The following is a 112,808-nucleotide window of genomic DNA, read 5'->3' as shown; positions in this document are numbered from 1 at the left end:
ACGGATCGTGACGGCGGCGGAAGCATGGCTGCTGGAAAGGCGGCCCCATCTTACCGTCATCAGCGGTGATCTGACCCAGCGCGCGCGGATCGTGCAATTCCGGCAGGCATCGGCATGGATCAACCGGCTGCGCGCCGCCGGGTTGCCGCTGCTCGTCATTCCGGGCAATCACGATGTGCCGCTTTATGACCTGGCGAACCGGTTCCTGCGGCCCCTGCATCGCTACAAGCGCTACATCTCCAATGAGCTTTGCCCCTTTTACGAGGATGAGGCGGTTGCGATCCTCGGCCTCAACACGGCGCGGTCGCTCACGATCAAGGACGGGCGGCTCAATCAGGCGCAGATGGCCTTGTTGCGCGCGCGATTCGCTCCCGTCGCGCCGGAGAAAACCCGCATCCTCGTCACGCATCACCCCCTATTCGCCATGCCCATCGGCAAGGGCGGCGAATGGAGCGAGGCGGTCGGCCGCCATGACGACGCCGTCAAGGCCGCGCGCGAGGCCGGCATCCACATCGCGCTCGCCGGCCATTTCCACCGCACTTATGCGCAAGCCGCGCAGGAAATGGCGGAGGATGCGGGCGGCGCCCTGATGATTCAGGCGGGGACGGCGACCTCCACCCGCCTTCGCAACGCGGAGCCGCAGAGCTTCAACTGGCTGCACGTGCATCGCCATGACCGGATCGAATTGCAGGTCGTGGTCTGGGACGGCGCGGCTTTTCGCCGGGGGAGCCATGTCGAATATGCCTTCCGGTTTGCCGGCTGGCAGGCGTGGAACGTCGCCGATCCGCCTACAATCGGGGCATTGGCAGGCCAGCCCGCGCACCATGGCGCCGTGTGAGGGGGCGGTCAGGTCTTTCCCTTCAATGCCTGGGCGAGGGAAACCGTGGCGCTGCCCCGCCGGGCGGGCTTGGCCTGGCTGGGGTCGGGTTTCCAGCCGCTGAGGTAAATCACGCAAATCTGCTCGGCGGTCCGGCCGTCCGAATCGGCCGCCTGGGCGAAATGCGCCATGGCCCTCATCAGCACATCGCGCCGCAACGCCGGGGGACGCGACGCCAGCGCATTGCCCGCCCCCATGCCGCGCAAGTCGTGCATCAGCCGGATCATGTCGCCATAGCGCACGGTCAGCGTGTCGCCGTCCGCCACCGGCATGGCGAAACCGGCCCGGCCCAGAAGGTCGCCCGCCGACCGGACATCGACCTGCGGATGGATATGCTGTCCGGGCCGGTCGCCTTCCCCCGCCATCAGCGCCGCGCGCAGCCGGGGTAGGCTGCCCGCGCCTGCAAAGGCCGCGAGCATCAGCCCGTCGGGCCGCAATATCCGGCGCATCAGGATCAGCGCGCCGGGCAGGTCGTTGACGCTGTCGAGCGTCCCGCAGGCAAGGATCAGGTCGAAGCTGTCGTCGGCGAAGGGCAGGGCGTCCTCGTCCGCCTGCACGCCGCCCGCGCGACGCGCCGCAAGACAGCCCGGATCGACGCAGGCGACCTGCTTGCCCATTTTCTCCAGCGCTGTCTTCGCGCCGCCGTCCGGACAACCGACGACCAGCGCTTCGGGCAGATCGCGCCGCACGTCGGCCAGCCGGTCCAGCAATTCCTCCAGCATCGCGCGATAGAGGAAATCATGATCCGCAAAGGCGTCCATCATCCGGTCACGCCGCAAGGCGCGCAGGCGCCGGTCGAAGATGTCTGGATCGGTCATGGCGGGCCTTGTGCATCGGTCGCGGAGCGGGAACAAGGAGGATCATGTCGTTCCTCCTGCTTATCAAGATCATGGCCGTTTCGGCGCTGGATTATGCGTTGCCGCCCCGTTGTCCCGGCTGCGGCGTCGTCGTGGAGCGGGACCGCTCCTTCTGCCTCGCCTGCTGGAGCGGGATGCATTTCCTGGGCGATCCGTGCTGCGCGCGATGCGGCCTGCCGTTCGAGCATGAGATCGGGAAGGGCGGGGAATGCGCCGCCTGCTTGTCCCAGCCGCCGCCCTTCGACAGTGCGCGGGCGGTGCTGGCCTATGGCGATGTGGCGCGCGCGGTCGCGTTGCGGCTCAAATATGGCCGCCGCATCGGCCTTGCCCGGCTGATCGCGGGCCATATGGCACGGCATGTCCGGATCGAGGATCGGCCGCTGATCGTGCCGGTTCCGCTGCACCGCTGGCGGCTGTGGTGGCGCGGTTTCAATCAGGCGGCCCTGATCGCAGATCATCTGGGCAGGGCGACGGGGCTGTCCGTCGAAAAACATGCGCTGCTGCGTCCCCGCCGGACCCAGCCGTTGCGCGGCATGGATTCCCGCCATCGCGCAAAGGCTGTGCGCGGCGCCTTTGCGCTGGCGCCGGGCCATGATCTTGCGGGACGAACGGTCCTGCTGATCGACGATGTGCATACTAGCGGAGCGACGGCGGCGGCCTGTGCGCGGGCGTTGAAGCGCGGCGGCGCAGCGCAGGTGCATCTGCTCTGCTGGGCGCGGGTGCTGCCGGACGCGGAACCGCTCGATTGACAAAGGCATCCTGCATTCCCCATCTCGTGCGATTGAGGAGTATCGAGAATATGGCGAAGGTCGAAATCTATACCAAGGCGTTCTGCGGCTATTGCGCGCGGGCCAAGGCCCTGCTGGAAGGCAAGGGCGTGCCGTTCGAGGAATATGACATTACCATGGGCGGTCCGAAGCGGCAGGAAATGCTGGAGCGCTCCAACGGCGGCGCGACCGTGCCGCAAATCTTCATCGACGGCAGGCATATCGGCGGCAGCGACGACATCGCCGCGCTCAACCGGCAGGGCAAGCTCGACCCGCTTCTGGGCCTGTGACCGTCATGCGCGCAGCCCTTTTCCAGATGACCAGCGGCATCGATCCCGCCGCCAACGCCGCCGCGATCGCGGACATGGCCGCGCGCGCCAGGGCAGAGGGCGCGGACATGCTCTTCACGCCGGAAATGGCGGGCTATCTGGATCGCGACCGGCGGCGCGCGGCGGAAACATTGCGGGCCGAAGCGGGCGACCCGGTGCTGGCCGCCATTCGCGAGGCGGCGGCGAAGCATGGGCTGTGGGTGCATATCGGCTCGCTCGCCTTCAAGGACGAGCGGGCGGACGGGCGCTGGGCCAACCGCAGTTTCGTGATCGACGACCGCGGCGAAATCCGCGCGCGCTACGACAAGATCCACCTGTTCGACGTCGATCTGGCGACCGGAGAAAGTTGGCGGGAATCCTCCGTCTATGGACCGGGCGAGCAGGCCGTGGCCGTGGATACGCCCTGGGCGCGCATGGGTCTTTCCATCTGCTACGACATGCGCTTTCCCGATCTCTATCGTGTGCTGAGCAATGCCGGCGCGACCGTCCTGCTGGTGCCCGCCGCCTTCACGGTGCCGACCGGACAGGCGCACTGGCACATATTGCTGCGCGCCCGTGCGATCGAGGCGGGCTGCTTCGTCATCGCGCCCGCCCAGACGGGCCGCCATGCCGACGAACGCGAAACCTATGGGCACAGTCTGGTCGTGGACCCGTGGGGCGACGTCCTGCTCGACATGGGCGGGGAGGCGGGCCTTGCTCTTGCCGAGATCGACATGACGTGCGTAGAGGATGTGCGGGCGCGCGTGCCCGCCATCGCCAATCGTCGTGCAATATCCAGGGACGTTGTAATCGCGTGATCGTGTTCGACCTCAAATGCGAAGGCCAAGGCCATATGTTCGAAGGCTGGTTCGGCTCCAGCGCGGATTATGAGGATCAGAAGGCGCGGGGCCTGCTTTCCTGTCCGATGTGCGGGGACGCGAATATCGTCAAGGCGCTGATGGCCCCGGCGGTCGCATCCAAGGGCAATAGTCGCCCGGCGAGGCCCGCCGCATCGCAGGAAACGGCCGTCGCGATGGGCAATCCCGAGGAAAGCCGGGCGCGCGCGCTCATGCGGGCGCTGGCGGAAGCGCAGAACAAGGCGTTGGAAGGGTCGACCTGGGTCGGCCGCGACTTTGCCGAGCAGGCACGCGCGATGTACTATGGCGAACAGGACCGCGCGAGCATCCACGGCGAAGTGGCGCCCGAAGAGGCCCGCGCCCTGATTTCGGAAGGCGTGGACGTCACCGCCCTGCCATTCCCCGTCCTTCCTCCCGAAGGGAAGAATTGACCGCGCGTCCCGCGCATAATAGAGCCGCAAGCGGGCACCCGTAGCTCAGCAGGATAGAGCATCAGATTCCTAATCTGAGGGCCACAGGTTCGAATCCTGTCGGGTGCGCCATTCTCGAACAAAAGAGAGAATTGAGGGCGTGGGTTTTCAGCGGTGCCCCCGCGCATGTCTGTAGCGGCCGCAGGAGGGCATTGGCCTGATCGCCAGCGCATCAACCATCATTATAACGAGGCAGCCATCGCGGAACAGCCGCGGCAGTCGTCAATTCAACTGATCCGATAAACCAAAAGATCATGATTTGAATGTATTTCCATGCAGATAATTGCTGCATGGGGGGCCGATATCAATCATGGCTCCGGATCATCATATGGGAGATTTGGTGTGTGGTCGCAGGTTCGCTGGCGTATCAAGCGCAGGATATATAGCTATCGCTGCGAGGCCATTTTCAGCACGCCGCCGATTCGCGCGCGCAATGATGGGGTGATCATCTTTTCAATGATCGGCACATCGGTGATGACCTCCTATCTGATTGCAGCCAAATCGCTGCACCATCATTTGAAACGGGGCCGCATGGTCATCATGGATGACGGCACGTTGACCGAGCTGGATCGCTCGCTCCTGCGCCGGCATCTGGACGATCCGCACATCCTCTCTTTGAAAGACGTGGATGTGGGTTCTTGCCCGCAGGGGGGAACCTGGGAACGGCTGCTGACGATATTGGATATCGCAGCCGATGATTATGTGATCCAACTCGATTCCGATACTGTGACTGTCGGCCCTGTTCCCCATGTGGAGGAAGCGATCAACGCCAATAGATGCTTCACTCTGCTGGGTGCGGAAACGCAGGTTCGGACTGTCATGGAAGTGATTGAGTTTACGAAATATTCTTTCCCCGGCGGTCAACCGTCCAAGGAGGATTTCGAAGGACATATTCAAGGTGCGACAGAGTCCATCCTGACCCGACTTGCCATTACGGGTCTGGACCGGCCCCGTTATGTTCGTGGCTGTTCGGGCTTCGCGGGGTTTGCACGGGGCAGCAACCGTCATCTCGCCGCCGCTTTTTCGCAATCGGCGAGCGCCATTCTTGGCGCCGAGCGATGGAAGGAATGGGGCACTGAGCAGATCACTTCCAACTTCGTCATTGCGAACAGTGAAAATGCCTTGGTCCTGCCTCCCTCGCTATACGAGAATTATTGGGGGAGTTCCCCTTCCCGGGACATACGCTTCCTGCATTTCATCGGCACCCACAGATGGCACGCATGGGAATATCAGCGCCGTTCCCTCGCCGTGATACGGACCCTGAATGCAGCGGGACGCGGCGTGGCATTGGCGGCATAAGGGATCAGCTTCCGATTGGCGCCTCCACTGGACGGCCGCGCACCATGGCCAGCAGTTCCATGAGCAATGAACGCGAGCCAATGACCAAGGCGAAGCCATAGGCGATAATCCCTGCCGTGACGAGCACGCCAAGCCGTGCAAAGGCAGGCATGGCCGGCAATGCCAGCGATAACGCGAACACCAGGGAAGCCATCGGAATAGAGGCGCACAGAGACGGCGAGATTGCCCGCAGCAGGTCCGTGATGCGTAGTCCCATCACCGGCGCGGCTATCCGGATCGTCGCCACGGTCAGCAACGCTATGCCTCCCGCCCATGCGAAGGCCAACCCCATGATCCCGAAACGCGCCCCGATGAGAAAGGCCAGCGGCATCAACAGCGCGCCGACGGCGGCGGTCCGCATCGTCAGGCGCGGCAGGCCGATGGCATTAAGGGCAGGGCTGAACAGCACCTGCAAGGCATAAAGAGGCATGGAGGCGGCGAGGATCGACACCAGCGGCGCCATTTCCAGCCATTTCCGTCCAAACAGCGTCTCGACCAGCGGCGGCGCCACGACAGCCATGCCCAGATAGAGCGGACAGGCAATGAGCAGGATGAGCCTGACGGCCTTGCAGAAGGAACGCGCGAGCAGCGCCTTGTCCGTTTGCATCCGCGCATAGGCGGGAAAGGCGACATCGTTGAGCGGCGGGATGAACCGCGACACGAAGATTTGCGTCAGGAACAGGGCTTCGGCATAAAGGCCGAGTTCATGGGGGGATAGCATCCTTCCCCCGATCAATATGTCCGATTGGCTCTGCACCATGATGAGCAGTTGGGACCCGAGCAGCGACGCGCCAAAGGCGATCATGCTTCCGGTTCCCCGGAAATCGAACGAGGGCATCACGAAAAAGCGGGTCGCGATCATGTTGCCGACCCCCTTTACCCAGAAACCGACCAGGGGTGCGAATACGAGCGTCCATATTCCCCAGCCCAACAAGGCACCTGTCAGGGCGACAATCGCCGTAACCATCGCCGTCAGAATATTGACGAGGGCCGGGCGCTTGAAATCGAGACTTCGGCCGATCAGGACTTCGGGCAGCGAGATGAAGGGCGTAGCCAGATAGATGAGCGCCTGAACCCGCAACAGTTTCGCCACCATGGGCTGTCCGTAATAATCGGCGGCGAAGCCCGCCAGGATGAACTGGGCAAAGGCAAGGCCGACATTGAGCACCAGCATTAGCCCGAAAGCCTGCCGAAGCCGCCGATTATCCAGCGTGGGCGACTGCACGAGGGCGCTCACCAGTCCATAGCCGTTCATGAAGCTCAGGAAGTTCATGAAAACCGCTGTCATGGCGAATAGCCCATAATCAGCGGGTTCGAGCAGGCGCACGACTATGAGCGTGCTTGCCCAGGAAACGACTTGGCTGGCGATCTGGCTTCCCGACCGCCAGAAGATCGCCTGCCTTATCCGGGTTCCGAAATGCCGGTCCTGCGCGTTGGCGTCGTTGAAATCGTGCATTCTCGTATCTTCCAGAGTGGCAACGCATTTCTGCGCGACGACAACAGCAGGCCGGCGAATGGGCTGCCTTGATCGCGCATGGCGAAGGCTAGCCACGCCTGTTCAAGATAAGGTTAAAGTGGGGCCATCTTCCTTGAACCGGGCCGAATGAAGGGGGTGGTTCGACATCGAAACCGGTACGTTGCCGTTGGAAGCCGAATGTCTATTGTCGGGTCGGGTAGGTGTCCCGTAACGGTCAGGTTCCCGATCCGTGCCCGTTGTCCTCAATTCGGCGGTAGCGGAAGTACCAGACTTCATGACCCTGACGCCGGGCCTTCGCTTCATAGCGGGTTTCGGGCCAGCCGCCGGGGCGGGTGAGGAAATCCTTCGGTTCCTTGGCCAGCCATTCGAAGGCCGGATGGCCGTTCATCACCATCAGTGCCCAGCGTAGATAAACGGGATGATCGGTGCCGAAGCGAAATTCGCCCCCCGGACGCAGTTTGCGCGCAATCAGGTCGATCGGCCCCTTGTTCATCATGCGCCGCTTGGCATGGCGGGCCTTGGGCCAGGGGTCGGGATGGAGCAGATAGGCGAAACTCAACGCGCCGTCGGGCACGCGCCTCAGCACTGACAGCGCATCGCCCATGTGGAGGCGGACGTTCGGCAGTCCCTTGTCGCGGATATGGCCGAGCGCGCCCACGACACCGTTCAGGAAAGGCTCGCAGCCGATGAAGCCATGATCGGGCAGCATGTCGGCGCGATAGGCCATGTGTTCGCCTGCGCCGAAGCCGATCTCGAAATGCAGCGGGCGGTCATAGCCGAACAGGCTTTGGGCGGTGATTTCGCCTTCTTCCGGAACGGAGATGGCCGGGAGCAGACTGTCGACCAGCTCCTGCTGGCCCGCGCGCAACTTGTGGCCGGACTGGCGCCCGTAGAGGCGGTTGAGGGTTGTGGGATCGCCGGATTTGTGCGCGGTCATGGCGGGGCGGATAGCGGCAGGCGCGAGCGGGGGCAAGCCAAGAGCGGACATTCTTTGTCCCCTGCCAGAGAGATTGAGTGGGACGGAAGCCGCCAGAAGCCGCCGCCGTCCCCCATCCGGCGTCAGGCGATGGCGGCCTTGAGCTTTTCCACCAGATCGGTGCGTTCCCAGGGGAAGAAATCGCCTTCGGGCTTGCGGCCGAAATGGCCGTAAGCGGCGGTGGGGCGATAGATCGGTTTGTTGAGGCCCAGATGCGTGCGGATGCCGCGCGGGGTCAGGCCGCCCAATTCCCCGATCGATTTGATCGCCGCCTCGATCCGCGCGTCGTCCACCGTGCCGGTGCCGTGCGTGTCGACATAGAGCGAGAGCGGCTCCGACACGCCGATGGCGTAGGCGAGCTGGATGGTGCAGCGCCTGGCGAGGCCCGCCGCGACGATGTTCTTCGCAAGATAGCGGGTGATGTATGCCGCCGAACGATCAACCTTGGTCGGGTCCTTGCCGCTGAACGCGCCGCCGCCGTGGGGTGAAGCGCCGCCATAGGTGTCGACGATGATCTTGCGGCCGGTGAGGCCCGCGTCGCCGTCCGGCCCGCCGATCTCGAAGCTGCCGGTCGGATTGATGTGATAGACGGTTTCGTCGGAAAGCAGATGCGCGGGCAGGATTTCCGCGATCACGCCCTTCACATAGTCCTTCAGTTCCGCTTCCTTTTCAGCCGTATCATAACCCGGCGCGTGCTGGGTCGAGACGACGATGGCGGTCGCGGCGGCGGGCTTGCCGTTTTCGAAGCGGAGCGTCACCTGGCTCTTGGCGTCGGGCTCCAGGAAGGGCGCCGCGCCGGAGTGGCGGTCGGCGGCCATCTTCGCCAGGATCTTGTGGCTGTAGTCGAGCGTCGCGGGCATGAGGTCGGGCGTTTCGTCGCAGGCGAAGCCGAACATGATGCCCTGATCGCCCGCGCCTTCATCCTTGTTGCCGGACGCATCGACGCCCTGCGCGATGTGCGCGGACTGGGCGTGGAGATTATTCTCGAAGCGCAGCTTTTCCCAGTGGAAGCCGTCCTGTTCATAACCGATGCGCTTCACGGTTTCGCGGACGGTCTTTTCGATTTCCTCCTGCGCGCCGGGCGCCCACCGGTCGTCCTCGTAAACGCCCTTGCAGCGGATTTCGCCCGCCAGCACCACAAGCTGCGTCGTCGTCAGCGTTTCGCAGGCGATGCGGGCTTCGGGGTCCTTGGAGAGGAAGAGGTCGACGATGGCGTCGGAAATCTGGTCCGCGACCTTGTCGGGATGGCCTTCGGACACGGATTCCGAGGTGAAGAGATAATTGCTACGCATGGGACTCCCGTTATCACGCTGATCGCATGAGCGACATAAAGAAAAGTTTATGTGGCTATTAGCGGCTCGATCCGCGCGTGGCAATGGCAAGTCCGGCGAGGAGCAAAAGGAGGAGGAACGCCGCCCAGTTGCCGAGGCGCGCAAAAAGCGTGGGGGAGAGCGCCGGGGGCAAGGCGCCGTCGAGGAACCCGGCATGGTGCGGGCCAAGCGCGCGCAGCACATGGCCGCGCGCGTCGATAATGGCGGAAACGCCCGTGGGGGTGGCGCGGACGATGGGCAGCCCCTCCTCCATCGCGCGAAGGCGGGCCTGGGCGAGGTGCTGGACCGGACCCCAGCTTCCGAACCAGGCGTCGTTGGACGGGTTGAAGAGGAAGGCGGGGCGGTTGGCTGCGTCGACCACCTGGCCGGAAAAGATGATCTCGTAACAGATCTGGACGCCCATCTGCATTTCCGGACGGCCGGGCGCGGCGGGCAGCGTCAGGCTTTGCGGGCCGGGACCGGGCCAGAAATCGGCGTCTCCCGGCACGAGGCGCGACAGGCCCAGCGGCTGGAGGATCGAGCGCATCGGCAGATATTCGCCGAAGGGAACGAGGTGCGCCTTGTCATAGCGGGCGGGCAGGCGGGCATCGGGGGTGACGATCCAGACGCTGTTGTTCGCCCCGGCAAGCACCGTTTCGCTGTAGCCGCCCTTGTCGGCCTGCTTGTAATAGACCTTGTTCGCGCCGGTCAGCAGCAGGTCGCCGGGACCCAGCAAAGCGGCAAGGCGCGCGCGCCATGCGGGTTCCATGTCGAGATAGGCGGGGATCGCGGCTTCGGGCCAGAAGATGAGGCGCGGGGCGGGACGCGGCGTGCCGGAGAGCGCGGCCAGGGTGCGGAAATGCGCCTCTTCCAGCGCGGCGGAATATTTCTCGTCCTGCCCTATATTGGGCTGGACGACGCGGATGCGCGGCGCGCCTGCGGGCGTGGCCGGGGCTTGGGCGAGCAAACCCCAAAGCGCGAGGGCGAGGAGCGGCGCGGCCATGGCGGCGGCGGGCTTGAAATCGCGGCGGGCCGCGAGGAACAGCACCCCCGACGCCAATAGGGCGAGCGCGCCCAGGCCATAGGTGCCGATGAGGGTGGAGGCGATGGCGATGCCGGTCGGCAGCCAGATCACCCCCAGCGGGTTCCAGGCAAAGCCGGTGAAGACCGCCGCGCGCAGATATTCGCTCGCGATCCAGCAGGCGGCAAGGAAGAGGAGGAAGGGGAGCGTCCTGCCGGATGCGAAGCGCCGGGTCAGCCACCATGCGCCCAAGGCCGCGAGGGCGGGATAGACCGCCAGATAGAGCGAGAGCAGAACCACCGCGCCATAGCCGAACCAGTGCGGCATCGCGTCCTGAAAGGTGAAGGCGTGGGCGATCCAATTGAGGCCCAGCGTGAAATGGCCGACCCCGAACAGCCAGCCGCGCGCCAACACGGCGCGGCGGTCGGGCGCGCGCTCGACCAGCAGGATCAGAAGGGCAAGGCAGGCGAGCGTGACGGGCCAGAGCTTCAGCGGTTCGAAGCCCGTCGCCGACAGGAAGCCGGCGATCAGGGCGGCGAGCTTCGGGCGGCGGTCGAGGACGGCCTGCATGGAAGGGGTCAGCGGACCGTCTCCATCGTGGCATTGTTGCACTTGTCGTTCTTTTCCCCGCCGCCCGTCAGCATGGACGCGGCGATGAAACCGCCCACGACGAGGACCAGGAACAGGCCGGAGAGCAGGGCCAGATATTTCTCGATGAACGCCTTGATCGGGCGGCCGAACTTCCAGAAGAGGAAGCCCACCAGCATGAACTGGAAGGCGCGGCTGAGGATGCTCGCCCAGAGGAAGGTGAGGAGCGGTAGTCCGATGAAGCCCGCCGTGATCGTGAGGAGCTTGAAGGGGATGGGCGTCGCGCCCTTTATCAGGATGATCTCCGCGCCATATTCGCGCAGGTAGCAGGCCGCGACCGGGAACCGGGCGGTCAGGCCGAGCGCGGCGAGAATCTGATGGCCGACCGTTTCATAGACGAAGTGGCCGATGGCATAGCCCAAGAGGCCGCCCAGCACCGAGGCGAGCGTGCAGATGAGGCCGAAGCGGATCGCGCGTTCCGGGCGGGCGAGGCACATGAGGCCGAGCAGCGGGTGCGGCGGGATCGGGAAGAAGCTGGACTCCATGAAGGAGATTGCGAAGAGCCAGCGTTCGGCATGGGCGTGGGCCGCCTTGGCGAGCGTCCATTGATAGAGCCGGGTAAGCATCGCGGGCGGGCCTAGCCGAGATTGCGGCGGGTCGCCAGTGGTTTTGCCGGCACGACCATCTCATGAGGCGGATCGAAGGGAACAGGAAACGACCGTTCTCCCCGGTCAGAGACGGCGGGAGGAGAGGTTGGGCACGCGCGGCCCGCGCCGGTCTGGCGCCCGGAACGCGTCGCATCGCTGAAAATTTTCCCGGCCTGGGGCGGGGGTGGCCTTGGCAGTTCGGGGACGATCGCCTAGCTATGGATTCCAAGGAGACGAACGATGCAAGGCATGGGAGAGGGCGCGTGCCCCTTCGCGTTCAACACGGACCCGGCGACCTTCAAGGTGGGGGACGAGGTCAGCTATCGCGTGACGGGCAGTCTGGAAGGGATGCCCTTTGCCGGCGTGCTGCTGGAAGTGCATGACGATTATGTGGTGCTGACATCCGATCCCGACGACAAGGCGAGCCGGATGCGCGCCACGCGCGAAAGCCGCCCGGTCGTGCGCGAAGAGGATGTGTGCTGACGGGACGGCGTTGACCGCCCCATATCGTCTGTGCCAGAGCGCCGATACGGCCTGAGCAGGCGATTTTCGTGTGATTTTTTCTTCCTCTTCCCGGTCCGGCGTCAAGGGCCGGCCTGATTTCAAGGAACGCGCCGGCGGGCTGGCCTTTGCGCTGGGGCTGAACGCGCTGCTGCTGCTGGCGCTGCTGACGCTGGCGCCGAAGATGCAGCCGCCGCCGGTCGATCCGCGCAATCCCGTGACCTTTGAACTGGCGCCCGGACCCAAGGCGGCGGAGGAGAAAGCGCAGGCGCGGAAAAGCGACGAGGCGTCGAAGGAAAACGCGCCGCAAAAGCAGGCGGACGCCGCGATCCGGCCGCCGCGCCCGGTGGAAAAGCCGCCGGAAAAGCCGCCCCTGCCGCTGCCCTTTCTGGTGCTGGACAGCAGCCAGATGGCAGCGGCCGACATCGGGAGGATGCCGAAGAAAGGGCAGGGCCAGGGCGCGGCGCAGGGCGACAGCGCGCAGGTCGCCGGGCCGGGCGAAGGGCCGGGCGGCGTGCAGCTTTTCGCCGCCGAATGGTATCGCAAGCCGCGCGACGCGGAGCTTTCGCCCTATCTGCCCGCCAGTGCGCCGGGCAACGGGTGGGGCGAGGTCGCTTGCAGGACGATCGATCATTATCGCGTCGAAAATTGTCAGGCGCTGGGGGAATCGCCGCTGGGGTCCGGCTTTGCGCGGGCGGTGCGGCAGGCGGCATGGCAATTCCTGGTGCTGCCGCCCCGCGTCAACGGCAAGGTGATGGTGGGAAGCTGGGTACGCATCCGCATCGATTATTCGCGCACGGTGATCGGGGATGGCGACCGCGCCGATGGGGCGGGGCGGTAAGGCGGGCGTTCACGGAGGAAAGAGGGCTCCGCACGTCCGCCAACCACCCAAAACCCCCATTCAACGCGAGTCGGCAAGCCACCCCATCCCCTTTTTTAAAGGCGGACATTTCCCGAGCGGAAGCCGGTTACTTGCAGCGGCAGGACCGGACGATCTTCGACCGCGCGGCCGTTTTGCGATAACGGACCTTTTCGGTCACATAGCTGGTGGTTGTCGTGGTCGTCGTCGCGGGATGGACCACGACCGTCGTCACCGTGGGCGCGGGGTAATAATAGCCGCCGGAGATATAGCCTCCGCCGTAGGTCGTGACGCCTCCGTCCGACCAGTGTGCCGGGCCGTGATAGGGCGGCGGCGCATAGTCGACGCCTGGGGCGCCTTCGGCCGTGCCTTCGAAGCGCCCTTCATATTCGCCGCTATAGGCCTTGCCGTCCTTGTCGCGCCAGGTGCCGACCCAGCGGCCCTGATAGGCATTGTCATAGGTGACGGCATCGTCCGGCGCGCCGGAGTCATAGTCCGCACCGGCGCGCGGCGGGGGAGGCGCATCGCGGCCCCGATCCTCCGCCTTGTCGACGGCATAGCCTGCCGCCGCGCCTACGCCCGCGCCGATCAGCGTGCCCGCCGTGCGATTGCCCTTGCCCCCGATCAGGTTGCCCGCGACGCCGCCGACCACCGCGCCCGCGACCGCGCCGCCTACGCCATTGTCCCGGCGCTCGTCCGCATAGCCGCCTTCATGGCGGTCCCAGTCGATATCGCTGCGGCGGTCGTAGACGCGGCCATAGCGATCCGTCATCACCGCATCGTCATAATAGCGGGACCAGCCATAGCCATAGGCCGGCGCAGGCAAGCCATAAGCGCCATAATTCACGATATAATAGGCCGGATTGATCCAGTAGCGCGGCAGGACATAGCCGTAGACCGGACGACGATAGGCGCCCCAGCCGCCCGGCGCCCGCCAGCCTGCATACCAGCGTCCATTGTGGCGCGGTCCCCAGCGATGGCCGCCATTGGTCCAGCCGCCGCGAGGGCCGGAATAGCCCTTGCCCATGACCGGCAGCGCGGCGCTCGCAGGCGTCGCGCCGTTGCCGGAAGCCATGGCGGGAAGGCTCGTTCCGCCCAGCATGACCGCGCCGAGGATAAGGATGCTTCTGGTCCGCATCGTCCAACTCCCTGTTCGTCAGGCAGGACATGCCGCCCGCCAATTGCTAATGCGCGGTTTAGCATGGCGATCCACGCGATTCCAAGGTTCGAGGAGGCATGCGCCTGTCCCGAAACGGGGCACCGCGATCAAGCGATCCGGGATGCGATCCGGTCCACCAGGGCTTCCAGCCCTTCCGCATCGGCGGCGTCGAACCGGGCGGCAAGCGGACTGTCGAGGTCAAGCACGCCGATCAATTCGCCTTCATGCATCACGGGCACCACGATTTCCGATGCGCTGGCGGCGTCGCAGGCGATGTGGCCGGGGAAGGCGTGGACATCCTCCACCCGTTGCGTCTGGCGCGTTTGCGCTGCCGCGCCGCACACGCCCTGCCCCAGCGGGATGCGGATGCAGGCGGGCTTGCCCTGAAAGGGGCCGAGCACCAGCTCGCTCTCCATCATCCGGTAAAAGCCCGCCCAATTGAGGTCCGGGAGGAATTGCCAGATCAGCGCGGCGACATTCGCCATATTGGCGATGGCGTCCGGCTCCCCGTTCGTCACCGCGTCGGCGGCTGACAGCAGATCGGCGTAAAGCGTGGGCTTGTCGGCGGCGGCGGGCGCGAAATCGAACATGGCGGGGATATAGGCGCGGCTTTCCCCTATGGCCAGAGGATCAGTCGATGGGCTTGCGGCGCAGGCTCTTCACCGTGCCGCGCTTTGCCTTGCTGTCCATCCGGCGGGTCTTGGACGCCCTGGTCGGCTTGGTCGCCTTGCGGTTCTTGGGGACGATGGCGGCTTCGCGGATCAGGCCGACAAGCCGCGCCATCACTTCCTGCCGGTTCATGAGCTGGGAACGCGACCCCTCCGACCGGAGGATCAGCACGCCCTCAGCGGTTATCCGCCGCCCGGCGAGGATAGCCAGGCGGCGTTTGACGGCATCGGGCAGCGAAGGGCTGTGCGCGACATCGAAGCGCAACTGCACCGCGCTGTCGGTGGTGTTCACATGCTGTCCCCCAGCACCCGTCGATCGGATGAAGCTTTCGGATATCTCGTCGCTGTCTATGGCGATGGATCGGGTGATGGGGATGGCCGGCATGGCGGCGATGTATCGCAAAGCCGGGCGGCGCGGGAGGAGGAAAATGACCCGGCAGCGAGGGGGAGGGGAAGACTGCCGGGTCATCCGATGTCCGCCAAGCAGCGGACGCACGGCATGTAGGCAGCGGCAAGCCGGTTTCAATAAGCAACGAGAAAATATTTCCCGCTATACATCCTCGCCCAGGCAGTCCGCCCCGAAGCCGGCCGCTTCGAAGGCCGCGGGCAGGGGAGCCGTGGCTTCCGCCGCCGGTTTGCCGTCGCGGGGCACGCTCAGGAAACGGCTGTGCAGCAGCATGGGAACGCCTGCTTCGCCATAGACCTGATCGCCCACGATTCCCATGCCAAGCCCGGCAAGCGCGTGGACGCGGATCTGGTGCGTGCGCCCGGTGCGCGGCGCGAAAAGGATCAGCGCGCGGCCATCCTTTTGCGCGATCTTGCGCCATTGCGTGACGGCGCTCTTGCCCGCCGCATCGGCGATCATGCGCCATCCCTTTTCCGCGCTGCTGATCTTCTTGAGCGGCAGGTCGATGATGCCGTCGTCCTGCGCGGGCACTCCCTCCACCACCGCGAGATAGCGCTTCACCACCGTCCCTGCCTCGAACGCGGCGGCGAAGCGCTTGTGCGCCTTGGGATTGCGGGCGAGCAGCAGGCAGCCGCTGGTGTCGCGGTCCAGCCGGTGCACCGGCAGCGGCCAGCGCTGAAAGCCGAAGGTCAGCGAGGACAGATAATTCTCCAGGCTCAGCGACCCGTCGCGGGGCGCATCGACCGGCATTCCGGCGGGCTTGTCCAGGATGATGGCTTCGCCGTCGATGAAGAGGACTTTGTCGTTGAGCAGGGACAAGGGGATGATCCGGAACAGAAGGTGCGATTGACGTGCGGCTGTCATCCTATAGGGCGGGAAGCCGATGCAGAACAGGGATTAATGGGCGTTGCAGGATCGGGACAGGCTGGAATGGGTCGATGTCGCCCGCGGTGTCGGCATCATCGCTGTCGTGGCCGGTCATGTCTGGACCACCGGCGCGTTGCGGGAAGCGGTCTACAGTTTTCACATGCCGCTCTTCTTCATCCTCTCGGGCTATCTCTCCAGACCCCAGCCGCCGCTGCAATTCACCTTGCGGCAACTGAGCGGGCAGATGCGTCCCTATGCGGCTTTCCTGGCCGTGCTCGTCCTGGCCGACCAGATCATCGAAACCGCGCGGGGAAAGGTGCCGATATTTCATAATTGGCCTCAGGACATTCTGCCGATCCTGCTCGGCGGAACATGGCTGCGCGGCCCCTTTACGATATTCTGGTTCGTCCCCTGTCTCACGATGTCCCGCATTCTGTTCAATTGTCTTCTGGTGCGCTGGGGCGATCCTCTCGGCCGGAGATGGTTCCATGCGGCCATGGCCTGCCTCGTCCTGGCCTATTGCATCGGCGGGGTGACGAGGGATTCGCCGCTTGGCCTTTTGACCGTGCCTATGGCCGTCGTCCTGCTCTGGGCCGGCGCCGTGTGGCGGCGCATCAAATGGGGCAACTGGATTTGGCTTCCTCTCGTCCCGCTTTCGCTATGCGGGCTTGCGCACCTTTTCCCCGCGCTCAACATGAAGGCGGCGGATTATGGATGGCCGCTCCTGTCCCTCGCTTCGGCAATCGCGACATCGCTTCTGCTGTTCCGCTTTTCCCAGTTGTCCGCCCCTGTCGGCGCGCCGCTCGCCGCTCTTGGAAGGGCCTCGCTCGTCATCATGTATCTGCATGTGGCATTCATCCATTATCTGACGCCATATCTGGGCAAGATGTGGCTCGCCCTCATCGCCTTGTTCGTGCCCTTCCTTCTGTGGCAGGTCATCCGCCGATGCCCACCGGCGCGCAGGATATTCCTCTAAGGGAGGGAAGGTCCGACGCCCCGAAGCGCCGGACCCTTTCCGCACGGCCTCAGCCGTGCAGCTTGATCGCCGTTTCCGCGACCCTGCGGCCCTGATAGCGTGCGCCGGCCAGCTCTTCCTCGCCCGGTTGGCGGCTGCCGTCGCCGTCCGCGATGGTCGTTGCGCCATAAGGCGCGCCGCCGCGCACCTTGTCGACGCCCATCTGCTCCGTAAAGCCATAGTCCAGCCCCACGATCACCATGCCGAAATGCAGCAGGTTGGTGATGATCGAAAAGAGCGTGGTTTCCTGCCCGCCATGCTGCGTGGCGCTGGAGGTGAAGGCGCCGCCGACCTTGCCGTTGAGCGCGCCTTTCGCCCACAGGCCGCCCGCCTGGTCCAGGAAAGCCGCCATCTGGCCCGACATACGGCCAAAGCGCGTGCCGGTGCCCACGATGATCGCATCATAGTCCGCCAGGTCCGCAACGATCGCGACGGGCGCGTCCTGATCAAGCTTGAAACCGGCTTTCTGCGCGACGTCCAGCGGCACGGTTTCGGGCACGCGCTTTATATCGACCTGCGCGCCCGCGCTCGCCGCGCCTTCCGCGACGGCCTTCGCCATGGTTTCGATGTGGCCATAGGAGGAATAATAGAGAACCAGAACCTTTGCCATGTGAGTGCTCCTTTGAGGGGAAGAATGAAGTGACCGCCCGCGTCAGGGGAGGGGAGAGGAACGCGGGCGGCCTTTCGGCCCGTGGGAGGGCGGGCCTATTCGCTGTCGACCAGGACGATTTCGCTGTCCTCGATCGCCTTGATGGTGATCGGCTGGCCACCGATGATCGCGGCGCCGTCCCGCGCCTCGAAGAGTTCGCCGTCGATCTCGACCCGGCCGGTGGCAGGGACGAGATAGAGGTGCCGTCCGGGTGCGCTTTCATAGGTCACGCTGTCTCCGGCCTTCACCGTTCCACCCAGCAAGCGGGCGTCGGCCCGGATGCGGAGTGCTTCGGCGTCATCCTCATACCCGCTGGCCAGTACCGCCAGCTTGCCCGAACGGTCGCCCGTGGGGAAAGGCTTCGTCCCCCAACTGGGGGAACCGCCCCGCGCCCGCGGAATGACCCAGATCTGGAAGAGCGTCGTGGTTTCGTCCTCCAGATTATATTCGGCGTGGCGGATGCCGGTGCCCGCGCTCATCACCTGGACGTCGCCCGCCTGCGTGCGGCCCTTGTTGCCCAGGCTGTCCTGATGGGTGATCGCGCCCTGACGGACATAGGTGATGATCTCCATGTCGGCATGAGGATGCGGCGGAAAACCGGACCGCGCGGCGATTTCATCGTCGTTCCACACGCGAATCTTGCCCCAGCTCATACGGTCGGGATCATGATAGTCCGCGAAGGAAAAATGATGCCGCGCGTTCAGCCAGCCATGGTCGGCAGCCCCAAGCGACGCGAAGGGGCGGCGCTCGATACGGCTCGCGGTGTTCGTGCTCATATGCTTGCCTTTCAACTGTCTTGCCGGAGGTTCCGGCTTGCTTTCCGACAATCTAGCGATCAGGATCGTTTCTTGAATAAGCAGCATTGAAACGGATTGTTTCCCTTATGCGTCTCCCCGATTTCGAAGCCTGGGCCATGTTCGCCGCCGTGGTGGAGCATCGCAGCTTCACCGAAGCGGCCAGGGCGCTCAGCGTTTCGAAAGCCACGGTGTCCAAGGCGGTCACGCGGCTTGAGCAGCATCTCGACACGAGCCTCTTCAATCGCACCAGCCGCCGCCTTGCGCTGACGGAAAGCGGCAAGCGCCTTGCCGATCACGCCGCCCGCATCCTTGCGGAGGGGCAGGCGGCGGAGGAAGCCGCGCGGGACGAAACGGCGGAACTGTCCGGCACGGTGCGGCTGGGCGCGCCGATGACTTTCGGCCTGCTGCGCATCGCCCCGATGATCGCGGAATTCGCGAAGCAGCATCCGTTGGTCAATGTGGACCTGCACCTGTCCGATGCCCGGATCGACATCGTCGACATGGGGTTGGACGCCACCATCCGCATTGCCGACATGCCCGACAGCTCCCTGCGCGCGCGGCGGCTGGCGGATGTGACCATGCATGTCGTCGCTTCGCCCGGCTATCTTGCCCAGCGGGGGGCGCCCGGCCACCCCTCCGACCTGGGCGATCACGATTGCCTCTGCTACGCCAATATGTCGCCGCCGGATGTGTGGCGCTTCAGCGGCCCCGGCCAGCAGAGCGTCGCGGTGCAGGTCCGCGCCCGCATCCTGGTGAACAGCGGGGAGGCGATGCTGCCCGCGCTCCGCATGGGCGTGGGCATCGCGCGTCTCCCCGATTTCATCGTCGGCGAGGCGCTGGCGGCGGGCGAACTGGAAGAGATATTGGCCGACTGGCGGCCCCCTGCGTTCGGCATCCATCTGGTCACGCCGCCGTCGCGCCTGCGGCCTGCGCGGGTCGATGCGTTGCTCGATTTCCTGGCGCGGCACCATGGCTGCTGAGCGGTCGTTTCGCCTCTGAATCCAGCGTGAATCAAGACCGGCCGTTACGCCCCTCAACCCTTTGTAAACAGATTCATTTTGCCGCGACTCGTGGAATCCTGCGGGTTAGCGAAAAATTAACCTTTGTCCTTCAGAAGTTTTTTGGTTAATGAATTACAGCAGATACCGTTCTGGTGGGGTGAACGGATCTGTTACCAAAAGGGGCTTCACATGCGCGTCCTGCTTATTGAAGATGAACCGACCACGGCCAAGGCGATCGAGCTTATGCTCACGACCGAAGGGTTCAACGTCTATACGACGGACCTGGGTGAAGAGGGCCTCGATCTTGGCAAGCTCTATGATTACGATATCATCTGCCTGGACCTGAACCTGCCGGACATGCACGGCTATGACGTGCTCAAGAAGCTGCGCGCGGCGCGGGTGCAGACTCCGGTGCTGATCCTGTCGGGCGTGGCGGAGATGGACAGCAAGGTCCGCTCCTTCGGTTTCGGCGCCGACGATTATGTGACCAAGCCCTTCCATCGCGAAGAACTGATCGCGCGCATCCACGCCGTCGTCCGCCGCTCCAAGGGCCATTCGCAATCGGTCATCCGCACCGGCAAGCTGGCCGTCAACCTGGACGCCAAGACCGTGGAAGTGGACGGCAACCGCGTCCACCTGACCGGCAAGGAATATGCGATGCTGGAGCTGCTTTCGCTTCGCAAGGGCACCACGCTGACCAAGGAAATGTTCCTGAACCACCTGTATGGCGGCATGGACGAGCCTGAACTCAAGATCATCGACGTCTTCATCTGCAAGCTGCGCAAGAAACTGGCGCTGGCCTGCGGCGGCGAAAATTATATCGAGACGGTGTGGGGCCGCGGCTATGTGCTGCGCGACGCCGAGGAAGAGACGCAGGTTCAGGCCAAGGTCGCCTGAATGTCCTGAGATAAAGGGGGGTGGAAAGGCCGGCGGTCCTCACGGAGCGCTGGCCTTTTCCGTTTGTGGTGTGGCGGATTGGGGTGGTTTGTGGACGTTTCCATCTCCCTTAAACCCCGCTCGCCACCCCCGTCTGAATAAACCAGCGCGCCGTTCCTTCCAGCCCGATCGCCGTCAGCCGCCCGGACCGATAGGCGCCGGTATCTATGCCGATGCGGTTGGGCTGCGCGTCTACATTCTCGCTGATGCTATGGCCATGGACGATCATCTTTTCATGCCCGTGCGGATGATCGAGAAACTCGGCCCTGATCCAACGCAGGTCATCGGGCGACTGGGCATGGAGCGCGACGCCCGGCTTCACGCCTGCGTGGACAAAGAAATAATCGCCCATCTCCACGCTGTCCTCGAACCCCTCCACGAAATCGACATGCGCGCGGGGCACATTGCCCAGCATCCAGTCCGCAAGCGCCTCATCGTCCATCGCGCGGCAATCCCGCGGGTCCAGCCCGTAGCTCGCCGCCGTTTCCGTGCCGCCATATTGCCGGAAAAAATGGGTCGCGCGGACATGACCGCGCGCCGCCAGCAGAAAGGCTTCCTCATGATTGCCCTTGACGAAACGGACGAGAGGATCGGTCCGCGCCAACTCCATGGCGCGTTCGATCACCTGCGCCGATCCGGGGCCACGGTCGACCAGATCGCCCAGCAGGATCAGGTGCGCCGGCATCGCTCCCCGCGCCTCGCTGTCACGCGCGATCAAGGCCAGCAGGTCGCCCAACAGGTCGTCCCGCCCATGAATATCGCCGATGGCATAGACCCGCTGCCCATCGCCGACGCTGGGCGAGGGCGGCGCTGTCATCGGCGCTTTACGGCGCAGCCATGCGGGCGGTGCGATCATGCGGCCGATTGTCGCACGGCTTTAGAGACGCGGCAATGTCACGCCTTGCTGGCCCATATATTTCCCCGCGCGGTCCGCATAGCTGACTTCGCACGGCTCATTGCCTTGCAGGAACAGGAACTGGCACGCCCCTTCATTGGCGTAGATCCTGGCGGGCAGCGGCGTGGTGTTGGAAAATTCCAGCGTCACATGCCCCTCCCAGCCCGGTTCCAGCGGGGTGACGTTCACGATGATCCCGCACCGCGCATAGGTCGATTTGCCAAGGCAGATCACCAGAACGTCGCGCGGCACCCGGAAATATTCGACCGTGCGGGCAAGGGCGAAGCTGTTGGGCGGGATGATGCAGCAGTCGGTCTTGCGGTCGACGAAGCTGTTCGCGGCGAAATCCTTGGGGTCCACCACCGCGCTGTCGACATTGGTGAAGATCTTGAACTCGTCCGCCACCCGCGCGTCATAGCCGTAGGAGGACAGGCCGTAGCTGATGCACCCGTCCCGCCGCTGGCTCTCCACGAAAGGCTCGATCATGCCTGTGTTCAGGGCCTGCTCGCGAATCCATTTGTCCGATTGGATAGCCATTGATCCTCAGCTTCTCTTCTTGCGTGTGACGCCCAGGTCCATCGGGCCGAAGGCATAAGGCAGCAGCGCCGAAACGCGATGTTCCGTCACGGCGTCACCGCTTGCGGAAGCGCAATAGACGGCGATGGGGCGGCCCGCAATCTGCTCCGCCTCCACCATGACCTGACGGCACCGGCCGCAGGGCGTGACGCCGTCCGCGCCCCCGACAACCGCAATCGCCTCCACATCGGCCAGCCGCCCGCGCGAATTGACGGTCGCCAGCGCCACCGTCTCGGCGCAGAGCGACAGGCCATAGCTCGCATTTTCGAAATTGGTCCCGGCGACGATCTCCCCATCGGTCAGCCGCACCGCCGCGCCCACCGCAAAGCCGCTATAGGGCGCATGGGCATGAGCCATCGCTCCGCGCGCCGCCTCCACCAGAGCCGCGACCGAAGCGTCCTTCATCGTCATGGCGCAACCACATTCCATCGCACAGGACCGTCCACCCCATCGATATGGCGCATGTTGCTGGCGGTCCACATCACCCATGGGCGGGTCGCATAGTCGGGGGGAAAGAAGTTGCCGTCCAGCCACAGCGTCCGGTTGACCCCCGACCCGATATCATAATCCGCGTCGAAATCCTTCGTCACGTTCAGCACGGCGGATTTGCCCGAATGGCTTTCGATCAGGTTGACCAGCGTGTTGAGTTCCGAAAGCACCTTGTCCCGGCCCGGCCGCACCTTGCAGCCCGGATCGAAGGCCAATCGGATCACCGGGGGCAGGGCGGCATTGTCGCGCGGCACGGTCGTGATGAAGGGCGTCGCCTGCTCATAGGCGCGGCGGCAGAGGCTGAATTCCAGCATCGCGCCATAACGCACCCCGGCCTTGCGCGCCTCCGCCCAGTTGGTCCCGAAGGCCGGATCGCGCTGCCCCCAGCCGTTCGCGGCGCGGATATAGGCGAAATCCGTTCCCTGCGCCGCCAGCGTGCCCCATTCGATGATACCGTTGCCCGCGCCCACCGAAACGCCCTGCGTGGGATAATGCGCGCGATCGGGCGCCCAGCCGCGCGCGAAGAGCCACAGCGCCGTCACCAGCGCCGTGCTCACGGCCAGCGCAAAGACGATGCGCGCCAGCCATTGCCGCGAAGTCAGCCCCCCGATTGTCCTTACCCCTTGATATGCAGCACGCAGATCAGCGTGAAGAGCCGCCGCGCGGTGTCGAAATCGACCGCGATCTTGCCGTCCAGCCGCTCCATCAGCATTTCCGCCGCCTGATTGTGGATGCCGCGCCGGGCCATGTCCACAGTTTCGATCTGTTGCGGCGAAGCATTGCTGATCGCCTGATAATAGCTGTCGCAGATGGCGAAATATTCGCGGATCGGCCGCCGAAACCGCCCCAGTCCCAGGATAACGGCCTCCAGCGGCGCATCGTCCTCCCGACGGATTTCGATGGCCAGCCGCCCTTCCTCGACCCGCAGCAGCACCTTATAGGGACCGGCATAGCCGTCCTCATGCGCCCGCTGCGGCGCGAAATGATTATCCTCCAGCAGGTCGAAAATCGCGATGCGCCGTTCCTGTTCGACATCGGCGTTGCGCCACAGGATCGTGCGCTCGTCGAGCTTTATGTCTATGATGCGCGGATCGGCCATGGCGTAATTTTCCGTCAGTGCGGCGATAGGCGGTGAAATGCAAGCGGGACTTATCCACAGATCGTTTCGAACTGGCATCTTGCGCGGGCGCGGCGCCGGCGCGATGAGGGGTAAATGGTTGAACTTGTGAAGCTGAACGCCGCCCCCGATGCGGGCGGCCCTGAACTGCCGCGCAATGTGGAGGCGGAGGCGGCGCTGCTTGGCGCGCTGATGATCGACAACCGCATCGCCGAGGATATCCAGCTCAAGCTCAAGCCCGAACATTTCTTCGAGCCGCTCCATGGCCGCATCTACGAAGCGGTGATGCGGCTGGTCGAGCGCGACATGATCGCCAATCCCGTGACATTGAAACCCATGCTGGATCAGGACCCGGCGCTCAGGGAGCTGGGCGGCGCGAGTTATCTGGCGCAGCTTACCGGCAATGGCGCGGCCCTGCTGGGCGCGCGGGACTTCGCGCAGCAGATCTATGACCTCGCCTTGCTGAGGCAGCTTGTGAATGTCGGCCGGGAACTGGTTGAAAATGCACTGGACACTAGCGAGGACGTCAATCCCCGCGAGCAGATAGAGCAGGCCGAAGTCTCACTCTACAAAGTCTCCGAAGGGGAGGGCGAAGTCGGCTCGGTCAAGAGCTTCGCCGCCGCCACCACCATGGCGGTGCAGGTGGCTGAGCGCGCGCTCAACAGCGGCGGCCATGTGTCGGGCATCACCACCGGCATCAACAGCCTCAATGAAAAGATCGGCGGCCTGCACAATTCGGACCTTATGATCCTGGCCGGCCGTCCGGGCATGGGCAAGACCTCGCTTGCTACCAACATCGCCTATAATGCCGCGTCCCGCTGGCTGCGTGACAATGCCGACGGCATCCCGCCGGAAAAGAACATGGGCGCGAAGACGGCCTTCTTCAGCCTCGAAATGTCGGCGGACCAACTCGCCACCCGCGTCCTTGCCGAACAGTCGGGCATCAGCGGCGAAGCGCTCCGCATGGGCAAGATCAGCCGCGCCGATTTCCAGAACCTGTCCCGCGCCGCGCGCGAGTTGCAGGAACTGCCGCTCTTCATCGACGACACGCCCGGCCTCACCATCGCGGCGCTCCGGACCCGCGCCCGCCGCCTGAAGCGCCGCCACGATATCGGCTTCGTCATCGTCGACTATCTCCAGTTGCTGCAAGGCACCGGCAAGGGCAGTGACAACCGGGTGCAGGAAATTTCAGAAATCTCCCGTGGCTTGAAGACCTTGGCAAAGGAACTTAACTGCCCGGTTCTGGCCCTGTCCCAGCTCAGCCGTGCCGTCGAACAGCGCGAGGACAAGCGCCCGCAGCTATCGGACCTTCGCGAATCCGGCTCGATCGAGCAGGATGCCGACATGGTCTGGTTCGTGTTCCGCGAGGATTATTATGTCGCCGCCAAGGAACCGGGGAACAAGGAAAGTCCGGAGCATCTGGAATGGGCGCAGGAAATGGAGCGCATCTACGGCCTTGCCGAGCTGATCGTCGCGAAGCAGCGCCACGGCTCCACTGGCCGCATCCGCATGAAGTTCGACGCGAAGATCACTCGCTTTTCCGATCTGGCTGAAGGCAGCTATATGGAAAGCTACGAGTAGATCAGGCCCGGATCAGCGGCGTCAGCACCATCGCCAGCCCGACAAGGCTGACCGCGAAGGCGAGGGTCCGGACCAACGGCACGCCCATGCCGTAAAGCGGCAGGTACACGACCCGCGCGCCCAGCCAGATCCAGCCGCCCAGCGCGGTCCATTCGCTTGTCCGGTCCGCCATGACCACGCCGATCAGCGCCACGATGGCGATGGGGAAAGTCTCCTGAAAATTGGCCTGCGCCCGCACCAGCCGCCCAGCAATGGGCCGCAGCGGCGGCAATGCCTCATCACGTGCGCCCATGTTCCAATGCGGGCCATATTGCTTCGTCTTGAGATGCGCCGCCGCGAAGATATGGACCAGCAGCAATATCGCGCCCCAGGCCAGGATTTTGAGTTCAACCGGCATGGCACTCTCCCTTGTGGTGAGGAGCCATTCTAACCATCTGGCCGCAAAGCGAAAGCCTCTCTCCGGCCGCTACACCGAAAGAGAGGTTTCGCAATATCATTACGAAACCGGAATGGATCAGAATACCGGCTGGTTCGCCGGATCGTCGGGATCAATCACCGGCGTCACGGCGGGAACCGGCGTGTGGATGCCGCATTCCACCTTGTCCCAACCGCGCCAGCGGCCCGCGCGCGGGTCTTCGCCCGGCATCACCTTGGACGTGCAGGGTTCGCAGCCGATGGACAGATAGCCCTGCGCCTCCAGCGGATGGCGAGGCAGGTCATGCTCGGCGAAATAGGCTTCCAGATCGTCCTTGGTCCAGTCGCCCAGCGGATTGAGCTTGAGCCGCCCATCCTCGACCTCGAAGCGAGGCAGGTTCTGGCGCGTCACCGACTGGAACGCCTTGCGCCCGGATATCCAGGCGTCCAGCCCATCCTTGGCGCGGGCCATCGGCTCGACCTTGCGGATGTCGCAGCAGCCGTCCGGGTCGTAGGACCAGCGCAGGCCCGTCTCGTCCTTCGCCGCGATCACGTCGGGTTTCGGCGCCACGACCCGGCTATCGGTGAAACCGAATGCGCGGATCAGCGTGTCGCGATAGTCCAGCGTCTCGCCAAACATCTTGAGCGTATCGACGAAGATCACCGGCACATTGGGGTCCGCCTGCGCCACGAGATGCAGCAGCACCGCGCTTTCCGTGCCGAAGGAGGATACGACCGCCACATTGCCCGCCAGCCCTTCGGCAAAGACGGTCCGCAGCATCGTCATCGTATCCACGCCCTCGAACCGCCGGTTCAGCGCGTCGGCCTCCGCCTGCGTGAAGGCGGGGCGGGCGTCGATCAGGTCGATTTCACGGACGGCTTTAGCCATTCACTGTCTCCGGGTGGCGCTTCGCCCACACCGGGCGGCGGCCGTCGACGCTCTTCTGATAAACGTCGGCATAGCGGTTGAGCGCGCGTTCGACGGCGTCGTCGTCCAGCGCCTTGTCGGGGTGGAAGCTGTCGAACCCGCATCGGCGCATAGCGACGATCTGGTCCACCAGCACGTCGCCCACGGCGCGCAATTCGCCGACATAGCCCGCTTCCCGCAGGATGCGCGCCGCCGAATAGCCGCGTCCGTCGCCGAATGCGGGGAAGTTCACTTCCACCAGCGCCAGTCGATCCAGATAGGGCAGCAATTCGCGCGCATCCTCGCCCGCTTCGATGCGGACGGCGGTGGAATTGGACTGGCCGGTGAAGGATTCCACCGTCACGGTCGGTTCCTGCGTGGCTTCGCCTTCGCGGAAGGACAGGAACTCAACCATAGATCGCCTCCTTGAAGGGTTTCATGCCGATGCGGCGATAGGTGTCGAGGAAGCGTTCGCCCTGCTCCCGCTGCGCCAGATAGATGTCCGTGACCTTCTCGATCGCGTCGACCACGCCGTCCTCGGAAAAGCCGGGGCCGGTGATCTGGCCGAGCGAAGCATCCTCCGCGCCCGATCCGCCGAGCAGGAGCTGGAAATTCTCCACGCCCTTCCGGTCCACGCCCAGAATGCCGATATGGCCCGCATGGTGGTGGCCGCAGGCGTTGATGCAGCCGGAAATCTTGAGCTTGAGTTCGCCCAGATCCTTCTGCCGTTCCGGCGACGCGAAACGCTCCGACAGCTTCTGCGCCAGCGGAATCGAGCGCGCATTGGCCAGGCTGCAATAATCGAGGCCGGGGCAGGCGATGATGTCGGTGATCAGGTCCAGATTGGCCTCCGCCAGTCCCGCCTCGTCCAGCTTCCGCCAGATGGCGTGGAGGTCGGCTTTCCTGACATGCGGCAGGACGAGATTCTGTGCGTGGGTCACGCGCAGTTCGTCCAGCGAATATTGCTCCGCCAGGTCCGCGATCAGGTCGATCTGGTCGGCCGAAGCGTCGCCGGGAATGCCGCCGGTGGGCTTGAGGCTGATATTGACGATGGCGTAGCCCGGCTGCCTGTGCGCCGCGACCTGCCGGTCGACCCACAGCGCGAAGGCCAGGTCGCCGCGGTCGATTGCGTCGGGAAGGCCGTGCTCATAGGCCGGGCCCGCGAAGAAGGGGCGGATGCGGTCCAGTTCCTCGCGGGGCGGGTTCAGCCCCAGCGTCTTCATATGCGCGAATTCTTCCTCGACCTGCCGCTTATATTCCTCGACGCCCAGTTCATGGACCAGGATCTTGATCCGCGCCTTGAACTTGTTGTCGCGGCGGCCATAGCGGTTGTAGACGCGCAGGCAGGCTTCCAGATAAGATACGATCTCATCTTCGGGCACGAAGTCCCTGATTTGCGGCCCGACCATCGGGGTGCGTCCCATGCCGCCGCCGGCATAGACCTCCGCGCCGATTGCGTCCCCGCGCTTCACCAGCTTGAGGCCGATGTCGTGCAGGCGCATCGCCGCGCGGTCATCTTCCGATGCGATCACGCAAATCTTGAACTTGCGCGGCAGGTAAGTGAACTCGGGGTGGAAGGTCGACCATTGCCGCAGCAATTCGGCCCAGGGGCGGGGGTCCGCCACCTCGTCGGCGGCAACGCCCGCATATTGATCCGAAGAAATGTTGCGGATGCAATTGCCGCTGGTCTGGATGGCATGCATCTCCACCGTCGCCAGTTCGGCGAGGATGTCGGGCGCGTCGGCCAGCTTGATCCAGTTATACTGGATGTTCGTCCGCGTGGTGAAATGGCCGTAGCCGCGATCATATTTGCGCGCGATTTCGCCGAGCTTACGCATCTGCCTGCTCGACAAAGTGCCATAGGGGATGGCGACGCGCAGCATATAGGCGTGAAGCTGGAGATAGAGGCCGTTCATCAGGCGAAGCGGCTTGAACTGGTCCTCGGTCAGGTGCCCGGCCAGGCGGCGCTGCACCTGATCGCGAAATTCGTCGACACGGGCATCGACGATGGACTGGTCATAGCTGTCGTAACGATACATGGTTCAGATCACCCAGTTGCCGGCGTCGGCGTCATGCGGTTTCAGCGTCAGGTCGGGGCGCACCGTCGGTCCCAGCGCGCGGATGCGGTCCTTGATATGCGCGGGGCGGATGCCTTCGTCCGTCACGGTGGCGTCGATCACATAGGCGCCCACGACGCGCAGCGCGGCCTCCTCGGCGCGGGCGAGTTCGTCGCCCCTTTCGCCGACATCGACCGAATCGCCTACCTGCCGCGACCAGCCGTCGCCCGCCCACCAGATCACGTCCCCGGTGCCAAGGTCATTGCCGGTTAAAATCTTCACGAAATCATCTCCGCCCCATTGCCTGTCCGTGCGGCCCATTCGGCCAGCACATCCTGCGCCAGCGCATAGGCCGCCACTTCGCCGACCACAATCAGGGCCGGGCTTTTTACGCGTTCGCGCGCCACCATGTCGCCAAGATCCGCGAGCAGCGTGCGGAGCACCCGCATATCGGCGCGGGTGCCGTTTTCCAGCACTGCGACCGGAATCCCCGGCGCGACGCCGTCGGCCATCAGCTTGTCGGCAATGTCCGCCGCCGTCGCCACGCCCATATAGATGACGAGCGTGCGCCCCTTGCCCGCGAGGCCCGACCAGTCCTGCTCCGTCAGTCCCTTGCACTGGCCCGCGACGAAGCTGACCGCGCTCGATGCCGCACGGTGGGTGAGGGGGAGTTGCGCCTGCGCCGCGCAGCCGATGGCGGCGCTGATGCCCGGCACGACCTCCACCGGCACCCCGGCCTTGCGGCAGGCATCCACTTCCTCGCCGCCGCGCCCGAAGATGAACGGATCGCCGCCCTTCAGCCGCACGACCGGCCGGCCGGCCTTCGCCAGCCGCACCAGCAGCGCGTTGATCTCTTCTTGCGGCATGGAGTGGCGGCTGCGCTGCTTGGCGACGGAGATCATCTCCGCCCCCGGCGCGGCCATCGCCAGTATCTCGCGCGAAACCAGTCCGTCATGCACGATCACCCGCGCCGCGCCGATCAACCGGGCGGCGCGCAGCGTCAGCAGTTCCGGATCGCCCGGACCCGCGCCGACGAGATAGACGGTGGCAGGTGCATGTTCGGCCATGCTGGGCAGATGGCGAAGCCGCAGGGGAACTGCAATCCCATAATGCTTTTACCGGGGCGTAGGAAAAGTTGGTCCGCCCTGAAAGTCAGGCTTTTCAGTCGCCCATCGCGCTGGTGTCGATGGGCTTCAACCCCACGCCGATGGACGCGCGCGGCTGCTCGATTTCCGAGGACACCACCGGATAGGCGCAATAGTCCGCCGCATAATAGGCGCTGGGCCGGTGGTTGCCCGAAATCCCCACGCCGCCAAAGGGCGCCGCGGACGAAGCGCCGTTGGTCGGCCGGTTCCAGTTGACGATCCCGGCGCGGACCTGCGTCCAGAACTGCTCATATTGTTCCGGCGATCCTCCGATCAGCGCGGCGGACAGGCCATAACGCGTATTGTTCGCCTCCGCGATGGCGGAGTCGAAATCGGGCACGCGCACGACTTGCAGCAGCGGGCCGAACAACTCGATATCGGGCCGCTCCGCCATCGCCGTCACGTCGATGATCGCGGGCGTCAGGAAGGGCAGGCCCTGGATCGGCCGCACCATATGCTTGATCGGCCTGCCCCCGTTGCTCATCAGATAAAGGAAGCTTTCCGTCAGCCCATCCGCCGCATCATTGTCGATCACCGGCCCCATATAGGGCGCTGGGTCGGCATGAGGATGATCAACGATCAGCCGGTCGGCGATCTTCTTCACCTCCGCGATCACCGCGCCGGCGATGCTGTCTCTGACGATCAGGCGGCTTGCCGCCGTGCAGCGCTGTCCGCTTGAAAGGAAGGCCGACTGCACCACCAAAGTCGCGGCGGCGTTGATGTCCGGCGTGTCCCAGGTGATGATCGGATTGTTCCCGCCCATCTCCAGCGCCAATATCTTGCCCGGATCGGACGCGAACTGCCGGTTGATCGCGATCCCGCTCTGAGCCGATCCGGTGAAGAGGATGCCCCCCACATCGGGATGCGCGGCCAGCGCCTTGCCCTCCGCCGCATTGCCCAGCACCAGGCGCACGACATCCTGCGGGATGCCGGCCTCATGATAGAGCTTCACCAGATATTCGCCGACGGCAGGCGTCTTTTCCGAAGGCTTGAACACCACCGCATTGCCCGCCAACAAGGCAGGTACGATATGCCCGTTGGGCAGATGCGCCGGGAAATTATACGGCCCCAGCACCGCCATCACGCCATGCGGCTTGTGCCGGACGGACTGGCGCGCGCCCATGGCGGCATCGAGCCTTTTCTGCCCGGTGCGTTCGGCATAAGCGGATATGGAAATATCGACCTTGCCCATCACGGCGGCGACTTCCGTCTGCGCGTCCCACAGCGGCTTTCCGGTTTCGCGGGCGATCAGGTCGGCGAGCTTCCCTTCATGCGTGCGCACGACGTTGACGAAGCGGCGCAGCGTTTCGATCCGGTAAGCGATGGGCTGCGCCGCCCATTGAGGCCATGCCGTGGCGGCGCGGGCCACTTCCTCATCTACATTGCCGGCCACGCCCTCCCATAACAGCGCGCCGGTGGCGGGTTCGAACGAAGTTAAAGCGGAACTCATGCTGTGCGGATATGGCCGAAAATGGCCGGAGAGGAAAGGCGGTTATGCCGACCGGCGTTGAATGACGGCCGTGGGAGGATAGCGGACGTGCCTATTCGTCATGCCAGCATCTCTCTTCTTCGTAGGCGCGTCCAGGCCTAAGGGAGAGCGCAGCTTTCGCTGCGACAACGAATTGGAGAGATGCCGGAAAATGACCGTTTTCTATTCTCAGGCTCGGCCATATCAAGGCACATCCGGCGCATTTCCATGGGCTTCCCCCATCCGCCGGATCGCCGCCACCTTGTCGTAAAGCGGCTGCCAGTCGTCGTCTCGGTCGATGGCGTTCCAGATCGCTTCGACTTCCTCGATATGCATGGAGCAGGGGGATTCGTCCGTCCAATAGGGATGGCTCCCGTTCCCGCTGGCTTCGAATCCGGCGACCGCCTCGCGAAACGGCGCCCAGCTTTCATCGGCATAGCGTTCCGCCGCCCGCGCCCTCCCGCCGCGCCAGTCGTGGAAGAAACGGTCGATCTCCGTTCCCGTTTCCACCATTCCCTGCACCGCCGCCTGGACCAGAGCCGACGCATCGCCGCCGGTTCCAACCCCCAGCCGCCAGCAAAAGCGGCGCGCCAATGCTTCTTCAAAAAGCGCCGGAAATCGCTCCATCTGCTCGATCAGTGGCTCCGCTTCCACCAGAGGCCGTAGCGAAACCGCCAATTGCGCCGCATCCCAATGGATCGCCTCGGCCTGCCGCCCGAAGGCATAAAGCCCGCTCTCGTCGAAATAGGCGGCGGTGAATAAGCGGTCCCATTTCGGCGTGAATCGCCATGGTCCGTAGTCAAAGCTCTCCCCCGTCACGTTGATATTGTCGCTGTTCAGCACCCCGTGGACGAAGCCCGCGACCATATAGCTCGCCGCCAGATCGGCCAACCGCTCCATCACCCGGCCCATCAACTGCGCCGGCGGATTACCCCTTGGCGTTTCGCCATAAAGCCGGGTCAACGCATAATCCGTCAACTTCTCCAGCAACGCCTTGTCGTCGAAATAGGCTGCCCGCTGGAACGTCCCGATACGGATATGCGAATGGCTCAATCGCACCATCACGGCGGAACGCGTGGGGGAAGGCTCGTCATTGCGCTGCAACGCCTCGCCTGTCTCGATCAGGGAAAAAGTCTTGGATGTGTTGACGCCCAGCGCCTCCAGCATCTCCGTCGCCAAAATCTCCCGCATCCCGCCTTTCAGCGTCAGCCGCCCGTCGCCGAAACGGCTGTAAGGCGTCTGCCCCGATCCCTTGGTGCCCAGATCCAGCAGCCGTCCCGCCCCATCCCTGAGTTGCGCGAACAGGAATCCCCGGCCATCCCCGATCTGCGGATTATAGCTGCGGAACTGATGCCCATGATACCGCAAGGCCAATGGATCGGGCATCGATTCCGACAAAGGACGGAAACGGCCGAAATGTCCGATCCATTCCGCATCGCTCAGTGTCCCAAGCCCCACCGCATCCGCCCAGCGATCATTGCGGAACCGCAGGATGGCTTGCGGAAAGCCGGCCGCTTCGACCACATCGCCGATGTCGGGCATCAGCGCGGCGATTTCGTTGGCGGGGCTGTATTTGGCGGGTTGCAGGCGCGTGATCATAAGGCGATATGGGGGATAGTTGGCGGAGGGATCAAGGTTGAGCGGCTATACCGACGGATTTTGGTGGTCCCCCGACGGCCTGCGGCTCCATTATCGCGACTATGCCGGGGGCGGGGAAGGGCGTCCGCCCTTGCTCTGCCTGCCGGGCCTCACCCGCAACGCCCGCGATTTCGAGCCTTTGGCGGAGCGCCTCGCGGGCGACTGGCGGCTGATCTGCCCCGACATGCGCGGACGGGCCGAAAGCGCCTATGCGAAAGACCCGATGACCTATGTGCCGCTCATCTATTTGCAGGACATAGGGCGGCTGCTCGCGGACCTTGCCGTCAACCGGTTCGTCGCCATCGGCACGTCGCTGGGCGGGATCATCGCCATGCTGGTCGCCGCGACTCATCGCGAATGGCTGGCCGGGGCGCTGCTCAACGATGTGGGGCCGACGCTGGAGACCGCCGGGCTTGCCCGCATCCGCACCTATGTCGGCGTGGGGCAATCGCATCCAAGCTGGGTCCATGCCGCCCGCGCGCTGGAGGAAAGCAATCGCGACATTTATCCGGCCTACGACCTGCAGCAATGGATCGCCATGGCCAAGCGGCTCTATCGCCTGAATTCGGCGGGCCGCGTGGTGCTGGACTATGACATGCGCGTGGCCGAGCCTTTGCGCCTGACCGGCGGAGAGGAAGCCGCTCCCGATATGTGGCCCGTCATGGCCGCCTTTCGCGGCATCCCGACACAGATATTGCGGGGAGAGCGTTCCGATCTCCTCAGCGACGCCGCCGCGCGCCGCATGATCGCGGAAATAGGGGAGGGCGCGGAACTGACCGTCGTGCCCAATGTCGGCCACGCCCCCGCGCTGGACGAGCCCGAATCGGTGGCGGCGATAGACCGCCTGCTCAGCCGCGTCCTCCATGGCTGACACGTCATCGCGGCCGCCCCGGCTGCTCCACGTGCACGGCAGCTTCTCGCTGGGCGGCAAGGAAGCGCGCGCTGTCCGGCTTATGAATCTCTGGGGCGAGCGCGCCCATCACGCGATCGTCAGCGCGGCTCCCGACGCCATGGACGCCCGCGACGCCATAGATCCGGCGATCAAGGTCGACTTCCCGCCTCCCCCTCCGCTCACGGGCCGTCCCGGTTTGCGCCGCTTCCGCGCAATTGCCCGATTCCTCGAGGGCTTCGATCTGATCCTGACCTATAATTGGGGGGCGATGGACGCGGTGATGGCCCATCGCCTGTATGGCCGCGCCATGGGCCTGCCGCCGCTGGTTCATCATGAGGATGGTTTCAATGCCGATGAAGCCAGCGGATTGAAGATCCAGCGCAACCTCTATCGCCGCGTCGCCCTCCGGCGTGCAAACGCGCTCGTCGTGCCTTCGATACGGCTTGAAACCGTCGCCCGCCACATCTGGCGGCAACCGGCGGGCAAGGTCCACCTCATCCGCAACGGGATCGACATCGCCCGTTACGCCGACACACCGGCACCCGATGCCATCCCCGCGCTGCGTCGTTCACCGGGTAAGCTGCTGGTCGGCACGTTGGCGGGCCTGCGTCCGATCAAGAACATCCCGCGCCTTGTCCGCGCCGTCGCGTCCCATCGCGACCGTTTGCAACTCGTCGTTGTCGGCGAAGGCCCTGAGCGCGACGCCATCCTTGCCGAAGCGGCCGTCCATGGCCTCGACGACATCTGCCTTGCCGGGTTCATGACCGACCCATGGCGCTTCGTCGGCCTGTTCGATATCTTCGCATTGTCCTCCGACAGCGAGCAGTTCCCGATCTCGCTGGTGGAAGCGATGGCGGCGGGCGTTCCGGTCGCCGCGATGAACGTGGGCGATGTCGCGAACATGGTCGCGCCCGGAAATCGTCGCTTCGTCGTGCCCGATGAACGGCAGCTCGCAGCCGCCCTGGGCGCGCTCGCGGCCGATGCCGGATTGCGTGTCCGGCTGGGCAAGGCGAACCGCGAACGCGCAGCCCGCGATTTCGACGAGGCGCGAATGGTCGGCGCCTATGCCACGCTTTACGGGAAGGCGCTGGCCCAGCCGGACATTTTGCGCTAGGGGCCGCGCGAAAATTCGTTATTTGGCCGATAATCTGCTATGGGTCGGCCTTTACGTGGCTGGGGGAGCCACCGGCTTTTATTCGGGAGATGTCTTTGTTCAAGGGTTTGAAACCCATCGTCTATGGTGGTCGCGAAGTCTGGCCGCTGGTGGAAGGCGGAAAAGGCGTGGCGGTTTCCAACCACGCCAGTTCCGGCGCATGGGCCGCGGCGGGGGGAATCGGCACCGTGTCCGCGGTGAACGCCGACAGCTACGATCCGCTGGGCAATGTCATCCCGCAAATCTATCATGGCCGCACGCGCCGCGACCGGCATGAGGAACTGATCGCCTACGCCATCGACGGCGCGGTCGAGCAGGTGAAGCGCGCCTTCGAGATCGCGGGCGGCAAGGGCGCGATCAACATCAACGTCCTGTGGGAAATGGGCGGCGCCCAGCGCGTGCTGCACGGCGTGCTTGAAAAGACGAAGGGCATGGTCGCGGGAGTCACCTGCGGCGCGGGGATGCCATATAAGCTGAGCGAGATCGCGGCGTCCTATGGCGTCAACTATCTGCCGATCGTCAGTTCCGCCCGCGCCTTCCGCGCCCTGTGGAAGCGCGCTTATTCCAAGGCGTCCGAATGGCTGGCCGCGGTGGTCTATGAAGATCCGTGGCTGGCGGGCGGTCATAACGGCCTGTCCAACGCCGAAGACCCGCGCGAACCGCAAGATCCCTATCCCCGCGTGAAGGCGCTGCGCGAAACCATGCGTGAAGGCGGCATTTCCGACGATGTTCCCATCGTAATGGCGGGCGGCGTCTGGTATCTGCGCGACTGGAACGACTGGATCGACAATCCGGAGCTGGGCGCCATCGCCTTCCAGTTCGGCACCCGTCCGCTCCTGACGCAGGAAAGCCCCATTCCGCAGCCGTGGAAGGAAAGGCTGATGCAGTTGGAGTCCGGCGACGTGCTGCTGCATCGTTTTTCGCCCACGGGCTTCTATAGTTCCGCTATCCGCAATCCCTTCCTCCGCAATCTGGAAGCGCGGTCGGAACGGCAGATACCCTTCAGCACCGAACAGGCGGGCGATCACACGCATCAGCTTGACGCCGGCGTGAAGGGCAAGAATTTCTGGGTGACGCGTAACGACCTTCTGCGCGCGCGCGAATGGGTGGGGCAAGGCTTTTCGTCCGCCCTCAAGACGCCGGACAATACGCTGGTGTTCGTGACGGAGGAAGAGCGCGGCGTCATCCGCAAGGATCAGACGGACTGCATGGGTTGCCTCAGCCAGTGTGCTTTTTCCAGCTGGATGGACAGCGAAACCAATTCGACCGGACGCCTTGCCGATCCGCGCAGCTTCTGCATACAAAAGTCGTTGCAGGAAGCCGTGCATGGCGGGTCGTTGGACAAAAATTTGCTGTTCGCCGGTCATGGCGCCTATAATTTCCGGAAAGATCCCTTCTATTCCAACGGCTTTGTTCCGACGGTGAAGCAGTTGGTGGACCGGATTCTCACGGGCGACTGATGGCGGATATTCAAGGGCTTGCGGTACTGCGTTATGACACGCCGCATTTCGATGTGGTGCGTCCGGGACAGTTCGTTTTATGCGCGGTTTCCGGCGCGCGCATCGATCTTGACGATTTGAAATATTGGAGCGCCGAGTTCCAGGAAGCCTATCGGGGGCCGGAGGAAGCCACGCAATCCTTTCTCCGGCATCGCGGCCTCCGCTGACGCTGTGTTCGAGCGGGCGGGGCGCGGCTTCATAGCGCACGACCGCGTCCCGTCGGCCATTTCCTCCGCTTCATCCGATCTTTGCTGTTCCCCCATGAGGAAAACTGCTGTATCCTACGGTTAAGGCGTCGGAAACAAGAACGCCTGGCGGAAGGATGTCGAAATGTCGCGAATGGATGTTTTTGGTGATCGTGTGTGCGTGGTCACAAGCCTGCTTATTATGGGTTGGTTCCTCTACTCGTCGATCTTCTGATCTGCTTCCCGTTTCCCGCCGGATTTTCCTGTTGGGAAGAACTGGCCTTATCCGCTTGAAAACGGCTCGCTTTCTTCAGCGGAATATGACGGTTTTGCAGCCGTTGAGCAGCACCCGGCGATCGGCGATCCAGCGGACGGCCCTAGCCAGGACCTGCGTTTCTATATCGCGTCCTATGCGCACCATGTCTTCTGCCGTCGCGCGGTGATCGATACGTTCGACCGCCTGTTCGATGATCGGTCCCTCATCCAGATCCGCCGTCACGAAATGCGCGGTCGCGCCGATCAGTTTGACGCCCCGCTCATGCGCGCGATGATAAGGGCGCGCGCCCTTGAAGCCCGGCAGGAAGCTGTGGTGGATGTTGATGCAGCGTCCGATCAGCTTTCCGGCTAGTTCTTCCGACAGCACCTGCATATAGCGCGCCAGAACCAGATAGTCGGAACGGGTTCGATCGAAAATATCGAGCAGAGCGGCTTCCTGAGCGGCCTTGTCGCCATTGGGAGGCAATTCGTGATAAGGAATGCCATGCCATTCCGTGATGCGGCGCATGTCGGGATGGTTGGAAACGACGCCCATGATATCGACCGCCAATGTACCCGTTTGCCAGCGGTGCAAAAGGTCCGCCAGACAATGAGATCCCTTGGATACGGCGATCAGGATACGCGGGCGTTCACCAATATCGGTAAGGCGCCAATCCATGGCGAACCGATCGCCTGTCGGCGTGAATTCCGTCCGCAGCCATTCCGTGCCGCCATCCATGCGGCTGTCGGTCGCTTCAAAGGCGACGCGCATGAAGAAGCGTCCCGATTCCCGATCGGCATATTGCTGACTGTCCGTGATGAAGCCGCCGCGATCCGCCAGAAACCGGCTTACCGCCGCGACGATTCCGACGCGATCTTCGCAGACGAGCGTCAACACCCAGGATGAAGCAACAGGACTGTTCAACTACGCCTCCCGACAATTGATGGCGACGCGTTGCCCTAAGCCCTTTCGCTTGGCAATCATCGATCCCATTTCCGCATCATTTCCCGGATCGAAAAATACTGGTCATCAGACGGCGCTCGTCATGGCGAAGATGCCGGTAGCATTGCCAGTATCGAAAGCAAGATCGAGCATCCCGGTGGCCGGATCGACATCCCGGCTGATGAATTCATAAAAGGAGCCGGGCACGATGCGGGATATGCCGTCGGCGAAGGGTCTTTCGACGCCGTCCGCGCGAAAAGCTGTCTGGCGCACCCGGCCGCTGGCGGAGATTTCAAGTTTTTCCTTCATGGGGCGACCTTCCGATTTCAGCCGATCGGCCAGTGCCGCCACGTCCGGCACGCGATCCGTGGCATGGTTGAAGGCATTGCCTTCCGTCGCGATCCATGCGGCTTCGTTCGAACGGGATCGCAGCAACGCATAATCTTCAAAGGCGGCGGGTTCATGCTGCCGGTCGAAGGCGGCGGCGATGACCGGTAGGACCTGCGCCGCTCTTTCCAGATCCACCGGGCGGCCCGCTGCATAATCGTCCAGCAGGATTCTGGCGCCGCTGTCCAGCGGATCGTGGGAAGTGCCGAAAACACGCTGCGCCGCCTCGGCGAATTCCGCGTCGAAACGATCGACATGCAGTTCCGACAGGAAGAATTGAGGAATGGTCTCCGGCGCGTCGATGTGGCGATAGGCGCGGCCCGTCATCTTCAGCCTGTCAAGGGGATAGATGGCGGCCATCTCATAGCCAAGCGGGAGGAAAATCCGCTTAAAGGCGGTTTCTCCGGCGGGCAGATCGCCGGTCGGCCCTTGCCCGAAACATATGGTGCGCAGCGCTCCGTGGTCGAATGTGACGCGGCGGCCCTGCGCCAGCGTATCGCGAACATAAGCCGCGCCGCTCGGAACCCGTTCAAGCAGATCATGGAAAAGCACGACATTCATCGCCATGGCGAAGGCTGAGCGAGAGACGTTGCGGCCCCGCTCATGCATGAGGGCGTCGTCGATGGCCAAGGCATCCAATGCCCTTTTTCCGCCCTCTTCTCCCAGGGTGGCGATCACCAGCGCATATATCGTTCCGTCATTCCCCGAAATCATGCAACGCTCCTTGGAAATCGCCACAGTATCTCAGATTATGAGGCGTGGCTCAAATCGAGAGCGTTTATCTCTTCAGGCGTAGCGGGAATGATCCCCGACACGGCCATCCCCATTCCTTGCATTAATTTTTCTTCGGCAGGCAGTCCGCGCCGGCCGATCTTATCTGCGCGCAAAGCCGCATGGCGTCCGCCGAACTGCCCAAGGGGCCAGCTTGCAGGCGGGTGATGCCGTCAGCCTTCACGAAATAGGATTGATAGGAGGAAAGACCGCGAACCTTGCCGGTGAGCTGCGTCCACATCGCGCGCGCGCGGGTGTCTGCGCTGAAAGCGCCAAGTTGGACACGCCAGGCGCCGACGGGAACGCGGGCGGGGGCGGCGGTCGGAGTCGGGGCCGGCTGCGGAGGGGGCGAAGTTTTGACCTTGGGTGCTTCCGCACGCTCGGGCGTATGCGTTGGAGGAATCCGGGCGGTGCGGATCGGGGAGGACGCCGGGCGCCCGGCCGGTCCGGCGCTTTCCGTCCGCGCCGGGGCTGACGCCAACTGGACGCCCTTGTCACGCTCCATTTGCGCCGCGAGGGTTTTTGCCTGTTCGCGCTGGTCGCTGGAGATATATTTGTTCATCTGCTGCAAACTGGTGTTTGCCTGCGATAATCCCGCGGCGGAGGCGCGGGTCATCAGGGCATAGGCACGCACCCAGTCCTTTTCCACGAGATCGCCGTTAAACAGCGCCGTCCCGAAGATATATTGCGCGCGCGAATCGCCTCTGGCGGCCGCGCGTTCCAGATAAGGCATGGCCGCGGCGCGGTCGCTCTGCTGGAACAGGCAGAGGCCGAGATTGTCTTCGGCGCGCATATGGCCCTGCGCCGCTGCTTTCCGATACCATTGGATGGCTGCGGTGAGGTCCGGCGACACGCCGCGCCCCAGCTTATAGGCTTGCCCCATATTGAACTGAGCATCGGGATCGCCTGCCTCCGCAAGCGGCCGCCATTCCGCGATTGCCTTTGCATAATCGCCCTGCTGCCAGGCATCCACGCCGAGTTTCACATCGGCAAGGAGGGGCTGGCTCAGGCTTAACGTCGCGATTGCGATAAGCGCTCCGTGGATAGTGTTCATGAAAAGGCTGCTCCCGGATCGACGGCATTCGCGTCCTTTTATCGCGTATATTGGTTAAAAGGCTATTAGCACCGTGGATCGGGCCCGATGCGTCATTCTCCATTTTGCGAGGGGATTATGGGTTAACCAAATTTTAGGTGCGGCCATGGCATTCCCGACCGGAACTGGATTTCCTTGGGGGGAAGCGCGTGCGCATCTTGGCACTGGCATCGCAGAAGGGCGGATCGGGAAAGACGACGCTTTCCGGGCATCTTGCCGTGCAGGCGCAGCGGGCGGGGCATGGTCCCGTCGTCCTGATCGACATCGACCCGCAGGGTTCACTCGCCGACTGGTGGAACGAGCGTGAGGCGGAATTGCCGGCCTTTGCCCAGACGACCGTGGCGCGTCTCGCCGCGGACCTTCAAATCCTGCGGCAGCAAGGTTTCAAGCTGGCGGTCCTGGATACGCCGCCGGCCATCACCATGGCTATCCAGAGCGTGATTTCGGTGGCGGAACTGATCGTGGTCCCGACGCGGCCCAGTCCCCACGATCTGCGGGCCGTCGGCGCTACGGTCGACCTGTGCGAACGGGCTGGCAAGCCTTTGCTTTTCGTCGTCAACGCCGCGACGCCCAAGGCGCGGATCACTTCGGAAGCAGCGATCGCCCTTTCCCAGCATGGCACCGTCGCGCCGGTCACGGTGCATCATCGCACGGATTTCGCCGCTTCGATGATCGACGGCCGCACCGTGATGGAAGTGGACGCGAAAAGCCGTTCCGCCGGCGAAATCGTCCAGTTGTGGAGCTATATTTCGGATCGCCTTGAAAAGAATTTCCGGCGCACCGTCTTTTCGGTTCCGCATGGCAGCGTCGGCACCACGGGAAGCGCGCGCCCGACAGGGGGCGGATTCGGCCGCCGGCTCGTGGGACAATAAGGGGGAAACGTCATGCCCGAAGCAAAGCCGATCGCCTCCCTGACCTCCGGTCTTCTCGCCCGCAAAGGCGCGGCGCAGCCCGCCATGCGCAGGCCGATGCTTGGCCTGGAGCTTTCCGGGTCGGCGGCGCTCGCGCAGGATGATCTGGGTTGGAACGACATGGGTGGCGATATGCCCGTGGCTCCCTTGCCGCGTCCGCTGGAGCCATCGCCGCTCGCCGGCCTCACGCCCATGGCGAATATCGTTCCCCAGGAAACGCCCGTTCCAGCGGTTATCGCGGAAAGAAACGAACTGGCTGAACGCGTGGCGGATGCGCTTCTGACGGGAAAGCGGAATGCGGGGGCCTCCCGCAAGGCAGCGTTCACGCTGCGGCTGGATGCCGAGCGGCATCTGCGCTTGCGGCTCGCCTGCGCAGTGGAGGGACGATCGGCGCAGCAGATCGTCACGGACGCTGTCGATAAATATCTGAGCGGCATACCGGAAATCGATCGGTTGGCGCAGCAGGTGCCGCCGATGCGCGGTGTCAAATAAGGGTGGGAATGATTATGAAGCGTTCTGCATTCGGCAAGGCGGCGGCGTCTTCCCTGATCGTGGCCGTTACGATGGTGGGCTGCACCGGAGCAGCATTCCGTCCTTCCATGGCAACGGTGAAACAGAAGGACGATGCCGGTAAGCAGGCTTTGGCGGCTGAAAAGGCGATAGCGCGGCGCGAGGCCGATCGCGCCATCCGCGCTGCCGAGGAAGCCGTCCGGCTGAAGCCTGACAATGCAGCCTATCGGCAATTGCTGGGGCTGGCCTATGTTGCGGGCGGGCGTTTCGCCTCCGCGGAAACGGCGCTTTCCGACGCGATGACGCTGGGAAATCGGGACAGCCGGACCGTCGTCAATCTGGTTCTTGTGCGGATCGCACTTGGCAGGAACGATGCCGCGCAGGCATTGCTCGCGGCCAATGCCGACAAGGTTCCGGCGGCTGACTACGGTTTGGCGATGGCGATGGCGGGTAACGCGCCGGAGGGGGTGCGTATTCTTTCCGAGGCCATTCACGATCCTTCGGCTACCGCACGCACCCGCCAGAATCTTGCATATGCCTATGCTCTGGCCGGGCGCTGGAAGGATGCGCGATTGGTCGTTGGAATGGATCTCGATCCCCAAGCCGCCAATCAGCGGATTACGCAATGGGCGGCCGTTGCGGCTCCTGAACTCGCGCCCCTGCGCGTGGCGTCCCTGATCGGCGTGAGCATGGCCGGCGACGATGCGGGACAGCCGGTAGCCCTGGCGCTCGCGCCGGAGGCGGCTCCTGTCGCCGATGCTCCTGTGCAAATGGCTTCCTATGAAATGGACGTTCCTCGGCATGTCGCGGAGGAACTGATCGAAACGGCTGATTCCGCGCCGATCGGTGCTGCGGATGCAATTCCCGTTCGCATCGCCGTTTCCTCCACGCCAGGAGTATCGCATCGTGATTCGATGCCGCGCAATATTCCGGCGCAAACGGCGTCGCGCAAGACAGCGTTTCCGGTCATGCAGAAGGTGGCATTGATCCGGCCCGTTGATAACGGAGCGAGCAACTGGGTGGTGCAACTGGGCGCCTATGACAGCGCGGCGGTCGCACGCGAAAAATGGATGAGCATGTCGCGTTCGAATGGGATGCTGGCAGCGTTTCCGGTGATGGCGAGCCAGGCAACGATCAACGGCACCGTCTTCCATCGCCTGGCGATCAAGGGATTTGCCAGCCGCGCCGATGCCGTGGCGCTGTGCCGCTCCATCCGCCTGGGCAAAGGCCAATGCTTCGTGCGTGAGGGCGCTCCCAACGCTGCTCCGCTCCGTTGGGCAGCCGCGAAAGGGCGTCAGTTCGCGTCCCGCTGAAACACTCGCCTTATGAAATGCAAAGCCCCGGAAGACTGATCTTCCGGGGCTTTCGACAACCGATCATGCCGAAACCCAAGGGCGTTCGCGATACCATTTCGTGATGACATGCTTCACGCCCGCTCGCACCTTCATGCCGTGGTGAAGGCTTGACGGGTTGTAGACACCCGGACCAAGCCGGTTGTTCCAGGCAAGCAGCTTGCCGATTTCGGGCTGAATCGTCTTTCCGATCCTAAGGAAACGGGTTGCCCCTCCCGCCGCGGGTTGGTTGAGGTAGACCATCAATGTCCAGGTGCGATTGCCCGCTATTCCGCAATATTTCTCGAAATCCGTGCCCTTGGGATCGAAATAGTCGGTATGTGCCTTGAACTCCTGTCCAACCGCATATCGTTGCCCCTGCATCGGCTCTCCATGGGCGGGATCGATCCCGGCAAAGTCCGCGAGCCGGGCGTCGACTGCCGCGACAAGCGGTTCGGCGGCGTCGATCTCGCAGGTTTCGCTGGTGCGAAAATAATGATCGCCATTGGCGTCGGCGATCGTTGACGGGCGACGCTTGGAATCGATCAATTCCACGAGTCCGCTACATTCTTCCGGCGTCAGGAAATTGCGGACGATGAACAGGGCCAGGTCGCGATTCGGCACGCGCTGGACGCCGGGATGGCGGGCGATCCACGAGGGATCTCCATCGCAAGACAAGGGGTTTTGACGGTCCGACATGACGAATCCGAACTGAGGGAAAAGCTCTCCTGATCGGTTCTAGCTATCGCTCGGCGCTATAAATGCAAGGCTGGCAGCTTCGCCGTTGCGCCTGTCATGAATTGGACATGTAACTGTCATCATTGCGTAATCGCCGTTGCATAGCAGACGGCGGTGGCGAAAGGGGGCAGTATCATGCATTGGCCGATCGGCGAAGCTGCGCGAAGACGGACGGGGCGGCTGCGTCCTGTCGACGGCGTGGCGATCATCGAAAAGATGGTCCTGGCGCTGCTCGCCATTCAGGCGGCGCGATTGGTCTGGGCGCTTGTCATGCCGATGGGAAGCTTCGGCCTGTGGCTCGGTCCGCAACCCCAATTTCCATCGTCCTCCGCGCGTCAGGTTCTTTTTGCGAATTTCGACCCGTTTTTCCCTGCTGCGGCGCAGCAGGAAAGCGCCGGTGTCGTGACGTCCCTTGCTCTTACCTTGTACGGCGTGCGGCTGAACGAAGGAACGGGTTTGGGATCGGCCATCATCGCCGGGCCGGACGGCGCGCAGAACAGTTTTGCGGTCGGTGATGAAATCGCTTCCGGCGTCGTGCTCAAGGCCGTCGCATTCGACCATGTGGTCCTGGATCGCGGCGGGGCGGAAGAGCAGCTGTTTATCGACCAGTCCCAATCCACGCCGCAAGCCCCGCAGGAAGAAGCGGCGGCTTCCCAGACGGACATGGGTCCGGTGCGGGGACGAGGCAATCCCACGGCAGAAAGCATCAAACAGGATGTTGGTATCACGCCCAGGATGGAGAATGGGCGCATCACCGGCCTGATCCTGACCGCCAAAGGGCCGGGCTTTGAAAATGCGGGCTTCCAGGCCGGCGACATTATCACGCAGGTCGACGGGCAATCCATCGCCTCTGCAAGCGACCTGCCATCGCTGCGGGCCAAGATCGCGCCCGGCGCGCGCATTTCCCTTACCGTTGAACGCGGCGCCTCCACCGCGGCCGTCAACCTCATGCTGCAAGGCCAATGACAAGACATTTCCTTTTATCCGCCGCCGTCGCGCTCGTTCTGGCCGTTCCCATCGGTGCGCCCGTTCATGCACAGCAGACGCTGAACGTCCGTGACGCCGACATCCGGGCCTTCATTCAGGACGCGGCCCGCGTGACGGGGCGCACGTTCATCATCGACAATCGAGTCCAGGGGAAGGTGTCGGTCGTCACCGACCGGCCGCTGTCACGTTCGGAATATTTCGAGATATTCCTGTCCACCCTGCGCGCGAACGGCCTGGTCGCCGTGCCAGCGCCGGGCGGTGCCTATCGCATCCAGCCCGCCGATGGCGCGGCGGGGCAGCCAGGCGCGGTCGGACGGGCGGCCAATCGCAACCAGTTCGTGACGGAAGTCTTCCGCCTGCGTTCCATCGACGCGGCCAGCGCTCTGGAAACGCTCAGGCCGCTGGTCAGCAGGGACGGCTCAGTCACGGCCAATCGCGGAGGGAACAGCGTGGTCGTGGCGGATTATGCCGATAATATCGCGCGCATCCGGCAGGTGATTGCGCGGATAGATCGCGACACGGCGGCGACGCAGACGGTGATGTTGAAAAACGCCGGGGCGCGGGAAATCGCCACCTCGCTTCAGGCATTGATGGCGGGAGGCGGCGGTGAAGGCGGGACTCCGTCCGCCGCGACTGTGGTTCCGATCGACAGCAGCAATTCGGTGGCCATACGGGGGGATGCGGGAACCGTCGCCCGGCTCGTGCAGATGGCGCGCGATCTGGACCGGCAGGCGGCGAGCGGCACGGAAATCCGCGTCTATTGGCTGGAACATGCCGATGCGGAAAAGCTCTTGCCGGTGCTTCAGCAGCTTGTCGGCCAATCGACGAATGAGCCAGTCACCGCATCCGCGCCTGCGGCAAATGGGGCGTCGCCAGCGGGGGCCGCGCCGTCGGCTCCGGCAATATCTTCCGCGAGCACCGGCAACACAGGCATTTCGACGCGCGGCCCCTCGATCGTCACCCGCTATGAAGGGGCTAACGCCATCATCGTCGCGGCGAACAGCGACGTCCAGCGCATGTTGGGCGAAACCATCCGCCAGATCGACACCCGCCGCGAACAGGTGCTGGTGGAAGCCATCATCGTCGAGATCAGCGACGCGGCGGCGAAGAAGCTGGGCGTGCAGTTCCTGATCGGCAGCACGAAGACGGGCTTTGCCGCGACCAACTATTCCAACGCTTCGCCCAATATCCTGACATTGGCGGGGGCGGTGGGCGCTGACAGGCTGGGCGAGACGACCACCACCGTCGTGGCGCCGGACGGAACGCGCACCACGACCACGACACGCGAAAATGGCGATCTGTCCAATACGCTCCAGCAGGCGGCCGTGGACAGCCTGATGAACGCGACCGGCGGTTTCGGCGGGATTGCGACGCAACTCGGCAATCACGGCATCTTCGGCGCGATCATCAACGCCGTGAAGTCGGATACGGACAGCAACATCCTGTCCACGCCATCTGTCATGACGATGGACAATCAGAAGGCGTCGATCCTCGTCGGCCAGCAGGTGCCCGTGACCACAGGCGAGGCGTTGAGCCAGAATTTCGACAACCAGTTCCGCACCGTCCAGCGGCAGGATGTCGGCATCAAGCTGGAAGTGAAGCCCCAGATCAACGCGGGCGGCGCGATCAAGCTGTTCCTGAAACAGGAGGTGTCGAGCGTCGCCGGACCGGTCAGCAACAACAGCAGCGACCTCATCATCAACAAGCGCGAGATTGAAACCACCGTCACCGTGGACGATGGCGAGATATTGGCGCTGGGCGGCCTGCTGGACGACAATGAGCGCAAGACCATTGAACGGATTCCGCTGCTGTCCGACATTCCGGGGCTGGGCGAGTTGTTCAAGTCCCGCAGCCGCAGCCGGACCAAGACCAACCTCATGGTCTTCATCCGCCCGACCATATTGCGGAGCAAGGAAGACGCCCAGCGCCTGACGCAGCAACGCTATGGCTATGTCCGGGACATGCAGATGCGGCGTAATCCGGATGCGGAACCAGGCATCGACGAACTGGTGCGCGATTATATGGGCGCGCTGCCTCCGGGCGCGGCGGCAGGGCCGGGCGATGCGGTCGTCCCGCCGCCGCCGCAAGTGATCGAGCCTATGACCCGTCAGTCGAGCGGTGTCGTGCGCCCGGTAGAGATTCCGGCAAGCGAAGCACGGCCATGAGCGATCAGGGCGATCCCGATCCGATCCCGCCTTATGTCGCGGCGCGGGCGCTGGACATACCCTATCTATTTGCCCGGCGGCATGGCGTGGTGCTGTTGCCGGAGGAAGACGGTCGGCTGGCGGTCGCGATGCGGGAAGGGAGCGATCCCCGAACGCTCCTTGAAGTGAGGCGGCATCTGGCGCGCAGTTTCGATGTGCGATTTGTCGACGCGGCGCAGTTCGACCGGCATCTGTCCGATCATTATGCGATGGAGGGCAGCGCGGCGGCGATGGCCGGTTCCATCGACATGGGCGCGGACGAGCTGGACATGCTGGCGGCGGATATTCCGACGGCGGACGATCTGCTCGACAGCGCGGACGATGCGCCCGCCATCCGCCTTATCAACGGCATCATTGCCGAAGCGGCGCGGCAGGGCGTGTCGGACATTCATATCGAGCCATATGAAACGGGCCTCGTCGTGCGGATGCGGGTGGATGGCGTGCTGCGCGAGACGCTGCGGATGCCGCCGCATGTCGCGCCGGTGGTGGTGAGCCGTATCAAGGTAATGGCGCGGCTCGACATTGCGGAGCGGCGTGTGCCGCAGGATGGGCGTATCGGATTGACGCTGGGCGGCAAGTTGCTGGACGTGCGTGTTTCGACGCTGCCGAGCCGGGCGGGCGAACGGGTGGTTTTGCGCATATTGGACAAGGAAAATGCCGGGATTTCGCTGGAACTGCTGGGCATGACCGGCACGGCGGACCGGATATTCCATGATGGGTTGAAAGAGCCGAATGGGATTATTCTCGTCACAGGCCCCACGGGGTCGGGCAAGACGACCACGCTTTATGCGGGATTGCGGCATTTGAACGATGGGACGCGCAATATCCTGACGGTCGAAGATCCGGTCGAATATGCCGTCGAAGGCGTGGGGCAGACGCAGGTGAACGCCAAGGTTGGGCTTACTTTTGCCGCAGGTTTGCGCGCCATCCTGCGTCAGGATCCCGATGTCGTGATGGTCGGCGAAATCCGCGACCGGGAGACGGCGGAGATCGCGGTGCAGGCTTCGCTGACGGGGCACCTCGTCCTGTCGACCGTCCACACTAATGACGCGGTGGGGGCGATTACCCGGATGCGGGACATGCGGGTCGAGCCGTTCCTGCTGGCCTCCACCCTGCGCGCGGTCATCGCGCAGCGGCTGGTGCGGCGGCTGTGCCAGCATTGCCGCGAACCGGTGCAGGCGGACAAGTCGGCCAGCGCCCTGCTTGGTTTCGATCCCGGAACGATCATCTATCGCGCCAAGGGGTGCGAGGAGTGCAGCGGCACAGGCTATAAGGGCCGGATCGGCGTGTTCGAGGCGATCCGCATCGACGACACCATCCGCCGCCTCATCAACGACGGAGGCGATGAATCGCTGATCGCGCGCCATGCTTTCCTCAATGCGCCCAATCTGGGGTCGGCGGCGCGGGCGCTGGTGCGCGACGGGCAGACAACGGCGGAGGAAGCCATCCGCGTGTCGCGGCGCGACGCGATCGAGGCGGAAACCATCTCCGATGGCTGAGTTCGACTATGTCGCGATCGATCCGGCGGGGAAGGAACGCAAAGGCAGCGTCAAGGCCGAAACGGTCGAGGATGCGCGGGCGCGGCTCGACGCGCGCAAGCTGTTCATCGTGCGGATCGAGCCGGGCACGGTCGAAGCGGCGCGCAAACGGGCGGGGCTGGCGTTGCGGACGCCGCGCCTGACCGCGAAGGAACTGACGCTGTTCACGCGGCAATTGTCGACGCTGGTGCAGGTCAGCCCGCTGGAAGAGGCGCTTCGCACCATCGGGCGGCAGAGCGAGCAGGATCATGTCCGCGCCATCGTGGGAAAGGTCCATGCGGGCGTGCTGGAAGGGCGGCGGCTGGCCGATGCGCTGGCCGCGGAACCGAAAAGCTTTCCGCCGCTCTATCGGGCGATGATTTCGGCGGGCGAAAGCTCCGGCAGCCTGCCCACGATCATGGAACGGCTGTCCGACCTGATGGAGCGGCAGGCGGTGATCCGGTCCAAGGTGCTGACCGCCATCGCCTATCCCAGCGTGCTCGCGATTTTCGCTGTGTGCGTGGTGGCGGCGCTGATGATCTTCGTCGTGCCCAAAGTGGTGGAGCAGTTCGATACGGTGGGGCAGGCATTGCCGCTGCTGACGCGGATGGTGATGGGCGTTTCAGCCTTTCTGGCGGGCTATTGGTGGCTGCTGCTGATCCTGATGGGTCTGGGCGGTTTTGCCTTCTGGCGGGCGCTCAGGCATGAGGGGGTCCGCTATCGCTTCGACGCGACGCTGTTGCGCCTGCCGCTGCTGGGGCGGCTGATCCGCGACCTGCATGCGGCGCGGATGGCGCGAACGCTCTCCACCATGGTCGCGAGCCGGTTGCCGCTGATGGAGGGGCTGTCGCTGACCACGCAGACGGTGCATAATCGGGTGCTGCGGCAGGCTTCGGAACAGATTGTCGAGGCCATTCGCGGCGGCGGGAGCCTGTCGGCGGCATTGCGGCGGGCGGGCGTGTTTCCGCCGCTGCTGGTCTATCTCGCGGCGAGCGGGGAGAGCGCGGGGCGGCTGGACACGATGCTGGAACGGGCGGCGGACTATCTGGAGCGGGAGTTCGACAGCTTCACGTCCGCTGCGCTGGCCATGCTGGAGCCGATCATCATCATCGCGATGGGCGGCATCGTCGCCGTCATCATCCTGTCTATCCTGCTGCCCATCTTGCAGTTGCAGAGCCTGACCGGGGCCTGAGGAGTGAATATGTTGACCAGGATTTTAACCTCCGTTCGTGCCACGCCTGTCGGAGCACGCATGAAAATATCCCGCTGGCGCGCGCCCTTCGACAGGCTCGGGGCGAACGGGGGAGGGCATAACCCGTCAGGCAGACGTTCCGCCGAACATGGCTTCATGTTCATGAGGCGTTCCGCCGAACACGGCTTCACGCTGGTCGAACTGATGGTCGTGATCGTCATCATCGGCCTGCTGGCGACGATCGTGGCGATCAACGTCATTCCGGCGACCGACACGGCGCGGATCGAAAAGGCGAAGGCGGATATTTCCACCATCGAGCAGGCGCTGGAGCAATATCGGCTCGACAACCTGACCTATCCGGCGGGAACGGACGGGTTGCAGGCGCTGCTGACTCCGCCCGCTTCGCTGACGCAGCCGCAGCGTTACCGGCGCGGGGGTTATATCAAGAAGCTGCCCAACGATCCGTGGGGGCGGCCTTATAGCTATACAGTGCCGGGCAGGAAGGGCGCGTTCGATATCGTGTCGCTGGGTGCGGATGGTCAGCCAGGCGGCGAGAATGAGAATGCCGATCTTTATTCCAGCGCGCTTTGATGACGGTGGGATGCGCGGCTTTATGCCTTTGGAGCGTTCCGCCGAACACGGTTTCACGTCTTTGAAGCGTTCCGCCCAACAGGGCTTCACGCTGATCGAACTGATGGTCGTGCTGACGATCATCGGTTTTATTTCGGCGGCCGTCGTGCTGGCGATGCCGGACCCGCGTGGGCGGGTGATCGAGGATGCCGACCGCTTTGCCGCGCGCGTTGCCGCCGCGCGCGACGAAGCGGTCGTTACCTCGCGCCCGATGGGCGTGTGGGTGTCGGCTTCCGGCTATGGCTTCCAGCGCCGGGAAGGCGCGCAGTGGGTAACGGTGGAGGACAAGCCCTTCGCCACCGCCAACTGGAAAGCGGGCACGCGGGCGCTGGTGGGCAAGGAAGGATTGCGGCAGATCGGTTTCGACGGGACGGGCCTTCCCACCGATCCGCTCAAGGTGACGCTGGCGCGGGAAGGCGAGCGGGTGTCGGTGACGGTCGATATGGCCGGGAAGGTCATGGTCGGTGGGTGATTCCGCTCTTTGTCGCGATGAACGCGGCTTCACGCTGCTCGAAATGCTGGTGGCGCTGGCGGTGTTCAGCCTGGCGGCGCTGGCGCTGGTGCGCTTGCAGGGGGTGACGCTGCGGACCGCCGCCGATCTCGACAGCAAGGCGCTGGGACAGATCGTGGCGCGCAACCTGATGGTCGAGGTACAGACCGATCCCGCGCCGCCTTCAGTCGGCGAGGAAGAGGGCGACGTCGAAAATGGCGGGCGGCGCTGGCATTGGAAACGCGCAGTGAAGGCGACCGACGACAAGCGGCTGTTGCAGGTGGACCTGACCGTCGATGGGCAACCGGGCGCTTCGCCGGTGGTGTTGAGCTTCGTGCGGGTGGTGGGGTGATGCAGGCTCCCGGAACGCGCCGTGACGGGGGCTTTACGTCTTTGGAGCGTTCCGCCGAACACGGCTTCACGCTGATCGAACTGCTTGTCGCGCTGATGATCTTTGCGATGCTGGCGGGCGCGGGCGTGCTGTTGCTGGGTAATAGCGTGTCGGCGCAGGCGCAGGTGAAGGCGCGGCTGGACGATCTGGCGGCGGTGCAGCGGGCGGGCGGCGCGCTGGCGGCCGATCTGGGGCAGGCTGTGCCGCGCATCAGCCGCACGGAAACGGGGACGCTGGCGCCCGCCTTCTGGTCTCATCGCGGGGGCGAGGGGATGCCGGCGATGCAGTTCGTGCGGGGCGGCTGGGACAATCTGGGCAACCTGCCGCGGCCTTCGCTCCAGAAGGTTGAATATTGGGTGCGGCAGGGAAGGTTGGAGCGGCGGACCTATGCACAGGTCGATGGGGCGGCGGGGGATGAGCCCGCCGCGCTGCTCGATCATGTCGAGGATGTGGCTTTGCGCTTTCGCGATGCGGACGGGGAGTGGCGCGAGGAATGGACGCCGACGCAACCGGACCTGATGCCGCGCGCGGTCGAGATGACGGTGATGCGGACGGGTGAGCCGCCGGTGACGTTGCGTTTTCTGATGGGGCCGGGTCCGGTGGAAGAACGAGCGGTCGAGGGGGAGGCTGATCTTGGCTGACCCCCGGAAAGACGGCGAGCAGGGCGCGGCTCTGCTGACGGTGCTGCTGCTGGTGGCGGTGATGGCGGTGGTGGCGGCTTCCGCGCTGGAGCGGCTGGCGCTGGCGACGCGGATGACGGGCAATGGCGGCGCAGTCGATCAGGCGCGGGCTTTTGCCGATGCGGGGATGGAGATTGCGCGGCTGAAGATCGGCGATCTGGTGGCGGCCAATCCGGGTAAGACGACGCTGGCGGGCGGATGGATGGGCGCGCCGCGCGATATTCCGGTGCCCGGCGGAATGGTGACGGCGCGGGTGAGCGACGGGGGGAATTGCTTCAACCTGAACAGCGTCGTGGCGGGAGAGAGCGAGGCGAATTTGAAGGTGCGGCCGGTGGGCGTGTCGCAGTTCCAGGCGTTGTTGCAGGCGCTGGGCGTCGATGCGCGGCAGGCGCAGGTGGCGGCGGCTTCGCTGGCGGACTGGATCGACAGCGACAGCGTGCCGCAGCCAGGCGGGGCGGAGGATGAAACCTACGCGCAGGCGGAGCGGCCCTATCGCACGGCCAACCGTTTCATGGTGGACGCGAGCGAGTTGCGGGCGGTGCACGGGGTGACGCCCGCTATCTACGATCTGGCGCGGCCCTGGGTGTGCGCGCTGCCGATGGCGGACCTGTCGCCGATCAATGTGAATACGCTGCTGCCCGATCAGGCGCCCTTGCTGGTCATGCTCCTCCAGGGGCAGATGAGCGTGGCGCAGGCGCGGCAGGTGCTGGCGCAGCGGCCGGAGCAGGGTTACGGCAGCGTGAAGCAGTTCTGGGACGTACAGATGCAGGTGGGCATCAATCCGCTGGAGGAAGCGGCGCGGCAGGTGAAAGTGACGACAGGATTTTTCGGGGTGGACGTGGCGGTGAATGTCGGGGGAACGCAGATGGTGGAGCGCGGGCTGATCGACGCCCGGCAAAGCCCGGCGACGCTGGTGCGGCGCAATTGGGGTGGCGGCGCATGAATGGGCGCGAAGGATTGATCGTCGCTCTGCCAGACGAAGCGGGCGGGGAGCCGCTGTGGATGCGGGTGGTGGATGGCGCGGTCGTACAGCGGGGCGCGGGGGCGAACTGGCTGGCGGCGTGCGGATTGACGGCGCTGCCGTCGGAAATGGTTGTTATGCTGGTGCCGCCTGCGGCGCTGGTGACGCTGCACTGGGCGCTGCATCCCGATCTGCCCGTGCGGCAGGGGCGCAGCGTGGCGCGGCTGGCGGCGCTTGCCGGGGGGATCGTGCCGCCGGACCAGTTGTTCGCGGCGGCGGATGAGAATGACGACCCGGCAAGGCCGTATCTGGTGGCGCTCGCGGCGCGGAGCGATATGCAGCATTGGCTGCTTTGGGCGCAGCATCATGGGCTGGACCCGGACATGATCGTGCCCGCGCCGTTGTTGCTGCCGGAGCCGGAGGAGGGCTTTGCGCGCGGCATCATTGGCGGCGCGGCGGTGTGGCGCGGGCGGGACGTGGCGTTCAGCGGCGATATGGCGCTGGCCGAGCTGGTCGGCGAGGCGGAGGTGCGGGAGGTCGCTCCGGCGCAGGTGGAGGCGCGGGCGATCGCGGCGCTGGAAAGTCCTGCGCTCAACCTACGGCAGGGCGATTTCGCCAGGCGGGCGCGGCGCGATTGGGATAGGAAGGCGCTGGGCCGGATCGCGCTTTGGAGCGGCCTCGTCCTGCTGGTCAGCCTGTTGATCTCCGTCGTTGGCGTGACGCGGGAATATGTGACGGCCAAAAGGCTGGACGCGCAAAGCCTGACCTTGGCGCGGGAGGTGCTGCCCGATGCCACCGACGTGGCATCGGCGGAAAGCGAGATGGAACGGCAACTCGCGGCGCGGGGTGCGGGCGGCTATGCCTTCACGGCGCCCGTCGCGGGGCTGATGCGTGCGATGCAGGATAGTCCGGGCGTGTCCATGACGGCCTTGTCGCGCGATGCCGACGGGATGATCCGGGCGACGCTGGCGGCGGCGAAAGCGGATGACATCAACAGCGTGCTGCTGGCCTTGCAGGCGGCGGGCTTCACGATCACGGCCACGCCGTCCCAGGACCCGGGCGGGCGGACGCTGGCGGACATAACGGTGCGGCCATGATGGAACGGTGGAAAACGATGTGGGGCGAACGGTCGCCACGCGAGCAATGGATGCTGGGCGTGATGTTCGCGCTGCTGGCGGTTGTAGTGCTGTGGCTGGGCATCGTGCGGCCGCTGGAGATGGCGCAGCGGTCGGCGCATGCGGCGCTGGGCGCGGCGACCGACCGCCATGCGTCGATCCGGGGCAAGGTGAAGCTGCTCAAGTCCCTGCCGCGCGCCGCCGCGCCGGCCTCGTCCGGAACGCCGCTGGACCAGTTTGTCGGGCAGAGCGCGGGCGAAGCGGGGCTGACGCTGGAACGGGCGCAGGCGCAGGGCGCGGACCGGATGGTCATCGCCATCGCCGCCGTCCGGCCCGTGGCGCTCCTGACATGGCTTGCCGGGCTGGAGGCGCAGGGCGTCAGAGTGGAAACGATGAGCGCGCGGCCATCGCCGACGGCGGGCAGCATATCGGTGCAGGCGGTGCTGGTGCGGGGGACGGCGCAATGATGGGCCTTTCCCTGTCGCGGCGGATGCGGATCGCGCTGATCCTGATATTCGCGGCGGGCCTGCTGCTGTTCCTGCCGATGCGGATGGCGTTGGGCATGGCCGGGCTGGAGCGGTTCGGGCTGTCGGCCCGCGATGTGCGCGGCGTGCTGTGGAGCGGGCGGATCGACCGGCTGATGCTGGGCGAAACTTCGCTCGGTTCCGTTCATGCCGGGTTGTCGCCGGTGTCGTTGCTGATGGGGCGGGCGCGGTTCGACCTGTGGCGGCGAACGGGCGCGGCGGACGATATAAGCGGGGCGATCAACGCCGGTTTCGGCACGATCGGCGTGGACGATCTGACAGGCCCCGTTCCGCTGGGCCGCGGCTTTGCACCGCTGCCGCTGAGCGGCTTTTCGATGAACGACGTGACGGCCACTTTCACCGGCACGCTTTGCGGTCATGCGGAAGGGCGGGTGCGCGCCCATATGGCGGGGCAATGGCCGGGACTGAATCTGGCGCAGGGGCTGTCGGGCGAGGTCCGCTGCGACGGGGAGGCGCTGCTGCTGCCGCTGGTGAGCCAGTCCGGCATGGAAAAGATCGATCTGCGGATCTGGCGGTCAGGCCGCTATGTAGCGGAAATGCGAGTGGAGACGGCCGATCCAACGCTGGCGGCGGCGCTGGCCGGAGCGGGCTTTGCCGAAGCGGGTGGCGTTCGCGTGCTGAAGGTCGAAGGGACGCTGTGATCGAGCCTCTGGCCGCCCTGTCCGGTGGGATTGTCGGTGCGATCGCGGGCAGTTTCCTCGCGACGCTGATCCTGCGCTGGCCGCAAGGACGAGGTGTCATGCGTGGGCGTTCGGTCTGCGACGGGTGCGGACGGACGCTGGGCGTGGGCGATCTGGTTCCGCTGCTGAGCGCTATGGTGCATTGGGGGAAATGCCGGACGTGCGGGGCGAGGATCGATCCCCTGCATGGCCGGGTGGAAGCCGGTTGCGCCATGATCGGGGCGCTGGCGGTCGGCTTCGCGCCGGATGTGGCGGGGGTTGGCTGGGCGCTGTTGGGATGGATATTGCTGACGCTGGCGGTGCTGGACTGGCGGCATTTCTGGCTGCCTGACGCATTGACCCTGCCGCTTGCCTTCCTGGGCTTCACCCTTGGCCTGTGGGTGACGGATGCAGCGTTGACGGACCGGGCGATCGGCGCGGCGGTGGGCTATCTGGCGCTGCTGGCGGTGTCGCAGGGCTATCGGCTGGCGCGCGGGCGCGAGGGACTGGGGCTGGGTGACGCGAAGCTGTTGGGCGCGCTGGGGACCTGGTTCGGGTGGCAGGCTCTGCCGTTCATCCTGTTGCTGGCTGCGGGCATGGGGCTGCTGACGGTGGCTGGAAGCATGGTGCTGGGCAAAATGGTGGAGCGCACGACGCAGGTTCCGCTGGGCACGTTTCTGGCCGTGGCAGCTGTGCCGGGGTGGTGGCTGTCGGCCCTGTTGCTGGGATAGGCGCGCTCCTTCCCCCTCAGATGGCAGGGAAAGGAGCGCGCGGATCATCAAGGCGTGGAATAGATTTTGAAGCCGCGAATAATCATGTCGCCCGTGCCGTCATTATAGGCGCTGTCGGTTTTCACGGCGACGTCCATGATCGGATACCAGCGGAATCCGTTGAAGGGATTGACCGACTGATAGCTTTCCTTCCCGTCGATGAACCAAGTGATGTAGTCGCGCTGGATATCGATGGCATAGCGGTGGAAATCCTGGCTGTAGCCGCTCCAGCCATAAGCCTGATCGGTCTGTATGACCGCGCCGCTCTGAAAGGTGCGGGTGATGTTCGCGCCGCCGTGGATGGTGTGCGCGACATGGCGGTCGAAATCCCAGTAGCTTTGCTGGCCGAACCCTTCATAGACGTCGATTTCCGGCGGCCAGCCGCTGGTCGACACCAGCCAGAAGGCAGGCCATGCGCCGCGCCGGTCGGGCATTTTCGCGTCCCATTCATATTGGCCATAGCCGATCTGGGTCGCCAGATAGTTCCGGCCATCCAGCACCGAAGCGCCATAAGACCAGTTGCGCCCTTCATAATAGATGGGCTGTTTGAGCTTCTGGCTGTGCAGGACCAGACCCTTGTCGCTCCAGTAGACCGGCCCTTCGACGCCGGGAAATACCGACGAGTCGAGATAAAGACCGGTTTCCTCATTCGCGATCTGCGTGCGGCCATTGGCGAGCGACGTCGCCCAGCGGTTCCATCCGCCTTCGGGTGAACGCTTGTGCGTTTCCTTCTGAAGCTCGAACTGGAGCGTGCCGGTCGCGGCGAAGGTGCGCGGGGCGCGGAACGTGCCCGTTGCCTTGGCCGTGGCGGTCGCGCTGCTGCTGGCGGTGACGGTCGCGGTGGATTGACCTTGCAGGCCGCCCCATGGGGCTTCGCGCATCTTGAGCTGGAACTGCTGTCCGTCCTGCGCGGTGATGATGGGCACGGCCACGGTCTGCCGCAGCGGATCGCCGGGGCGGAAAATGACGACCGTATCGACTGTCTGGTAATTGATGTTGGATTTGGCCGCGTTGGTGCCTGAACCGTTGACGGTGGTGAGGCGGATGATGACCGTATTGGGCGTGGGCCGGTCCAGCGTGAGCGGGACATAGGCGACGTTGACGCCTGGCTGGAACGTGGCGTTGCCCAGCGAGGCCGTTGCCTTGTCCGGCAGTTTCGTGCCGCTCGCGAAATCGAAGGAGGCGAAGGCGCCTTCGGTGCGGCTGTTATAGTCCACGCTGCCTGCCGCCGTGGCTGCGGCATAGGACGCCGTCGTCGTGGACGGATTGCTGCTGCCGCTGCCGATGGTGGTTGCGCTGCCTTTGGCGGCGGGGAGCGACGTTCCCATATTCGTCACCGCCGCCGCCGCGCTGACGGCGAGCAGGATCATCGCGCCGGCCCCTGCCGGACCGACGCCCTTTATTCTATTCCACATGAACGACCCCCGTTCTATTGGTTTATTGCACAGGAAATGCCCCGATTTTCTTCTCTTTCTCTATGCAGCAATGGTTGAAGAAATCTTTGCCGTGAAAACAGTTCGTCGCAAATATCATGGAGTATAAATAGCGCTCATCCTGATCCATGGGATCATGACAGGACTCTTCGATATTTCCGAGCGGTTAAGGTCGATGATTCAGTACCGAAACGATTTATCGCTCGGTCGTTCAGATGAAGCGATGAATGGAATTGTTCGGGTGATATGCCGCGTCGTAAGTATATTCAACTATTGGGTGAATATAGCTTCAGCGCATCGCTAGGGCGACAAGGGCGTCGATATCGATATGCGCTTCGAGTTGCGCGGCGATATCATCGAGCGCCGCGTTCACGGCGACGCCATGGTCCTGCTGCGAGGAGGACAGGTTCCAGCGGTCCAGAAACGCGCTGCGCAACGCCGTGCCGCCGAACAGGCCATGGACGTAGGTGCCGAGCACGCGCCCGTCGGGGCTGGAGGCTCCGTCCGGGCGTCCGGCTTCCAGATGGGCGAAGGGGCGACCGCAGTCGGGACCGGACGTTTGCCCGATGTGCATTTCATAACCGGCGAAGGAGGCGCCGAGCGCACGGCCTTTCACCTCTCGCAGCGTCTTGTCGCCGGACAACACGGTTTCAATGTCGAGCAGGCCGAGACCCGCCACCGTGCCGGATGGCCCTTCGACGCCTTGGGGATCGGCGATCCGGCGGCCCAGCATCTGATAGCCGCCGCATATCCCCAGGACAGCGCCGCCGCGCCGGTGATGGGCGAGGATGTCGATATCCCATCCCTGCGCCCGCATCGCCTGCATGTCGGCGATGGTGGCCTTCGACCCGGGCAGGACGATAAGTGATGCTTCCGCCGGAAGGGGACTGCCCGGCGGGATCATGAGCAGGTCTACGTCGGGTTCGATCTTGAAGGGGTCGAGGTCGTCGAAATTGGAGATGCGGGGCAATATGGGGCAAGCGATGATGAAACGCGCGCCGTCCGGGCGCCGCTTCCTTTCGAGGATGACGGCGTCTTCGCTGGGCAGGCGGACGGCGGCGCTGAGCCATGGAACGACACCCAGGCCGCGCCAGCCGGAAATGGATTCGATCTGGCGGTAGCCGTCTTCGAAAAGGGCGATATCGCCCCTGAACTTGTTGATCAGGAAGCCGTGGATCATGGCGGCGTCTTCGGGGTCGATCACCGCTTTGGTGCCGACGATGGAGGCGATGACGCCGCCCCGGTCGATGTCGCCCACCAGTATGACCGGCACGTTGGCGGTGCGGGCAAAGCCCATGTTTGCTATGTCGCCCGCGCGCAGGTTGATTTCGGCGGGCGATCCCGCGCCTTCCACGACGACGATGTCGCATTGCGCGCTGAGCCGGTTGAAGCTGTCCATCACTTCGGAAAGAAGCTGTCCGCGCGCCTGCCGGAAATTCCCTCCGCCCAGCGTGCCGCGCACGCGGCCATGGACGATCAGTTGCGACGTGTGATCGGCCTGCGGCTTCAGGAGAACGGGGTTCATGTCGCTATGCGGATCGACGCCCGCGGCCATGGCCTGCAAGGCTTGCGCGCGGCCGATCTCTCCGCCGTCGATGGTCACGGCGGCGTTGTTGGACATGTTCTGCGGCTTGAAGGGACGGACCCGATAGCCGCGCCGCACCAGCGCGCGGCATAGTCCGGCGACGAGCACGGACCTGCCGACATCCGATCCGGTTCCCTGTAGCATGATGGCGCCCATGGCTTCGCTCCCTGAAGGCGGGAGCGAAGCATGGCAAGGGGTCAGGCCACGATGGTGGCGATACCGCAGCGCATTTCATGCACGCGCACATCCGCCGTGCCCAGCCGGACGCCCAGCAGCGCGGTCACATTGTTCAATATGCCGTCGAGCAGGGGCGCGGTCGTGCCCAGCAGCGCGCCGATAGGGGCGGTCAGGGGACTGAGGCCGACCTTGATGCCGAGAAGATAAACGTCGATCTGCGCCTGTTTCAGGAGGCTGACGGCAAGGCCCTGCGTCAGATCCTGCGTGTGGACGGTCTTGGTCTGCTGGGCGCTGATTTCCGCCGGAGAGAAATGGACCGACTGCGGCTGCACGCCGCCCAGCGAAATATTGGCATGGCCCGTCACCTTGGTGGTCAGCGCCTGCGCCAATAGCGCGGGCCGGAAATTGGGAGGCGTGGAGAAATCGGTCAGCGCGTTCGTGTCGACTTCGGCCAGGGCCGCCGTGCCGATGGACGGCGTGACCGTCAGCGTTACGCCATTGCCCGGCGTGTCGCGGGCGCAATTAATGTCGGAAAGCCGCGCCTGCGCGGCGGCGAGTTCGACATAAAGCGGGATGCGGACGGATGCGAGGGGAGCCAGCGCTGCCGCCACGGTGCTTTCCAGATAGAGGCGCGTCTGGGCGGTGCGCAGCACGACATTCCGGTCCGAGGTGATGCTGAGCAGCGGGGAGCGCGCCTCGCCGCTGCCCAGGATCAGCTTGAGCCGGGTGCTGCTGAGGCCGGGGACGCCCAGTTGCAGGTCGATCGGCACCGATGTTCCCGGCGCCGGGTTCAGGATCATGCGCAGCATCGAGAAGGCGTCCATCAGGATGGTCGGTTGCCCGGTCGCGTCGCCCGCGCTTCCCGCCGGCCCCAGATCGATGACATCCTTGAGGCGCACGGTGCGGCCGGGGATGCTGTTGCCGATCCGGCGCAGCGTGGCGGCGGTCTGGCTGTCGGTCACGCCATCGGCGACGGCATTGACGATATCGCCGACCGGAATGTGGCGGTCGAACAATTGCGCGAAGGCTTCGTCCTGACGGCCGAGCCTCAATTGCAGGGCGTCGGCCATGCCGAGCAGGTCCACCTTTGCATTGAGCAGTCCCTGCGTATCCATCACCGAAAGATTGAGGCTGGTCCCGGCAAGGCTGGAAAGCAGCATGTTGGGCAGCCCGTCGCTGACCGAAGCCAGTCCCGTACCGATGGAAAAGGCAGCGGCATCCTTGCGCGCCGCGGTGGCGCGGGCGTTGATGTTGACGCCGTCTTCGCCCACCAGCAGGCGGCCGAAGAACAGGGGCGTGCGCCGCCGCACTTCCAGACGCAGCGCGCCTCCCGCCGGGCCGCCCGCGACGAAACGCTCGCCAGCGGGCACGGCAGGGTCCGGCCGATATTGGCCGTCCTCGACGGAAGCGAGGAAGGCGCCGCTGACGCCGCTGCGGGCGATGAGCTGTTCGGCGGCGGGCCGGCCTCCGCTGACCGCGGCGAGCGCGGCCGCGTCCGCAATGCCCTGCAACTGGCGTTTGGCGAGATAGATGGAACCAAGGTCCACCGCCACCGTCGCGGACCCCGCGAGCATCAGCAGCGATCCGGCGAGCAGGATGGTGACTCCGCCTTTTTCGTCGCTGCGAAATGGCATGAAGCTGCGCGAAAGGGACTTCATCGTTCATAGATCCTTATAACGGCGCTGCGTTCAAGGATGCGCGAGGGGACGGGAATGAAGGAGGACGAGAAGAGGGGGTTGCCCGACAGGTCGTAATCGAGCGTGACCGTAAAATAGCCGCCATTCTCGCTGCTGTTCACGCCGATCGGGTTGCTGTTGCGTAGGGGAAGGGATGCCGTGCTGGCGGTCACGGTCTGTTGCGCAAGGGCTTGCCGCTCCGCCGCGTCCAGTCCTGCGACAGCGGCGCGGGCGGCGTCATTGGCGGCCTGTTGCAGGCTGTGCGCCGTCATGAACCACGATCCGTAGATCACCATGCCCAGCAGCAGGGCGATAAGCAGAGGAAGCGCGATGGCGGCTTCCACCAGGACGCTGCCGCGCATGTCGCGCTTGAACGGCTGGGCCGGACGGGCGGGATGAAGGCGCTTTTTCATGCCGCCAGCCTAGCGAAGACCGCTCAATGGCCGGTTTTCCGATAAATGGAGCCACTATGCAGGATTTGCGTAAATGGTTTCGCGGCAACGGTTGCCCAGCAGCGAAATGAGGCGCCTTCCTTATCTAAACCCTGGATTTTCCTTCCGGAATGGATTCACTTTGCGGAATTTGCGGTTTCCTCCCGGCGAGTGACGACCAGAATCGCCCCTTCGGACCCGTAAATGCCCTGTAATCGCGCGATGCCGATGTCCGCGGGAATGACGGAGCCGGTGTTGGTCAGCAGGCTGGCGGCGATCCTGCGGTCGCCTTCGCCGCGCAGGACATGCTCCAGTTCCTCGCGCAGCCGGGGCCGGGCGGGCAGGTCGGCCAGTTCCACCAGACTGACCTGGACCAGCCGATCCAGCGGCAGTCCGATCATCGCGCAGAACATGTCGTCCGCAAACTCGATATATCCCCGGCTCGACACCTTCAAATGGCCTATGCCTCCGTGAACGCGTAACGCCTGCATCAACGACGCCTTCGCATCGGCCAGCCGGTTCCGTTGCACATCGTCGGTGATGTCGCTCAGCAACAGGGCGACGCCCTCCGGGAAGGGAAAGGTTTCGAATCGAATCCAGCAATTTTCGCGGAAGGGGGAGGGGATGTCGGCCGCGCTGCCTTCTCCCGAAATCATGCTGTGCCGAATATGCGACTGGGTAAGGGATTCGGTCAGTTCCGGCAGGGCCTCCCAGAGCGGCAATCCCTCCAGATGCCTGTCCCACCGGCGCGTCATGGCCAGCGCGGCCTGATTGACATGGCCGATCGTGTAATCGGCGCGGCACAGAATGAGGCCCTGATGAATCCAGGCCGGCAGGCGGGACAGCAGGTCGGGACCGGTCGCCGCTTCCGATCTGCTCACCGTCATCGTGCGGAAATGGTCAAGCCCCATGAAGATATGCGTTTCCCGTCCATGATGGGTGACCAGCAGCGGTTCCTGCACGCCGATTTCCCGCCAGTGGGCGAAATTGCGGACAAGTTCGGCAGCCGGGACGCTTCGGCCGTAGCGATCGTTCAACATCGATCATCCCCTTCCTCATCGTTATTTGGAAAAGGATACAGCTGCGCGGCAGGGCGCGAAGACGCAGACGTGTCGAAAGTGGAGGAATCCCGCGTCAGCGAGGAGAAGAGATCAGCGCGACAGCGCTCTTTGCATGTCCACGGCGTCCAGCATCTTGCCGCCCGCCATGAACACCGCGCCGGTGCAGGCGAGCGCAAGCAACTGGCCGCCGAAACCGGGATATTGGTGCATGTAGACCGCGCCCCGCTCCGTCGCGCCGAGCGCCAGGGCGTATATCACCAGAAACGCCTCGAACTTGGTCTTGATCGTGAAGAGGCGCTTGATCCGTTCCATTGCAGTCCCACCTGGCGATCACCCGCCCGCCGCTATGGGATTAAGTCGCCTGAAAGCTGCAAATGGTCAACCAGCGTTAACCATGATTGTTCGATCCGCGCGATGAGCCGGGTGTCGGCAAGGTCGGCCGGAGCGATTTCCTCCGGCCAGTAATCCGCGACGATGGCGGCGATGCGGTCGAGCTTGGCTTCGTCGAGAAGGAAGCGGGGGTCGATATCGGCGGGATCGGCCACGACGCGCAGGCGCAGACAGGCGGGTCCGCCGCCGTTCGCCATGGATTGCCGCACATCGACGGGGACCAGGCGGCGGATGGGGCCGTTGCCCGCCACCATCCGTTCGAGCCAGGACCAGACGGCGGGCGTTTCCCGTGCTTCGGTGGGAAGGATGAGCGCCATGACTCCGTCGGGAAGCGTCACGAGCTGCGCGTTGAAGAGATAGCTGCGGATCGCGTCGGCAAGGCTCACCGCGCTGGCGGGGACTTCGACGATTTCGACGCCGGGGAGCGCGGCCTTGAGGGCGGTGTAGAACGCTTCCTTGTCGGCGAAAGCCTGTTCATGGGTGAAGAGGACGCGCTCATTGGCGACGGCGACCACGTCATTGTGGAAGGCGCCCGCCGCGATGGCTTCCTCCGATTGCTGGACGAAGAGGGTGCGGGCGGGGGCGAGTCTGTGGAGGCGGGCGACGGCTTTGCTGGCCTCGACATGCTGGCGGGCGGGGAAGGGGCCGCCGGACTGGCCGTAAACGAATACCTCGACACCGGGCGCGCCGTGGCTTTCGGCGAGGCGCATGTGATTGGCCGCGCCTTCGTCGCCGAAAGGGGCCGGAATGGGACCGTGGACCGTGAAGGCGTCGCTGGCCCCGAAGGCGATCTGAAGCTGCTTAAGCGTCTGGGGCCATTCATGGCTGCGGTGGGGCATCGTCACGAGATTGGCGACGGTGAGGTGCGTGCGCCCGTCGCTCGTATCGCTCGCGGGGGAGACGGTCGCGGCGTTGGCGGCCCACATGGAGGACGCGGACATGGCGGCCGCGCGGATATGCGGCTCCGCATGGCTGACATTGGTGCCGAGCAAGGCCAGCCATGCGTTATCGGGCCGCCATTGGGGCAGGAATAGCCCTTGCATCAGACCCAGGCGAATGTTGCCGCGCATTTTCTCCAGCCCTTGCAGCGCGGCGGCGCGGGGGCGGGATACGGCTCCGGCATTGCGGGCGGAGGCGAGGTTGCCCAGGCTGAGGCCCGCATAATTGTGGCTGGGACCGATCAGCCCGTCGAAATTGATTTCCCTGACGCTCATGCCCGCCCCGCCATGCTGAATGTCTCGCCCGGCTCAAGGCCGAGCAGGGCCGCACTGTCCGCGTCCAGCGAGATCGCGCCATCCTCGCCCTCGCGCACGAAGCCGTAGGTGCAGCGATAATCGGCAAGACGGCCGGTAGCGATCAGCATCTTGTCCCCGCTTTTGTCGTGCAGGGCAGAAAGGGTGACGTCGCGCGCCTGCGCGATGGTGCGGAGCGAGTCGATCTGGCCCACCATGGTCGGGCCGCCGTCGAATATGTCTACATAGCCGGGGTTGGTGAAACCTTCCGTCTCCAGCATCCGCATTGCCGCGCGGCCATTGGGGTGGGGCAGGCCGATGACGGCGCGGGCGCTGTCGGTCAGCATGGCCGTATAGATCGGCGTCTTGGGCATCAGGTCGGCGATGAACTGGTTGCCGTTGATGGCGTTGAATTCATCCGCTTCCTGAAAGCTCATGCCGAAGAAACGCCCGGCCAGGCCGTCCCAGAAAGGCGATCCGCCCGCTTCGTCGATGACGCCGCGCAGTTCCGCGATGATCTGGCTGCCGAAGCGCGGGCGGTGGTTGCGGATGTAGAGATAGCGGCTGCGGGCGAGGAGCAGGCCCAGCCCTTCGGCGCGCTCGCGGGGGTGGAGGAAGAGGCCGCCGACTTCGGTCGAGCCTTCAAGGTCGGTGGTGAGCGACAGCATCTGCGCGCGGAAGGTGCGGCCGAGTTCGCGGCTATGCTGAGTCAGAACGCCAAGGCGATAGGAATAGAAGGGCCAGCTTTGCCCCACCATGCTGAATATCTGGCAGGTTCCGCGCACCTGCCCGGTCTGGGCGTTTTCCAGCACCATCAGGATCAGTTCGTCCTGGATGCTCTCGTCTGTGCGGGACAGCGCCTGTTCGGTCCTTTCGAGCTTGGCGGCCAGCGCTTTGCGGTCGGGGGGCAGGTTGGTGAAGCCGCCGCCGGTCAGCTTCGCCATTTCGTAGAGGGTCTGAAGATCATCCGCCCGCGCGGTCCGCATGAAGAAGGTCAAGCCGTCATCCTCTCTCGCTCTATTTCCCCTGCGCGATCCGCATCAGCGCCAGCGCGGACAGGCGGGCGCGTTCGGGCAGGCTGTCGGTCATCAGATATTCGTCCGGGCTGTGGATGGCGCCTCCCCGCGCGCCCATGGTGTCCACCACCGGCACGCCGCAGGCCGCGATATTGTTGCCGTCGCACACCCCGCCCGTGTCGCGCCAGTCGATCGAGAGGCCCAGATCCGCGCCGCAGCGGCGGACGAGGTTGAAGAGATTTTCCGCCTTTTCGTCCATGGGCTTGGGCGGGCGCCCGAAGCCGCCATGGAGGTGCATGGCGACTTCATGGTCGCGGGCGACCGCTTCCATGCTGCTTTCGATCAGGCAGCGGACGGCGATTTCGTCGGCGGGGGTGCGGGGCCGGAAATTGACGCGGAGAATGGCGTGATCGGGCACGACATTATTGGGGCCGCCCCCATCGATTCGCGCCGGGTTGCAGGAAAAGCCGCTGCCGCTCGCCGCTTTGAGGCGCAGTGCGAGGTCGGCGGCGGCGAGCAGGGCGTTACGGCCTTCGTTGGGATTGCGGCCGGCATGGGCGCTGCGGCCCGTGACGATGATGGAGAAATTGCCGCTGCCCGCCCGCGCGCCTGCCAGCGTGCCGTCGGGGAGAGCGGGTTCATAGGTGAAGGCCGCGACCTTGCCCGCCGCCCTCTGCCGCAGCAGGCCGGCGGAGGAGGCGCTGCCCACTTCCTCATCGCTGTTGATGACGACATCATAGCCCAGCGCGGCGCGGCCTTCCCATGTTTCCACGGCCTGAAGCGCGGCGAGCATGATGGCGAGACCGCCTTTCATATCTGCGACGCCGGGGCCGTTCAGCACCGCGTCGTCCAGCCATCGCTGCGCCTGGAAGGGGTGATCGGCGGCGAAGACCGTGTCCATATGGCCGGTCAGCAGGACGCGGACCGGCGCTTCGGAACGGACGGAAAGGAAGAGGTGGCGGCCATGGCCGACCTGCAACAGCACGCCGTCGGGGGAGACGCTCTCGACGGGCGCAGGATCGATCAGGCGAATGTGGCCAGGCAGGGCGGAAAAGGCGTCGGCCAGCATCGCGGCCAGCCGGGCAAGGCCGTCCAGATTGCGCGACCCGCTGTTGACCGCGGCCCACGCCTGCACCTGTTCCAGCATCGGCGCTGCCGATACATGGTCCAGAACGGCCTGTTCCGCGGGTGAAATGGCTGTCATTTCCGATGGTCTAACAGAGCGCGGCGCGGCCCTCCACCCCTCGTGAAATTTGGCGGTTATGGCGTTTGCAATCCTCCGGGCCGGACGGCTTTCATGGGTGGTGGGCGGGCATCTCCCAGCCGTCATGACGGCGAAAGCTGGCATCGATGTGGAATGGCTGGAAATGGCCGGAAGGGATCATGGCATGACGATGGGCTTGTAAACGGCGTAATCGCGTAAAATTTGCAGGTGGAGAATCAGAAATCATAGCTGAGGGTCAGGCGACTCAGCGTGTCGAAATCCTTGTCGGACAGCAGCGTTTCCGATTCATATTGGACGTTGTAGGAAAGGGCGGCCGACCAGCGGTCCGTCACCTTGGTTTCGAGCGCGGTCAGGGAATTGAGCGTGAAGACCCGGCTTTCCGCATAGCCCGACGCCGTCTGCTTGAAGGTCAGGGTAGGCGTGATGCGCCAAGCCAGATCCATGGAAGCGCGTCCCCCGACCTTGGTTTCGCGCTCGCCGCTCACATATTTGGCATGGCGGACGGCGGGACCGGCATCCACGGTCAGGTCGACTTTCTTGCTGACGATCAGCTTGTAGCCGATACCGGTCGATGCGGTGTAGCGTTCGTCATAGCCGATGGACGTGTCCCGCTCGAACTGGACGAGGCCGTAGGCGAAGCCGCGCGGATCGAACTGATAGCGCGGCTCGTAGCTGCCGAAATAGCGTTCGCGCGACGTGACGCCGTTGGCGCGGCGATAGTCGGCGCTGGCGGTCAGCTTGTGCGACCATTCGATGCCTGTCCGGGTCGCCGTCGCATTGGCGCTGATGCCGATTTCGCTGGTGGAGCCGGTGGAGCGGAAACCGCCCGCCTCGATCCGCCCGGTCCAGAGGTCCGTGAAGCGGGCTTCGCGAATCACCGCGTCATGGGTGGCTTTCGTCCGGTCTTTCCAGCTCGTCACCATCCGCTGGATTTCGTCGGAGGAGGCGGGGTTGGTCTGCCGCGCGATCTTGGCGATGGTGACGATCTCCGTCTCATTGCCGTTAGCGATGGCGGCTTCCAGCATTTCCCGAACGGCGGGCGGCAGGAGCGGCGGCTCCTCCGCGCGGGCGACGGACGTGAAGAAAAAAGGCAGCAGAAACAGAGAATGACGCATGGGGGGCGTCATAGCCGCTCGTCCGGGAAATTTAACCCCGATGGGATGAACCGTTCAGATGAGCGACTGGAATTCGTGCAATATGTCGCGATAGAGCTTGCGTTTGAAGGGGACGATCAGGTCCGGCAGCGTTTCGGGCGCGGTCCATTTCCATGCGCGAAATTCCGGGTGCGGCGTTTCGATATTGATGTCGCTGTCCTGGCCCAGGAAGCGGGCGAGGAACCATATCTGCCGCTGGCCGCGATATTTGCCGCCCCAGATCTGGCCGATCAATTCAGGCGGCAGGTCATAGAAATGCTCGTCGCGCGCCTTGGCGATGATTTCCACAAGCTTGCGGGTGATGCCCGTTTCCTCGCCCAGTTCGCGCAAGGCCGCCGCTTTCGGGTCCTCGTCCTCGTCTATGCCGCCCTGGGGCATCTGCCAGGCGTCGGCCCTGTTGTCGATTCTCTGGCCCACGAAGACCTGCCCGTCCATGTTGACGAGCATGATGCCTACGCAGGGGCGATAGCCGCGATCTTCATCCTTTGGCATGGACGCCGTGAATCCCTATCTTCATCGTCCCGCCGTGACGCGGGCGCTATTGCTGATCGAGACAGGAGATAAGCCCGGTTGCGTCGCGCGTCCATGGATCGAATCGGATTCCATGCGCCATTGCGGGCCGCGCCGGCATGAGGCAGAGACGAACGTCATGAACGCGATCGAACCCCGAAGGGGAAAGGCGGCGCTGGGCACCCGGCGTCCACCCTCCCATGGACCCGCCAGCCTGCTGGCGCGGATGGTGGGACCGCGCTTTCACAGGCTGCTGGACCGGATCGACAAGGGATTGGAGGCAGGCGCGCTGGAGGCCCTGCTGCCGGACGGAACGCGGCGGATATTGGGCGGGCGCGCTCCGGGGCCGGTGTGCGAAGTGCATGTGGTCCACTGGCGTGCGCTGCTGCGGCTGGCGACGGGCGGATCGGTCGGCTGGTATCGCGCCTGGGCGGCGGGGGAATGGACGAGTCCCGATCCGGTCCCTCTGTTCGCCCTGTTCATGCGGAATGCCGAGGCGCTGGGCAATGTCGCGCGGCCCCGCGGCCCCGCGCGATGGGCCGGGCGCGCGCTGCACTGGGCGCGGCGGAACAGCCGGATCGGATCGCGCCGGAACATCGCCTATCATTATGATCTGGGCAATGATTTCTATGCGCTGTGGCTCGATGCGGACATGCATTATTCGAGCGCGCTGTTCATCGATCCCGCCGACCGGTCGGAGAGTCTGGAGGCGGCGCAGCGGCGCAAGGCCGACGCGATCCTGGATCGGCTCGCTCTGCGGGATGGGGCTTCCCTGCTGGAGATCGGATGCGGCTGGGGCGGGCTTGGCGAACGGGCGATGGAGCGGTGGGCGGTGCGCTATGACGGCCTGACGCTTTCCACCGAGCAGGCGGATTATGCGCGCGACAGGCTGGGATCGGGCGCGAGCATCCTGCTGACCGACTATCGCGATGCCGTGGGGCAATATGACGCCATCGCCAGTGTGGAAATGGTGGAAGCGGTGGGGCAGCGTTACTGGCCCGATTATCTGGCCGCCATCCATCGCCTGCTGAAGCCGGGCGGACGGGCGGCGATCCAGTATATCCTGATGGATGACGCGATATTCGAAGGCTATGCCCGGGGCGCGGATTTCATCCAGACCTATATCTTCCCCGGCGGCATGCTGATTTCGGAAAGCCGGTTCCGCGCCATGGCGGAGCAGCAGGGGCTGGAGTGGCGGGACGTGTCACGCTTTGGCCTGCACTATGCCGAAACGCTGCGGCGCTGGCGCGAACGGTTCGAGCGCGTGGTCGATGCGGGACAGTTGCCCGCCAGTTTCGACCGGCATTTCGTGGACCTGTGGCGCTATTATCTGATGTATTGCGAAGGGGGATTCCTGGGCGGCACCATCGACGTCGCGCAGGTGACGCTGGTAAAGCCGGGCTGAGGTTCAGCCGATCCGCGTGCGGAAACCGGTCGGCGTGTCGGCGCGGATCATGTCGACGATGGCGTCGGCCACCACCTTCGGTTCCTTGAGCGTCGCGGGGTCTTCGCCGGGGAAGGCGCGGGCGCGCATGGCCGTGCGGGTCGCGCCGGGATCGACGATATGCGTGCGGATGGCGGAGATGTTCCTCACTTCCTCGCCATAGGCGCCGACCAGCGTTTCCAGCGCCGCCTTGGATGCGCCATAGGCGCCCCAATAAGCGCGCGGCGTGGCAGCGACCGAGGAGGTCAGCGCCACGACTCGCGCATCCTTGCTGGCGCGGAGCATGGTGTCGAAGGCGGCGACCAAGGCTTGCGGCGCGGCGATGTTGAGCATCAGCAGGCGCGCGAATTCCTTGGCGTCGATGGCCGGGACAGAGGCCAGGGAACCCAGCGTGGCGGCGTTGAGGACAAGAATGTCCAGCGCCTGCCAGCGGCCGCCGATGGCCTGCGCCAGACGGCCGATGCTCTCGCCGTCGATCAGGTCGAGCGGGGCGATGGTGGCATGGCCGCCCGCTTCATGGATGCGTTCCTCCACTTCCTCCAGTCCGCCGCTGGTGCGGGCGGTGAGGATGACATGCGCACCCGCCGCCGCCAGCGCTTCAGCCGTGGCGGCGCCGATGCCCCGGCTGGCGCCGGTCACGAGCGCGAGCTTGCCGGAAAGGGGAAGAGTATCGGTCATGATGGAACATCCAATCGTCCTCGCGCGGGGCGAGGCGCGTCAGGGCAGGAAAAGCGGCGAAGAAGAACGGTCTTTAGATTCAGACCACTCTTTCGGCCAGCATTTCGAATTGATTGTGAACCACCGAATCATCCTGATCGGTGAGCGTGGTGGGATAGTCGCCGGTGAAACAGGCGTCGCAATATTGCGGGCGGATGTCGGCCCGCTTCGCTTCGCCCAGCGCCTTGTAGAGGCCGTCGATGGATACGAAGGACAGGCTGTCCGCCTGAATGAACTCCTGCATACCGTGCACGTCCATGCGGTGCGCCAGCAGCTTGCCGCGTTCGGGCGTGTCGACGCCATAGAAGCAGCTATGCCGCGTGGGCGGGCTGGCGATCCGCATATGGACTTCGGCCGCGCCCGCCTCACGCATCATCTGCACGATCTTGAGGCTGGTGGTGCCGCGCACGATCGAATCGTCGATGAGCACGATGCGCTTGCCGTCGATCAGCGCGCGGTTGGCGTTGTGCTTGAGCTTGACGCCCAGATGGCGGACCTTGTCGCCCGGCTGTATGAAGGTGCGGCCGATATAGTGCGAGCGGATGATGCCCAGTTCGAACGGTATGCCGGATTGCTGGGCGTAGCCGAGCGCGGCCGGAACGCCGCTGTCGGGCACCGGGATGACGATGTCGGCATTCACCGGATTTTCGATGGCGAGCTGCGCGCCGATCGCCTTGCGGACCGAATAGACGCTGGAGCCGTCCACGATCGAATCGGGGCGGCTGAAATAGACATGTTCGAAGATGCAGGGACGCGGATGAACCTCGCCAAAGGGGCGGTGGCTCCGCACATCGCCTTCATGGGTGACGATGACGAGTTCCCCCGGCTCGATGGAGCGGACATAGTCCCCACCGATCACATCCAGGGCCACGGTTTCGGACGCGAAGACGGTGGCGTCGCCAAGCTTCCCCATCACCAGCGGCCGGATACCCAGCGGATCGCGGCAGGCGATCATGCCTTCGGGCGTCATGACGATGAGGGAATAGGCGCCTTCGAGTTGCTTGAGCGCGTCGATGAACTTGTCGAGCAGCGTCCGGTAGGTCGACGTGGCGACCAGATGGATGATGACTTCGGTGTCGGATGTCGACTGGAAGATGGAGCCGCGGCGGATGAGTTCGCGGCGCAGCTTCATGGCATTGGAAATATTGCCGTTATGGGCGATGGCGAAACCACCCGAATTCAATTCGGCATAGAGCGGCTGGACGTTGCGGAGCGAGGTTTCGCCCGTGGTCGAATAGCGCACATGGCCGCAGGAATAATGGCCCGGCAGCCCGCGGATCACTTCATCGCGGTCGAAATTGCCCGCGACATGGCCCATGGCGCGATGGGTGTGGAAATCGTGACCGTCCCAGCTCGTGATGCCTGCGGCTTCCTGACCGCGATGCTGGAGGGCGTGAAGGCCGAGCGCCACGATGGCCGATGCGGTTTCAGCGTTGGAAACGCCGAAAACGCCGCATTCCTCGCGCAGCTTGTCGTCGTCGAAAGGATGTGTCGTCAACATGGGTGTGAGCGGGTCCATAACCGATCCTGTCGGTCCCCATAAGGGGCGCCGTTGCCGCGCATATAGTCACTCCCATGTCATTTGTCGCCTGTCTGGCATAAAAAACCTTGGGCGGTTTCCGCCGACGGCCATGTTATAACGGGGAAAGCCCCCACTGGCGTTACGCGAAAGGCGCGTCTAAGACACTGCCCGATGCATCGTTTCGCCAATCCCGCCCGCTTTTTGAAGATCGCACGGCCGCTGACGGGCTGGCTGTTCTGGCCCGGCCTGTCACTGATACTGGCGGGATGTTTCTGCGGCCTGTTCGTCACGCCCGCTGACTATCTTCAGGGAGAGACGGTCCGTATCCTCTATATCCATGTGCCCGCCGCCTGGCTGGGCATGGCGGGTTGGAGCGGGATCGCCGTTGCGGCGCTCATGCAACTGGTCTGGCGGCATCCGCTCGCTTCCATCGCGGGGCGGGCGCTCGCCGCGCCGGGGGCGCTGTTCACGGCCATCTGCCTTGCCACCGGGTCGATCTGGGGACGGCCCACCTGGGGAACATGGTGGGAATGGGACGGGCGGATGACGTCCATGCTGGTGCTGCTGTTCCTCTACCTTGGCTATATCGCGCTCGCCAATGCCAGCGCGCGGCAGGGGCAGGGGGGCGTTAGCGCCGTGACCGCCATTTTCGGGCTGGTGGGCGCGATCAACATTCCGATCATCAATCGGTCGGTTGTGTGGTGGAACAGCCTGCATCAGGGGCCAAGCATCACGCTGCGCGGGTCGAGCATCGACGGGTCGCTGCTATGGCCGCTGGGGCTGACGTTCCTGGGATTCAGCCTGCTTTTCGGCGCCATCGTGCTGATGCGGATGCGGACCCTGCTGGCGCGCAACAAGATAGAGGCGCGGATGCAGCGTCTGGCGCGGGGATAGGTCAATGAACCAATGGGCTTTTGTAGCGGCCGCCTATGCGCTCGCCCTGTTAGCGACCGCAACGGTCATCGTCCTGAGCTGGCGCGCCATGCGCGAGGCGGAGGGGCAAGCGGAGGACAGGCCCCGCCCATGAAGGCCAAGCATCAACGATTGATCCTGGCGCTGGCCGCGCTGGCCGCGCTGATCGGCGCGGGCCTGCTGGCGGCATCGGCGCTCAAGGACGAGGCGGCCTATTTCTATGCGCCCGCCGACGTGAAGGCCAAGGGCGTCGAGCCGGGCAAGGCGATCCGGCTGGGCGGGATGGTCGTCAAGGGCAGCCTCAGGCGCGCGGCGGACGGCGTTACGATCCATTTCGACGTGACGGACGGCAAGGCGCGCGTGCCCGCGATCTTCAGCGGCATCGCGCCGGACCTGTTCCGCGAAGGATCAGGCGTCGTGGCCGAAGGGGCTTTCGACACGAAGGGCACTTTCGTCGCCACCAACCTGCTCGCCAAGCATGACGAACGCTATATGCCGCGCGAGCTTGAGGGAATGCAATATGACGAGAAAACCCATCAGATGAAGGCCGGGCAATGATCGCGGAGGCCGGACTTGCCGCGCTGTGGCTGGCGGCGGCGCTCGCGCTGCTGCAACTGGTGCTGGTCGTCTTCGGTCTGGCGGGGCGCAAGGAGGAATTGCTGGGAGCCGTGCGGCCGGTGGCGGTGTCTCAGGGGCTTTTGACGCTGCTCGCTTTCCTGTCGCTGATCCTGTTGTTCCTGCGGTCGGACATGTCGGTGATGCTGGTCGTTACCAACAGCCATTCGATGAAGCCGTGGCTCTACAAGTTCGCCGGAACGTGGGGCAATCATGAAGGATCGATGCTGCTCTGGGTGACGGTGATGGGCGCCGCCGGGAGCGCCGTCGCGCTGTTCGAGCGGGCGCTGGGGCGGAGCACCCATATGGCGACGCTGGGCGCACAGGCGGCGATCAGCCTCGGTTTCTATGCGTTCCTGCTGTTTTCTTCCAATCCCTTCGCCCGGATCGACCCGCCCGCGGCCGACGGACAGGGGCTGAACCCGCTGTTGCAGGATCCCGGCCTCGCCTTCCATCCGCCGACGCTGTATCTCGGCTATGTCGGACTTTCGGTCGCTTTTTCCTTTGCATTGGGCGCTTTGCTGACGCGGCAGGTGGACGCCGCCTTTGCGCGGGCGATGCGGCCATGGGTGCTGGCGGCATGGGTGATGCTGACGCTGGGGATCACGGCGGGCAGCTATTGGGCCTATTATGAGCTGGGCTGGGGCGGCTGGTGGTTCTGGGACCCGGTGGAGAACGCCTCGCTGATGCCGTGGCTGGCGGCGACCGCCCTGCTGCACTCGGTAACGGTGCTCGCGACGCGCGACGCCTTGCGGGCATGGACGGTGATGCTGGCGGTCATCGCCTTTTCCATGTCGATGGTGGGCACTTTCCTGGTCCGGTCGGGCATATTGACGAGCGTCCATGCCTTCGCCGTCGATCCGGAGCGCGGGACGTTCATCCTCGCCTTGCTGGCGATCTATATCGGGGGTGCGTTCGCGCTGTTCGGCTGGCGGATCGGGGCGGTGCGGGAAGGCGCGCCCTTCGAACTGGTCAGCCGCGAAACGATGCTGGTGGTCAACAACCTGCTGCTTTCGGTCATATTGGGACTGGTGCTGATCGGGACGCTTTATCCGCTGCTGACGGAGGCGTTCGGGCACAAGGTTTCCGTGGGCGCGCCCTATTTCGACCGGATGGCAGGTCCCATTGCGCTGGTCCTGATGATCGCCATGGCGGCGGGACCGTTGACGCGCTGGCGGCGGGACCGGTTTCGCGCTGTCGCCGGACGTTTGCTGATACCCGCGGCCGTCGCGCTCGTCACGCTCGCGCTCGTCGTGGCGCTGGCCTGGGGGCGGATCGGCGTCCTGCCCCTGGCGGGGCTGGTGATCGCCGTGGCGGTGGCCGTGGGGAGCGTTGCGCCGCTATGGAAGCGGAACCTGCGACGCACGCCGCTTTTCACCTGGGGCATGGTGATCGCGCATCTGGGCTGTGCGGTCAGTCTGGGCGGCATGGCCTCCGATTCCGCCTTCACGGTGGAAAAACTGGCGGCCGCGCGTCCCGGCGACACGATCGAAACGGCGGGATGGGCGTTGCGCTTCACGCGGATCATGCCGATCGCGGGCGACAACTGGACCGCGTTGCAGGCGGACATGACGGCGAGCCGGGACGGCGGCGGCGCGGTCGAACTTCATCCGCAGTCGCGCTTTTTCGCCTCCCCGCCGACCACCACGACCGAAGCCGCGCTGCTGACCCGCTGGAACGGGCAGCTTTATGTCGTGCTGGGGCAGGAAACCGGCGATGGACGGTGGCAGGTCCGGGTCTGGTGGAAGCCCTTCGTCACATTCATCTGGCTTGGCGGGATCATGATCGCCCTGGGCGGCGCGCTGGCGCTGGTCGGGCGCGAGCGGCGCGGATGGCTGATGAAATGGCGGGCGAGGGCGGCGGCATGAGGAAGATGCTGATCTGGTTGCCGCTGGTCCTGTTCCTGGGCTTTTTCGGCCTGTTCGCGAGCGGGCTGCTCAAGCCCGACGATCGCGTCATCTCGTCGAAGATGGTGGGGAGGCCCTTGCCCGCCTTCACGCTCCCCGCCGCCGCCAGCGACCGTCCGCCTCTGGCGAGTTCTCAGCTTGCGACCGGCAAGCCGCGCCTGCTCAACATCTTCGCGAGCTGGTGCCTGCCCTGCGCCGCGGAAGCGCCGCAGCTCATGGCGTTGAAGCGGGCGGGGGCGGAGATCGACGCCATCGCCATCCGCGACGCGCGCGCCGACGTGGATGCTTTCCTGCGCCGCTACGGCAATCCCTATGCCCGCATCGGTCTTGACGCCCGCAGTGCGGTGCAGATCGCGATGGGGTCTTCGGGCGTGCCGGAAACCTTCGTGATCGATGGCAAGGGACAGATCGCCTATCAGCATATCGGCGACATCCGGGCCGATGACGTGCCGATGATCCTCGACCGGCTGAGAAGCGCACAATGAGGGGATTGCTGGCCGTCATGCTCTTGCTGGCGAGCGCGCCTGCGCTGGCACAGTCCGCCTTGCCGCCCGCGCCCTATGCGGACCGGCAGATCGATGACCCGGCGCTGGAAAGGAAGGCGCGGGGGCTGATGGAGACGATTCGCTGCCTCACCTGCCAGAGCCAGTCCATCGCGGACAGCAACGCCAGCATGGCGGGCGACATGCGCTCGGAAATCCGCCAACGGATCATGGCAGGCGAAACGCCGGAGCATATTCGCGCCTGGCTGATCGAACGCTATGGCGATTGGGTGAGCTATGAACCGACGGCCGCGCCGATCCTGTGGCCGCTTTGGGCCGCGCCGGCGGTGCTTCTGTTCCTGGGGCTGTTGCTGCTGCGGGCGCGAATCAAGCGGAGGAAGCGGTCATGACGGGATGGGTGATCGCCGCCGGCCTCGCGCTGCTCGTGGTGCTTGTTCTTTTCTATGCCGTTTCCATTCCCAGGACGGCACGGGAGATAACCGCCGCCGCCTTGTTGATCGGGCTGGCGGGTTACGCCTGGCAAGGGCATCCCGGTCTTGCGGGAACGCCCCGGAAGTCCGCAGGCGCGCAGGCGGCATCGTTCGACGAGGAGCTGGCCGAACAAAGGCGGGCGCTGGCCGAACGCTACGGCCCTGCCGGGCAATGGCTGATGATGTCCGATGGCCTGGGACGCCAGGGCAAGCGCAAGGAAGCCGCCAACGTCCTGCTTTCCGGACTGCGCCAGACGCCGGACGACCCCAATCTCTGGCTTGGCCTTGGCAATGCGCTGGTCGCGCACGCCGACGGCGTCGTCTCCCCCGGCGCGGAGTTCGCCTATCGCCGCGCCATGGCCGTTGATGAAAAGGCGATCGCGCCGCGCTTCTTCTATGGACTGGCGCTGGCCAGAAGCGGCCAGTTGCGGCGCGCCCGCGCGCTTTGGGCGCCTTTGGCGGAAACGCTGCCAGAAGGCAGCACGCTCAAGGCGGAACTGAAGATCAATATCGGACGTATTGATGCCCTGCTTGCATCGGAAGGCGCGCGTCCCGAATAGGAGCAGCCGGCACGGAAGGCGCATTGCGCGGGTGAAAGAGGCGTGATAGGGGCCGGCGGTTTGAGGCATAAAGAGGTCGCCTCCGTGGCGCAGGTGTCGAAAAAAACATGACCACTCGGCGTTCCCTTCATGGCTGAACAGACAGACCCCGATGCAGTGATCGCAGCGGACGGGGAAGAGCAGGGCCACGGCCATGCCCGGCAAAAGGCGACGGCAAAGCTGGTCGTGGGCGCCATCGGCATCGTCTTCGGCGACATCGGCACCAGCCCGCTTTACGCATTCCGCGAAACCTTCGCGGGGCATCATCATCTCGATCTCGACCCGGATCACATTTTGGGCGTCATCAGCCTGATGTTCTGGTCCATGATGCTGGTCGTGACGCTGAAATATGTCTCGATCATCATGCGGGCGGACAACAAGGGCGAAGGCGGCAGCCTGGCGCTGCTGGCGCTGATAAACGGCCAGACCAAGACGCCGCGCTGGTCGAGCGGTATCGTCCTGCTGGGGGTTTTCGCAACAGCCCTGTTCTATGGCGATTCGATGATTACGCCCGCCGTGTCGGTGCTGTCGGCGGTGGAAGGGCTTGCCGTCTATAATCCGGGATTCGGCCCGGCCATTCTGCCCGTGGCGGTGCTGATCCTGCTCGGCCTGTTCTGGATTCAGGGATGGGGGACCAGCCGGGTCGCAACCCTGTTCGGGCCGATCATGCTGTTCTATTTCGTGACCATCGCGACATTGGGCGTCATCAGCATCATAAAGACGCCAGGGATCGTCTTTGCGCTGAACCCTTATTGGGCGCTGATGTTCTTCGTGACCGATCCGCTTCCGGCCTTTCTCGCGCTGGGGTCCGTGGTGCTGGCGGTGACGGGGGCGGAGGCGCTCTATGCCGATATGGGGCATTTCGGGCGCAGTCCGATCCGGGTGTCGTGGCTGGCCTTCGTGCTTCCCGCGCTGATGCTGAACTATATGGGGCAAGGCGCGCTGCTGTTCCGCGAAGGCGCGGCGGCGCTGCACAGCCCCTTCTACCATCTCGCCCCGCAATGGGCGCAGTTGCCGCTGGTGGGGCTGGCCACCATGGCCGCGATCATCGCCAGTCAGGCGGTGATATCCGGCGCGTTCTCGGTCACGCAGCAGGCTATTCAACTCGGTTTCATGCCGCGCCTGCGGATCGCGCATACCAGCGCGTCCACGGCGGGACAGATCTACATCCCCCTCGTCAACTGGGGGCTGATGATCATGGTCATCCTGCTGGTGCTGGTGTTCCAGACATCGTCCAACCTGACGGCGGCCTATGGCATCGCGGTGACGGGCGCGATGTTCATCGACAATCTGCTGCTGACGGTGGTGCTGTTCCGCCTGTGGCATTGGCGCTGGTATTATGCCGCGCCGGTGCTGGCGGTGTTCTTTATCGTGGACGGCGCCTATCTGGCGGCGAACCTGACGAAGGTGCCGGACGGCGGGTGGTTCCCGCTATTGATCGGCTTCGTGGTGTTCACGCTGCTCACCACCTGGTCGCGCGGGCGCAAGCTGATGCAGGACCGCCTGCGGGAGGCGGCGATGCCGATCCCCGTGTTCGTGGCGTCGGCCGCCAACAGCGCGGTCAGGGTGCCGGGGACGGCGGTGTTCATGACTTCGACGCCCGATGGCGTGCCCCATGCGCTGCTGCATAACCTCAAGCACAACAAGGTGCTGCATGAGCGGGTCATCCTGCTGACCGTCAAAATCAAGGATGTGCCGGTGGTCGAGGATGACGGTCGGTGCAAGCTGGAAGAGCTGGGCCACGGCTTCTTCCGCATGGTGCTGCAATATGGGTTCATGCAGGAGCCGGACGTGCCGGCGGCGCTCAAGAACGTCAGCGGCTGCGGGCAGGCGTTCAAGATGATGGACACCAGCTTCTTCCTGGCGCGGCAGACGCTGTTGCCGTCAGCCAAGCCGGGTATGCCGCTGTGGCGGGAAAAGATCTTCGCCTGGATGCTGCGAAATGCGGAAAGCGCGATGGAATTCTTCCGCTTGCCGACCAATCGCGTGGTCGAGCTAGGCAGTCAGGTAGAAATCTGATGGGAAGGGGCGCAGCCGGAAAGGCGGCGCCCCGATGATCCGTCAGGCCGCGTCGCGGTCGTTGCCGATTTCCACGAGTTGACCGCCGTTGATGGCGATCTTCTTGGGCTTCATGGCTTCGGGGACTTCGCGGACCAGTTCGATGATGAGCAGGCCGTCCGCCAGGTCCGCTTTCTCCACCCGCACGAAATCGGCGAGTTCGAAGCGGCGCTCGAAGCTGCGGTTGGCAATGCCGACATGCACGAACTTGGCGCGGTCGGTCGGCTGCGTTTCCTCCTTGCGGCCGGACACCTGGAGCAGGTTCTGCTGCGCGGTGATCTCCAACTCGTCGGAGCGGAAGCCCGCGACGGCGAGGGTCACGCGATAGCGATCCTCCGACAGGCGTTCGATGTTGAAGGGCGGATAATTGTCGCCCTGCTGCAACCGGGCGTTGTTTTCGATGAGGTCGAAAAGACGATCGAAGCCGACGGTCGAGCGGCGATAGGGGGTAAGGTCAAAACCACGCATTGTCATAATCTCCCAAAGAGCAGAATGAACATGCCGGACCCGGAAAACGGCGTCCCGCGATACTATATCCGGTCCCTGATGGCGGCCGGACAGACGCGATATGGTTCGGCGGAACGGGGTTTCAAGGGGAGGGAAAGACAGGAAATTTCCCCTTCGACACCGCAATGCCGCGCAGGATGCAGCATTGTGTTGCGCGGTTGATGGCTATACCCGAACCCGCCATAGCAAAAGCGCCCGGATCGCGTTTCCACGATCCGGGCACTGATGGACGATTTCTCGCCTCCCCCTTGGTCTGCCTCAACTCTTTTCTTAGCCCCCTAAGCTCGAAAAGAGGAAGCAGGATCCCTGAACCACGGCCTTGTTTACCTGTGCTTCGATTGCTTTGCTATGGCGGCCGAGCGTTGCTGTCACGGCCTATTTCCGCACCGCTGTGATTTTGTCCTGCACCCTGTGGCCGCGTTGCAACAATGCGGCAATGCTTGCCGTGGGGCCATAGCCTGCTAGAGGAGCGGACAGGCAATTTCCAAGGGGCCGTCCGCGCCGTCATGATTCTATCCCGATACGAACGCATGATCGCCAAGCGTTACCTGCTGCCCGGCAAGGGCGAGGGCTTCATCTTCCTGGTCGCGGGGATCAGCCTGGTCGCGGTGATGCTGGGAGTCGCGGCTCTCATCATCGTCATGAGCGTGATGAACGGCTTCCGCGCGGAGCTGTTCGACAAGATCGTGGGACTGAACGGCCACGCGGTCGTGCAGGGCTATGGCGGGCGCTTGCCGGACTGGCAGAGCATATTGAAGCAGGCGAAGGATACCCCCGGCGTCACCAGCGCCACGCCGATGATCGAACAGCCATTGCTGTCGACCTTTCAGGGGCGGGTCGAGGCGGTGCTGGTGCGCGGCATGGCCGTGCCCGACATCCGCGGCAATGCGACGCTGAAGGGCAAAGTGCTGGCGGGGAGCCTCAACAACCTGACCGCGGGCAGCGACAAGGTGGGGATCGGGTCACGGCTGGCGGAGAATCTGGGCATCCAACTGGGTGACAGCATCACCATCATCAACCCGGCGGGGCGCTCGACGCCGTTCGGCACGGTGCCCCGGCAAGTTTCCTATCAGGTCGCGGCGATCTTCGAGGTCGGTGTCTATGATTATGACAAGGCGTTCGTGGTCATGCCGATCGAGGATGCGCAGACGCTGCTGCTGCTGGGCGACGTGGTCGGCATGATCGAGATCGAGACGGTGAACCCCGACAAGGTAGGCGCGATCCTGGAGCCGCTGGCCGCGAAGGTTGCGGGCCGCGCGGTCATCAACGACTGGCGGCAGATGAACGCGTCGCTGTTCGAGGCGCTGGCGGTGGAGCGGGTCGCGATGTTCGTGGTGCTGTCCATCATCGTGCTGGTGGCGGTGTTCAATATCCTCTCCTCCCTCATCATGCTGGTGCGCGCCAAGACGCGGGACATCGCGATATTGCGGACCATGGGGGCAAGCCGGGGCGGTCTGGTCAAGATCTTCATGACGGTGGGCGTCACCATCGGCGCGCTGGGCATGGCGGCGGGCATGGTGTTGGGCTTCACCTTCCTTTTCTTCCGGCAGGCGGTGGTGAACGCGATCCAGTTCGTGACGGGGCAGAATCTGTGGGACCCGTCGATCCGGTTCCTCACCGAATTGCCGTCCAAGCCCGATCCGGTGGAAATCACCATCATCTGCCTGATGGCGCTGATCTTCAGCTTCCTTGCGACGCTCTATCCCGCGTTCAAGGCCGCCAATACCGATCCCGTGCAGGTGCTGCGTTATGAATGACGTTCTAAAGGTCACGGGGCTGACGCGCAGCTTCACGCAGGGCGGCGTCACCATCGAGGTGCTGCGCGGCGTCGACCTGAACGTGGGGCCGGGGGAGATCGTGGCGCTGCTGGGGCCGTCGGGATCAGGCAAGTCCACCATGTTGCAGGCAGTGGGGCTGCTGGAGGGCGGCTTCGACGGGTCGATCCGCATCGGCGGCGAGGAAGCGGCGAAGCTGGACAATGACGGGCGGACGCGGCTGCGGCGCGATGCGCTGGGCTTCGTCTATCAGTTCCATCACCTGCTGCCGGATTTCAACGCGGTCGAGAATGTGATCCTGCCGCAGGTGATCCGCGATGTGGAAATGGCGGCGGCGCGGGCGAGAGCGGAATCGCTGCTGACATCGCTGGGGCTGGGCCACCGGCTGGAGCATCGGCCGAGCCAGCTTTCGGGCGGCGAGCAGCAACGCGTGGCGGTGGCGCGCGCGCTGGCGAACCAGCCCGCCCTGGTACTGGCGGACGAGCCGACCGGCAATCTGGACGAGCGGACGGCGGATGTGGTGCTGGCGGAGTTCCTGCGGCTGGTGCGGGGGGAAGGCTCCGCCGCTCTCGTGGCGACGCATAATGAGCGGCTGGCGCAGAAAATGGACCGGGTGGTGCGGCTGCATGAAGGGCGGCTGGAGGAAGATGCGGGAGGAGCGGCGGCCTGATCCGGCTGTCATTTGTGGCTGTTTTGGGCCATTTTCCGCCATTCAATGCCCGTCATCCCAGCGAAAGCTGGGATCTCACTTGGGCTTCGTCCGCGCCCTAGAAGAGAGATCCCAGCTTTCGCTGGGATGACGGAGGAGTGCGGGAATCCACTCAAACCCGCCATTCACTTCGCCAGCGCGGCGAGGCGGTCGAGGCCGATGGCGTTCACGGCGGCTTTCAGTTCGTCGATATTGGCGACGGTGCCGTTGGCCTCCACCATGAAACGGTTGGCGAGGGTGGTGCCGAATTTGCCATGGCGGCTCTCATTGTCCCATTCCTCCGTCACGATGCGGCCATCGACGGTTTGGGTCTTCTCATAGCCGGTGGCGGTCTGCTTGCTGGACTGGACGTTAAGCGCCGCGCCCAGGCCCGCAAAGGCTCCGGCGGCGGCCATGTCGGTCAGTTCGAGGCGGATGTCGTCCTCCCCGGCGGTATAGCGCGCGCTGGCGCGGGCACCCGCCGACATGCCGCTGCTTTCGATCTCGGTGCGGGTGAAGCGGCCGATCTTTTCGGGGAGCATCGCTTGCAAGGCGGCGGGGGCGACGGCGGCGGACGTGCCGTTCTTCGCGGCGTCCTCCATCTTCCGGGCGGCGGTTTCCATCTGCTTGCTGGCGGCGTCGAGCTTGCCGAGGTCGACCTTGCCCACGCCGGGGACGGTCATTTCGCCGCTGACCGTGGACGGACCATAGCCGCCGCTGAACATCGTGCCGAAGGGTCGCGCCAGCGCGCCCGCGACGATGAAGAGGATCGCGGCGGCGACGATGGTGACGATGGTGTAGACCAGCGCCTTGTCCTCCGGCGCTTTCATCAGGCGCGGCAGGCCGAGATAGAGGAGATAGAGGCTGTAGAGCCCAAGGATGCCGAGGATCGAGAGCGAAGGCACCAGCGAGAAAATGCCCGCGAGCCAGCCCGCCGTGCCGGAATAGGCGGCGACCTTGAATGCTTTCACCCTGTCCTTCCGCCCGCCGAACTGGGGCGCGAGGAAATCGATGATGAGCGCGAGGACGAAGAGCCCGATCAGCGCGAAGACATAATGGGCGATCGCCATGCTGATCGCGCCCACGAGCGACGGGCGGAACGTGACGCCAAGCGCGCCATAGCCGAAAATCTGGCCGCCGATGAGCGCGGCGAGCGGCGGGATGGCCGCCAGGATCAGCACATAGCCGGTGAAGATGCCGCCGATGGTCGCCGGTTCGGCGTCTATGACCGGCCATTCTTCCCTGGGCTTGAGGATGATCGCCTTTGCCCTGGCGGCGATGCTGGGCGGGGTGGAAACCGGGTTCACGTCCGTCATGTGGCATTCTCCCTGTTCGTTACGGGGATAGGATCAATTTCGGATGCATAACGCAAGCGCTATCTGCCTTAATTATCCCCAGCTTTCGATGATGAGGGCTGGCATCGAATCGGGGAGGGTGCATAATGCCGCGATGCCTCACGCCGGTTTCGTTCCCCTTCGCATATTGTCGTCCTTCACCATGCTGGAAGGAGCGATCGATCCCAAGAAGATCGCCAAGCAAGCCAAGGCGCTGGGCTTTCCGGCGGCGGCGATCACGGACCGGAACGGGCTTTACGGGTCCATGGCTTTTTCCGACGCCTGCAAGAGCGAAGGGGTGCAGCCGATCATCGGCGCGATGCTGGGCGTGCAGCGGCCGGGGCGGCCGCTCAATGCGCCTGCGGTGCATGACTGGCTCACGCTCTACGCCCAGGATGCCAAGGGCTATGACAATCTCTGCGCTTTGGTGTCGATGGCGCATCTCGACCGGCCGGTGGAAGAGGTGCCGCATGTCACGCTGGAGGCGATGGAAGGGCGGACGGATGGCCTGATCGCGCTGACGGCAGGGGGCGAGGGTGCTATTGCCCGCCTGTTCGCGGAAGACCAGCCGGATGCGGCGCTCGCCTATGTCGAACGGCTGGAGGCGCTGTTCCCCGACCGGCTCTATGTCGAAATTTGCCGGCGGCTGGACCCCGTGGAGGGCAAGGCGGAGCCGGATCTGCTCGACATGGCCTATGCGCGCGATCTGCCGTTGGTGGCGACCAACCCGACCTGCTTTGCCGAGCCGCATTTCCATGAGGCGCACGACGTGATGCTGTGCATCGCCGACAGCGCCTATGTGGAGACGCCCGACCGGCGGACCAGTTCGCCCGATGCCTGGATGAAGCCGGCGGCCGAGATGAAGCGGCTGTTCGAGGATTTGCCCGAAGCGCTGGCGAACACGCTGGTCGTGGCGCAGCGCTGCGCGGTGGCCGCGCCCAAGCGCAAGCCGATCCTCCCCAGCCTCGCGGGCGATATCGAGGGTGAGGCGCGGATGCTGCGCGAACAGGCGAGTGCGGGGCTGGAGGCGCGGCTTGAGAAACTGGGCATCGTCGACGAGGAAGCGCGCAAGCCCTATTTCGATCGGCTGACGTTCGAGACGGACATCATCGTCCAGATGGGCTTTCCCGGTTACTTCCTGATCGTTGCCGATTTCATCAAATGGGCGAAGTCGCATGACATTCCGGTGGGACCGGGGCGCGGATCGGGCGCGGGGTCGGTGGTGGCCTGGGCGCTGACGATCACGGACCTCGACCCGTTGCAGCTTGGCCTGCTGTTCGAACGCTTCCTGAACCCGGAACGCGTGTCGATGCCGGACTTCGACATCGACTTCTGCGAAACGCGGCGCGGCGAGGTGATCCGTTACGTCCAGAATAAATATGGCGCGGACCATGTGGCGCAGATCATCACCTTCGGAAAGTTGAAGGCGCGCGCGGTGCTCAAGGATACGGGGCGCGTGCTCCAGATGAGCTATGGGCAGGTGGACCGGCTGGCGAAGCTGGTGCCCAACCATCCGACCGATCCCTGGACGCTGGAACGATCCCTGAACGGCGTGGCGGAGTTCCGGGCGGAATATGACAATGACAATCAGGTCAAGCGCCTGATCGACTATGCGATGAAGCTGGAGGGCTTTCCGCGCCATAGCTCGACCCATGCGGCGGGCGTGGTGATCGGGGACAGGCCGCTCAGCCAGCTTGTTCCGCTCTATCGCGATCCGCGATCCGACATGCCGGTGACGCAATTCGACATGAAATATGTCGAAGGGGCGGGGCTGGTGAAGTTCGACTTTCTCGGCCTCAAGACGCTGTCGGTGTTGCAGAAAGCCGTGCAGTTGCTGGCCGCGCGGGGCGTGGAAGTCGATCTCGACGGCCTGAGCTGGGACGATCCGGCGGTCTACGACCTGCTCCAGCGCGGCGACACGGTAGGCGTGTTCCAGTTGGAATCGGAGGGGATGCGGAAAACCCTTGCCGCCGTCCGTCCGACCAATTTCGGCGACATCATCGCGCTGGTGTCGCTCTATCGCCCCGGCCCGATGGACAATATCCCGATGTTCGGCCGTCGCAAGAACGGGCAGGAAGAGATTGAATATCCTCATATTCTCCTGAAACCGATTCTCGAAGAAACCTACGGCATCTTCGTCTATCAGGAACAGGTGATGCAGGCCGCGCAGATATTGGCGGGCTACTCGCTGGGCGACGCGGACCTGCTGCGCCGCGCCATGGGCAAGAAAATCAAGGCGGAGATGGACGCGCAGCGCGCCCGCTTCGTGGAGGGCTGCGCCAGGAGCGACATCAAGCCCGCCAAGGCCAATGAGCTGTTCGACTTGATCGACAAGTTCGCGGGTTACGGTTTCAACAAGAGCCATGCGGCGGCTTATGCCTTGCTCGCCTATCAGACGGCGTGGCTCAAGGCGCATTATCCGGCGGAGTTCTATGCCGGGTCGATGGCGTTCGATATCCACCTGACCGACAAGCTCACTGTGTTCGTGGACGATATGCGGCGCATGGGGCTGACCTGCCTGGCGCCTGACATCAACCGGAGCGAGGCGGATTTCTCGGTCGAGGCGGTGGAGGTTGAGGGCGACGATCCGCGTCTGGGCTTTGCGGTGCGCTATGCGCTGGGCGGCCTCAAGGGCGTGGGCGAGAAGGCGATGGAACAGCTAGTCGAGGAACGGGAGGCGCGAGGGCCTTTCCAGTCGCTCGACGATTTCGCCGACCGGATCGAGCCGCGGATGCTCAACCGGCGGCAATTGGAAAGCCTTGCGGCGGCGGGGGCGTTCGACGACATCCATGCCGATCGCGCGGGAGTTCATGCGGCGGCGGAGACGATCCTGACCGTGGCGGCGAGCAATGCCGAGGCGCGGGCGAGCGGGCAGGGCGGATTGTTCGGCGGGGAGGAGACGCCCCATGCCGACGTCCGCATCCCGCCGCATCAGACATGGTCCACGGCGGACCGCATGGCGCAGGAGAAGGAGGCGTTCGGCTTCTATTTTTCGGCGCATCCGGTGGATCGTTACCGGCATCTGGCCGATGCGCGCGGGGCGAAAAGCTACGGCGCGATCTGTTCGGAGCCGGTGGCCGAAGGCGGGCGCATCAATGGCGTGATGGCGGCGATGGTCGAGGATGTGCGCTGGCGCGAGACGAAGCGCGGGGCGCGCTATGCGGCCGCGACCTTCTCCGACAATAGCGGGCAGTTTCAGGCGAGCTGCTTCGACGAGGATGCGTGCAAGGCCATCGAGGACATGGCGCGGGAAGGCGATTGCGCACTGTTGATGGTGGAACTGGATCGGCTGCCGGGTGAGGAAACGCCGCGCGTCACGGTCCGGGGCGTCGAACCTTTCCGGCAGCTTGCCAATGCGTCGCGGATGGAATTGACCGTGGATGCCAGCGACCCGATGGGCGTGGCGGCACTGGCGCAACTATTGTCGCGGGCGCGAGGCGGACGGAGCGAGGTGTTCCTGCGCGCGCCGGTGCGGGACGGAAAGGCGGCGCGGATTTTCCTGGGCGACGACTATGCCATCGGCGCGGATCAGGTGGACGCGATTGCGCTGATTCCGGGGCTTGCGATTCATGCCTTCGAGCGGATGGAGCCGAAGGCGGACGGTTACAGGGCGCGCAACCGGCGGCCGGGGTTGCGACTGGTTGGTTAGATATGCGGGTGGCGGGAAATGGCCAGTTACGGACATTCAACTTCCGTCATCCAGCGAAAGCTGGGATCTCATTTAGGCTTGGTTGCGCCCTAAGAAAGAGAGATGCCGGCTTTTGCGGGCATGACGACCGGGAGGGGGGGAATGTCCGCTAACCAACCATATCATAGCCGCTAAAAAGCCCGGCTTTCCTGGAAAAGCCGGGCTTTTTCCATTCGGTCGCCGCGCGATCAGAGAATCTGGCAGGCGTCCTCGAACTTGAGGCGGGGGAGGCGGTCGAAGGGTTCGTCGATGCCATGGCCCAATGTGCAGAGGAAGTTGGACTGGATCTTAGTCCCCGCGAAGAAATCCGCGTCCACCGCCGCATTGTCGAAGCCCGACATCGGCCCGCAATCCAGGCCCAGCGCCCGCGCCGCCAGCATCAGATAGCCGCCTTGCAAGGTCGCGTTGCGGAAAGCGGTTTCCTGCTTCACCTTTTCGTCGCCGAACCAGTGCTGCGCGCCGGGATTGTGCGGAAAGAGTTCGGGGATCTTCTTCGCGAAGTCGAGATCCTGCGCGATGATGACGATGGCGGGCGCGTCCACGCTCTTGGCGGCGTTGGCCGCCGACATATGTTTGGCGGCGCGGGCCTTGGCTTCCGCGCTGGTGCAGAAGACGAAGCGGGCAGGCGACACATTGGCCGAGGTCGGACCCATTTTCAGCAGATCGTAAATCCGGCGCCAGATGCTGTCGGGCAGCACTTCCTTGCGCCACTGGTTGCGCGAGCGGGCGGAAAGGAAAAGCTGGGAAAGCGTGGCATCATCAAGCTGATCGGGCATGGCTGGTTTCTCCTGCCTTGGGAAGGACGGCGCCCCTCTTAGCCGTGGGAGCCGGCGCAAGGATAGGGGCCGTGGCGATAAAGGCGATGGACCGCATGAAAAACGATCGATGCCCCACCCCCCCTTCGGAGGCGCGATCAGCCGCAACGTTTGCGGCTCAGCCGCGTAGAGAAAAGAATTATTGCGATGGAAAAGATTAGCGCGGATGGTGCGGTGACGGGAGGGCGCTCAACCATCATCGTTCGTCGCCGGGCGCAGGATGGCGGCATGCGATCAGTTGTGGGTCATACAGGGGGCAGAGATTGAAGCATGAGGGATGAAGTCTTCGAGTTCAAGAGGGAGCGGATATTGCAGGAAGCCGTTCCCCTTTTTGCCGAACGCGGTTTCCAGAGCGTCAGCATCGATATGATCGCCAAGCAGTTGCACGTCACGAAACCCTTCATCTATACTTATTTCGAAAATAAACATGCCTTGCTCGAAGCGATCTTCGAACGCATCAGCCAGTTGTTCCTGACCGGCGTGGAAGGCGTATTCGCGGTCGATCGTCCGCCGGCCGCGCAACTCGCCGCGCTGGTGGAATTCTATGTCCTGCAAAATCTCAAAAGCGCGAACATGACCGCCATCTTCCTGAACGAGGAAAAGCACCTGTCCGAGGAAACCCGGCGGAAGGTCCGCGAACAGTTCCATATGTTCGATGTGAAACTGGCCGACCTGTTGCGCGAAGGGGCCAGGCAGGGGGTGTTCGACGTCGAGGATCCTGCGCTGGCGTCCATGGCGATCAGCGACATGGTGCACTGGGTCCATCGCTGGTATCGCCCCGAAGGACGGCCGACGCCCGAGGACATCGCGTCCGGGATCGCCCGGCTGGCGCTGAACGCCGTCCGATATGACCCCGCGCGCGCAGGCATGTGAGGACGGCGCTTCAGTCCTTGAGGCGCGCCGCCGAGGCGAAGGTGCCATCGACCCAGACCAGCGGATCGATTTCCGGATGGTTCACGATGCCGGTGACTTCGCCGGTGTAGAGGATGTGCGTCGACACTTCGAACGCGCCGGACTTGCGGCACATCATGCTGGCGACCGCATCGCCCAGGACCGGCGGACCGTCGGGGTTGAGCCGCCAGTCCCCGGTTTCGAAACGCTCGCGTCCCTTCTTCTGGCCGCTGAAGACGCTGACCAGCCCCTGATGCCGGGCGGCGAGCAGGTTGACGCAGAATTCCTCTTCATCGGTGAGGATCGGCGCGATGCTGGCGTTACGGTTCACCGCGACGATGAGCGTCGGCGGATCGGCGGTGACGGACATCACGGCCGTCGCGGCCATGCCGGTGCACTCGTCGCCCTTGCCGGCGGTGACGATGGCGATGGTGGTGGCAAGGCGGCGCATCGCCTGTTTGAAGTCATCTGTAAGATTGGTCATGGGTGCCTTTCCTCAATCAAGCGACAGCGGCAATCCCCATGGACTAAATGCCGGGTTCCTCAAATAGCTTCTTTGCGATCCGGATTGCGCTTTCCGCGTCTTCGCGTCTCCGCGCGGAAATGTCGATCGCTCTTAGAAAAGCCGCATTTGCGGTCCTTCCGGCGGCCGGAAAAGGTCGGTTCTGACCGTCAGCCGTTCCCCTGTGAAGCCTGCACGCTTCCTTGCCTTTACGAAACGGGCGCGGATCAGGTCGGCCCATACGCCCTGACCGCGCATGCGCGTCCCGAAATCGGGATCATTGTCGCGTCCGCCGCGCATGTCGCGGATGATGGACATTACCTTCGCGGCGCGGTCCGGATAATGTTCGTCCAGCCACGCCCTGAACAACGGCGCCACTTCGTGCGGAAGGCGGATCGGAATATAGCTGGCCTCGCGTGCCCCGGCTTCGGCCACCCGCCCTATGATCAGCTCGATCTCATGATCGGTGATGCCCGGAACGACAGGCGAAACGCTTGCAAGGACCGGGATGCCCGCCTCCGCAAGCTGGCGGATCGCTTCTATCCGGCGCAGGGGATGGGGCGCTCTGGGTTCAAGCGTCCGCGCTACCATCGGGTCGAGCGATGTTATCGAAAGGGCCACGGACACCAGCCGGTCGCGCGCCATGTCCGACAGCAGGTCGATGTCCCTCAGGATGCGGTTCGATTTGGTGGTGATGAACAGAGGATGGCGACATTGGGCCAGCACCTCAAGGCATTGGCGCGTGATTCGCCAATCCCCTTCAATCGGCTGATAGGGATCGGTGTTGGTGCCCATGGCGATGGGAGCGACCGTATAACCGCTCCGCGACAGTTCCTCGCGCAGCAGGCTGGCGGCATCGGGCTTGGCGAAGAGACGGGTTTCGAAGTCCAGTCCTGGCGAGAGGTCGTGATAGGCGTGGGTGGGCCTCGCGAAGCAATAGATGCAGCCATGCTCGCAGCCGCGATAGGCGTTGATGGACTGGCTGAATGCGATGTCCGGCGAACTGTTTCGGCTTATGATGCGCCGCGCGCGCTCTACGGTCACTGTCGTACCGCGGCGCGGAACGGGGCCATCGATATCGCCCAGCGCATCGAGCCAGTCTCCATCAGCCTCCCGCCGAGGCAGGTTGAAGCGTCCGCTCGCTTCGTTCCGCGTTGCGCCTCTACCCTTTTCGCTGACCATGGCGAATTAGAACATATCATGAACGAATTGACAATCCCCTATCATCGAAGGCACAGGGCGGCGAACCAGTGAAGGACATCAGATGCGCTTTATCGTGACCAGCCTGGCCCTTGCGGCCGCCGCCTTTTCCCTGCCCGCCTTCGCCCTGGACGAAGAACCATGCGGCAAGGGCATGGTGTGCGCGAGCAATCCGCGATCGGTGGCCGACGCCGTGCAGGCGGCGGGCTACAAGGCGGTCCTGTTGAAGAGCGAGACGACCGGCAACCCCATGATCGAAAGCGCGGCCAACGGTTACAATTATTCGATCTTCTTCTATGAATGCGAAGACGGCAAGAAATGCGGGTCGATTCAGTTCCAGATCAGTTTCGAGGATGACGGCGCCAACACGCTCGAACTTGCGAACAAGTGGAACAGCAACAAGCGCTTCACCCAGATGGCGGTATCCGACGACAAGTCGCTGGTGGTGAGCTATGATGTGGCGACCATCGGCGGCCTCAATGCGAAGAATTTCGCCGATGTGGTCGACTGGTGGGCGCTGATGCTGGGCGAACTGAGCAAGTTCTTCAAGGAGAACCCCGCGCCCGTGGCCGCGGTCAAGGAATCCTGATTGCGCGCCGCGATCAGCGTTCGTTGAGGCGCGGCATCAATTCGACGAAATTGCAGGGACGGAAACGGCTGTCCAACTGGCTGGCGAGGATGCCGTCCCAGGCATCCCCGACCGCTCCCGTCGATCCGGGCAGCGCGAAGATATAAGTGCCGCGCGCCACGCAGGCGGTCGCGCGCGACTGAATGGTCGACGTGCCGATGGTCTGATAGCTGAGCCAGCGGAAAAGCTCGCCGAAGCCGGGGATTTCCTTGTCCTGCACTTGCGCCAGCGCTTCGGGCGTCACGTCGCGCCCGGTGACGCCGGTGCCGCCGGTGGTGATGATGCAGTCGACCTGCGGATCGTCGATCCAGGCGTGCAGCCGCGCCACGATGGCGGAGCGCTCGTCCCGTTCGATATGCCGGTCGGCGAGGATATGGCCCGCCCCCTCGATCCGCCCGGCCAATGTGTCACCGGAGCGGTCCTCGGCCAGGGTCCGGCTGTCGGAAACGGTGAGGACGGCGATGCGGACCGGCTGGAAGGTCCGGCTTTCGTCGATCGGCATCTCAGTCGCTGCCGCCCGCGACGCTGCTCTGCCCGCCGGCGCGCGACAGGCGGACGAGGCGGCTGCCCTTCGCGCCGGGGAAGGTCGGCCACAGGCCCTGCGCCATGCCGGTCAGGCAGTCCGCTTTCCCCTTCGCCTGGATCTGATACATCCAGTAGTTCCGCATGACGATGTTCACATAGGCGCGGGTTTCATAATAGGGCAGCGATTCCATGAACAGCAGCGGGTCGCCATTGTCCTTCACCTGGACATTCCACCGCTGAACGGGCAACGGCCCCGCATTATAGGCGGCCATGACCTTGGGCAGCAGCCCGCCCGTCGCGCCCATGTCGCGCAAGGTTTCCAGATAGCGCTGGCCATATTCCATGTTGGTGGACGGCACGAACAGCTGCGCCGCCGATGTGAGGCCCATGTCGCTGCCGGTGCCGGGGAGCACCTGCATCAGGCCGCGCGCGCCCGCCGAACTGACGGCGTCCGCGCGAAAGCCGGATTCCTGGAGCGTATGGGCGAAGACCAGCGCGGGATCGACGCGCCATCCGCCGTCGGGCTTCCAGTCCGGGACGGGGAAGCGGGCGAAGCTTTCCGGCTGCTTTCCGGCGGGGCCGTTATGGGCGAGCCAGAGCTGCGTCGCGGGAAGGTTGAGGGAGCCTGCAAGCCGCAGCAGCGCATCATATTGCGCGGCGCCGCCCAGCTTCGCCTGATAGCGCAGCGCTTCGTCGGCCTTGCCGGACTGGCCGATGGCGGCGAAGACGATGGCGGCGCGGGCGTTGGGGCTGACGCTGAGCTGCTGCCATTCCGCATCGCCGAAATGCGCGCCGGCCGCCGCGCCGCCCAGCGGCAGCCCCAATGTCTCGCGGGACAGGAGGCCGTAGAAGGTTTCGTCGGAGCGGGCCGCCACCTTGAGCAGGTTTTCGACCTTTTCGGGCTGGCCGCAGACCATATAGGCGCGCGCGGCCCAATAGGCTCCAGCGGCGCGCATGTCCGCATTGCCCGCCAGCGCGGCGACATTGGCGAAGGAAGGCGCGGCGGCGGTGCAGTCATTCTGACGCCAGGCGGCAAGGCCCGCGGTCCAGTGCGCCTGGACCGTCCAGTCGCCGCCCGAGCGCGCTTCCAGCGCCTTTGCGGCCATGCGGCGCGCATTGCTGTCGTCATTTTCGATATAATAGGCCCAGGCGACGCGCTGGCGCACTTCGGTCAGACCTTCCGGCGTCAGGCCCGCCTCGCCGGTCGCCAGCAAGCCTTCCGCCCCGATGGGATCGTCATTTTTGACATAGCCCTGGATGCGGCTCGCCAGAGCCTGCGCCAGCACGTCCGTCTTCGTCGCGCGCACATATTCGCGGCGGGGCGCGGAACCCAGCCAGACGAGCTTCTGGATCTGCGGCAGGTCGGGAAGGATGGTGGCGCCGCGTCTTTGCGCCAGGCGGGAAAGCTGGTCGGCGCGGGGCAGCCAGGGCGCCTTGTTGAGCAGGTCGAGCAGCTCGAACAGCTCGACGCGCGGCGAGTCCTTCGCCAGGAACAGTTCGGACAGGGCGACCGGGCGCATGGCGTCCCGATCGTCCAGGGCGAGGGCCATGGCCCTGGCCTCTGCCCATTTCTGATCGCGAATGGCCGTGAAGATGGCGCTGTAGCGCGCCTTGTCGCCATCGGTGAGGGTGAAGGGACTGGCCGCCCGCGCCGGAATGGCCGTTGGCATCGCGGCGGTGTCCGCCTGCGCCGGAGAAAGGAATGCCCCGATCAGCAAGGCAATGGGAGACAGGGCTACGGCGCGAATCACGAACGGCTTTCCTCGATCAGGCTTTGCAGGGCACGCCAGCATTCCGCCTTCGCCGCGGGCTGGCTGAGCAGGAGGCGCGGATGGAATGTGGCGACGACGGGCACATTGCCGCCATCATGGTTAAAGAATCGTAAACCATTGCCCTCATCCCCACCGCCGGGCGGCAATAGCGCACGGCCCGTCCGATCGCCGAGCAGCAGCAGCCTTTGGGGCGCGGCAAGGGCCACATGGGTCCGCATCCTCCAGGTCGCGTGGTCGATATCGGCAGCTTCCACCATGCCGCCGGGCGGGCGGGCGGAGAAAAGCGAGGCGACATACACGCCCGCGCGGTCGAAACCCGCCGCGCGCAGCATGGCGTCGAACAGCGATCCGGCGCGATCGGCGAACAGGGCATTGGCGACCACGTCGGCGGGATCGGGCATGTCGGTGACGATCATCAGCGGCGCGTGCGCGGGTCCCGAAGGCAGGATCGGCGCGGAGGCCCAGCGGCGTTCGGGCTGTCCGGCATCCTGCGCCAGCCATTGATGGAATTCCTGCAGCGTCGCGGGCAGGGCCGCGACCGGAGCGGCGGGCATCGTGGCAGGCTTTGGCGGCGCCGGGCGCAGCCAGTTGACCGGCGCCTCGCTCACCGCGCCATCCACGCCCGCCTGCGCCCACCACGCCAGATAGGCGTCAGCCGCCGCCGACAAGTTAATCTGCAATGCACCCCGCATAGTTCTTCTAGGGCCAGAGGTTGACGGCGTGGTCAAGAATCTTCATCGCGCTTAATGTCAGAATGTTGGAGTAATGCGGCGACCGGATGGGAGAGGGAAGCCAACCGGTATGCCATATGGAGGGACTATGAGCGAACGGGAATCGATGCCCTATGACGTCGTCATCGTCGGCGGTGGACCCGCTGGCCTGTCGGCGGCGATCCGGCTGAAGCAGCTTGCGAACGATGCGGGGCAGGAACTGTCGGTATGCGTGCTGGAGAAAGGGTCCGAAATCGGCGCCCACATCCTGTCCGGCGCCGTGATCGACCCTAAGGCGCTGGACGAGCTTCTGCCCGAATGGCGCGATCAGGGCTGTTCGCTGGCGCAGGTGCCGGTGACGGACAACCAGCACTGGTTCCTGACCAAGGGCGGCAAGATGGCGATGCCGCACATCCTGACGCCGGGCTGGATGCACAACAAGGGCACCTATACCGGGTCGCTGGGCAACCTCTGCCGCTGGCTGGCGGAGCAGGCCGAAGGGCTGGGCGTGGAGATATTCCCCGGCTTCGCGGCGGCGGAAATCCTCTATAATGAGGATGGCAGCGTGAAGGGCGTCGCAACCGGCGACATGGGCATCGACCGCGAAGGCAACCGCAAGGCGGATTATCAGCCGGGGCTGGAGCTGCACGCGAAATACACCTTCTTCGCCGAAGGCGCGCGCGGCCACCTGACCAAGATATTGAAGCGCCAGTTCGATCTGGACGCTGGCAGCGAGCCGCAGGTCTATGGCCTTGGCATGAAGGAATTGTGGGACATCGATCCCGCCAAGCACAAGCCGGGACTGGTCATCCACACGCAGGGCTGGCCGTTGACGGACGCCTATGGCGGGGGTTTCCTCTATCATCAGGCCAATGGCCAGGTGGCATTGGGCTTCGTGGTCGGCCTTGGCTACCGCAACCCCTATCTCTACCCGTTCGAGGAATTCCAGCGTTGGAAGCAGCATCCGGCGATTCGTAAATATCTGGAAGGCGGCCGCCGCGTTTCTTATGGCGCGCGCGCGATCAACGAGGGCGGCTGGCAGTCGATCCCCAAGCTGGTCTTCCCCGGCGGCGCGCTGATCGGCTGCACGGCGGGCTTCGTGAACGTGCCGCGCATCAAGGGCACCCATACCGCGATGAAGTCGGGCATGTTGGCCGCCGAAGCCGCGTTCGAGGCGATCCAGAACGAACGCGCCCGCGACGTGCTGCACGACTATGAGGATCGTCTGCGGTCGAGCTGGGTCGCGACCGAGCTGCAACTGGTCAAGAATGCCGAGCCGCTGCTGTCGAAATTCGGCAACACCATCGGCACGCTGCTTGCCGGGATCGACATGTGGATGCGGACGCTCAAGATCGGTCTGCCTTTCACGATGAAGCACAAGCGGGATTGCGATAAAATCTGGCCCAAGGATTCCTGCCGGAAGATCGACTATCCCAAGCCCGACGGCGTCATCAGCTTCGACCGCCTGTCTTCGGTGTTCCTGTCGAACACCAATCATGAGGAGGATCAGCCGGTTCACCTCCAGTTGAAAGACCCGTCGATCCCGATCAGCTACAACCTGCCCATGTATGACGAACCGGCGCAGCGTTATTGCCCGGCGGGCGTGTATGAAGTGGTCGGTCAGGAAGAAGGCAATCCGCGTTTCCAGATCAACGCGCAGAACTGCGTCCATTGCAAGACCTGCGACATCAAGGACCCGACCCAGAACATCAACTGGGTCGTGCCGGAAGGCGGCGGAGGGCCGAACTATCCCAATATGTAGGCCCATCGTCGCTTTGGGACTGCTGGCGCTGCCGGTCGCCGTCGAGGCGTCGGTGGCGCCGGATAGCGCGCTTCATGCCTATGCGCGCGCGCGGCTTGCCGATGGGGATGGCGCGTCTCCCCTGGCGGTCGCCAATTACCGGCTCGCGCTGGAGGACGATCCGGCGAGTCCCGCCATCGCGCGGCGATCCTACCTTCAGGCGCTGGAAAGCGGCGACTTTCCCCTGGCTCTCCGTTCCGCCCGATTGCTGGATGGGGAAGGCCTTCTGCCGCGCGACGGAACCTTGTTGCAGATCGCCGACGCGCTCAACCGGAAGGATTGGGCGGCGGCGCGGACGTGGACCGACCGAATGGCGGACGAAGGCAATTTCGCTTTCCTCGCTCCGCTTGTAAGGAGCTGGATCGCGCTGGGCGAAGGCAATCCTGTTCCGCCCATCATCGTCGCACAGGATCGTTTCGCGGCGCTTGTGCGGCGTTATCTGGATGAACAGGTCGCATTGCAGGCGCTGGCCGGTGGCGATGTGCAGGCCGCGCTTCCCGCCATTCGTGCCGCCCTCGCCACGCGTATCCGCGATCAGGATGCCTTGCGCCTGACTTTCGCCGCGCAACTCGCCAATCGGCGAGCGGTCGAGCAGGCGCTTGCCCTTTTGCCCGATGATGAAGCCAATTTCGCCCTGGCGCGGGCGGATATCCTGCGCGGCAGGAGCAGGAAACTGCGCCGGGAAGGGGCGCCGCTGACGCCCGCGCAGGGCTTTGGACGATTGCTGGCGCGGCTGGCCATCGACGCGGATGCGATGGAAGGCGGCCGGATCGTCGCGGTCCGGCTGGCCCGTATCGCGGCCTTCGCCGATCCGGGGGCGGAAAGCCGGATCGTGGCGGCGCGGATGCTGACCGAAAACGGGAAGCCGCTCCTGGCCCTTGCCGAGGCGCGCAAGGTGCAGCCGGACGCATATCACGGCGCATTGGCGCAGGCGGAACAGGTCGACGCGCTGGATGGGGCAGGGCAGGCGGAGGCCGCGATCGCTCTGGCGCGATCCCTGGCGGAAAAGCCGAACGCCGAGGCGGAGCGCTTCGTGCGATTGGGTCGATTGCTGGCGGATGCGGGGGATTTCCACGGCGCGGCGGAGGCATTTCGCGCCGCTCAGCATCGGTATCCGGACGATGCCGTTCCCTGGGCGCTGCTGCTGTTCGAAGGCAGCGCTCTGGAGCAGGGCGCGCGTTGGGACGAAGCGCGCGCCGTGCTGGAACGCGCGGCGAAGATCGCCCCTGACGAGCCGTTGATATTGAATTATCTGGGCTATGCGCAGATCGAGCGGCGGCAGAATGTGGATGAGGCGCTGGCGCTGCTTAAAAAAGCCAGCACCCTGAAACCCGACGATCCTTCGATCACCGATTCGCTGGGATGGGCGCAGTTCATCGCGGGGGATGTGAAAGCGGCGGTCCCGATCCTCGAAAGGGCGGCGGCGGGCGCGCCGGCCGACGTCACGATCCACGAGCATCTGGGCGATGCCCTGTGGGCGGCGGGGCGTCGATATGAAGCGCGCTATGCCTGGCGTGCCGCGGCGGTGTCCGCCGATGGCGCGGCGGCGGAGCGGCTGGACGCGAAGGCGAGAGAAGGGATGAGGCCCGAATATGCCGCGCCTTGAACCGGATGTGATGCAGGACAGGGACAGGGGCGTGCAAGCCGTTGAAACAGCTTATGCGAAGGTCAATCTGGCCCTGCATGTGCGCGGGCGCCGGCCCGACGGCTATCATGCGCTGGAAAGTCTGTTCGCCTTCGCCCAGGACGGCGACCGCCTGGAGGGCGGCCTCGCCGATGACGGATCGATCACACTCCGGGTCGATGGGCCGTTCGGCGCGCAGGTCGGAGACGGTGAGGATAATCTCGTCCTGAAAGCGGCGACGGCGCTTCGCGGTCATCTGGGAACGCGCGCCGGAGCCGCGTTGCGCCTGACCAAGAACCTGCCCGTCGCATCGGGCATCGGTGGAGGATCGGCGGATGCCGCGGCGGCGCTAAGGCTGCTGGTCCGGCTCTGGGACGTCAGGATCGAACCGGCCCCGCTGGAAAAGCTCGCCCTGGAAATCGGGTCGGACGTTCCGGCCTGCCTCGCCAGCACCACCCGGCTGGTCCGGGGACGCGGCGAATTGCTGGCGGATCACGATCTGCCCGGATTGGCCGGGCGGCCGCTGTTGCTGGTCAATCCGGGCGTGGCGCTTTCGACGGGGCGGGTCTTTGCCGGATGGGACGGAATGGATCGGGGCGCGTTGGCCGCCGATACTGTGAGGCAGCTTCGCGCGGACGGACGCAACGACCTCGAGGCGGCGGCGATTGGGCAGGCGCCGGCAATCGCGGATGTGCTCTCGCGATTGGCCCGATGCGAAGGCCAGGTTCTTGCCCGCATGTCGGGGTCGGGCGCCACCTGCTTCGCGCTGTTCGATGCGCAGGCCGACATGCGGGCGGCCGCGCGAACCTTGCGCGCGGACCATCCTCTATGGTGGATCATGGAAACGCGGATCAGGACGGCATGAGCGAGGCATTTACCCAGATCGACGGCGGCGGCCTCGATATCCTTGTCGTCGCGGACCATGCTTCCGCGCATGTGCCGGACGATATCGATCTCGATATCGATCCCGTCCTGCTCAAGGACCATATCGCCGTCGACATCGGCGTGGCGGAGGTGAGCGGGACGATCGCGCGGCAATTGGGCTGCACGGCAATCCTGGGCGGGGTGTCCCGTCTGGTGATAGACCTCAATCGGGAAGACGACGCGCCCGGATTGCTCCCGGTGATGAGCGACGGCCATGTCATTCCGGGCAATCGCGACGTGGATCTGGCCGAGCGCATGATGCGGTTCCACCATCCCTATCATCACCGGATCGGCCGCTTGCTGGATGGCATGACGTCGCCTTTCATCCTGTCGGTGCACAGCTTCACGCCCCATCTCGTTAGCGATCCCGGCCAGCAGCGGCCCTGGGACATCGGCGTCCTTTATAATGAGGACGACCGCGCGGCCCGGATCGCCATTCCCCTGCTGGAGACGGCGGGTCTCAAGGTCGGCGATCAGCTCCCCTATTCGGGCAAGCTGCTCAACGCGACCATGAACCGCCATGCCGAAGCCAATGGCATCCCCTATCTGGGCGTGGAAATGCGACAGGATCTGGTTGGCGAGGCTGCGGGTCAGCGCCGGTTTGCGGAAATATTGGGACAAATTGCGCTTGAATGCCGTAACAGACTTGCGTGAATTGCTCTTTTTGGAAGAGCCGCCGCAAGAAGGGTCGGTTTTATGCGTCATACGAACGGCGCAAGAACTGGCAACCGCGCCAGAATGATTATCAGGCGGATGCATTGTGGCGCTATGCACAGAATGCCGGTCCGGCCTACAAGGGAGCGGTGACACATCCCGAAGCAAAGGCCGAAACCCATGTTTATGCGGATATCTGATGGTTTGATCGGGGCGGGGCTGATGTGCTTCGCCCTTGCCGCTTGCGGGAAGCAGGGGCCGGACGCCGGAGCGGCCGGAACCGATGGCGGCAGGATCGAATGCGCCATCGGGGCAAAGACGGACTGGACGCGCGATTGCGTGGCCGAACGCAAAGGCGAGGTGCTGACATTGCGCCATGCCGATGGGGGCTTTCGCCGTTTCCATATCGTCAAGGATGGGCGCGGCCTTGTCCCTGCCGATGGCGCGGAACAGGCGACGATCGATATTGCCGGAGATCGTCAGATCGACGTGACGGTGGGCGACGCCCGCTATCGCCTGCCCGCCACCATCGCGGGCGTTTCGCGCTGACGATGGGCGCGCCCGTTCTGACAGCCGCCGCGATGCGGGCGGCCGAGCAGGCGGCCATCGCATCGGGCGTGCCCGAATATGATCTGATGGAGCGCGCGGGCGCCACCGCTGCCGAGATCGTGTGGCGGGCGGGCGGATCGCGCGACACGTTGGTCCTGTGCGGTCCGGGCAATAATGGCGGGGATGGCTTCGTCATCGCGCGGATATTGCGGGCAAAGGGCGTGCCGGTGCGCGTCGCCGCGCTGGGAGAGAGCGGGACCGCCTCCAGCCTTCGCGCCCGGGCGAGGTGGGATGGTCCTGTGGAGGCGCTGCATCAGGCCAAACCGGCGGCGCAATTGGTGGATGCGCTGTTCGGCACCGGCTTGACGCGGGGGCTGGCGGATGCGGTTGCTGCGTCATTGGAACGGCTCGTCGGGAGAGCCAACCATAGGTACGCGGTCGATCTGCCGAGCGGAGTGGAAACGGACAGCGGCAGGCTGCTGTCGCCGGTGCCGCGCTTTGGCGTCTGCATCGCGCTGGGCGCGTTGAAGCCCGCGCATCTGCTTTATCCGGCGGCGGACAGGTTCGAGCGGCTGGTTTCGGTCGACATCGGCATTGCGCCCTCATCCCCGCTGCACAGCCTTGCGCCGCCGCATTTGGATGCACCTGCTTCCGACGCCCATAAATATAGCCGGGGCCTAGTGGCGGTGATCGGCGGAGGCATGGCGGGAGCCGGCCTGCTCGCCAGCCGGGCGGCCGCGCGATCCGGGGCGGGAGCGGTGCGGAGGATCGTGCCGGATGCGGATGGGCGCGGGCCGGACGCGATCATCACCTCTGCCGCCATGAAGGTCGCGGACGTGGCAAAAGCCCTTGAGGACAAGCGGCTGTCGGCGGTTCTGGCAGGGCCGGGCCTGGGCCGGGACGATGGCGCGTGGGAGCGGCTGGAGGCGGTGCTGGAAAGCGAGCATCGGTTGGTGCTGGATGCCGATGCGCTGACCTTGCTGGCCGACAAGGGGCCAGATCAACTCCCCGCCGGAGCGATCCTGACGCCGCATGAAGGCGAATTCGCGCGCCTGTTCGGGGATGTGCCGGGAAGCAAGATCGACAAGGCGCTGGCAGCGGCGCAGCGGTCGCGCTGTGTCCTCGTCTATAAAGGGGCCGATACCGTCATCGCCGCGCCGGACGGAAAGGCGGCCGTTGCAAGCCGCGGGTCGTTTTGGCTTTCCACGGCGGGGACCGGCGATGTGCTGGCGGGGCTGGCAGCAGGCAGGTTTGCGGTGACGGGCGACCCGTTCCGGGCGGCCTGCGAGGCGGTATGGTTGCATGGCGAAGCGGCGCGGCAGGCGGGTGCCGCCTTTATCGCGGATGATTTGATCGAAAGGCTTCCTGCCGCTATTGCCCGCCGCTTGTGACTGACCAAGACAAAGACCTTATCGTCCGCATCGCCGCCAAGGGCGATGGCGTAACCGGCGATGGACGCCATATCCCTCTCGCCGCGCCGGGCGACCGGATCGACGCGGATGGAGGCGTGGCATTCGGTCCGCATCATGCCGATCCGCCCTGCGCGCATTTCCCGGCCTGTGGCGGCTGCGAATTGCAGCATGTGGATGAGGAGAGCTATGCCGGCTTCGTCGCCATGCGGGTCACGGGCGCGCTGGCGGGACAGGGAATTGCGCCGGACATGGTCCTGCCGCCCCATATTTCGCCGCCGCGCACCCGCCGCAGGGCATCGTTGCGCGCGATCCGGCAAGGCAGGCAGGTCGCTATCGGTTTCGCCGAAGCGGGGAGCCATCGCCTGATCGACCTGACGATGTGCGAGGTGCTGGACGCGCGACTATTTGCCCTCCTGGCTCCGCTCCGGCGGCTCCTGGCGGACATCCTGCCGGCGAAGGGCGCGGCGCATGTCCGCATGTCGATCGTGGATCAGGGAATCGACCTTTTGCTGGAAGGGGTCGCCCCCCAAGGTTTGACGGCCGATGAGGCGCTGCGCGATTTCGCCGCCGTGAACCGCCTCGCCCGGCTGGCGATAGATCAAGGGGACGGCCCGGAAACGCGCTGGGAACCCGATCCTGTGACAGTCAGCTTCGGCGGCGTGGCGGTCGGGTTCCCGCCCTTCGCCTTTCTCCAGGCGACTCCCGATGGCGAGGCGGCATTGGCGCAGGCCGTGCGCGCGGCCCTGCCGCCGCAGGGCGCCATCGCCGATCTGTTTTGCGGCCTTGGCACCTTCGCGCTGGGTGTGGGAGAAGGTCGCCCGGTATATGCGGCGGAGGCGGCGCGCGACCTGATCCTGTCGCTCAAGGCGGCGGCGGGAAGGACGCAGCGTAAGCTGGCGGCGGATCATCGCGACCTGTTCCGCCGACCTCTGACGCCGCAGGAACTGGAGCGCTTCGCCGCGATCATCATCGACCCGCCGCGCGCGGGGGCTCGCGAGCAGGTTATGCAGCTTGCCGCCGCAAGGGTGGCGACCGTCGCCTATGTATCCTGCAATCCGGCGAGCTTCGCGCGCGATGCCGCGCATATGGTCGCGGGCGGATACAGGCTGGAAAGCGTGAAGCCGGTGGGGCAGTTCCGCTGGTCGACCCATGTGGAGCTGGTCGGCATTTTCCGCCGCCTATGAAATGTCCCTCGCCGCGGGGGGAGCGCGGCGAGGGACCAGCATCCTCTCCAAAAGGGGAGCTATCCCCTTCTATCCCAGCTTGATGACATTTGCGCGACGGCGCACCGGAACCGGATCGGCATAGAGGCTAGCCATCGGCTCGTCCTCCACTTCGATGACCGCTTCCGACGTGAAGCCGTTGAACCCGGTCCGCATCGCCGCGCCGTAAGCGCCCAGCATCCCGATTTCGATATAGTCGCCCGCTGCCACGTCTTCGGGCAGCAGGAAGGGACCGGCCATATGGTCCATATCGTCGCAGGTCGGGCCGTAGAAGGAGAAGCCGGTCAGTTCCTCCTCGCTTTCCTCGTCGCGCAGCAGCGCCACGGGGAAACGCCAGCCGATATGCGCCGCGTCGAACAATGCGCCATAGGCGCCGTCGTTGATGTAGAGTTCCTTGCCGCGGCGGCGCTCCACACGCACGATGACGGAGCTGTATTCGGCGGACAGGGCGCGGCCCGGCTCGCACCACAGTTCAGCGGAATAGCTGATCGGCAGGCTTTCGAAACCGCGATGGATCGCATCGAAATAGGCTTCCAGCGCGGGCGGTTCCATGCCGGGATAGACCGATGGGAAGCCGCCGCCGACATCGACGATGTCGACGGTGACGGAGGCATCGACGATCGCCGCGCGGACGCGTTCGATGGCGTCGCTATAGGCTTGCGGACTCATTGCCTGGCTGCCCACATGGAAGCAGATGCCCAGCGCGTCGGCCGCCTGGCGCGTGGCCATCAGCAGTTCGCGGGTTTCGCTCAAATCCGCGCCGAATTTGGACGCGAGGCTGAGTTCGGAATGCTCCGACGACACGCGCAGGCGCACGCACAGTTCCAGATCGGTGGCGTCGCCGGTGGCGCGCATGATCTTTTCCAGCTCGTCCATCGTGTCCAGCGAGAAGGTCCGCACGCCATGGGCATGATAGGCTTCCGCGATCGCTTCCTCGGCCTTGACCGGGTGCATGAAGCAAAGCTTCGCCTGATCCTGTCCGGCCAGCGTTTCCGCGACCAGACGCACTTCCGCGATCGACGCCACGTCGAAATGCGTGATTCCGCAAGCGAACAGCGTGCGGATCAGGTCGGGAGAAGGATTCGCCTTGACCGCATAGAGCGAGCGTCCCGGAAACTTCTCAACGAAGAAGCGGGCAGCCCTGGCCGCGGCCTGGGGGCGAATCAGCGTTACCGGTGCTGCCGGCTTGAGGGCGGTCGCTACCCCCAGCGCGCTATGGTGCTTGTGCAACTCAAGGGACCTCCAGTGTAGTTCGTGGCAATCAGCTGCCTTGCGGTGGAAGTCCCATGGGGCAGCGGAAGGGCGATATATGCCGAGGGGGTCCCCCTGTAAAGCGCATGGACGAATTTTGTTGCGCGGCTGGCTATGAAACGTGCTCTACGAAAGACGGCCCTTGAAGTCGGCATAGGAAAACTGGCGGATTTCCTTGAGTTCGTCCGTCATTGAGTTCCACAGCCAGATGGAGGGCAAGGGCACGCCGTTGAAGGTATTTGTCTTCACCATCGAATAATGCGCCTGATCCAGGAACGCGATGCGCCGTCCCGGAGTCGCGCCGCCGGGGACTCGATAGTCGCCGATGATGTCGCCAGCGAGGCAGGATGGGCCGCCGAGTCTGGCCGGCTGGCCTTCCGGCTCCTCGTGCAGCATGGCGGGGCGGTAGGGGGCCTCGATCACGTCGGGCATGTGGCAGGTGGCGGAAATGTCGGTGATCGCGACTTCCATGCCGTTGTCGATCACGTCGAGGATCTCGCCGACGAGGATGCCGGCGTCCAGGGCCATGGCCTCGCCCGGTTCGATATAAAGCTGGAGGCCGGTCTTTTCCCGGACGCCGCGCAGGAAGGCGATCAGCTCCTCCCGCTGATAATCGGCACGGGTGACATGATGCCCGCCGCCGAAGTTCAACCATTCAAGGCGGCCGGCATGGGGAAGGACGCGCGATTCGATTGCGGCCCATGTCCGTTCCAGCGGCAGGAAATCCTGTTCGCACAGCGAATGGAAATGGAGACCGGAAACGCCCTCCAGATGCTCCGCCCTCAACTGGTCGATGGGGAAGCCCAGGCGGCTGTGCGGCTGGCAGGGATCGTATTTGGGCACCTCTCCCTCGGCGTGGAGAGGATTGATCCGCAGGCCGATGTCGAAGGCGTGACCTTCGGCGCGGGCCGCCTCGATGATCGGGCGCAAGCGGGCGATCTGGCCGGGGCTGTTGAAGATCACATGATCCGACAAGCGCAGGATTTCGGGCAGGTCCTGTGCCTTGTAGGCGGCGCAGTAGGTTGCGACTTCGCCGCCATATTCCTCGCGGCCCAGGCGCGCTTCGTAAATGCCGGAGGCGCAGACGCCATCGAGATATTCCGCCACCACGCCGCCCAGCGACCACATGGAGAAGGCCTTGAGCGCGCCCAGGACCTTGATCCCGGCGCGTTCGCCTATGTCGGCCAGGATGGCGAGGTTGCGGCGAATCGCGGCCTCGTCCACCACGAAGGCGGGGGACGGGACGCGGTGAAGGTCGAACTGCGCGAAGGCGGCGGGGTCGCCGGCTCTGGTTTCCATAGTGTCTTCCCGTCCTTCCCGCGAAATCAGAAGTCCAGCGGCGCGGGCAGTTCCTTCACCTGCCAGGGCAGGCCGTGCTTGTTCAGCATGTCCATGAAGGGATCGGGGTCGAACTGTTCGATGTTGAACACGCCTTCGCCCTTCCACGCGCCGGTCAGCATCATCGCCGCGCCGATCATCGCGGGAACGCCGGTGGTGTAGCTGACCGCCTGATTGCCGGTTTCGGCATAGGCGTCTTCATGATCGCAGATATTATAGACATAGACGGTCTTCTGCCGTCCGTCCTTCTCGCCGGTCGCGATGTCGCCGATGTTCGTCTTGCCCTTGGTCGTGGAGCCGAGGCTCGACGGTTCGGGCAGCACGGCCTTGAGGAACTGGAGCGGGATGATCTCCTTGCCTTCGTAGATCACCGGGTCGATCCGGGTCATGCCGACATTCTGGAGCACCTCCAGATGCTTGAGATACGCGTCGCCGAAAGTCATCCAGAAGCGGATGCGCTTGATTTCCGGGTAGAATTTGGCGAGCGATTCCAGTTCCTCATGATACATGAGGTACATGTTCTTTTCGCCCACGGCTTCGAAGTCGAACGCCTGCTTGTGGCTGAGCGCAGGCCCTTCGACCCATTTGCCGCCCTCCCAATGGCGCGAGGGGGCGGTGACTTCGCGGATATTGATTTCCGGGTTGAAGTTGGTCGCGAAGTGCTGGCCATGGTCGCCGCCATTGCAGTCGAGAATGTCGAGCGTGTCGATCCGGTCGAGCAGATGCTTCTTGATATAGGAGGCGAAGACGCTGGTGACGCCGGGGTCGAAGCCCGAACCCAGCAGCGCCATGATCCCGGCTTCCTTGAAGCGGTCCTGATAGGCCCATTGCCAGCCATATTCGAATTTGGGCGTGTCGCGCGGTTCGTAGTTGGCGGTGTCGAGATAGTCCACCCTGGTCGCGAGGCAGGCGTCCATGATGTTGAGATCCTGATAGGGCAGGGCCAGATTGACGACCAGCTTGGGCTGGACTTTCTCGATGAGGGCGATGGTGGCGGCGACATCATCGGCGTCGACCTGCGCCACGTCGATGGTGACGCCGGTGCGGGCCTTCACCGATTCGGCGACCTTCTCGCAAGAAACGAGGCGGCGGCTGGCGAGCGTGACGTGCGAGAATATCTCCGGGTTCATCGCCATCTTGTGAACCGCGACAGAGCCGACGCCGCCCGCGCCGATGACCAGAACCTTGCTCAATTTCGTCTCCATGACCAGACCGCGCGTGGCACGCGAAAGCGCCCATATAGGGGCTGCGCATGACAGCGCAAAGTCAGTCTGTCAGAAGCGGGCGCCGTCGACCCTGTTGATGGTGAGGGCGTCGATATCGACGGACGGCACGCAACGCAGGTTGATGGCGCGCATCGGGCCATCCGGGGAATGGCCGAGCGCGAAGGGCTGGGTGCCGCAGGTGGCGCAGAATTGGTGCGTGATCTGATGCTTGTAGAATTGATAGTCGGTGAGCTTGTCCGCGCCACTGTTGAGCGTGAACTGGGCGTCGGGAACGAAGGTGAGGGTCAGGCCCTTTGCGTGGCAATGGGAGCAGTTGCAGGTCATCGCTTCGGTGGGCGCGTCGGCGGCGACGGTGAAGGCGACCGCGCCGCAGTGGCAGCTTCCGGTGTAGGGCATGAGGACTCTCCTTTGGTATGGAGAATAGGACTTCCGCGTAACGAAGGGAACCGTTCAACCAGTGTGGATGGCTCGTGATATTAACTGCTAATGTTTGGGGGACGGTGGTTCAAACCAACCTCTTGTCGGCTGTAAAGTTTGGAGTTGATCGATTTCAACTTGGCAGGAGTACCTACCCAAATGCCCGAACGAACCCGGCTCCAGCGCCAACCGCCCTTTGCCTCGCACCCAATAGCTCCCCTCGTCCAATCTTCCGGATTTCGTTAATCTTTTGAGATCGGCGCTGCCATTGGGAGTGAGTTCAAGCCAGCATGGTTGATAGGAACCATCCACATTTGTTGGCATGCGGCAGGAATTTCGATCAGCCGGAGCGAAAGAATAGGACCCAGAGGACGAAAGCGGGTCGCATATGGCGATATCGCTTTGCTCCGGGCCGAATGTAGCAATCCCAGCCATCAGGATTGCATTGGTGTATGCAGGTGTCCGTGCACTGTCCCGCATTTCGCGCAATTCTTTGACTTCTTGCTCCAGCGCTTCGTTGCGCTGACAAGGAGCCTTTGAGCACGAGGCCAAGGCTATAACCGAAGCTAAAAGGATGATTCTTGGGACGTGCACATTTTTAAACATCACGCTGATGGAACGATTGCAACTGATTGTGTGTGAATGTGATGTCGTGCCTCCTCCCTCTACCTGCCAGGGAGAAGGACGGAGTTAACTTACCAACCGCCTCAATCCCTCCACCGTATCCGCCTCGCTTGCAGGCTTGTCGCGCCGTATCCGCGCGATGCGGGGGAAGCGCATGGCGAGGCCGGATTTGTGGCGTTTGCTGTCGTGGATGCTATCGAAGGCGACCTCCAGCACCAGGGACTTTTCGACCTCTCGCACCGGGCCGAAGCGGTTGACCGTGTTGGTCCGCACGAAGCGGTCGAGCCATTTCAGTTCCTCGTCGGTGAAGCCGGAATAGGCTTTGCCAACGGGGAGCAGTTCGCCTTCCTCCGTCCAGCAGCCGAAGGTGTAGTCCGAATAATAGGATGAGCGTTTGCCGTGACCGCGCTGGGCATACATCATCACGCAATCGGCGGTTAGCGGATCGCGTTTCCATTTGTACCAGAGCGCGGCCTTTCGTCCGGCGACATAGGGACTGTCGCGCTTTTTGAGCATCACCCCTTCGATGGCGGCGTCCCTCGTGCCGGCGCGCAGGTCCGCCAGCGCGTCGAAGCCGGGGGCCTCGATCAGGGCGGAAATATCGAAGCGCTCCGGATCGAGTTGCGCCATGAAGGTTTCCAGCCGATCGCGCCGCACAGTCCATGGGAGCGGCCGGAGATCGTCTCTCCCCTCCAGCAGAAGGTCATAGAGCCGCACGAAAGCGGGATAGTCGTTCATCATCTTCGCTGAGACGGCCTTGCGCCCCAGCCGCTGTTGCAGGGCGTTGAAGCTGGCCGCTTCGCCGCCCTGATAGTCTCCCTTCACCAGCAGTTCGCCGTCCAGCACCGCATCGCCCGAAAAGGCGCGCGCGATATCGGGGAAACTGCCCGTGATGTCGTCGCCCGCCCGGCTGTAGAGCCGCGTTTCCCGGCCCGTTCCGACGATCTGCACACGGATGCCGTCCCATTTCCATTCGGCGGCATAGGCGTTGAGGTCGATGCTTTCCGCCTCCAGCGGATGCGCCAGCATGAAGGGACGGAAAAAGGGCATTCCGCCGGGGTCGGGCCGTTCGGCGCGTCCTTCGGCCCAGTGGAAGAGAGGCGTGTAGGGCGGCTGGAGGACGTGCCATAACTGCTCCACATCATCCACGTCGAGGCTGAAGGCCCGTGCAAATCCGGTCCGGGCCAGACGCGCGGAAATGCCCACGCGCAACCCGCCGGTGGCCAGCTTCAGGAGGGCGAAACGGCCCGGTGCATCCAGATGGTCCATCATCGCGGCCAGCGCGGCGGGCGCCTCCGCGCGGCTAAGGCCGTGGAGCCGCTCCACCACGGTCGACAGGGTGAGCGATCCGTCATCCGTCTCTTCTCCCTTGGGCCATAACAGAGCGACCGTTTCGGCGAGGTCGCCCACATAGTCGCGGCTCATTTCGAACAGCATGGGATCGACGCGGGCGCGGATCATGTCTCCGATGGCGGATGCCTTGACGGCCTTGAGGTCCAGATTGCCGGTCAGCGCGGCGAGCGCCCATCCGCGATCGGGATCGGGCGTGCCGCGCATATAGTCCGCGATCAGCGCGAGCTTGCCGTTGCGCGACCGTGTATAGACCAGGCCGTCGAGAAGCTGGGAAAAGCTTCTCATCCCTCGTCCTCGTCTTCGCGCCCGACCAGCGCCAGCGCACGGGCGCGCATCTGATGGGTCATGCACCAATGCGCCAGCGCTTCGTCGCGTCCGTGGGTGATCCATGTTTCATTGGGCGCGACTTCGCGGATGGTGCCGGTCAGTTCGTCCCAGTCGGCATGGTCGGAAATGACGAGCGGCAGTTCGACATTGCGCTGCCGCGCCCGCTGGCGGATACGCATCCATCCCGACGCCATGGCCGTGATCGGATCGGGCAGGCGGCGGCTCCAGCGGTCGTTGAGGGCCGAGGGCGGCGCGACGACGATGGCGCCGCGCATTGCCTTTGCAGGCAGTCCGGTCGCGAGACGAAGCTCGCCCAGCTCCACGCCGAACGAACCGTAGAGCGCACACATCCTTTCAAGCGCGCCATGGATATAGATCGCATCGTGATGGCCCCTTGCCCGAAGTCCCGCGATCAGGCGCTGCGCCTTGCCCAGCGCATAGGCGCCGACCAGCACGCACCTGTCCGGATTGGCGTGAAGCGCGCCCAGCAGCCGGTCGATCTCGCTGCCGGTATCGGGATGGCGAAAAACCGGTAGGGCGAAGGTCGCCTCCGTAACGAAGATGTCGCAGGGCACCGGCTCGAAGGGCAGGCAGGTGGGGTCGGCGCGCCGCTTGTAGTCGCCTGTCACCACGACCCGCTCGCCCGCATGTTCCAGCACGATCTGGGCCGATCCCAGGACATGGCCGGCGGGCACATAGCGGATGGACACGCCGCCCAATCGGAAATCCTCGCCATAGCCGACCGCCGCGCCCGCCGCCGTGCCGTAGCGCAGCGCCATGATGGCGAGCGTTTCCCTGGTCGCCCATGCGCGGCCATGCCCCCCGCGCGCATGATCGGCGTGGCCATGCGTGACCAGCGCGCGTTCTCGCGGAACGGACGGATCGATCCATGCATCGGCGGGACGCACATAGATGCCGGTGGGATGAGGCTCGATCCAATGGGACATGCAGGCACAAGATGGGAAAGCCCGCATCGGTTCCGCAAGGGTCTTCATGGAATCGGCGCGCGCCGTTCGGTCGGGCGGCGCGCTTTCATGTGTCGCCGCAGGCCGATTTGCCAGCGGCGATCAAGGCATTGGCGGCAGACATGAGCGGCCTCCCGCACGGCCGGACACTCTATTCGCGGCTATACGGGCTGGGCTGATCCGCGTTTGAGGATCAAGCCGCCTTCCTGAGCTCCAGTTCCAGACGGTCCCAGATTTCCACCAGCGCATTCACCAGGTCGCGCATCATGGTTTCATCATGCGCCGGGCCGGGGGTGAAGCGCAGGCGTTCGGTGCCGCGCGGCACGGTCGGATAGTTGATGGGCTGCACATAGGCGCCATATTCGGCGAGCAGGACATCGCTGATGCGCTTGGCCTTGACCGGGTCGCCGACCATCAGCGGGACGATATGCGTGACCGACGGCATGACCGGCAGGCCAGCCTCGCGCATCATCTGCTTGAGCATGGCTGCGGCGGCCTGCTGCCCTTCGCGTTCCTCGCTCGATTGTTTCAAGTGGCGCACGCTCGCCAGCACGCCCGCGACCAGCACGGGCGAAAGCGAGGTGGTGAAGATGAAGCCCGGCGCATAGCTGCGGATGACGTCGATAATCATCTGGTCGGCCGCGATATAGCCGCCCATGACGCCGAACGCCTTGCCCAGCGTGCCTTCGATGATGGTCAGGCGATCGGCGACCTCATCCCGTTCGGAAATGCCGCCGCCGCGCGCGCCGTACATGCCGACCGCATGAACCTCGTCCAGATAGGTGAGCGCGTTGAATTCGTCCGCAAGGTCGCAGATCGCCGCGATGGGGGCGATGTCGCCGTCCATCGAATAGACGCTTTCGAAAGCGATCAGCTTGGGCGTTTCGGGGTCTTCCGCCGCCAGCAGTTCGCGCAGATGCTCTACGTCATTGTGGCGGAAGACACGCTTTTCGCAGCCGGAATTGCGGATGCCCGCGATCATCGACGCATGGTTCAGCTCATCGGAAAAGATGATGCAGCCCGGCAGCAGCTTGGCGAGCGTCGACAGCGTGGCTTCGTTCGACACATAGCCGGAGGTGAAGAGCAGCGCGCCTTCCTTGCCGTGCAGGTCGGCCAGTTCGGCTTCCAGATCGACATGATAATGGGTGTTGCCGCCGATATTGCGCGTGCCGCCCGATCCCGCGCCGACATCGTGCAGCGCTTCTTCCATGGCGGCGACGACCTTGGGATGCTGGCCCATGGCGAGATAGTCGTTCGAGCACCAGACGGTGATCGGCTTCGGCCCGTTATGGCCGTGAAAGCAGCGGGCGTTGGGGTAAGCGCCCTTGTTGCGCAGGATATCGATGAAAACGCGATAGCGGCCTTCGCTATGGAGCCGGTCGATCGCCTGCGTGAAGATATGCTTGTAGTTCACTGAAAGCCCTATTCCTGTGGCCAGCATCCTCTTGATGCGGGCGTTTAGCTGCTCCACGACGCCATTACCAGCGATAACCGTTCGCAAATATAGGGCGAAGTGCCGGCCGTTGGAATCGGACTTTTTGTCCTATAGCGCCTCGATCCGGGCCAGGCCGTAGCCCGCCAGGGCCTTCTCCAGCGCATGGACGTCGTCATTGACGCGCGTGAACACGGCTGTTCCGGGCGGAGGGGCATCCGGCCAAGGCTGGCCCTGCGTCAGATAGGCGATTCGCCGCGCGATGCCTTGGCCGCCATGGACGAAGCGGATGGGATGCGGCGCGGCGGCGGCAAGCTCTTCCTCCACCAGCGGAAAATGCGTGCAGGCGAGCACGGCCACATCCATACGGTCCCCGCCCGGTTGATCCAGCAATCCGGACAGCGCATCGCGGGCGACGGCGGGATCGAGCGTTTCGCCCCGCAATTTCGCCTCCGCCAGTTGCACCAGGGCCGCCGAACCGTGGCGCAGCACGATGCAGTCATTCCCGAACTCGGCGGCGAGCCGGTCGACATAGGGCTGCCGCACGGTTGCGTCCGTGCCCAGCACGCCCAAGACCCGGCTTCGGGAGAGGAGGGCGGCGGGCTTGATCGCGGGCACCGTGCCCACCACCGGAATGTCGAGCGCCGCGCGCACCACGGGCAGGGCGATGGTGGAGGCGGTGTTGCACGCGATCACCGCCAGCCTCGGCCGATAGCGTTCCACCAGACGGCCCAGCAGCGCGGGCACGCGGGCGGCGATTTCCGCCTCGCTCTTCGTGCCATAGGGGAAACCGGCGCTGTCGGCGGCATAAACTACCGGCGCATTGGGCAAAGCCGCCCGTGAAGGGCCAAGGATGGAAAGCCCGCCAACGCCGGAATCGAAGAAGAGCAGAGGGGCTGTGGGCGCGACCGTCATGGGCGTTCACATCTCGCCATCCCGAAGCGGGCTGTCAACCGGCGGAAAGCCCACCTTCGTCATTGCCCGGCGCGCCGGGGACGCTATGGTCGCGCCGCAACCTCCCGTTTCGGAGAGACTATGACGGCGCCCTGGCTTGTTCCCGCTTTCCTGCTGCTGATCGGTTATCTGCTCGGCTCCATCCCCTTCGGCCTGCTGCTGACGAAGGCGACGGGCGCAGGCGACCTGCGAAAGATCGGGTCCGGCAATATCGGCGCGACCAATGTGCTGCGGACGGGGCGCAAGGGGCTTGCGGCGGCGACGCTGCTGTTCGACCTTGCAAAGGGAGCGGCCGCCGTGCTGATCGGCGACTGGATGATCGGCGGCGGCGGTGCGATGGCGGGCGCGATGGCGTTTATCGGCCATTGCTATCCGGTGTGGCTGCGTTTTGCCGGGGGCAAGGGTGTGGCCACCATGATGGGCGTGGTGACGGCCCTTTACTGGCCCGCGGGGATCGTCTTCGCGCTGGTGTGGCTGGGCACGCTATTCGGCACGCGCTGGTCGTCGGTGGGAGGCATGAGCGCGGCGGTCAGCGCGCCCATCGCGATGGCGGTTATGGGGCGATTCGACATTGTGCCGGTGACGCTTGCGCTCGCGCTGATCGTGTTGTGGCGGCACCGCGCCAATATCGCGCGCCTTGCCAAAGGCGCGGAACCGAAGGTCGGAGCGTCCAGGGGGTGAGCGAAAAAGAGCGGTTCGACCGCCTGCGCCTGATCCGTTCGCCGCGCATCGGCCCTGTCAGCTTTCGTCAGCTTCTGGCGCGTTTCGGCACGGCGGGCGAAGCCCTGCGCGCTATTCCCGATCTGGCGGCGCGCGGAGGCGGCAAGGGGCAGGTAGCCGACGCGCGCGCGGTGGAAGCGGAGATCGCGCGCAGCCGTTCCTGGGGCGCGCGATATCTGTTGTGGGGCGATGCGGACTATCCTTTCCTGCTGGAGCAGATGGAAGGCGCGCCGCCCGCGCTGATCGTGAAGGGCGACAGCGCCCTCGCGGCGAAACCCTGCGTGGCGATGGTCGGCGCGCGCAATGCTTCGGCGGCGGCTTGCCGTTTCGCGCGGACCCTGGCGCAGGAACTGGGCGGGATGGGTGCCACGGTGGTATCGGGCCTCGCGCGCGGGATCGACACGGCGGCGCATCGGGGATCGCTCGCCAGCGGGACCATCGGCGTGATCGCGAGCGGCATCGATCAGGTCTTTCCGCCCGAAAATGCGGAGATTCAGCAGCAAGTGGCGGAGATCGGCCTGCTCATCACCGAGCATCCGCCCGGCACCCAGCCGCTCGCCCGTCATTTCCCGGCGCGCAACCGCATCATCGCGGGGGTGGCGGTGGGAACCGTCGTGGTGGAGGCCGCGCCGAAATCGGGGTCGCTCATCACCGCGCGGCTGGCGGGAGAGGCGGGGCGGGAGGTCATGGCGGTGCCCGGATCGCCGCTCGACCCGCGCGCGCAGGGTTGCAACCAGTTGATTCGCGAAGGGGCGACGCTGATCCAGAATGCCGCCGATGTCATGGAGGCGATCGGTTCGATCGACACCGCCATGGTGCGGCAGTCGCGCATGGATTTTTTCGCCGAACCCGTCAGCGCCGACGTTTCGGAGAAGGAGCGCGCCACTGTCATGAC

General features: G+C 64.6%; 114 protein-coding genes and 1 tRNA gene (2 of these 115 cut by a window edge). 57 read left to right on the top strand and 58 right to left on the bottom strand.

Translation table 11 applies throughout. From position 1 onward, the window contains the following. Positions 1-838: the 3' portion of a metallophosphoesterase family protein gene (locus IQ35_RS01320; protein ID WP_145071705.1), read on the top strand. It extends 50 nt beyond the left edge of the window; only the last 838 of its 888 coding nucleotides appear in the window; its start codon lies beyond the left edge, outside the window; it ends in the stop codon at positions 836-838. Positions 839-846: 8 nt separating this feature from the next. Here the strand turns inward: IQ35_RS01320 and IQ35_RS01315 are convergent, their stop codons facing one another. Further along, on the bottom strand, positions 847-1,695 hold the full coding sequence (locus tag IQ35_RS01315) for a class I SAM-dependent methyltransferase (RefSeq protein WP_145071703.1): 849 nt from the start codon (positions 1,693-1,695) through the stop codon (positions 847-849). Between the two features lie 44 nt (positions 1,696-1,739). Here IQ35_RS01315 and IQ35_RS01310 point away from each other — a divergent pair, with 44 nt between their 5' ends. The 6 genes from IQ35_RS01310 (at position 1,740) to IQ35_RS01285 (ending at position 5,435) form a co-directional block, all read left to right on the top strand. Next, the gene (locus IQ35_RS01310) at positions 1,740-2,483 is read left to right on the top strand and encodes a ComF family protein (protein ID WP_221441971.1); all 744 of its coding nucleotides are present in this window, start codon (positions 1,740-1,742) and stop codon (positions 2,481-2,483) included. A 50-nt stretch (positions 2,484-2,533) separates the two neighbouring features. Beyond that, on the top strand, positions 2,534-2,791 hold the full coding sequence (gene grxC / locus IQ35_RS01305) for a glutaredoxin 3 (protein ID WP_021246391.1): 258 nt from the start codon (positions 2,534-2,536) through the stop codon (positions 2,789-2,791). 5 nt (positions 2,792-2,796) lie between these two features. After that, complete coding sequence (locus tag IQ35_RS01300) at positions 2,797-3,627, top strand: carbon-nitrogen hydrolase family protein (protein WP_021246392.1); 831 nt, start codon at positions 2,797-2,799, stop codon at positions 3,625-3,627. Then, entirely contained in the window at positions 3,624-4,097 is a 474-nt protein-coding gene (locus IQ35_RS01295) for a DUF1178 family protein (protein WP_021246393.1), read from the top strand. The genes IQ35_RS01300 and IQ35_RS01295 overlap by 4 nt, the downstream gene beginning before the upstream one ends. Before the next feature lie 34 nt (positions 4,098-4,131). Next, a tRNA-Arg gene (locus tag IQ35_RS01290) sits at positions 4,132-4,208 on the top strand. Between the two features lie 201 nt (positions 4,209-4,409). After that, positions 4,410-5,435 (top strand): hypothetical protein, encoded by a 1,026-nt coding sequence (locus tag IQ35_RS01285; protein WP_021246394.1) that lies wholly within the window; start codon positions 4,410-4,412, stop codon positions 5,433-5,435. 4 nt (positions 5,436-5,439) lie between these two features. Here the strand turns inward: IQ35_RS01285 and IQ35_RS01280 are convergent, their stop codons facing one another. The 5 genes from IQ35_RS01280 to IQ35_RS01260 form a co-directional block, all read right to left on the bottom strand. After that, positions 5,440-6,930 (bottom strand): lipopolysaccharide biosynthesis protein, encoded by a 1,491-nt coding sequence (locus IQ35_RS01280; protein ID WP_021246395.1) that lies wholly within the window; start codon positions 6,928-6,930, stop codon positions 5,440-5,442. 235 nt (positions 6,931-7,165) lie between these two features. After that, positions 7,166-7,888 (bottom strand): tRNA (guanine(46)-N(7))-methyltransferase TrmB, encoded by a 723-nt coding sequence (gene trmB / locus IQ35_RS01275; protein WP_031291938.1) that lies wholly within the window; start codon positions 7,886-7,888, stop codon positions 7,166-7,168. 122 nt (positions 7,889-8,010) lie between these two features. Continuing rightward, positions 8,011-9,219, bottom strand: a complete 1,209-nt coding sequence (metK, locus tag IQ35_RS01270) for a methionine adenosyltransferase (protein WP_021246397.1) — start codon at positions 9,217-9,219, stop codon at positions 8,011-8,013. 58 nt (positions 9,220-9,277) lie between these two features. Continuing rightward, positions 9,278-10,828, bottom strand: coding sequence for an apolipoprotein N-acyltransferase (lnt, locus tag IQ35_RS01265; RefSeq protein WP_145071701.1), 1,551 nt, complete (start codon positions 10,826-10,828; stop codon positions 9,278-9,280). A gap of 8 nt (positions 10,829-10,836) precedes the next feature. Continuing rightward, complete coding sequence (locus IQ35_RS01260; RefSeq protein ID WP_021246399.1) at positions 10,837-11,472, bottom strand: YqaA family protein; 636 nt, start codon at positions 11,470-11,472, stop codon at positions 10,837-10,839. 261 nt (positions 11,473-11,733) lie between these two features. Between IQ35_RS01260 and IQ35_RS01255 the strand changes: the two genes are divergently transcribed. After that, positions 11,734-11,976, top strand: a complete 243-nt coding sequence (locus IQ35_RS01255; protein WP_021246400.1) for a hypothetical protein — start codon at positions 11,734-11,736, stop codon at positions 11,974-11,976. Between the two features lie 139 nt (positions 11,977-12,115). Further along, on the top strand, positions 12,116-12,835 hold the full coding sequence (locus IQ35_RS01250) for a hypothetical protein (RefSeq protein WP_040603205.1): 720 nt from the start codon (positions 12,116-12,118) through the stop codon (positions 12,833-12,835). Positions 12,836-12,962: 127 nt separating this feature from the next. Here IQ35_RS01250 and IQ35_RS01245 read toward each other — a convergent pair whose 3' ends face one another. The 4 genes from IQ35_RS01245 to IQ35_RS01230 all read right to left on the bottom strand — a co-directional run bounded on the left by IQ35_RS01245 (position 12,963) and on the right by IQ35_RS01230 (position 15,905). Next, positions 12,963-13,991, bottom strand: a complete 1,029-nt coding sequence (locus tag IQ35_RS01245) for an RcnB family protein (RefSeq protein ID WP_145071699.1) — start codon at positions 13,989-13,991, stop codon at positions 12,963-12,965. A 128-nt stretch (positions 13,992-14,119) separates the two neighbouring features. Continuing rightward, on the bottom strand, positions 14,120-14,602 hold the full coding sequence (locus IQ35_RS01240) for a GAF domain-containing protein (RefSeq protein ID WP_145071697.1): 483 nt from the start codon (positions 14,600-14,602) through the stop codon (positions 14,120-14,122). Between the two features lie 40 nt (positions 14,603-14,642). After that, the gene (gene arfB, locus IQ35_RS01235; RefSeq protein WP_031291940.1) at positions 14,643-15,065 is read right to left on the bottom strand and encodes an alternative ribosome rescue aminoacyl-tRNA hydrolase ArfB; all 423 of its coding nucleotides are present in this window, start codon (positions 15,063-15,065) and stop codon (positions 14,643-14,645) included. A 165-nt stretch (positions 15,066-15,230) separates the two neighbouring features. Beyond that, positions 15,231-15,905 carry an RluA family pseudouridine synthase gene (locus tag IQ35_RS01230; RefSeq protein WP_145071867.1) on the bottom strand — a complete coding sequence of 225 codons (675 nt, stop codon included), beginning with the start codon at positions 15,903-15,905 and terminating at the stop codon, positions 15,231-15,233. Between the two features lie 88 nt (positions 15,906-15,993). Between IQ35_RS01230 and IQ35_RS01225 the strand changes: the two genes are divergently transcribed. After that, entirely contained in the window at positions 15,994-16,929 is a 936-nt protein-coding gene (locus IQ35_RS01225; protein ID WP_021246406.1) for an acyltransferase family protein, read from the top strand. Positions 16,930-16,978: 49 nt separating this feature from the next. On the opposite strand, the gene wrbA is transcribed toward IQ35_RS01225, so the two are convergent. Continuing rightward, complete coding sequence (gene wrbA / locus IQ35_RS01220) at positions 16,979-17,578, bottom strand: NAD(P)H:quinone oxidoreductase (protein ID WP_145071695.1); 600 nt, start codon at positions 17,576-17,578, stop codon at positions 16,979-16,981. Positions 17,579-17,673: 95 nt separating this feature from the next. Next, a complete protein-coding gene (locus IQ35_RS01215) occupies positions 17,674-18,393 on the bottom strand; it encodes a pirin family protein (RefSeq protein WP_145071693.1) in 720 nt (239 codons plus the stop codon). A gap of 107 nt (positions 18,394-18,500) precedes the next feature. Between IQ35_RS01215 and IQ35_RS01210 the strand changes: the two genes are divergently transcribed. Continuing rightward, positions 18,501-19,394 (top strand): LysR family transcriptional regulator, encoded by an 894-nt coding sequence (locus IQ35_RS01210; RefSeq protein WP_021246409.1) that lies wholly within the window; start codon positions 18,501-18,503, stop codon positions 19,392-19,394. A gap of 210 nt (positions 19,395-19,604) precedes the next feature. Continuing rightward, positions 19,605-20,312, top strand: a complete 708-nt coding sequence (ctrA, locus tag IQ35_RS01205; protein WP_021246410.1) for a response regulator transcription factor CtrA — start codon at positions 19,605-19,607, stop codon at positions 20,310-20,312. Between the two features lie 109 nt (positions 20,313-20,421). On the opposite strand, the gene IQ35_RS01200 is transcribed toward ctrA, so the two are convergent. The 5 genes from IQ35_RS01200 to IQ35_RS01180 are packed head-to-tail and all read right to left on the bottom strand — an operon-like array spanning position 20,422 to position 23,410. After that, positions 20,422-21,168: a metallophosphoesterase gene (locus IQ35_RS01200; RefSeq protein WP_376699469.1), complete on the bottom strand. Its 747-nt coding sequence runs from the start codon at positions 21,166-21,168 to the stop codon at positions 20,422-20,424. Positions 21,169-21,228: 60 nt separating this feature from the next. Beyond that, positions 21,229-21,783: a dCTP deaminase gene (gene dcd, locus IQ35_RS01195; RefSeq protein ID WP_021246412.1), complete on the bottom strand. Its 555-nt coding sequence runs from the start codon at positions 21,781-21,783 to the stop codon at positions 21,229-21,231. A 6-nt stretch (positions 21,784-21,789) separates the two neighbouring features. Further along, the gene (locus tag IQ35_RS01190) at positions 21,790-22,233 is read right to left on the bottom strand and encodes a cytidine deaminase (RefSeq protein WP_021246413.1); all 444 of its coding nucleotides are present in this window, start codon (positions 22,231-22,233) and stop codon (positions 21,790-21,792) included. Next, complete coding sequence (locus IQ35_RS01185; RefSeq protein ID WP_021246414.1) at positions 22,230-22,868, bottom strand: GH25 family lysozyme; 639 nt, start codon at positions 22,866-22,868, stop codon at positions 22,230-22,232. Before IQ35_RS01185 ends, IQ35_RS01190 begins: the two co-directional genes overlap by 4 nt. Before the next feature lie 59 nt (positions 22,869-22,927). After that, positions 22,928-23,410 carry a UPF0262 family protein gene (locus tag IQ35_RS01180; RefSeq protein ID WP_021246415.1) on the bottom strand — a complete coding sequence of 161 codons (483 nt, stop codon included), beginning with the start codon at positions 23,408-23,410 and terminating at the stop codon, positions 22,928-22,930. A gap of 114 nt (positions 23,411-23,524) precedes the next feature. Between IQ35_RS01180 and IQ35_RS01175 the strand changes: the two genes are divergently transcribed. Then, positions 23,525-25,009 carry a replicative DNA helicase gene (locus IQ35_RS01175; RefSeq protein WP_021246416.1) on the top strand — a complete coding sequence of 495 codons (1,485 nt, stop codon included), beginning with the start codon at positions 23,525-23,527 and terminating at the stop codon, positions 25,007-25,009. A gap of 1 nt (position 25,010) precedes the next feature. Here IQ35_RS01175 and IQ35_RS01170 read toward each other — a convergent pair whose 3' ends face one another. The 8 genes from IQ35_RS01170 to IQ35_RS01135 form a co-directional block, all read right to left on the bottom strand. Next, positions 25,011-25,406: an MAPEG family protein gene (locus tag IQ35_RS01170; RefSeq protein ID WP_021246417.1), complete on the bottom strand. Its 396-nt coding sequence runs from the start codon at positions 25,404-25,406 to the stop codon at positions 25,011-25,013. A 117-nt stretch (positions 25,407-25,523) separates the two neighbouring features. Continuing rightward, positions 25,524-26,312 (bottom strand): phosphoadenylyl-sulfate reductase, encoded by a 789-nt coding sequence (locus IQ35_RS01165; protein ID WP_021246418.1) that lies wholly within the window; start codon positions 26,310-26,312, stop codon positions 25,524-25,526. After that, the gene (locus IQ35_RS01160; protein ID WP_021246419.1) at positions 26,305-26,745 is read right to left on the bottom strand and encodes a DUF934 domain-containing protein; all 441 of its coding nucleotides are present in this window, start codon (positions 26,743-26,745) and stop codon (positions 26,305-26,307) included. Before IQ35_RS01160 ends, IQ35_RS01165 begins: the two co-directional genes overlap by 8 nt. Beyond that, positions 26,738-28,369, bottom strand: a complete 1,632-nt coding sequence (locus tag IQ35_RS01155) for a nitrite/sulfite reductase (protein WP_145071687.1) — start codon at positions 28,367-28,369, stop codon at positions 26,738-26,740. Before IQ35_RS01155 ends, IQ35_RS01160 begins: the two co-directional genes overlap by 8 nt. A 3-nt stretch (positions 28,370-28,372) precedes the next feature. After that, on the bottom strand, positions 28,373-28,669 hold the full coding sequence (locus tag IQ35_RS01150; protein WP_021246421.1) for a DUF2849 domain-containing protein: 297 nt from the start codon (positions 28,667-28,669) through the stop codon (positions 28,373-28,375). Next, positions 28,666-29,454 carry a uroporphyrinogen-III C-methyltransferase gene (gene cobA / locus IQ35_RS01145; RefSeq protein WP_021246422.1) on the bottom strand — a complete coding sequence of 263 codons (789 nt, stop codon included), beginning with the start codon at positions 29,452-29,454 and terminating at the stop codon, positions 28,666-28,668. The genes IQ35_RS01150 and cobA overlap by 4 nt, the downstream gene beginning before the upstream one ends. Positions 29,455-29,548: 94 nt before the next feature. Then, entirely contained in the window at positions 29,549-30,982 is a 1,434-nt protein-coding gene (astD, locus tag IQ35_RS01140) for a succinylglutamate-semialdehyde dehydrogenase (RefSeq protein ID WP_145071685.1), read from the bottom strand. A 222-nt stretch (positions 30,983-31,204) separates the two neighbouring features. Further along, the gene (locus IQ35_RS01135) at positions 31,205-32,599 is read right to left on the bottom strand and encodes a protein adenylyltransferase SelO family protein (protein ID WP_145071683.1); all 1,395 of its coding nucleotides are present in this window, start codon (positions 32,597-32,599) and stop codon (positions 31,205-31,207) included. A gap of 37 nt (positions 32,600-32,636) precedes the next feature. Between IQ35_RS01135 and IQ35_RS01130 the strand changes: the two genes are divergently transcribed. The 4 genes from IQ35_RS01130 (at position 32,637) to IQ35_RS01115 (ending at position 36,349) form a co-directional block, all read left to right on the top strand. Then, positions 32,637-33,509: an alpha/beta fold hydrolase gene (locus tag IQ35_RS01130; RefSeq protein ID WP_145071681.1), complete on the top strand. Its 873-nt coding sequence runs from the start codon at positions 32,637-32,639 to the stop codon at positions 33,507-33,509. Next, positions 33,502-34,644: a glycosyltransferase gene (locus IQ35_RS01125; RefSeq protein WP_145071679.1), complete on the top strand. Its 1,143-nt coding sequence runs from the start codon at positions 33,502-33,504 to the stop codon at positions 34,642-34,644. The genes IQ35_RS01130 and IQ35_RS01125 overlap by 8 nt, the downstream gene beginning before the upstream one ends. A 95-nt stretch (positions 34,645-34,739) precedes the next feature. Beyond that, positions 34,740-36,143: an NAD(P)H-dependent flavin oxidoreductase gene (locus IQ35_RS01120; RefSeq protein ID WP_145071866.1), complete on the top strand. Its 1,404-nt coding sequence runs from the start codon at positions 34,740-34,742 to the stop codon at positions 36,141-36,143. Then, positions 36,143-36,349 carry a DUF2093 domain-containing protein gene (locus tag IQ35_RS01115; RefSeq protein ID WP_021246428.1) on the top strand — a complete coding sequence of 69 codons (207 nt, stop codon included), beginning with the start codon at positions 36,143-36,145 and terminating at the stop codon, positions 36,347-36,349. Before IQ35_RS01120 ends, IQ35_RS01115 begins: the two co-directional genes overlap by 1 nt. Before the next feature lie 328 nt (positions 36,350-36,677). Here the strand turns inward: IQ35_RS01115 and purU are convergent, their stop codons facing one another. The 3 genes from purU to IQ35_RS01100 form a co-directional block, all read right to left on the bottom strand. After that, positions 36,678-37,520, bottom strand: a complete 843-nt coding sequence (gene purU / locus IQ35_RS01110) for a formyltetrahydrofolate deformylase (RefSeq protein ID WP_021246430.1) — start codon at positions 37,518-37,520, stop codon at positions 36,678-36,680. Positions 37,521-37,652: 132 nt separating this feature from the next. Then, positions 37,653-38,666: a 2-oxoadipate dioxygenase/decarboxylase family protein gene (locus IQ35_RS01105; protein WP_021246431.1), complete on the bottom strand. Its 1,014-nt coding sequence runs from the start codon at positions 38,664-38,666 to the stop codon at positions 37,653-37,655. A 121-nt stretch (positions 38,667-38,787) separates the two neighbouring features. Beyond that, a complete protein-coding gene (locus IQ35_RS01100) occupies positions 38,788-39,777 on the bottom strand; it encodes an SPOR domain-containing protein (RefSeq protein WP_145071677.1) in 990 nt (329 codons plus the stop codon). Between the two features lie 188 nt (positions 39,778-39,965). On the opposite strand from IQ35_RS01100, the gene IQ35_RS01095 reads away from it, so the two are divergent. From IQ35_RS01095 to IQ35_RS01085, 3 genes are read left to right on the top strand one after another with little or no spacing between them, the layout of a single operon-like run. After that, positions 39,966-40,688 (top strand): ParA family protein, encoded by a 723-nt coding sequence (locus IQ35_RS01095; protein WP_021246433.1) that lies wholly within the window; start codon positions 39,966-39,968, stop codon positions 40,686-40,688. Between the two features lie 12 nt (positions 40,689-40,700). Then, positions 40,701-41,219, top strand: coding sequence for a hypothetical protein (locus IQ35_RS01090; RefSeq protein WP_145071674.1), 519 nt, complete (start codon positions 40,701-40,703; stop codon positions 41,217-41,219). Between the two features lie 14 nt (positions 41,220-41,233). Further along, positions 41,234-42,550, top strand: coding sequence for an SPOR domain-containing protein (locus IQ35_RS01085; RefSeq protein WP_145071672.1), 1,317 nt, complete (start codon positions 41,234-41,236; stop codon positions 42,548-42,550). A gap of 63 nt (positions 42,551-42,613) precedes the next feature. Here IQ35_RS01085 and IQ35_RS01080 read toward each other — a convergent pair whose 3' ends face one another. Further along, on the bottom strand, positions 42,614-43,267 hold the full coding sequence (locus IQ35_RS01080; RefSeq protein WP_145071670.1) for a prolyl hydroxylase family protein: 654 nt from the start codon (positions 43,265-43,267) through the stop codon (positions 42,614-42,616). 174 nt (positions 43,268-43,441) lie between these two features. On the opposite strand from IQ35_RS01080, the gene IQ35_RS01075 reads away from it, so the two are divergent. From IQ35_RS01075 to IQ35_RS01015, 13 genes are all read left to right on the top strand, one after another. Next, entirely contained in the window at positions 43,442-44,272 is an 831-nt protein-coding gene (locus IQ35_RS01075; RefSeq protein ID WP_145071668.1) for a type II secretion system protein N, read from the top strand. Beyond that, complete coding sequence (gene gspD / locus IQ35_RS01070) at positions 44,269-46,458, top strand: type II secretion system secretin GspD (RefSeq protein WP_021246438.1); 2,190 nt, start codon at positions 44,269-44,271, stop codon at positions 46,456-46,458. Before IQ35_RS01075 ends, gspD begins: the two co-directional genes overlap by 4 nt. Beyond that, positions 46,455-47,996, top strand: coding sequence for a type II secretion system ATPase GspE (gspE, locus tag IQ35_RS01065; RefSeq protein ID WP_021246439.1), 1,542 nt, complete (start codon positions 46,455-46,457; stop codon positions 47,994-47,996). Before gspD ends, gspE begins: the two co-directional genes overlap by 4 nt. After that, positions 47,989-49,206, top strand: coding sequence for a type II secretion system inner membrane protein GspF (gspF, locus tag IQ35_RS01060; protein WP_145071666.1), 1,218 nt, complete (start codon positions 47,989-47,991; stop codon positions 49,204-49,206). Before gspE ends, gspF begins: the two co-directional genes overlap by 8 nt. Before the next feature lie 156 nt (positions 49,207-49,362). Then, entirely contained in the window at positions 49,363-49,797 is a 435-nt protein-coding gene (gene gspG / locus IQ35_RS01055; protein ID WP_145071865.1) for a type II secretion system major pseudopilin GspG, read from the top strand. 22 nt (positions 49,798-49,819) lie between these two features. After that, positions 49,820-50,308, top strand: a complete 489-nt coding sequence (gspH, locus tag IQ35_RS01050) for a type II secretion system minor pseudopilin GspH (RefSeq protein ID WP_145071864.1) — start codon at positions 49,820-49,822, stop codon at positions 50,306-50,308. After that, on the top strand, positions 50,301-50,678 hold the full coding sequence (gene gspI / locus IQ35_RS01045; RefSeq protein WP_021246443.1) for a type II secretion system minor pseudopilin GspI: 378 nt from the start codon (positions 50,301-50,303) through the stop codon (positions 50,676-50,678). Before gspH ends, gspI begins: the two co-directional genes overlap by 8 nt. Next, complete coding sequence (gspJ, locus tag IQ35_RS01040; RefSeq protein WP_145071863.1) at positions 50,678-51,358, top strand: type II secretion system minor pseudopilin GspJ; 681 nt, start codon at positions 50,678-50,680, stop codon at positions 51,356-51,358. The genes gspI and gspJ overlap by 1 nt, the downstream gene beginning before the upstream one ends. Next, positions 51,351-52,340, top strand: a complete 990-nt coding sequence (gspK, locus tag IQ35_RS01035) for a type II secretion system minor pseudopilin GspK (RefSeq protein WP_145071662.1) — start codon at positions 51,351-51,353, stop codon at positions 52,338-52,340. The genes gspJ and gspK overlap by 8 nt, the downstream gene beginning before the upstream one ends. Next, on the top strand, positions 52,337-53,455 hold the full coding sequence (gene gspL, locus IQ35_RS01030; protein ID WP_145071660.1) for a type II secretion system protein GspL: 1,119 nt from the start codon (positions 52,337-52,339) through the stop codon (positions 53,453-53,455). Before gspK ends, gspL begins: the two co-directional genes overlap by 4 nt. Further along, positions 53,452-53,940, top strand: coding sequence for a type II secretion system protein GspM (gene gspM, locus IQ35_RS01025; protein WP_145071658.1), 489 nt, complete (start codon positions 53,452-53,454; stop codon positions 53,938-53,940). The genes gspL and gspM overlap by 4 nt, the downstream gene beginning before the upstream one ends. Beyond that, positions 53,937-54,659, top strand: coding sequence for a type II secretion system protein N (gspN, locus tag IQ35_RS01020; protein ID WP_145071656.1), 723 nt, complete (start codon positions 53,937-53,939; stop codon positions 54,657-54,659). Before gspM ends, gspN begins: the two co-directional genes overlap by 4 nt. Next, positions 54,656-55,408, top strand: coding sequence for a prepilin peptidase (locus tag IQ35_RS01015; RefSeq protein WP_145071654.1), 753 nt, complete (start codon positions 54,656-54,658; stop codon positions 55,406-55,408). The genes gspN and IQ35_RS01015 overlap by 4 nt, the downstream gene beginning before the upstream one ends. Positions 55,409-55,455: 47 nt before the next feature. Here IQ35_RS01015 and IQ35_RS01010 read toward each other — a convergent pair whose 3' ends face one another. From IQ35_RS01010 to IQ35_RS00960, 11 genes are all read right to left on the bottom strand, one after another. Then, entirely contained in the window at positions 55,456-56,862 is a 1,407-nt protein-coding gene (locus tag IQ35_RS01010) for a glycoside hydrolase family 16 protein (RefSeq protein WP_242003264.1), read from the bottom strand. Positions 56,863-57,169: 307 nt separating this feature from the next. Next, on the bottom strand, positions 57,170-58,621 hold the full coding sequence (locus IQ35_RS01005; RefSeq protein ID WP_145071652.1) for a cobyric acid synthase: 1,452 nt from the start codon (positions 58,619-58,621) through the stop codon (positions 57,170-57,172). A gap of 41 nt (positions 58,622-58,662) precedes the next feature. Continuing rightward, positions 58,663-60,300 (bottom strand): pilus assembly protein TadG-related protein, encoded by a 1,638-nt coding sequence (locus tag IQ35_RS01000; protein WP_242003263.1) that lies wholly within the window; start codon positions 60,298-60,300, stop codon positions 58,663-58,665. Then, positions 60,297-60,731: a TadE/TadG family type IV pilus assembly protein gene (locus tag IQ35_RS00995; protein ID WP_021246453.1), complete on the bottom strand. Its 435-nt coding sequence runs from the start codon at positions 60,729-60,731 to the stop codon at positions 60,297-60,299. Before IQ35_RS00995 ends, IQ35_RS01000 begins: the two co-directional genes overlap by 4 nt. 155 nt (positions 60,732-60,886) lie before the next feature. Then, positions 60,887-61,789 (bottom strand): PAS domain-containing protein, encoded by a 903-nt coding sequence (locus tag IQ35_RS00990; RefSeq protein ID WP_145071650.1) that lies wholly within the window; start codon positions 61,787-61,789, stop codon positions 60,887-60,889. Between the two features lie 111 nt (positions 61,790-61,900). Further along, positions 61,901-62,122, bottom strand: coding sequence for a hypothetical protein (locus IQ35_RS00985; protein ID WP_021246455.1), 222 nt, complete (start codon positions 62,120-62,122; stop codon positions 61,901-61,903). A 32-nt stretch (positions 62,123-62,154) separates the two neighbouring features. Then, positions 62,155-63,414 carry an N-succinylarginine dihydrolase gene (locus tag IQ35_RS00980; protein WP_145071648.1) on the bottom strand — a complete coding sequence of 420 codons (1,260 nt, stop codon included), beginning with the start codon at positions 63,412-63,414 and terminating at the stop codon, positions 62,155-62,157. Next, the gene (locus IQ35_RS00975; RefSeq protein ID WP_184204846.1) at positions 63,411-64,430 is read right to left on the bottom strand and encodes an arginine N-succinyltransferase; all 1,020 of its coding nucleotides are present in this window, start codon (positions 64,428-64,430) and stop codon (positions 63,411-63,413) included. The genes IQ35_RS00980 and IQ35_RS00975 overlap by 4 nt, the downstream gene beginning before the upstream one ends. A gap of 19 nt (positions 64,431-64,449) precedes the next feature. Next, positions 64,450-65,652 (bottom strand): hydrolase, encoded by a 1,203-nt coding sequence (locus IQ35_RS00970; protein ID WP_145071646.1) that lies wholly within the window; start codon positions 65,650-65,652, stop codon positions 64,450-64,452. 236 nt (positions 65,653-65,888) lie between these two features. Further along, a complete protein-coding gene (locus IQ35_RS00965; RefSeq protein ID WP_145071644.1) occupies positions 65,889-66,788 on the bottom strand; it encodes a DUF481 domain-containing protein in 900 nt (299 codons plus the stop codon). A gap of 54 nt (positions 66,789-66,842) precedes the next feature. Beyond that, a complete protein-coding gene (locus IQ35_RS00960; protein ID WP_021246461.1) occupies positions 66,843-67,319 on the bottom strand; it encodes an RNA pyrophosphohydrolase in 477 nt (158 codons plus the stop codon). A 157-nt stretch (positions 67,320-67,476) separates the two neighbouring features. Here IQ35_RS00960 and IQ35_RS00955 point away from each other — a divergent pair, with 157 nt between their 5' ends. Further along, positions 67,477-68,742, top strand: coding sequence for an SAM-dependent methyltransferase (locus tag IQ35_RS00955; RefSeq protein WP_031291975.1), 1,266 nt, complete (start codon positions 67,477-67,479; stop codon positions 68,740-68,742). A gap of 3 nt (positions 68,743-68,745) precedes the next feature. On the opposite strand, the gene IQ35_RS00950 is transcribed toward IQ35_RS00955, so the two are convergent. After that, a complete protein-coding gene (locus IQ35_RS00950) occupies positions 68,746-69,459 on the bottom strand; it encodes an SDR family NAD(P)-dependent oxidoreductase (protein WP_145071642.1) in 714 nt (237 codons plus the stop codon). A gap of 79 nt (positions 69,460-69,538) precedes the next feature. Further along, positions 69,539-71,017, bottom strand: a complete 1,479-nt coding sequence (gene purF / locus IQ35_RS00945) for an amidophosphoribosyltransferase (RefSeq protein ID WP_021246464.1) — start codon at positions 71,015-71,017, stop codon at positions 69,539-69,541. A 174-nt stretch (positions 71,018-71,191) separates the two neighbouring features. On the opposite strand from purF, the gene ccmC reads away from it, so the two are divergent. The 8 genes from ccmC to IQ35_RS00910 all read left to right on the top strand — a co-directional run bounded on the left by ccmC (position 71,192) and on the right by IQ35_RS00910 (position 78,045). Then, a complete protein-coding gene (gene ccmC / locus IQ35_RS00940; RefSeq protein WP_021246465.1) occupies positions 71,192-71,914 on the top strand; it encodes a heme ABC transporter permease CcmC in 723 nt (240 codons plus the stop codon). 4 nt (positions 71,915-71,918) lie between these two features. Next, positions 71,919-72,047, top strand: a complete 129-nt coding sequence (locus IQ35_RS21705) for a hypothetical protein (RefSeq protein ID WP_021246466.1) — start codon at positions 71,919-71,921, stop codon at positions 72,045-72,047. Further along, positions 72,044-72,490 (top strand): cytochrome c maturation protein CcmE, encoded by a 447-nt coding sequence (gene ccmE / locus IQ35_RS00935; protein ID WP_021246467.1) that lies wholly within the window; start codon positions 72,044-72,046, stop codon positions 72,488-72,490. The genes IQ35_RS21705 and ccmE overlap by 4 nt, the downstream gene beginning before the upstream one ends. Then, entirely contained in the window at positions 72,487-74,415 is a 1,929-nt protein-coding gene (locus IQ35_RS00930) for a heme lyase CcmF/NrfE family subunit (protein WP_021246468.1), read from the top strand. Before ccmE ends, IQ35_RS00930 begins: the two co-directional genes overlap by 4 nt. Further along, entirely contained in the window at positions 74,412-74,939 is a 528-nt protein-coding gene (locus tag IQ35_RS00925; protein WP_031291979.1) for a redoxin family protein, read from the top strand. The genes IQ35_RS00930 and IQ35_RS00925 overlap by 4 nt, the downstream gene beginning before the upstream one ends. Then, a complete protein-coding gene (locus IQ35_RS00920; protein WP_145071640.1) occupies positions 74,936-75,346 on the top strand; it encodes a cytochrome c-type biogenesis protein in 411 nt (136 codons plus the stop codon). The genes IQ35_RS00925 and IQ35_RS00920 overlap by 4 nt, the downstream gene beginning before the upstream one ends. Beyond that, positions 75,343-75,987: a tetratricopeptide repeat protein gene (locus IQ35_RS00915; protein WP_145071638.1), complete on the top strand. Its 645-nt coding sequence runs from the start codon at positions 75,343-75,345 to the stop codon at positions 75,985-75,987. Before IQ35_RS00920 ends, IQ35_RS00915 begins: the two co-directional genes overlap by 4 nt. Before the next feature lie 129 nt (positions 75,988-76,116). Then, positions 76,117-78,045, top strand: a complete 1,929-nt coding sequence (locus tag IQ35_RS00910) for a potassium transporter Kup (RefSeq protein ID WP_145071636.1) — start codon at positions 76,117-76,119, stop codon at positions 78,043-78,045. A 42-nt stretch (positions 78,046-78,087) separates the two neighbouring features. Here IQ35_RS00910 and IQ35_RS00905 read toward each other — a convergent pair whose 3' ends face one another. Further along, on the bottom strand, positions 78,088-78,558 hold the full coding sequence (locus IQ35_RS00905) for an Hsp20 family protein (RefSeq protein ID WP_031291985.1): 471 nt from the start codon (positions 78,556-78,558) through the stop codon (positions 78,088-78,090). A gap of 539 nt (positions 78,559-79,097) precedes the next feature. On the opposite strand from IQ35_RS00905, the gene IQ35_RS00900 reads away from it, so the two are divergent. Together IQ35_RS00900 and IQ35_RS00895 are read left to right on the top strand one after the other, a co-directional pair. After that, positions 79,098-80,348, top strand: a complete 1,251-nt coding sequence (locus tag IQ35_RS00900) for a lipoprotein-releasing ABC transporter permease subunit (protein WP_031291988.1) — start codon at positions 79,098-79,100, stop codon at positions 80,346-80,348. Further along, positions 80,341-81,036: an ABC transporter ATP-binding protein gene (locus IQ35_RS00895; RefSeq protein WP_145071634.1), complete on the top strand. Its 696-nt coding sequence runs from the start codon at positions 80,341-80,343 to the stop codon at positions 81,034-81,036. The genes IQ35_RS00900 and IQ35_RS00895 overlap by 8 nt, the downstream gene beginning before the upstream one ends. A 164-nt stretch (positions 81,037-81,200) precedes the next feature. On the opposite strand, the gene IQ35_RS00890 is transcribed toward IQ35_RS00895, so the two are convergent. Beyond that, positions 81,201-82,370 (bottom strand): Yip1 family protein, encoded by a 1,170-nt coding sequence (locus IQ35_RS00890; RefSeq protein ID WP_021246476.1) that lies wholly within the window; start codon positions 82,368-82,370, stop codon positions 81,201-81,203. Between the two features lie 133 nt (positions 82,371-82,503). Here IQ35_RS00890 and dnaE point away from each other — a divergent pair, with 133 nt between their 5' ends. Then, positions 82,504-86,037 carry a DNA polymerase III subunit alpha gene (gene dnaE, locus IQ35_RS00885; protein WP_145071632.1) on the top strand — a complete coding sequence of 1,178 codons (3,534 nt, stop codon included), beginning with the start codon at positions 82,504-82,506 and terminating at the stop codon, positions 86,035-86,037. Between the two features lie 227 nt (positions 86,038-86,264). On the opposite strand, the gene IQ35_RS00880 is transcribed toward dnaE, so the two are convergent. Beyond that, positions 86,265-86,852, bottom strand: coding sequence for a malonic semialdehyde reductase (locus tag IQ35_RS00880; RefSeq protein ID WP_021246478.1), 588 nt, complete (start codon positions 86,850-86,852; stop codon positions 86,265-86,267). Positions 86,853-87,161: 309 nt separating this feature from the next. Here IQ35_RS00880 and IQ35_RS00875 point away from each other — a divergent pair, with 309 nt between their 5' ends. Then, positions 87,162-87,764, top strand: a complete 603-nt coding sequence (locus IQ35_RS00875) for a TetR/AcrR family transcriptional regulator (protein ID WP_145071630.1) — start codon at positions 87,162-87,164, stop codon at positions 87,762-87,764. Between the two features lie 10 nt (positions 87,765-87,774). Here IQ35_RS00875 and IQ35_RS00870 read toward each other — a convergent pair whose 3' ends face one another. Then, positions 87,775-88,266, bottom strand: a complete 492-nt coding sequence (locus IQ35_RS00870) for a flavin reductase family protein (RefSeq protein WP_021246481.1) — start codon at positions 88,264-88,266, stop codon at positions 87,775-87,777. A 132-nt stretch (positions 88,267-88,398) separates the two neighbouring features. Further along, entirely contained in the window at positions 88,399-89,466 is a 1,068-nt protein-coding gene (locus tag IQ35_RS00865; RefSeq protein ID WP_021246482.1) for a PA0069 family radical SAM protein, read from the bottom strand. Positions 89,467-89,548: 82 nt separating this feature from the next. Here IQ35_RS00865 and IQ35_RS00860 point away from each other — a divergent pair, with 82 nt between their 5' ends. Beyond that, positions 89,549-90,073: a YbjN domain-containing protein gene (locus IQ35_RS00860; RefSeq protein WP_145071628.1), complete on the top strand. Its 525-nt coding sequence runs from the start codon at positions 89,549-89,551 to the stop codon at positions 90,071-90,073. Positions 90,074-90,086: 13 nt separating this feature from the next. On the opposite strand, the gene moaB is transcribed toward IQ35_RS00860, so the two are convergent. From moaB to IQ35_RS00845, 3 genes are read right to left on the bottom strand one after another with little or no spacing between them, the layout of a single operon-like run. Then, the gene (gene moaB, locus IQ35_RS00855) at positions 90,087-90,614 is read right to left on the bottom strand and encodes a molybdenum cofactor biosynthesis protein B (RefSeq protein WP_145071626.1); all 528 of its coding nucleotides are present in this window, start codon (positions 90,612-90,614) and stop codon (positions 90,087-90,089) included. Between the two features lies 1 nt (position 90,615). Beyond that, positions 90,616-92,388 (bottom strand): lytic transglycosylase domain-containing protein, encoded by a 1,773-nt coding sequence (locus tag IQ35_RS00850; protein WP_145071624.1) that lies wholly within the window; start codon positions 92,386-92,388, stop codon positions 90,616-90,618. Further along, entirely contained in the window at positions 92,385-93,077 is a 693-nt protein-coding gene (locus IQ35_RS00845; RefSeq protein ID WP_021246486.1) for a uracil-DNA glycosylase family protein, read from the bottom strand. Before IQ35_RS00845 ends, IQ35_RS00850 begins: the two co-directional genes overlap by 4 nt. A gap of 151 nt (positions 93,078-93,228) precedes the next feature. Here IQ35_RS00845 and IQ35_RS00840 point away from each other — a divergent pair, with 151 nt between their 5' ends. The 8 genes from IQ35_RS00840 to IQ35_RS00805 are packed head-to-tail and all read left to right on the top strand — an operon-like array spanning position 93,229 to position 101,267. Further along, entirely contained in the window at positions 93,229-94,881 is a 1,653-nt protein-coding gene (locus IQ35_RS00840) for an electron transfer flavoprotein-ubiquinone oxidoreductase (RefSeq protein WP_021246487.1), read from the top strand. 19 nt (positions 94,882-94,900) lie between these two features. Continuing rightward, entirely contained in the window at positions 94,901-96,526 is a 1,626-nt protein-coding gene (locus IQ35_RS00835) for a tetratricopeptide repeat protein (protein ID WP_145071859.1), read from the top strand. Beyond that, positions 96,513-97,409 (top strand): 4-(cytidine 5'-diphospho)-2-C-methyl-D-erythritol kinase, encoded by an 897-nt coding sequence (locus IQ35_RS00830; RefSeq protein WP_145071622.1) that lies wholly within the window; start codon positions 96,513-96,515, stop codon positions 97,407-97,409. Before IQ35_RS00835 ends, IQ35_RS00830 begins: the two co-directional genes overlap by 14 nt. Continuing rightward, positions 97,406-98,122 (top strand): N-formylglutamate amidohydrolase, encoded by a 717-nt coding sequence (locus IQ35_RS00825; RefSeq protein ID WP_021246490.1) that lies wholly within the window; start codon positions 97,406-97,408, stop codon positions 98,120-98,122. The genes IQ35_RS00830 and IQ35_RS00825 overlap by 4 nt, the downstream gene beginning before the upstream one ends. Then, positions 98,119-98,322 (top strand): hypothetical protein, encoded by a 204-nt coding sequence (locus IQ35_RS00820; RefSeq protein ID WP_021246491.1) that lies wholly within the window; start codon positions 98,119-98,121, stop codon positions 98,320-98,322. Before IQ35_RS00825 ends, IQ35_RS00820 begins: the two co-directional genes overlap by 4 nt. Continuing rightward, entirely contained in the window at positions 98,303-98,671 is a 369-nt protein-coding gene (locus tag IQ35_RS00815; RefSeq protein WP_031291995.1) for a hypothetical protein, read from the top strand. Before IQ35_RS00820 ends, IQ35_RS00815 begins: the two co-directional genes overlap by 20 nt. A gap of 2 nt (positions 98,672-98,673) precedes the next feature. Then, entirely contained in the window at positions 98,674-100,062 is a 1,389-nt protein-coding gene (locus tag IQ35_RS00810) for an NAD(P)H-hydrate dehydratase (RefSeq protein ID WP_184204850.1), read from the top strand. Next, the gene (locus IQ35_RS00805; RefSeq protein WP_021246494.1) at positions 100,059-101,267 is read left to right on the top strand and encodes a class I SAM-dependent RNA methyltransferase; all 1,209 of its coding nucleotides are present in this window, start codon (positions 100,059-100,061) and stop codon (positions 101,265-101,267) included. Before IQ35_RS00810 ends, IQ35_RS00805 begins: the two co-directional genes overlap by 4 nt. Positions 101,268-101,336: 69 nt before the next feature. Here IQ35_RS00805 and IQ35_RS00800 read toward each other — a convergent pair whose 3' ends face one another. The 8 genes from IQ35_RS00800 to murI all read right to left on the bottom strand — a co-directional run bounded on the left by IQ35_RS00800 (position 101,337) and on the right by murI (position 111,154). After that, entirely contained in the window at positions 101,337-102,536 is a 1,200-nt protein-coding gene (locus tag IQ35_RS00800) for a type III PLP-dependent enzyme (protein WP_021246495.1), read from the bottom strand. Positions 102,537-102,683: 147 nt separating this feature from the next. Next, positions 102,684-103,856 (bottom strand): carboxynorspermidine decarboxylase, encoded by a 1,173-nt coding sequence (locus IQ35_RS00795; protein WP_021246496.1) that lies wholly within the window; start codon positions 103,854-103,856, stop codon positions 102,684-102,686. Positions 103,857-103,882: 26 nt separating this feature from the next. Next, on the bottom strand, positions 103,883-105,088 hold the full coding sequence (locus tag IQ35_RS00790) for a saccharopine dehydrogenase family protein (protein WP_145071620.1): 1,206 nt from the start codon (positions 105,086-105,088) through the stop codon (positions 103,883-103,885). 81 nt (positions 105,089-105,169) lie between these two features. Next, a complete protein-coding gene (locus tag IQ35_RS00785) occupies positions 105,170-105,517 on the bottom strand; it encodes a GFA family protein (RefSeq protein ID WP_145071618.1) in 348 nt (115 codons plus the stop codon). A 711-nt stretch (positions 105,518-106,228) separates the two neighbouring features. Next, positions 106,229-107,800, bottom strand: a complete 1,572-nt coding sequence (locus IQ35_RS00775) for a cisplatin damage response ATP-dependent DNA ligase (RefSeq protein WP_145071614.1) — start codon at positions 107,798-107,800, stop codon at positions 106,229-106,231. Next, positions 107,797-108,789 (bottom strand): ligase-associated DNA damage response exonuclease, encoded by a 993-nt coding sequence (locus IQ35_RS00770; RefSeq protein WP_145071612.1) that lies wholly within the window; start codon positions 108,787-108,789, stop codon positions 107,797-107,799. Before IQ35_RS00770 ends, IQ35_RS00775 begins: the two co-directional genes overlap by 4 nt. 211 nt (positions 108,790-109,000) lie before the next feature. Next, positions 109,001-110,221, bottom strand: coding sequence for a 5-aminolevulinate synthase (gene hemA / locus IQ35_RS00765; protein WP_021246503.1), 1,221 nt, complete (start codon positions 110,219-110,221; stop codon positions 109,001-109,003). Positions 110,222-110,350: 129 nt separating this feature from the next. Next, the gene (murI, locus tag IQ35_RS00760) at positions 110,351-111,154 is read right to left on the bottom strand and encodes a glutamate racemase (protein WP_145071610.1); all 804 of its coding nucleotides are present in this window, start codon (positions 111,152-111,154) and stop codon (positions 110,351-110,353) included. 120 nt (positions 111,155-111,274) lie between these two features. Here murI and plsY point away from each other — a divergent pair, with 120 nt between their 5' ends. Beyond that, positions 111,275-111,874: a glycerol-3-phosphate 1-O-acyltransferase PlsY gene (plsY, locus tag IQ35_RS00755; RefSeq protein ID WP_145071608.1), complete on the top strand. Its 600-nt coding sequence runs from the start codon at positions 111,275-111,277 to the stop codon at positions 111,872-111,874. Continuing rightward, on the top strand, positions 111,871-112,808 hold the 5' portion of the coding sequence (gene dprA, locus IQ35_RS00750) for a DNA-processing protein DprA (RefSeq protein ID WP_145071606.1). It continues 145 nt past the right edge of the window; 938 of the gene's 1,083 nt are visible here — the first part of the coding sequence; its start codon is at positions 111,871-111,873; its stop codon lies off the right edge, out of view. The genes plsY and dprA overlap by 4 nt, the downstream gene beginning before the upstream one ends.

This window comes from Sphingobium wenxiniae (assembly GCF_007830065.1).
Taxonomy (GTDB): Bacteria; Pseudomonadota; Alphaproteobacteria; order Sphingomonadales; family Sphingomonadaceae; genus Sphingobium; species Sphingobium wenxiniae.
Note: the sequence above shows the minus strand (reverse complement) of the source record. Positions and strands in the feature narration are given on the sequence as shown.

Coding starts and splice junctions, on each gene's coding strand:
- IQ35_RS01315 (WP_145071703.1), bottom strand. CDS start 1,695: ATGACCGATCCAGACATCTTCGACCGGCGCCTGCGCGCCTTGCGGCGT.
- IQ35_RS01310 (WP_221441971.1), top strand. CDS start 1,740: ATGTCGTTCCTCCTGCTTATCAAGATCATGGCCGTTTCGGCGCTGGAT.
- grxC (WP_021246391.1), top strand. CDS start 2,534: ATGGCGAAGGTCGAAATCTATACCAAGGCGTTCTGCGGCTATTGCGCG.
- IQ35_RS01300 (WP_021246392.1), top strand. CDS start 2,797: ATGCGCGCAGCCCTTTTCCAGATGACCAGCGGCATCGATCCCGCCGCC.
- IQ35_RS01285 (WP_021246394.1), top strand. CDS start 4,410: ATGCAGATAATTGCTGCATGGGGGGCCGATATCAATCATGGCTCCGGA.
- IQ35_RS01280 (WP_021246395.1), bottom strand. CDS start 6,930: ATGCACGATTTCAACGACGCCAACGCGCAGGACCGGCATTTCGGAACC.
- trmB (WP_031291938.1), bottom strand. CDS start 7,888: ATGACCGCGCACAAATCCGGCGATCCCACAACCCTCAACCGCCTCTAC.
- metK (WP_021246397.1), bottom strand. CDS start 9,219: ATGCGTAGCAATTATCTCTTCACCTCGGAATCCGTGTCCGAAGGCCAT.
- lnt (WP_145071701.1), bottom strand. CDS start 10,828: ATGCAGGCCGTCCTCGACCGCCGCCCGAAGCTCGCCGCCCTGATCGCC.
- IQ35_RS01260 (WP_021246399.1), bottom strand. CDS start 11,472: ATGCTTACCCGGCTCTATCAATGGACGCTCGCCAAGGCGGCCCACGCC.
- IQ35_RS01255 (WP_021246400.1), top strand. CDS start 11,734: ATGCAAGGCATGGGAGAGGGCGCGTGCCCCTTCGCGTTCAACACGGAC.
- IQ35_RS01245 (WP_145071699.1), bottom strand. CDS start 13,991: ATGCGGACCAGAAGCATCCTTATCCTCGGCGCGGTCATGCTGGGCGGA.
- IQ35_RS01240 (WP_145071697.1), bottom strand. CDS start 14,602: ATGTTCGATTTCGCGCCCGCCGCCGCCGACAAGCCCACGCTTTACGCC.
- arfB (WP_031291940.1), bottom strand. CDS start 15,065: ATGCCGGCCATCCCCATCACCCGATCCATCGCCATAGACAGCGACGAG.
- wrbA (WP_145071695.1), bottom strand. CDS start 17,578: ATGGCAAAGGTTCTGGTTCTCTATTATTCCTCCTATGGCCACATCGAA.
- IQ35_RS01215 (WP_145071693.1), bottom strand. CDS start 18,393: ATGAGCACGAACACCGCGAGCCGTATCGAGCGCCGCCCCTTCGCGTCG.
- IQ35_RS01210 (WP_021246409.1), top strand. CDS start 18,501: ATGCGTCTCCCCGATTTCGAAGCCTGGGCCATGTTCGCCGCCGTGGTG.
- ctrA (WP_021246410.1), top strand. CDS start 19,605: ATGCGCGTCCTGCTTATTGAAGATGAACCGACCACGGCCAAGGCGATC.
- IQ35_RS01200 (WP_376699469.1), bottom strand. CDS start 21,168: ATGACAGCGCCGCCCTCGCCCAGCGTCGGCGATGGGCAGCGGGTCTAT.
- dcd (WP_021246412.1), bottom strand. CDS start 21,783: ATGGCTATCCAATCGGACAAATGGATTCGCGAGCAGGCCCTGAACACA.
- IQ35_RS01190 (WP_021246413.1), bottom strand. CDS start 22,233: ATGACGATGAAGGACGCTTCGGTCGCGGCTCTGGTGGAGGCGGCGCGC.
- IQ35_RS01180 (WP_021246415.1), bottom strand. CDS start 23,410: ATGGCCGATCCGCGCATCATAGACATAAAGCTCGACGAGCGCACGATC.
- IQ35_RS01175 (WP_021246416.1), top strand. CDS start 23,525: ATGGTTGAACTTGTGAAGCTGAACGCCGCCCCCGATGCGGGCGGCCCT.
- IQ35_RS01170 (WP_021246417.1), bottom strand. CDS start 25,406: ATGCCGGTTGAACTCAAAATCCTGGCCTGGGGCGCGATATTGCTGCTG.
- IQ35_RS01165 (WP_021246418.1), bottom strand. CDS start 26,312: ATGGCTAAAGCCGTCCGTGAAATCGACCTGATCGACGCCCGCCCCGCC.
- IQ35_RS01160 (WP_021246419.1), bottom strand. CDS start 26,745: ATGGTTGAGTTCCTGTCCTTCCGCGAAGGCGAAGCCACGCAGGAACCG.
- IQ35_RS01155 (WP_145071687.1), bottom strand. CDS start 28,369: ATGTATCGTTACGACAGCTATGACCAGTCCATCGTCGATGCCCGTGTC.
- cobA (WP_021246422.1), bottom strand. CDS start 29,454: ATGGCCGAACATGCACCTGCCACCGTCTATCTCGTCGGCGCGGGTCCG.
- astD (WP_145071685.1), bottom strand. CDS start 30,982: ATGAGTTCCGCTTTAACTTCGTTCGAACCCGCCACCGGCGCGCTGTTA.
- IQ35_RS01135 (WP_145071683.1), bottom strand. CDS start 32,599: ATGATCACGCGCCTGCAACCCGCCAAATACAGCCCCGCCAACGAAATC.
- IQ35_RS01125 (WP_145071679.1), top strand. CDS start 33,502: ATGGCTGACACGTCATCGCGGCCGCCCCGGCTGCTCCACGTGCACGGC.
- IQ35_RS01115 (WP_021246428.1), top strand. CDS start 36,143: ATGGCGGATATTCAAGGGCTTGCGGTACTGCGTTATGACACGCCGCAT.
- IQ35_RS01105 (WP_021246431.1), bottom strand. CDS start 38,666: ATGATTTCGGGGAATGACGGAACGATATATGCGCTGGTGATCGCCACC.
- IQ35_RS01100 (WP_145071677.1), bottom strand. CDS start 39,777: ATGAACACTATCCACGGAGCGCTTATCGCAATCGCGACGTTAAGCCTG.
- IQ35_RS01090 (WP_145071674.1), top strand. CDS start 40,701: ATGCCCGAAGCAAAGCCGATCGCCTCCCTGACCTCCGGTCTTCTCGCC.
- IQ35_RS01085 (WP_145071672.1), top strand. CDS start 41,234: ATGAAGCGTTCTGCATTCGGCAAGGCGGCGGCGTCTTCCCTGATCGTG.
- IQ35_RS01080 (WP_145071670.1), bottom strand. CDS start 43,267: ATGTCGGACCGTCAAAACCCCTTGTCTTGCGATGGAGATCCCTCGTGG.
- IQ35_RS01075 (WP_145071668.1), top strand. CDS start 43,442: ATGCATTGGCCGATCGGCGAAGCTGCGCGAAGACGGACGGGGCGGCTG.
- gspD (WP_021246438.1), top strand. CDS start 44,269: ATGACAAGACATTTCCTTTTATCCGCCGCCGTCGCGCTCGTTCTGGCC.
- gspE (WP_021246439.1), top strand. CDS start 46,455: ATGAGCGATCAGGGCGATCCCGATCCGATCCCGCCTTATGTCGCGGCG.
- gspF (WP_145071666.1), top strand. CDS start 47,989: ATGGCTGAGTTCGACTATGTCGCGATCGATCCGGCGGGGAAGGAACGC.
- gspG (WP_145071865.1), top strand. CDS start 49,363: ATGTTCATGAGGCGTTCCGCCGAACACGGCTTCACGCTGGTCGAACTG.
- gspH (WP_145071864.1), top strand. CDS start 49,820: ATGCCTTTGGAGCGTTCCGCCGAACACGGTTTCACGTCTTTGAAGCGT.
- gspJ (WP_145071863.1), top strand. CDS start 50,678: ATGCAGGCTCCCGGAACGCGCCGTGACGGGGGCTTTACGTCTTTGGAG.
- gspL (WP_145071660.1), top strand. CDS start 52,337: ATGAATGGGCGCGAAGGATTGATCGTCGCTCTGCCAGACGAAGCGGGC.
- gspM (WP_145071658.1), top strand. CDS start 53,452: ATGATGGAACGGTGGAAAACGATGTGGGGCGAACGGTCGCCACGCGAG.
- gspN (WP_145071656.1), top strand. CDS start 53,937: ATGATGGGCCTTTCCCTGTCGCGGCGGATGCGGATCGCGCTGATCCTG.
- IQ35_RS01010 (WP_242003264.1), bottom strand. CDS start 56,862: ATGTGGAATAGAATAAAGGGCGTCGGTCCGGCAGGGGCCGGCGCGATG.
- IQ35_RS01005 (WP_145071652.1), bottom strand. CDS start 58,621: ATGGGCGCCATCATGCTACAGGGAACCGGATCGGATGTCGGCAGGTCC.
- IQ35_RS01000 (WP_242003263.1), bottom strand. CDS start 60,300: ATGAAGTCCCTTTCGCGCAGCTTCATGCCATTTCGCAGCGACGAAAAA.
- IQ35_RS00995 (WP_021246453.1), bottom strand. CDS start 60,731: ATGAAAAAGCGCCTTCATCCCGCCCGTCCGGCCCAGCCGTTCAAGCGC.
- IQ35_RS00990 (WP_145071650.1), bottom strand. CDS start 61,789: ATGTTGAACGATCGCTACGGCCGAAGCGTCCCGGCTGCCGAACTTGTC.
- IQ35_RS00985 (WP_021246455.1), bottom strand. CDS start 62,122: ATGGAACGGATCAAGCGCCTCTTCACGATCAAGACCAAGTTCGAGGCG.
- IQ35_RS00980 (WP_145071648.1), bottom strand. CDS start 63,414: ATGAGCGTCAGGGAAATCAATTTCGACGGGCTGATCGGTCCCAGCCAC.
- IQ35_RS00970 (WP_145071646.1), bottom strand. CDS start 65,652: ATGACAGCCATTTCACCCGCGGAACAGGCCGTTCTGGACCATGTATCG.
- IQ35_RS00965 (WP_145071644.1), bottom strand. CDS start 66,788: ATGCGTCATTCTCTGTTTCTGCTGCCTTTTTTCTTCACGTCCGTCGCC.
- IQ35_RS00960 (WP_021246461.1), bottom strand. CDS start 67,319: ATGCCAAAGGATGAAGATCGCGGCTATCGCCCCTGCGTAGGCATCATG.
- IQ35_RS00955 (WP_031291975.1), top strand. CDS start 67,477: ATGAACGCGATCGAACCCCGAAGGGGAAAGGCGGCGCTGGGCACCCGG.
- IQ35_RS00950 (WP_145071642.1), bottom strand. CDS start 69,459: ATGACCGATACTCTTCCCCTTTCCGGCAAGCTCGCGCTCGTGACCGGC.
- purF (WP_021246464.1), bottom strand. CDS start 71,017: ATGGACCCGCTCACACCCATGTTGACGACACATCCTTTCGACGACGAC.
- ccmC (WP_021246465.1), top strand. CDS start 71,192: ATGCATCGTTTCGCCAATCCCGCCCGCTTTTTGAAGATCGCACGGCCG.
- IQ35_RS21705 (WP_021246466.1), top strand. CDS start 71,919: ATGAACCAATGGGCTTTTGTAGCGGCCGCCTATGCGCTCGCCCTGTTA.
- ccmE (WP_021246467.1), top strand. CDS start 72,044: ATGAAGGCCAAGCATCAACGATTGATCCTGGCGCTGGCCGCGCTGGCC.
- IQ35_RS00930 (WP_021246468.1), top strand. CDS start 72,487: ATGATCGCGGAGGCCGGACTTGCCGCGCTGTGGCTGGCGGCGGCGCTC.
- IQ35_RS00925 (WP_031291979.1), top strand. CDS start 74,412: ATGAGGAAGATGCTGATCTGGTTGCCGCTGGTCCTGTTCCTGGGCTTT.
- IQ35_RS00920 (WP_145071640.1), top strand. CDS start 74,936: ATGAGGGGATTGCTGGCCGTCATGCTCTTGCTGGCGAGCGCGCCTGCG.
- IQ35_RS00915 (WP_145071638.1), top strand. CDS start 75,343: ATGACGGGATGGGTGATCGCCGCCGGCCTCGCGCTGCTCGTGGTGCTT.
- IQ35_RS00910 (WP_145071636.1), top strand. CDS start 76,117: ATGGCTGAACAGACAGACCCCGATGCAGTGATCGCAGCGGACGGGGAA.
- IQ35_RS00905 (WP_031291985.1), bottom strand. CDS start 78,558: ATGACAATGCGTGGTTTTGACCTTACCCCCTATCGCCGCTCGACCGTC.
- IQ35_RS00900 (WP_031291988.1), top strand. CDS start 79,098: ATGATTCTATCCCGATACGAACGCATGATCGCCAAGCGTTACCTGCTG.
- IQ35_RS00895 (WP_145071634.1), top strand. CDS start 80,341: ATGAATGACGTTCTAAAGGTCACGGGGCTGACGCGCAGCTTCACGCAG.
- IQ35_RS00890 (WP_021246476.1), bottom strand. CDS start 82,370: ATGACGGACGTGAACCCGGTTTCCACCCCGCCCAGCATCGCCGCCAGG.
- dnaE (WP_145071632.1), top strand. CDS start 82,504: ATGCCTCACGCCGGTTTCGTTCCCCTTCGCATATTGTCGTCCTTCACC.
- IQ35_RS00880 (WP_021246478.1), bottom strand. CDS start 86,852: ATGCCCGATCAGCTTGATGATGCCACGCTTTCCCAGCTTTTCCTTTCC.
- IQ35_RS00875 (WP_145071630.1), top strand. CDS start 87,162: ATGAGGGATGAAGTCTTCGAGTTCAAGAGGGAGCGGATATTGCAGGAA.
- IQ35_RS00870 (WP_021246481.1), bottom strand. CDS start 88,266: ATGACCAATCTTACAGATGACTTCAAACAGGCGATGCGCCGCCTTGCC.
- IQ35_RS00865 (WP_021246482.1), bottom strand. CDS start 89,466: ATGGTCAGCGAAAAGGGTAGAGGCGCAACGCGGAACGAAGCGAGCGGA.
- IQ35_RS00860 (WP_145071628.1), top strand. CDS start 89,549: ATGCGCTTTATCGTGACCAGCCTGGCCCTTGCGGCCGCCGCCTTTTCC.
- moaB (WP_145071626.1), bottom strand. CDS start 90,614: ATGCCGATCGACGAAAGCCGGACCTTCCAGCCGGTCCGCATCGCCGTC.
- IQ35_RS00840 (WP_021246487.1), top strand. CDS start 93,229: ATGAGCGAACGGGAATCGATGCCCTATGACGTCGTCATCGTCGGCGGT.
- IQ35_RS00830 (WP_145071622.1), top strand. CDS start 96,513: ATGCCGCGCCTTGAACCGGATGTGATGCAGGACAGGGACAGGGGCGTG.
- IQ35_RS00825 (WP_021246490.1), top strand. CDS start 97,406: ATGAGCGAGGCATTTACCCAGATCGACGGCGGCGGCCTCGATATCCTT.
- IQ35_RS00815 (WP_031291995.1), top strand. CDS start 98,303: ATGTTTATGCGGATATCTGATGGTTTGATCGGGGCGGGGCTGATGTGC.
- IQ35_RS00810 (WP_184204850.1), top strand. CDS start 98,674: ATGGGCGCGCCCGTTCTGACAGCCGCCGCGATGCGGGCGGCCGAGCAG.
- IQ35_RS00795 (WP_021246496.1), bottom strand. CDS start 103,856: ATGGAAACCAGAGCCGGCGACCCCGCCGCCTTCGCGCAGTTCGACCTT.
- IQ35_RS00785 (WP_145071618.1), bottom strand. CDS start 105,517: ATGCCCTACACCGGAAGCTGCCACTGCGGCGCGGTCGCCTTCACCGTC.
- IQ35_RS00775 (WP_145071614.1), bottom strand. CDS start 107,800: ATGAGAAGCTTTTCCCAGCTTCTCGACGGCCTGGTCTATACACGGTCG.
- IQ35_RS00770 (WP_145071612.1), bottom strand. CDS start 108,789: ATGTCCCATTGGATCGAGCCTCATCCCACCGGCATCTATGTGCGTCCC.
- murI (WP_145071610.1), bottom strand. CDS start 111,154: ATGACGGTCGCGCCCACAGCCCCTCTGCTCTTCTTCGATTCCGGCGTT.
- plsY (WP_145071608.1), top strand. CDS start 111,275: ATGACGGCGCCCTGGCTTGTTCCCGCTTTCCTGCTGCTGATCGGTTAT.